The organism is Ruegeria profundi, from assembly GCF_001507545.1.
Lineage (GTDB): Bacteria > Pseudomonadota > Alphaproteobacteria > Rhodobacterales > Rhodobacteraceae > Ruegeria > Ruegeria profundi.
Genome location: NZ_LQBP01000004.1, coordinates 1 through 114,037 on the forward strand (window position 1 = coordinate 1; position 114,037 = coordinate 114,037).

Sequence of the window (114,037 nt, forward strand, 5' to 3'; positions counted from 1 at the left end):
CCAATCGTCAGGCAGACGCGCCCATCTACAAAATCTCTGTGCCCCAATCAGTGCCCAGCGAACGCCACCAGCGCCAATACCGCGAGAGCGGTTTCGTCCTTGTCCGCGTAGCGGCCGCTCAGTGCCGACGCAACAAAAGTCCGCTGTGCGGGACGAAACGAACGTTCGCCAAGTCAATCCCGAATGGTAGCAAAATTCATAGCGAATATCTGAACCGCCACTACTGCATTCCAACCAGTGCCAGCGTTTGATCCCAGACCGTCCTTTCGAGTTGGACAGGGTCTTGCTCCGTCTTGCCTTGTCCTGGCATCCGGGCACCTACGTCCAATGCGACGCCTGCAGCGATTTGTCCAAGACGCTCGTAAAAATCCGACGAAGTACAAGGATCTATCAACAGATAGTATTGCCCAAGATCATGGGGCGGGCCTTCTGGCGCCTTGAGAGGTAAGACATCTCGGCTGATGACGCTGCCCGTCATCCCGGCAGCCAGCACCTCGGCCATTAGCCCGAAGCCCCAACCCTTATAGCCTCCTACGCTGACCAATGAGCCGCCAAGCGCGGCTTCGGGGTCAGTGGTGGATTGCCCTTCCGCATCCAAGGCCCACCCTTCGGGGATTTGCTCGCCAGCGGCTTTTGCCATTGTGATTTTCCCAAGGGCCACGGTGGTGGTCGATTGGTCGAACTGCATGGCAAGTCCACCTGAGCCATCTGGAACCGAAAAGGCGATCGGGTTGGTGCCGATCACCCGTGTCTTGCCGCCGGGGGGCGCAACAATCGGCGAGGCATTGGTCACGCCAAGACCGATCAGGCCTTGCCGCGCAATCTGTTCGGTGAAGTAGCCCAGAGAGGTGCAGGTGTGAGCATGGGCTACGGCAAGACTTGCCACACCGCATTCCCTGGCCGCGGCAACAGCCTCGGGCAGGCCACGCGAAAAGGCCGGTTGCGAAAAGCCATACATCGCATCTACGGTAACGGCCCCGGGGCGGGGCCGCGATACAACTGGATCAACTGTTCCATCAACGCGTCCGGATCGTAACTGCTGGCAATAGCTTTCGAGATAGTAGAGCCCGCAAATCTTGTTGTTCACCGCCTCGGCTTTACGCACAGCCTTGGCGACCTCCGCAGCGATCCAAGAGTGAGCACCATGCCGTTCTAGTGCTGTTTTTGTGGCGATTTCGATCTCGTTCAAAGATATTTCGGGCATTAGGATCCTTCCTGATCAGCGAATTGGCCCATCGGGCCTTCAACTTATACTGTCAGTGACTTTCCGCTGCTTTGGCAACCACTTCGCGATCAAGTTGGTGCTGTCAGACGAATTCGAACTCGTCTCTGTTAGGCCAGTGACGCTGTCCCTATCCCGCACCAAGTTCGCGCCACTCGGCAAGAGCGGCGGTGCGTGTCAGCTTGAAGGTGTCTCGGCTGGTGAGCGATCTTTCCTGGTTGAAAAGATTGTAGACGGAGGAATGGACGGAGGCGAATTTCTGCAAACTTCGCATACGCCTGAAACGTTGCATGGCGCGTTCTCTTCGTCGGAATGGCAGGTGTGAATTCTCAGCGCGGTTGTTGAGCCACCTGCCCGTCTGTTGTTTTTCGAGAGCATCCAAATCTCTGAGCGCAGCCTTGTAGGAAGCGAAGCGATCCGTGACGATCTCTTCGGCGCAGCCGTGCCGCTTCATCAATTTCTCGAAGAATTTCAGTGCTGCAGCTTTGTTTCGACGTCTGGTGACAACGGCTTCCAGCACCTCACCTTCGTGATCGACGGCCCGCCAAAGATAATGCCGCTCGCCATTCACCTTCACGAAAACCTCGTCCACATGCCACTTCCATTTAGAGTATGCGCGCAGTTGCTGAACACGCTTTCTTCGGATTTCAGCAGCAAACATTGGGCCAAACCTGTTCCACCAATACCGGACAGTTTCGTGACTCACGTCGATGCCTCGCTCGTGCAGCAGATCTTCGACATTCCGAAGCGAAAGCGGGAAACGGATGTACAGCATCACTGCAAGGCGGATGATTTCGGGGCTGGTTTTAAAGTATTTGAAAGAGGCAAGTCTGGTCATGGGCAAAAGCTACGCAACACCCCTGCCCCGCTCAAATAAAGTTCTTCTGACAAGGCCTGAGTGGGTGCTGTCAGACGAATTCGAACCAGTCTCAGTTTGCCGCGGAAACCGCGAACCTATCCGGAACAAAGTTGACGCCACTCGCTAAGAGCGGCGGCGCGGGTCAGCTTGAAGGTGTCTCTTCTGGTTAGCGATCTTTCCTGATTGAAGTGGTTGTAGATGGAGAAATGGACTGAGGCGAATTTCTGCAAACTTCGCATGCGCCTGAAACGCTGCATCGCGCGTTCGCGTCGTCGAAACGGGAGGTGCGAATTCTCGACGCGGTTGTTGAGCCACCTGCCCGTCTGTTGTTTTTCAAGCGCGCCCATTTCTCTGAGCGCAGCCTTGTAGGAAGCGAAGCGATCTGTGACTACCTCCTCGGCGCAACCGTGCCGCTTCATCAATTTCTTGAGGAATTTCAGTGCTGCAGCCTTGTTTCGGCGTTTGGTGACAACGGCTTCCAGCACCTCGCCTTCATGATCAACAGCCCGCCAAAGATAGTGCCGCTTGCCATTCACCTTCACGAAAACCTCGTCCAGGTGCCACTTCCATTTGGAATATGCTCTCAATTGCTGAACACGCTTTCTTCGGATCTCAGCAGCAAACATCGGGCCAAACCGGTTCCACCAATATCGGACAGTTTCGTGACTCACGTCGATGCCTCTCTCGTGCAGCAGATCTTCGACGTTCCGAAGCGAAAGCGGGAAACGGATGTACAGCATCACCGCCAGGCGGATGATCTCGGGGCTGGTTTTGAAGTACTTGAAGGAGGCAGGTTTGGTTATTCCTAAATGCTATGCAACCGCCCTGCCCCGCTCAAGCAAAGTTCTTCTGACAAGACCTTTAATCGCTTAGAACCGAAAGAGTGCACCCACATAAGGGCCAGATACATCCAGTGCATCCAATACCGGACTATCCAACTCATAGTGAAGGTAGCGGTAGCCAAAAGTAAGGTCGAAGTTGTTTAAAGCATAGCTCAAACCTACTCTGGCCTGAGCCGTGTACTCACTGTCGCCTGTTCCGACATCCGCGTAGTACAGAAGTGTCCATTTTTCATCGAGTTTTGTTGCTCCCTGAATGCCTATGATCCCGTCCCAGTTGCGGTCGCTCGCATCGAAACTCACCTGCTGCTCTAACGATTGGCTGAAGTTCTGGCTCAATTCTCTGCTGAATTCGGTGCCGCCTTCGCGAGTGGCCCGTCCACTGCCAAAAGGAGTTTCAACTTCCACTTCAATCTCACCGGAGACTTCGCCCTCGACATCAGCGTCAAGCTCGCCTTCTAGCTCAACCTGAACATCAATGTCTGTTTCAACATCCAGGTAAAGGTATCTGACCCCACCGATTGCTGTCAGAGTGGTGTTGCCATGTTTATAGAACGTGTATCCGGCCCCAAAAGTGCTGATGGCGGAGCGAAGCCTGACATCTGCGGAGACATCCAGTAACGTGTCAAGTTGAATGCCGACATCTCCCTCGATGTCGAGTCGCGCATTCGCGTTTACATTGAGGTTCACAAGTCCCAGCCGCCCGGAAAAGCTTAGCGATTCCGAGACGCTGTCGTCAATTGATTGTGACGTGCTCGTTTCAAATGACTGCGAAGAGTCCGCATCATCATAGGCTCCGAGTTGTAAAAGCACAGTGTCTGCAAAGACGGTCCAGTTACCCTTCGTTGCAAAGATGTTTCCTTGAAGTGCGAATTCGAGGTTTTCAAGAATGTCGGTTTGGGAAATCTCAGACTCTGCGCCGTTGCTCAAAGTCGAGCTAATGTCCGGCAGCCATCCGTATACTTCTAAGCCATACTTCCAGTCACCGGTCTTTTGTTGGGCGCCTGCGGGAAACGCCAGCAAATACACGAACACGCTCGCGGCAAATAAAATTCGCGCTAAAGCCATCTCTGACGCGTTTCCTGAAGCAAACTATTACTCCACTAAGGTTTTTACGTTTTTGAAAATTTTATCAACCTTTCCGCAGTTATTCGACATGCTCCTTGTGAAGTTCTTTTTGTAGCAACGCATTAACATGCTAACGTTCATCACGGAATTGGTCGACCTCGATATTAACGAAAAGGACAGTATGGACATACCTACAATTGGCGGACGCCTTGCATAATTCTTTAAAAAGATGTGTCCAGCAACGACAGCATTGTCATTGCAATTGCAAGATATCAGGTACACAAGGTTTTCGCACTTCGGGCATGGTATCAGCCCCGTCGCTCCGTCGGGCGAATGATCCGCCGATCTCAGGTTTGATGTTTGCAGCAGACAGCTTACCAGTAATGTTCACAGGCCAGGCGCTGCGTAACAAGGGCTTGCCAAGTGGGCGTGGCTCAGCGCGGATGTTGACTGTATCATTACGCCAGTTCAGGCTACCCCGCGCAACAACCTGCACGCGTTTTGTCTCAACCACAAACTGGTCGAAGGAAACGCGCCCAATATTCACCTTTAGTGGAGCCGACAAACAGGCTATTTGGGTTTGCCGCTCACGGCGCTCCTTGGAGAAAAGCCAAGGTAGAACTCCTAGACCTGCCAATTCCAAAAGGCTCGTTGCGACGCGACCGTCCATCATCCGAAGGGTAACGGTGCCATCCATGGAGTTGATAAACTCCTTAATAGAACTCCGCCGGCCTGATAGACTAAATTTTCCATCGACTATGCCGTAGGCATCGATGCCAGCGCCAACGGAGTCCAGAATTTTTCCGATGTCCCAACCTCCAGTCGAGCCAGAAACGAAAACGATATTGGGACTTCGGATCAGATCCATCTGGGCTTGAGCGTTCACAAACCCGCCTCCATAGTTTAACTTAAAGGGACCAAAGTTAGCTTTCCCATCTGAAGCAATAAGTTTGCTGGAAATGCTGGTTACCCCCTGCACTCCTGAAAGCTTGCTGATCTCGATACCGATATCCAGTTTTGAGTGGCGCAATAACTTATCTACCGAGATTACATCCCTTAGCGTGGGTTCCGGCAATACAAGAGGCTGTGTTCCTTCTTCTGCCAGAAGGATTTCGAGTGTGGGTTCCGGTAATACAAGAGGTTGCACTCCTTCTTCGGCGAGAAGGTTCTCGAGCGTACGTTCCTTCTCGGGCAGAACAAGCGGTTGCACTTCAATGCCATCAACGATTGCGCTTTTGTTGTTTGCTGATCGACCCTTTCCGCTCACTAGTAAATTCGATTTGCCAAGTTCGACAGCAATAGCGACAACATCACGCAAATCCGCTATCTTTAGCTCCTTGCTTTCAATGCTTCCAGACAATGCGTGACCTTGTGTAGCCGGTCCGAACGTAAAGAAAGCTGCGAGGTCAGAGGCTTTGAAATTTAAACCTAATTCACCGTCCAAGCCAGACTTGCTCAACTCTGACAGAATATTTAGCTCTACTGGCGACACATCAATTTCCTTCAAGCCCAATCCGCGAAGAAAGGTGCGCGTGTCATTTATGCCGGACTTTAGATCCAACTGGATATGCTGGGCTCCAGGGTCCCCTCGTGATGAAGCAAAGGCGTCGAGCGACCACAAATCGGTATTATTGGTTTGCAAACGAAACGCAGACAGTTTCGGCATGCCAGTTTTATCATTGAAGTTGAACGCGCCTGTTATTCCACCAAACTGATCGGCCAATGCTGGGTCAAGATCAGGAAGTAGAAACCTGACTGGTGCAACGACTTGTCCGTCAATATCAAAGTCTTTCGCTTCTAGCGCGTCACGCAGTTCTCCCTTTGCACGGATGAAGGGAGCATCTCGCGGGCCAGCCTGAATCGTAATATCAAGAAGCTCAAGTTCGCCTTCAGTCGATCGTCGGAGTTGTCCAATGCCAATCGGACCGAACTCGTCGATTGTCTCTTCGAAAGCGTTTGTGCGGAAATTAGCGTCTTCGACCTTAAGCGCCCGATGCCCTCCTTCGAAGCGAGCGCGAAAATCCGTGAGTTTCAAGTCCGCCAGACGTGTCGCTGTAGGTGGAGGCTGACCTTCAGGATAAAAACGTCCCGAGAGTTGAATGTCGACACCCGTGAAGCGTTCAAGATCGTCAATACTTCCCGATGCCTGCAGTTGCTTGCCGGAACTAAAATCAATGGTTGTCACGAGGTCTTGTATTCTGGTGACACCATTTACTTCTGCAATTCGCGAGGACAACTGCAGCGCACCGCTAATTTCTCCGTCCAATTTTAATACATTGAGTAGGTCGGCAATTTCACCGGCCTGGAAGTCGATCTGGCCAGTATATCCTTCTAACGCATCAATAGGATTTTCGTGACCCGCGAATGTCAGAATCATGTCTCCGAAATTAAAAGATGTCTCAAACGGACCGTGCCGAGTGTAATCACCTGTCACACCAAAGCTGACACCATTTACTGTGCCAAGGCTTGTCAAATATAAGCGCTCTTTCTGCTTTCGGTAATCGAAGACCATTTCCGAAAGCTCGAAATCAAAAATGAAACCGGATTGGTTGTTGTCAATCAGCACGCTGATGTCGATAAATTCTTCGGATCGCGCAATAATGAAGTTCATAAACTTTTTAATGCGAAATGCTTGTTCTGTCGCTCTTGCGGCGGTTGAGGCGATGTCTTCTCCACGACCCGCGCTTGTCATGGTCTTTGCCGCGGCTTCACCGGCTATGACGTTAGGCGATGTTCTACGCCCATCTTCTGTCGTCAAAAGATTCACGGTCAAACCAGATACCTTTAGTGCAGAAAAGTCTGGGGCGCCAAATAGGAGTTCGAAGGTGTCTGACTGCAACGACATTTCTGAGAGTTCTGCGAGCTTAACACCTTCTATTGAGGCGCTCGGAATGGAAACATCGGTGAGTGTGAAAACAGACGTCAGTCCAGGATCAACTCGCGCATCGCCGTGCACGACAACTTCAAGCTGCAACAAGTCACTCAGAAAGCCCTCAATCAGACTGCTTCTTAAACTGTTGAAAAAACTTGACTGTAGCACAGCCCAAATGAGGGCTGTCGCAATGACGGCCACCCCGCAAAAAGCCGTTAGCAATAGATTAAACCAGCGCAAAATTGTCCCACCGTTTGTTATCACTTCGGAGTATGGAGCAAACAGATATAATCTGTTTCAAACCATCATCTTAAAGGCGATTTCTTTTGATTGAGCGTACATCAAGGATTTCAAAAAGTCACAAATTGCTCATCAAGCGCAATGAGATTAATCGCCGTTTGTTTGTCGGTATTTGCAAGCCTGTCAAGACCGATGCCGCGCTGCGGCAGGGTGCGTTATCGATGGCTGATCAACGGTATCGGTGATTCGTGACGTTGCATGCATGGCGTATGCGTTAGAGGATGGCTAAGTTTCTTGCGAGCATCAGGTAACACAGTATGCAGTCTAGCGTTTCAAAAGCGGAGACTACTGACCCGAGCAACGTTGTTTTCCAAAAAGCAAGTCTGATCTAACGGCAACGCCGATGACTCGCTGGAAAATTTCGATTAAACTATGTCTGCATGAGCCGAATACAGATGATGCATGCGGTCCGGGGACCGCTTTTTGAGTTGTGGGTAGCGGTGAGTTCATTGATGGGTGAAACTAATGCTGGCTGACAATACACTCGAGTAGGAAAGTCTTTATGGTTCCAGGCTGGCAATCGATAGGTCTCGCGTTTTGCATTGTATCTGGACACGTAAGTGCTGAGACAAAAGTCTGGGGAAGCGCTGAGAGCTGGGATATTCTTATCGACGTTGCAGCTAAAAATAGCTGCTATGCCACTCGTACGACAGACGATCAATCCACTGTGTTTATCGGGTTTGAAAATGGCGGTGCGGGAGGCTATTTCGCTGTTTACAATCCAGCGTGGACTGAGATTGACGACGGTCAGAAGGGCTTGGTCGAATTTGATTTTTCTGAAGAGATATTTGCCGGAGAGGCAGTCGGCAAATACCGCAACGGTGTGCCGGGGCGCTATGCCTTTTTCAACAATCCTGCATTTGCAGATGCGTTTGCCCGGTATGAGCAGGTGAAGATCACTGGTTCAAAAGAAGCCACATTTTCGATGGTGCTGACTGGCACGCATAGAGCGGTGGCATCTGTCCGTGAATGCCAGAGTGCGCAAGGAACCCGTGCAGCGGAATGAATAGCTGCCGGAAAAAGAAGCTGCTAACCGCGCAATTTCTAGGCACTGCATATGTAATGCTAATAGCATGCAATACTGAGGCCGCCGATCATACACATACCCAGGGCTGAAATCGATTCTCCTAGACTGCAAAAGCCGTAGTACGTATCACCGGGTCAAGGAGACGGGACGCCTTCACGCGCAGCCCGGGAATAATCCTTTCCTAAGCCGGAAACGGCAACACGATCCGCAATACGACCGCGTTCCCTCAGTTCTTCGATCGTATAATTGGCGTTCAAATAACCTTGTTCATGTAGGAATTCCGGCAGGTAACCATTTACGATTATACGCCAATCATGCGGTATCTTAATCCCGAGCGCTCGTGTCGTTCTTGTCATTACGGTGGTGCAATTGGTAAATATTGAGTTGTACCACACAGGGGTCTCGGCGAGGTGGTTCGCATCGGCAACATACACCTCAAGTAGTGGCTTTAACCTCTCCTTTGGAACATCCAAGCGAAATATGTGCACATCATTCTTCCAAATATTCGATCGCATACCGACGACATCGAATTCCTTGGAGGCAAGAATGACCAGCGGGTTGGCCTTGAAGAAATCAGCGACAGGGGAGTAAGAACCTGTCTTTGTGCGCCGCACCTCGATGGACCAGGCGAGATATTCGCCGTCGTTGAAGCCGAAACTCAACATAAAGTGTGCCATACGGGGGTCACCCCAATACGACAGGAAGAGATCCAGTGTTTCGAGTTTTGTAAGGTCATAGGTTTCGCGCAGCCATGCTTGATCGTAATCTTCTGCCGTGCGCCATTCAAAGGCTCTGACATTGTCGAGCGTGAGAATATCTCCTTCGATTTGTCCTGTGACCTGACGCGAAAGCTCTTTGGCCCAATCACCTTCGGAAGGTGGCTGGAGCGTTTGCCACCAGATCAGAACTAAGCCGAGGCCGGCCAAGTAGACAAGGAGACTTAGGAGCGTTTTTCGGGAATATAGATGCACCAGTGCGAAAAAGCCCGGCAGCAGGAAGATGGCAATCAAAGTGTATTTTTGCCATGATGCCCCCGGCACCTTGAACCAGATCGCGAGCGATCCCCAAAGCATGGAGTAGGCCAGAACGAGAGCGGCAAACGTGGAAAAAAGTATTCTTAAGGTACCCAAAACACCGCCCCCGCCTATACGACCTATGTTTACTCAAATGGATAAAGCGTCCCGGAGCGAGTGATCAAGCCCCGAGCTGCTCGGCCAAATCAATCACACTTGTCGAAGCGAAGTCGACATCGGGCCCAGCTTCGGTTTCCGCTGTGTAATACTTGTTTGGCGGGGCTCCATATTCATTCGGTCGTGCGATGAACGCAGTGCGAAGACCGCCAACAGCCGCGGCTTTTAGGTCGAGAAGATGTGCGGCACACATCAATACTTCCTGTGGTTCCAGCTTTAATCTCGCCGGTGCCTGCAGATACATACGAACATCAGGCTTGTAAGCCTGAGGATCTTCTGCCGTCATAACAACGTCCCAAGGCAATCCCGCGTATTTGCTCATATCGACCATCATACGGAAGTCGCTGTTTGACAGGGGGCTGATAATAAACTTGGATTTCAGCCGTTGCAGACCTTCAACCGTATCGGGCCAGGGTTCAAGACGGTGCCATACCTTGTTGAGTTCGAATTTTTCTTCTTCGGTCACATCTTTAAAGCCGAACTGAGGCAACAGTTCTTCTAGGCCGATCCGGTGGATGTATCCAACTGGCATATATTGCATCTTATATTGGCCGATTTCAGCCGTCAGTCGGTAGTAATACCCGCGCCACTGATCGGCGAAATCGAACCAGTCTCCCTCCACACCTTTGGTATCAGCAAACGCCTGCATCTGGCGCGCAACTGAGTCTCGCCAATCCAACAAGGTTCCAAAGGTGTCGAAAACGCATGCTTTGATCTGCGAGGGATCAATTTGTGCTTTCGCACTCGTCGGCAGAATGGAGCCCGCGGCGATCGATGCCCCACCTGCAGCTGTCATCATCATAAAACTGCGGCGGTTGAAGCCGACCCGTGAACCTTCGGCTTTGCCAGCAAGTCCCGTTCTCAAGTCTTTCATGATCGTCTCCTTAGCTGAAAGGCATTTGTGTTGGGAAAAGCGTGCGCTGCGCCGCAAAAGAGCCACAGCACATTGCCAGTCAAAAAAACTGCGAAATTCGAAAGCTAAACACGCTGATCGTATCGTCATCCGGATTGAAGCTGGGATCAAAAATGGCCTGGTAACCAAATGATGCTTCAACACGTTCAAACAGGTTGAACCTATAGAACGCGTCGATGCCCCATTCATCCCGGTCAAGCGGGTTCAGCAGCGGGTCGACGAAACTTGCAGCGATACCAAACCTGTCGTCGGAAAGGCCAAACGGATCTGGTGGATCAATCCTGACATAACGGATAGAACCTTGTTCTTTATATACTGCTGCGTCGTCATAGGATTTACCATATCTCGCGATGAATATGTTCTTTCCATCCCGCGTGAGTTCTTGTTCGTACTTGGCAAAGAAACCCCAGCCATCCTCACCAGTGCTCGAGTCCAATGCATCTGATGGGTCGTCCGTGCCATCGGTATGCCAAATCGCAAGCGACGAATACCCGGCTTTTTCGGTAAGAGGGAACAGCTGTGCTTGAAACTCGATCCCCTTGAAGAAATTCCCTTGACCGACATCACCCAAATCAGTGCGATCACCGGCGGCGTCGGACACGACGATGCCAACTCTGTAACGTTTGCTCGGGAACCAACCTGCCGCAAATCCTAGCCCCGAGTCAGGAAAAGCAATCGCGCTTGCGCCCTGACTCCCAACAGGAAGACCCAAGGAGACCGGATCAATGTAATCAGACGCGGTAAGTAGTCGGTCAGGTGTGATCTTGCCGATCCGATAGTTCCAGCCTTTCTCTTCCGAGCCTTGCCGCCAAAACAATTCTCTAAGAACCAGCGTTGGGGTCGTCGCACCATATGGGTCTGCGGTACCGATCGCACTACCAATACCGGCAATGCCTAGTTCTGAAGGCGTCAACGTGTTGCCGTAACCCCAACGCGCTTCCAGTCCAAAGCTGATCTGTCCCGCACTTGCATCACCGATCTCAACAGCATCCCATGTCCCGTAGAGACCGGTGATGGTTGCTACGCCGTATTTGTCCTGGTCTGGCAAGGATCGCGTTGCATACTGAAAAAGGGTGCTGTGAAACGCGCCGACCTTTAGTCCGGTCGACTTGAATGTTTCCGCGCGCCGCGCATCAAGGCCTTCGTAAAAGTTTTCCAGCGCCCCCCAAGTGAAGAAGTTTTTGGTCTCGGTTCTTGGCTGGGTTGCCTCGATGCGCTTGGTAGAATCTCGCGGACTTGCGAAACTATTAGCTGTGGCTGTACCAGCAGTTATTGCGAACAAAGTCGCGATAACTGATACGAACAAACTACTCTGAGACGAAGGTATTTTCTGTGGAGCATCATCGGTTCCGATAGTCGGTTTGCGCATGTCAAATGCGCTTTCGGAAGAGGCTATTTCATGACTGTGAAAACGAGAGTGCATAATGAGTTTCCTCAAAGGTGGGATAAATAGACCAGAGCGCATTCGGCAAGGCCCATAGGCGTTCTTGTCCTTATCCGCCAGAAAATCAGCCTCTTCTATCAAAGGCCTGTACCCAAAAGTATTTGCTCAGCTATTACCTCCGGCGCTTCCGCATTTGGGAAATGACCGATGCCTTTGATCTCTGTGTATTCCGCCTGTTTGGCACGCTGCGCAAGTTCGCGGCCAATAGCGACATTTGCCACAGGATCATCCGACGCCCAGACGATCCGCAAGGGCGAAATCTGCTCCATGGCCCCCACCCAACGTTCCGAATGCACATAGCGGTCCCGCATGTAGACAGCCTGGGCCGGAAGCCGCTGCAACCCGTTGTCGCGCAGCAACAACTCTACCATCATTGAAATCCTGTCTTCGCTCAGATTTCCTAGCGTGATTTCGTCAAGAATTCCGGGCAGCTCGGGACCCATTGCCTCCATCTGGCGCATCGCTTCAAAAAGTGTTTCGTTGTGCTGTGCAAGATTTTGCTCGTCTGGTTCCGATGAAACCCATTGAAGTATGCTGCCATTGAAGACCGTACTGGACAGAATTGTGAAGCCCAGGCTGCCTTCAAGATGTCTAGCCATCAGTTCCGTATGGACACTTGTCGAAATGTCGTGGCTTGCGACATGTGCCTCGGTTACTCCAAGTTCTGCCACCAGCGCCTCGGTGACGTCTGCCAGTTCCATCAACGAGTAGCCGAAGCGCACCGGCTTGTCGCTCAAACCCCATCCGACGTGGTCAAATGAGATGACGCGCGCCTTTTCGGTAAGGTTCGGGACAACTTCGCTCCAATCGTAACTGGAGGAAGGGTGCCCATGCAGCAACAGTATAACGGGCCCTTCGCCCACGTCGTGGTAGAAAATACGGTGTCCATCGACAGTGATGTACTGACCTGTCGCTTCCCACTCCTGTGCCGCAGTAGACAGCTCAGACGACTCTTGCGCGGTTGCCTGAAAGCTAGGCATCGTCATCGCAATCAACATAGCCGCTGCTAGTTTTACGGACAGAATCTTCATTCTCCACTCCTATTTTGTGCGCGATCACCAAATTGTTCTCGCAAGGACTTTAGTGCTAGCGTCAACGAAGATGCGAGCGTCACGCTCCACCCGAAAAAATAAAATCCTTGTGACAAATGAAGCAGCATTTGTAACGCTTCGACAATCAATACCGAGGTGCAAAATGTTAACTTACGGGCCAAACTCTGCTATCACTTCGCTTCATTTCGATGAGTTCGCCAGAAACAATCCGGGGTTTAAAGCCTATTTTGACCCTTTGCCTTTCGTGGAGTTCGATGCGGTTCAAATTGACAGTGGGCCATTCGACCATGAATCCATCGAAATTTGGGGCCAGAACACTATACTCGTGCGTGATCGTCTCACGCCTATGTCCGCCTTTACCATGGTGCCGCAGCCAGACTGGGTCATGTTTCTGCTCCCGAACGTCTGGAAAGGAGATTTTCGGGTGGCGGGGCAGCTTTCGGACCCAGGTGATGTATTTTATCTTGATGCGGAGCAGGAATGGTTCACCGCTGCCGCAGCTCGTGATACTTTGTCGCTCGGTGTAAGGCGCAGCGTTTTGTCCAAAGCATGCGCAAACCTGCTAGGGGTGGACTTTGTCGACTTGACCCTTGGCAGTCATACTCTGGCAAACGGAGCAGCAATCACTGCAGTTCTTTACAAAATATATACCAAGGCAACGGCTGCGGCAGATGAAGTTGGCTTTATCAACGGAAGGTTGATTGTACCGCCTGTGCTCGAGGCTGACATGATTTCCGAACTCGCCTCTGCGCTTAACCAGTCGACAGATTCCGAAGCGATGATCTCAGAACCGCACCGCGGGTCACTGTATGTCGTGAGCAGAGCGCGGGACGCGCTTCGCAAAGCCGGGCCTGCCGCAGTATCTATTGCAAATTTGTGTGAGGAAGTTGGTGTGAGCCGAACCTGGCTTCATCACAGTTTTATCGCTGTTTTCGGGATTTCAGCAGGTCAGTATCTCAAGTTGCACCGTTTGTCTCTTGCACGTGAGTACTTGCTAAATTCGACTATCAGTCAAAACACAGTAAAAAACGTGTCTATCGGACTGGGATTTAGTACGAGCGGTCGCTTTGCGCGTGAGTACCGAGCGCTATTTGGAGAGTATCCTTCAGACACGCTTGGTCGCGTCTGGTAGTCCTGCATCGGGCAATGTCACATTGCGCGCAAATTGCAAATTCATTTCACAGTTTCAAAACCCACTTGCAAAACCGATACCGAATACCAGCTGGTTTCTATCCCCACGGTCAGAAACGATCGGGCTATCTGCTGCGTCGTTCAAAAGTCGGCTGTAAAGTAAGCCTCCGCCCAAGACCCACTTTCGACTGACAGGCTGCATGAAAATGGCCGAGACCCGAACGTCTCGGACACCGGAACCGGCACTAAACACATCCAAACCGCTGTTGGCCGCACCCTCGGGACCAATTGAATAGTAGGTGTCCATGAAGTCTGAAGATCCGTAGGTCGTGCCAACGGCGAGGCCAAGTGCCGCAAAACGGCCGATAGGCATCCACCGGCGCACAGACGCCGCTACGGTATAGCCATCGCTGGTCCCGCTCACGTCATGCGTGAAGTTGCCACCAACCCACCAACGATCTCTCGGATCTGTGCCGACTTGTTCGTAAGCGCCGAAGAAACCCAATTCAACCGATGCATCAATTTTCGGAAGAAGATCTACGGCGACATCCTCGACATCATCGCGAGCAAGCCGCAATATGCCAGCAGGACCGAAGCGCCAATTTGGGTCTTCGACAAGATTCATCGAAGCATAGTTGACTTCAAGCGCAATGTATCGCTGCGTGCCAAAAGAATACCGTCCGAAAGGCGCCACTCCAACAGCACTGTCGTCAGAGCCGATGTAATCAGGATAGCTCCCGATGCCCAAGCCAAAGTAATTTGGCAGATAACTTGGAGCGAGTGAAAGAAACTGACTATCTGCAGACGCCGATCCCGCGAGCAGCGAAAAACAAAATACAACTCTTTTGACTGCGGTCTTGCGCAAGTTCTTTCTCCCGACTTGATCGACCTTATCTACTAAGCCTTGCGGCAAGTGTTTACTGGGTCCCACGTAAAGCTTTGAATGGATATCAGTTGCTTTGCGGTAAAACACGCGGCGCCGGATAGTGCGCCATTAGCTTATCCCTTTGAGCATTCGTAAACTGACGTCAAACGAACGTCGAGCAAGACGCACGCCCTCGTCTCAGAACGAGACCTTAACACCGACAAAAGGCCCACCCAAGTTCAAGTCATCGATTGGCCCGAAATCATCCAGATCAAAATCGAGATAGCGATACCCGAACACAAGATCTGCACGTGCCATGCGGTAATTCGCAGCAAGGGATGCCTGCCAAGTTAGTTCGCTATTCCCGGCACCGACATCTCCATAGTACGACAGATACCATTTGTCATTTAACTCGGTCACACCACGCAGGCCGATGATCGCATCCCAATTGTTGCCTACCTCTTTGTCAGTGATCACCTGACCATCGATTGGTGACCCAGAGATGGATTCCGTTGCATTAACTTCGACCTCGCTGTCGAGCCACAGAAACCTCACCCCGCCCACAGCATGAAGCGTCGTGCCGGCATTTTGCATAATTTTGTAACCAGCGCCGAATGTACTCGAAAAACCCTTGAGGTCGAAAGACCCGCGCACATCAACGTCAATAGGGCCTATGTTGGCAGATACGTCATCTGAGTCCCCCAAATCGAGATAAAATGCATCCGCGAAGAGCAGCCAGTCGCCTTTTTCCGCGAATATTGACCCCATAACACCAAATTTTAGATCGTCGATGATGTCGTCAATTGGCATGTTTATGTCATCACCTGACGTCGTTTCCCCGCCAAGATCAGCGCCCCAGAAGTATGCTTCAGCTGTCCAGTCCCAGCTGCTCAGTCCGTCGTCTTGTGCCATTGCCGGAGCGCCACCTGCGGCGACAGCTATCGCGACACCGACAAATCTTGCTTTAAGCGTTCCTATATTCATTTTGGTTCGTCCTTGCTTTCGAGCCTAGTTTTTTTCGGCGTTTTCAATCAGCATGCTCTTTGTACAATAAGGAAGCTGCCACTTCAGGTGCCATCTGGCCCGGCAACTTCCCGTACAGTCTGCTTGCCGAGAGCCCCAGTGCTCCACGGACCCAAGAGAAATCGCTCAAGGCTTTTCAGCCAAAGCTCAGTTCAATATGTTCTTGTAGATCACGCCATCCTTCATGATAATCTTGAGATTGTCCGTGTCCGTTACCGCATCCAGTGTTTCCAAGGGATTGCCATCCACCAACAACAGATCAGCATATGCCCCTTCCTGAACAACACCCAACGGGCCCTCCTGATAGGGATTCTGGTTCGGACCGCTCATCGCAAAGAGCTCACCGGCATTACCTGTTGCCATCCTCACGATCTCACCCGGCGTGTACCATGGTAGCAGACGTTCCATCTGCTTTACTTGCTCGGCAAAGACATCCGGCGGAACAAAGAACATGTCGGTGCCATAAGTGACCTTCAGATCAGGAATCTCTTTGGCCCATTCGTAGACCTTGGGCGTGCCTTCGCAGACAATGGCGAGCTTGGAGTTCGAGAAATCGTCCAACTGCGGCTCCGAGCAAATGGTGAAGGGTTGTGTGCTGAGGAATACCCCCTCATCCGCCATACGCTGCAGGGTTTCCTTGTCGAGAAGCTGACCATGACCGACATCCTTGACCCCCGCATCAATGGCCTGATTGATCGCCTCAGGGAAGTAGGCGTGGATGGTAACATAGCTCCCCCAGTTCTCCGCCGCAGAAACCGCGGCAGCGATCTCTTCCTCGGTGAACTGGATACCGAGAAGCGGGTCCGCCGGCGATGAATAGCCGCCACCGGCCGCGACTTTCACGTGCGATGCGCCTTTGCGGAGTGCTTCACGTGCAGCGGACAAAACCTCGGGAACACCATCTACAAGATAGGCATGACCTTGCTCATAGAGCGGCTCGACCTTGCCCCCGAAACGGACATTTCGTTGGTTGGGCAAGCGGAAGTCTCCGTGTCCGCCAGTCTGGCTGACAATGCCACCAGAGGGGTAGATGCGCGGTCCGGCAATGCGGCCCTCGTCGATCGCCCTCTTTAGACCAAAGCTGTCGCCAGCCATCTCGCGGATTGAGGTTATGCCGCGCATCAGCATTTCTTCGGCGTCGCCTGCAGCATAAATGTAATTGTAGCCGGGATCGCCCAACATCAATTGCATCTGCGGCAGAGAGGCAAACATGATGTGAGTATGCGTGTCCGACATGCCCGGCATCAGCGTGTAACCCTCGCCGTCGATGACTAGTCCACCGGCGACCGAGACATCTTCCTCGGTGATCTGCGTAATGAGATTATCCGTCACGACGACGTTCATGTCTTCCATCAACTCAAGCGTCTGACCATCAAAGACATCGACGTTGGTGAACAGAATCGGCCCGTCGGGCGCGTTATCCTGTGCAAAGGCAGACGTATGTGCGGCAAAGGCGAGGCCGACGGCGAGAAAGCTCAAGTTTTTGGGCATCTGATTTTCCTCTCGGTAGATGTTGATAGGTTCTGCATCATCGCGCCTCTTGTCCAGTTTATTCGATAATGGAACCGCGGATCGGAACGCCCGCCGGAATGTTCTGAACCACACTGTCATCCACGACGACCTGACCGTTGACGATCACGTACGGGATGCCGGTAGAAGGCAGTGAGTTTTCGCCAATTGTCGGAGTGGAATTATCGGTCACGTTCTCGGGGTCGAAGATCGTGATATCGGCGGCCGACCCTTCCTGCAGGCGCCCGCGAATGCGCATGGCTGGGACATGATCCTCAAGAAACTCGGCCGGCTCATAGGTCATCTTGGAGATCGCCTGCATCAGCGTCACATTGTCATTTTCACGCGCCATGCGCAGGATGCGGGCGTGCGTGCCCGCGCCACGGGCGTGCCCGTTACCGGCTCCATAGGGCGTGTCGAACGTAGCGGTGAAGCCGAGCTTGTTGCCATCGTCATCGGTGATGATCCACGGCATGCCATCCGATCCCACGATGACGCCGGGGCGCGTAAAGGCCTCATCGATATACTCCTGCTTCATGGTGTACATCAGCAAATCGGTGGTCGGCGCTTCGGTACGAAGGCGATCGAACTCCTCGTTTGTCAGTGCTTCACCGGTCGCAGCAAGTTTGTAGTCCGAGGCCTGAATGCCCATACGCTCTTCGAAACCGGGCGCGTTGTAGTCCGCATCAACATAAGTGCCGGCATACTGGTAGGGGTAGAACTCGCCCCGCACGTTCATGCCGTTGGCCCGCGCCGAGTCGATCAGGTCAAGGCACTGCTTTGTCAGGCCAAGGCAATTGCTGGGGATGTGGTGGATCAACATCGACACGTCGTTCTCGCGTGCGATGGTCATCATCTCGGTGATGCCCATAAAGCCGCTGGGCGGAACCTGCGCCAGATAGCGCACATGCGTTGTAATCGGCATGTCGTATTTCGCCGCCAGTCCGGTCACGGCCATGACCTCGGGGCTGCCCACAACAGTATAATAGCCGATGGGATAGGCTACACCGAGTGCGCCCTGTTTCAGCTGCGCCTCGACCGCTGACAGGATCGCGGGCTCATCCATCGGATCGAAGGTTTTGGTCTTGAACTGCGCGCCATCGTTCATCGCAGCCCCGACAGCGGGGCTGTAGATGAAGCGGCCATCAGGTTCCTGTCCGTCTAACACAGCGACGCGGGCGCCAACATGCGCGGCATTCGTCCCGTAGTTGAGGAACGCCTTACCCTCCCAGAACTCGTAGAAATCTGCGACTGGATAGGCGCCGACTTCGAGGTCCATAGGTGTGGTCACGCCATCCCGCGCGTAAAGCTTATGGCCATATTCCGATTGCGCATGCGAGTGATAATCGATGAAGCCGGGCGCCACCACGTGGCCAGTAGCGTCAATCACGCGCGCACCTTCAAGATCGTCCGTGCTGATTTCTGTGACGAAGCCGTTGTTGATGCCCACGTTCGCGATCTGGTCAAACCCGGTTTCCGGGTCCATGACGCGGCCGTTGTTGATAACAATGTCAAAGCCCTGCGCGTGAGCCGCAGTTGCTGAGAGAGCTGTAAGGATCAGCGTGAGAGCTGTTGCGGTTTTTTTCATGTCAAAGCTCCTTAGACGTACAGGGGCGCAGCACTCTGTCAGACTGCTATGTTTCTTGTTTCATTCAATGATCGGGTTGCGGATGGGTTTGCCTGGGAACACGCGCTGCACAACCGAGTCGTCCACAACGACGGTGCCGTTGACGATCACGTACGGAATGCCCGTCGTGGGCAGAGCATTCTTGCCAAGCTCTAGTGTGGAATTGTCGGTCACTGTCTCCGGGTCGAACACGGTGATGTCCGCATCGGCGCCGACCTGCAACCGCCCTTTGCGGGCCATCTGTTCCACCCCGTGCTCTTCAAGGAACGCGGCCCATTGGTAGGACATTTTCGAGATCGCCTGCATCAGCGTCAGGTCGATCTTGCCTTCGCGTTGAAGTCGCAACATGATCCCGCGCGTGCCGGAACCGCGCGGATGGGTGTTGGCCTTGTCCCATGGCGTATCCCAATCGGTGACCAGCGCGCCGGTTTCAGGATCGGAGGCCGGAAAACAGTCGCATCCGATTATCACTTCGGGGTTGGAGAGGGCTTTGTACATGTCCTCTTCCGTTACGTGATAGAACATGACGGGGCGGTGGGGCTCTTCCCTGAGATACTTCTCATAGGTTTCCTTGGTCAGGGTCTCGCCGGTTTGCGTGTCGATGATGTCCTCATAGGTCCGACCCATGTTGCGTGTCAGGTTATCGATCTGTAAGTAGTCAGCGGAAATCCCGGTGCCGGCGGAGCCGAAGTTATAGGGATACATTTCAAGCTGAACAGCAGCGCCCGCATCGTTCACATCATCGACGTACTCCATCGCCGGTTCGGTGACGCCAAGAGCTTGGCCCGTGAAATGGGCGATGATTGTTCCGCCGCCGTAGGTCGACGCCGGGTCCATGATCTCCATGAAGCCGAGCATGGCCGAAGCAGGCGGGGCCTGACTGGAAAAGCGGGTATGGATATGGGTGAAACTATTGTATTCGGCGGCAAGCTTCTGCATGCCGATCATGTCGATTGTGGTCGTGCCGTTGATCATGTACCCCACCGGCATTCCGATGCCGAGCGCGCCGCGTTTGAGGCCTTCTTCCACGACATCGAAGACCTTGGCGCGCTCTTCGTCAGTTACGATGCGTGTGCTCCAGTCAAAGCTGGTGACCTTGCCCGCAAAAACATCCGGAATGATGTTGCCCTTGTCCGAGACATATAAGGGATCAAACGTGAAGGTGCGGGCTGCGGCGCCAGAAACCGTGGCACCGTAGTTTAGCTGCGATGTTCCGTCGAGATTGTCGTACCACAGATCGACCGGATAAGCGCCAGATTCGAGATCAAGCGCGGTTGTCAGGCCATCGCGCAACGCGGCTTTCTGGCCAAAAGGCGAGTCAACCACATGAACATGCCCGTCGATGAAGCCCGGGGCGACGACATGCCCGGTCGCGTCGATGGTGCGCGCCCCTTCAATCGCATCGGTCGTGATGGCGGTGATCACGCCATTGTTGACCCCGACGTTGGCGACCTGATCAAAACCGGTCTCAGGGTCCATGACCCGGCCGTTCGCGATTACAAGGTCGAAGTTCTCAGCATATGCTGCCGTGGCCGCGAAACCGGTCAATATCAACGAAAGTGCCGTTGCGGTTTTTCTCATTTCTGGGCCCTCATTGAGCTAAAATGTTCAATTGCCGTACTCTTACACACCGTCCGCCTCTACATGCATGCTTAGCCTAAACAGCGCTTTAATCTGGCTCACTCCGGGAAAAGGAATGTAATATTGAAGCGCAGACCCCAATCTGGTCCGCCACTTGGTGCATCCGCATAATAGCGCCCGCCAAATTGAAAGCTGACAGGCTGATCACCGAAGTGAACAAGTTTACTTACGCTTGCGTTGATAGGAATTGTCCATTGCTCGTCATTCCAGTCGTAAGTGGACTCCGTATTGACAGAATAGGTCCATGCATCTGGAGTCGTGTAACTCAAAAATGGCTGTAAAAATGTCGCGTTAGTCTTGTCCCGGCCGCCCGATGGGTTATCAACACCCCAGATATGGTTTATCAGGGCACCGTAAGTCCATCCGTTATCTTGCTTCAGTGCTACAGCAGTAGGTCCCACCCCCCAGTTGTCGGAGGTGAATTCATCTTTACCGGTAGGTAACAAAAACACTGGTCCCGCCCCCCAGATCCAGCCGTTGGCTGTCGGTGCCTTTGGAGAGAAAAAGAAGGACTGAACGATATCACCCAGCCCCGACACGTCGTCGCCCCCAAAAACTGGAGAATCAAGATCGATAAAAGGCACGATTGTCCGGGAAATCAGATTGAGACTCTCGGTCAGATCAAAAGGTATGACGGGTTGAATATTCAGAACCCAACGATCGGCATCAGTCTCGCCTATGTTTGTGTCGTAATTGAACTGAAAGGGCACAGTGATCAGGCTAGCCACAGGGTTTGATAGCTGTTTGGCAAGGTCGGACGCTTCGTCCTGTGCAGGGCCACTCGAACCGTCCGGTATTGTACTACCCGATGGATTAGCCGATTGCGCCATCGCGGTCTGAGCGCAGAAGAGCAGCGACCCGGCGCTGAGCAATGCGGCAAGATATTGTACACTGGTTTGAAAGGTAAAGATGGGATTCACACCTATTGCAATTGGTTCGAAGCGAGCGGGTGCGGCGCCAATTGCGCCTAACTTATTCCTTAGATTTACAATATTTGCGACTTGGTCGTTTGGCTACAAGTTCCGAGGTGCGATTTGTTAACCGCCGCGCAGCTCCAAATTGGTTTTCGGTGCGGGTTACTAAGGTTAATGCACCAAAGAAATTTGCCGGTAGCTGACGACGCAGCTGCGACCGAATCCATCAGAGCGGCATTCCGGCGGGGTGTCGCGGCGTTCGAAACAGAAAAGTGTTGGGCCTCTCAATTCAGAGCGTGCGGGCTTGATTGATCCGTTATAGATCACACAGTCTTGTCCCGTTCCGGCGATGCTTCCTGTCTGTCGATGTCCTCTACATCGGCCACTTCGGATTGGTCCTTTGGCTCGGGGTCCGGTGCCGACAACGGCTCATCGAAAACAACTCTATCTTCATCAGGTCCGTTGTACTCTGGTGATCCGTAAGGCGGATAGCGCAAGTTTCCATCAAGGCGTTCGCGCTCTTCGGTCGAGAAGTTCGGGAAGGGAAATTCGCGCTTGCGTTTCCAATGTCCGACCTCGGCAATCGAGTGTTTAGACTTTTCTACATCCAACCCGTCGTCCCTCGACAGATACACTGTCTGACTGGGAAACGCGAAACCCGTTCCGGAGCCCTCAACGATTTGCTTGACCCGAAAGAGCACGTCTTCCCGGATGGCATAAAAATCGTTCCATTCACGGGTAAGCGCATAGATCCTGATATCGATGTCCAGCGAAGAATCCCCATATCCGGCAAAGCGGACGCGGGCCGTATCACTGTTGATTCTCGGGTGTCCAAGCATCATGCGTCGTATTTCGGCCAATACGTAGTGGAGTTGTTCGGTATCGGTTTCGTACCTCAGGCCAATCACCGTGTGTATCAGCATCTGGTCACACTGCGCCCAATTCACCAGTTCCATATCGACGAACCTAGAATTGGGTATCGCGATCAGTGTGCGATCAAGGGCGCGCACATGCGTCGACCGTATGCCGATCCGTTCCACTGTGCCCGACTGCCCCGAGAAAGAGCAATAGTCACCAACCCGCACAGATTTCTCAATATACAGCACAAACCCGCTTATGAGATTCTCCAGTGTTGGACGGATTGCCAAAGCGACCGCGAGACCGCCAACACCCAAACCGGCCAAGATACTAAGCAATGGGAAGCCAAGCGTTTGCGCGCCGTACGCGAGTATCCAGATCGCGCCGATCAAAGCGATAATGTGGTTCGTAAGACGCATCATACTTTCATCATAGTAGCTGTCGGACGCAGACCGCTTCCGGGCTGTTATGTCGGCTATAAGGCCCATCAAATTCCAGAACGTCCAGGCGAGCGCGCCATATATCGCAAGCGTTACAAAAAAAGTTTCGGTCTTGGCGAAGGAACCTGTCAGGAACAGTTGGTAGTCGAAGAAGCGGTTCAATCCGACTATTAACAGAAAGACGGTTGATGACATCAACAGCTTGCTCAGGCTGCGCAACATCCGACCTGATTTGACACGCGCGCGCAGGACACGCCTCAGGGCATAAAGCGTCAGCAATGCAGCTATCAGAAACATTGCGGAAAAGCCTATCTTCCACAGGGGTGTTCCCCAGTAAATGTCCCGTGAAAAGTTGGGCAGAGCATTCGTTACAGAAGCTGGGATGAGCGGTCCGCTGATCTGAAGTAAGCGCGTACTCCAAAGATCTTCGAGACGCTCGGGCGATTGCATCGCGATCTCGCGAAGATACCGAGGGGCTATTCGTGCCGAATTTGACGAGAAAAGATATTCCCCTTCTCGTGGCCCCTCGAGCATTCTTTGCAGTTGTAGTGGCGTGCCTGGAACCGCGTAGTAGTCTTGGCCATCTTCTGCAGCGGTGGCGCGATCCGGTAAGCTTACAAAGGCATCACGGTCAACATCTTCAATGATGTCGATCAGCGCCAGGATCGTCCTGATATTCATATCGCGCTGCAGTGCCAAATTCTCATCACCGATATCCAACAGCGAGATCAAAGCGTCGGCAATCAATATAATGCGGGCATAGTTCCTGGTAGACTTTTCGTCCTCGTACAGCGCATGGGCCTCGATCAGTGCATCGTGCAGATTGTCTAGCGAATGTAGCGTATCAGAGGGCGAATGCGTCAGCACTGGCGGCAACGACACATACGACTGAACCTCTTCAGTGATGGCTTGCGCAATCGACTTGGGTGCGAGCAGAGCAAAAAAAAGAAGACTTGCAACAAGCAACCGGTAACGTTGGAAATTCGCTATTTCAGACTTTTGCATGCCGCACCTTAACCTCATCTTGTCATACTTGAAGAGATTTTCAGCAGTAAAGCCATTCGCGAACCCGGAGCAGGACAGGACCGCTTGAAAATCTTCTCATTGCGGATAAAGAATTCTTATACAGTTACTAGCGATACCAAAATACGGGGACGACGTTTGTGAGACATCAATTTGGCAACAGAATTGAATCGCTCCGAATCTTGTTGCTTGGTGTTGTGTGTCTTTTGGTTTCTGCCTGTGCAAAGCCTGAACAAGCCCTCATCGGCGTCGACAATCCAGAGCTTTCCGCGGAACAGGTGCCCGGCACAAAAAGTCATGAAATCTACATAATGACGACGCGTGCGCCCGCCAGCGATGACGCAATTTTGTTCTCGGGCAACCGCAGCGGCACTCTCGAATTTGCAAAGGTGACAGTGACGTTGCCGCCCAATCACCAGCCGGGAAACATTGAACGCCCAAGAAGACTTCCGCCTGATCCGAAAAAAGAGATGACGGTGGTCGATCCTGTGCGTTTTGCCAATGAAGCTGAGGTCATCTCGGACATGAATCAGGCTTTCCGCGCTGCGGATACCGAGAGGTCCGTGCTCGTCTTTGTACATGGCTATAACACGACGTTTACTGACGCCGTTCTGCGGATTGGCCAGTTCGTTGAAGACTCGGGCTTTGACGGTGTCCCCGTGTTGTTCACATGGGCCTCGGCAGGCAAACTCACGGATTATGTTTACGACATCAACAGTGCGCTTGCCGCGAGAAGTGCTTTGATCGAGGCGTCCGACGTGTTGGTCAAAACCGATACGCGTACTGTCAATCTAGTCGCTCACTCGATGGGCAACCTGCTCACAGTGGAAGCCATGAAACAGGGTCAGCTTCAGGGACGTTTCGACAGTAGCGGAAAACTGCGTAACATCATCCTAGCCTCAGCGGATATCGACGTGGATGTTTTTGCGGAGCAGATGTCTGTTTTTGATCCCAACCAGCGCAAATTCTATGTTTTGATCTCGGAAGATGACAAGGCGCTCAATGTGTCGCGTTTTCTGGCGCGCGGTGTGAACCGTGTCGGTGATGCCGATGTCGCGCAACTGGATGCGCTTGGTGTTACGGTCATCGACCTTACTACGGTCAAAGACACAAACAGCACCAATCACACAAAGTTTGCGGATTCTCCGGAAGTGGTCCAAATAATCGGTGGGGAAATGCTGAAAGGAGACTCGCTGCACACGGCGCCTACTGACCCGGGCGTTTTGGGTAACATCTTCAAAGACCTAACAAATGCAACGCAGAGTATCGCGGACCCGGGGTAAAGGAGCCTGTCACGGTCCATTGTCCTTGCGACCGGTTTTTCGCACGGTGAATTAGACAGTGCCCATAAACTTCGGAGCGACAATCCACACACCGTGTGTGGCATGGTAAACGCCGCCAAGGCTCAGGCTTGACTGCATGCCGGCATCTGCATTTCTCCCCCTCCGCCCGTGATTGGTGCAGGATTGAAACGCAACCAACGCTGTGCGCGTGAACATTAGCCTTCTTCAAATAGGGCGAGTTAACAAAATGCACCTCGATAATTGCTGACAAGCGCTGTGCGGTTGACACTATTACGGTTGCCAGAAGTGGACGGCGAGAAAAAAAGAACTTGTGCAAGCTTGGCAGTTACCCGCGCATTAACAATCCTCGTGGAGGATTACCTATCTGAGCGTTGCATGTTCTCAAAAGGCCAACCGCATTATCTTGATTTGCAAAAACGTAAAAATCAAATCCAAAACGGGTTCTGCGGCAGTGCAAACACGGACATTCACAAACTAAGTAAATGAGGAAAGCTAATGAACAAATCTGACATTTCTCAATTGTTTTACAACGATATGTCACGTCGTGCGTTCCTCGGCGCGCTTGCGGCTGTCGGTGTAGCGCCGCGAGCGATTGCACAGGGCAAACCGGCACCGGTTAACCTAGGTGCGATCAACCACACCGTGATCCATGCCTCGGACCCAATGCGGTCGGTTGAATGGTATCAAGGGCTGTTCGGCATGCCGATCGTCGGCGACTTCGAGGATCGCGTGAACCTGCGCGTGGGCGATGGCCCCGCTTATCTGACGATCATGAAGGAAGCGACAGACTCGCCTCGCTGGGGCGAAGTCGGGCTTGCGCTCGATCCCGTCGATCCGCTTGTACCTGGCGATCCGGAAGGCTTTGCAGAGATTCTGAAGCAGCACGGTATGGAGCAGTCTGACGACCCCGGCCCGGGTGAGTTTTCGCTGACCATGCGCGGCCCTGAAAGCGGCGGCGCAGAGGGCGGCACGCCGGTGCTGATGATCGTCGATCCGTTTGGGCTGAAATACTCGCTGACGCACAAACTGAATTGCGGTGGTGGTGGCCCGCTGGGCACGGAATGCCGGCTAAGCTACCCTGTCGAAAGCCAGTTCAAGACCGTGGAAATCAACCACGCTACGCTCGGCATTACAGATACGGACAAAGGCAAGGAGTTTTACCAGACGCTCTTCGACATGCCGATCCGCGCATATCAAGGCGACACCACACCAGTCTACACGGTCTCAGGTTACAGTACGATCGTGCTATTCGATTTCAGCAATGATACCAATTTCCAAGGGATGGATCCGCAAATGGATCACACCTGTTACTCCATCGAGGATTACGACTTCAATCTCGTTCGCGCCAAGCTATCGGAATACGGGTTGGAAGATCTTGGCGATGTTTTCCGCGCCAGTGGTCCGTTACAGCACTATCACACGTCGCGTCGGCCAGACCGCGGCGGCGCTCCGGGTGGATCTTACGAGATTTATTGTACGGATCCCGACAACCTTGTTATCCAGATCCAGGACGTGACGTATTGCGGCGGTGGCGGCACAAACGGCGAAATCTGCGGCACTGCAGAAAATCCGTCGCGCTGATCAGTCTTTATCAACATCCGGCCCGCCTGCCTTGAGACGGGTGGGCCGGACTTTCTCTGCCAATCTCTTTCTACAGATGATGCCCATCGTATGACTTTTGAGCTTAGGACTAGTATGCATGTCTGCCGCCCTTCGTCTCAATGACCTGAATTTTGCCTGGCCTGGCGCAGGCCACGACATCTTGCACATCAAATCGCTTGCGCTGCAAAAGGGCGAAAGCCTTTTTCTGTATGGGCCAAGTGGTTGCGGCAAATCCACATTGCTGGCTGCCATTGCTGGCACCGTTAACATAGCACCCGGCGCAATCGTCGTTGCCGGGAAGGACGTTGGCGCAATGCGAGGTGGCGCCCGCGACAGGTTCCGAGGAGAGCACCTGGGCATGATTTTTCAGGTCTTCAATCTTGTGCCGTGGCTCTCGGCACTCGAAAATGTGGTTCTGCCCTGCCGATACTCGGCAAACCGGGCTCGGCGGGCGGCACCAGATCCCTCGACGGCTGCGCAAGACCTGCTCACGGAATTGGGGTTGGCAGATCCGGCTGTCGCCGGCGCTCAGGCAGGGAGCCTAAGTGTCGGCCAACAACAAAGAGTGGCCGCAGCGCGGGCGCTCATCGGCAAACCATCTCTCATTCTGGCAGACGAACCCACTTCGGCCTTGGACGAAGATGCCAAGATCGCGTTTGTCGAATTGTTGCAGCGCGAATGTCGCCAAGCAGAAAGCGCGCTCCTGTTCGTCAGCCACGACCGCAGCCTTGAAAACCACTTCGACCGCGCCGTGAGTTTTTCCGAAATCAACCTGCCTTTGGAAAAGACATGCTGAGCTTCGCGTGGAAAAGCCTTTGGAACCGACGGTTTGTCGCCTTACTTACGGTTCTGTCGATGGCGCTGAGCGTTGCCTTGATCCTCGGCGTTGATCGTCTCCGCGGCGAGGCTCGTGCCAGCTTTGCCAATTCAGCTTCCGGGATCGATCTTATTGTGGCTGCACGTGACAATCCTGTTCAAATTCTAATGGCAACGATATTCGGGCTAGGCTCGACAAGTTCTGCGCTTGATTGGGATAGTTTCGAGATGGTCGAAGAACTCCCGGGTGTTGACTGGGCCGTCCCGGTCTCGATGGGCGACAATCATCGCGGATACCCGGTGATCGGCACCAAAGCGTCGTACTTCGATCACTTTCGGCATAGCGGGGGCGAGGCGCTGGTCTTCCGCGACGGTGTCCCATTTTCGGAAGCCGACGGTGCGGTGGTTGGGGCAGAAGTCGCCGCCCGGTTCGGTTATGAGACGGGTACCGTGATCGTAAATGCCCACGGGTCAGGATCCGTTGCATTCGATCTCCACGACGAAGCGCCGTTCATCATTACCGGTATTCTATCGGCCACCGGAACGGCGGTCGACCGCATGGTATTCGTATCACTTGAGGGCTTCGACGCCTTACATGCCGCGCCTGAGACGCAGCCAATTGATCCATTTGCTTCAATGGAAGCAGAAGAACTGTTCAGTAGCGGTGAAATCGATGAAACGAATGCCGACGCGCACGCGGAGGAAGACCACGCGCACCAAGATAATGATCATCTACATGAAAATAATGACAATATTCATATCATGCGGGACGGTCACGGTGATCAACACCATAACAAGGCCATCGGTGACAAAGAGGGTGAACAAAAATTCGGGCACGCTAGTGAGCTTGGTCATCAGGCAGATAAGCACGCGCATGACGAAAAACATGTGCATGAGAATGCGGAGCACCGCCACGTCTCAGAACATGTTCATGAACCTGCTCAGATTAACGCTGTTCTAGTAGGTTTGTCTCAAAGGACTGCTGTATTGGGTGTGCAGCGCGCGATTATGGAATACCCCGTCGCGCCGCTTACAGCGGTACTACCGAACGTCGCGCTCTTGGAGCTCTGGTCCATTACCGGTACGGCTGAAAGGGCGATGTTTGTCATGGCTTGGGCCGTCGCGGTTGCCAGTATTCTTTGCATGGTTACCATGCTTTCCGCCGCACTTGACACACGACGACGCGAGTTTGCAATCTTGCGATCGGTTGGCGCCACGCCTGTGGATATTTTCGGATTGATCGTGGTAGAAGCCACTATGGTTACATGCGCCGGCATCATTTTTGGCTTTGCGCTTTGTGTTGGGGCGCTCGCGTTCGCGGAACCGATGCTGGCTTCGCGCTTTGGTATCCGCATCGATTTTGGTTTGCCAAACCTCAAACAATTAGGTTTGGTGTTCGCGATATTTTTCGCCGGTCTTCTGGCTAGCCTCATCCCCGCATGGCGTGTCTATCGTATTACGCTCGCCGATGGACTGTCAGTAAGACTATAAGAAAGGTTATTGCTATATGCTTCTACGTTTGTCCACTGCATTTGCTGGCCTGCTGGTAATGGGTAGTTTCGTCCAGGCGGAGCCCCGCATAGTCTACTGGAATGACTTGTCTCCACCGGCTGTTGCGTACACCAACCCGTTTGAAGGCATTAGCTCGGATCATATGAGCGGATTGCGTGAGTTGCTCCGGCTGCGTATGCAGATAAGCAATGGTGAAGCGGCGCTTTACAATGAGGCCGCAGCTTTACAATCGGATTTGGAGGACGCAGGACTCGATGTTGAGTGGCTGTTTGCAAAACGCCTCGAAATAATGGAGATTCGAGAGTCGGTCGCTACTGGTGTCAATGAGGATTTGGTCGATACACGCGTTCGCATTCCTGGCTATTTGCTGCCACTCGAAGTCAGAGACCGAAAAGCTGTGGAATTTTTGCTTGTTCCAACGGTTGGAGCCTGTATTCACACTCCGCCTCCACCGCCGAACCAGGTTGTTCACGTAATGTATCCAGAGGGGGTTGAGATCTTCGGTCTGTACGACCCAATCTGGATCGAGGGCGACCTTAAAGCGCAAGCCACATTGCAAGATGTGCGTTACGTGGACGGAGAAGCCAAGGTTCAGGTCAGCTACGGCATGCATGCAGTGGCCGTCTCGCCATACAAGGCGGACACGGCAGAGTAATGCAACTGACCTGGCACAATTAAAGAAGGCTAGCTAGAGACGGCCTTGTCATTTGAGGACGGCTCTTTTTTTGCAAGAGATTTCTTGAGCGACGGGTATCGAAGCAGGTTGCGGTCAATTGTCCGGCCTGTTGACGCGGTGCATGTGACCGCTGGCCTTGATGAAGTCCGCATGCCAGGTGCCGATCAGAAGATCGGACCTTAATGTCCAGACAAGACCACGGGCTGTCCCGGCTGCGGTCCCATTCGATAAGCCGTACGCCAGCAAGGTCCGCGACTTGGTCGTTCGCCTAGCCCATCACGCTGCATCGCGCGCCAACGGCCAGTTCGGTGAAGCTGCATTGCAGCGACGCGGCGACACAGAAGAGATCGCAACCCACTGCGCCGCGTGCCGACAATCTGGACCGGCGATGGGAAGAAGTAATTCAGGTTGCAACCCAGATGTTCGACACGCCCAGCTCGTCCGCTCAGGACTTTATGAGTGGTGTCGAAAGCATGTTCTTTGCAATGGCGATGATGGCGATCAAAAGAATGCGGCCATATATTTCCGAAGTCCTACGCCTGATCAAAACGACCAAGCAAAAGGACTACGAGAAAACGGCTGAAGAAGTTGGATATTCGAGAGCTGCAGATGAGTTTCTGAATCTTGCAGCCAAAGAATCCAAAATCTTGCGAACAACGGTTTCTGTTATGCTGAACTCCGGCCTTCAACTCTGGCGCAACCCATCCGCGGCAAGAGCCACCCAGGGCAATGACATCAACTTTGAAGATTTGCGTCGGCTGGCGAGCGATCTCTCCTGATTGAAATGGTTGTAGACGGAAGAGTGGACGGAGGCGAATTTCTGCAAACTTCGCATACGCCTGAAACGCTGCATAGCGCGTTCTCTTCGTCGGAACGGCAGGTGCGAATTCTCAACGCCGTTGTTGAGCAACCTGCCCGTCATTTGTTTGTCGAGTGCGCTCAATTTTCTGAGAACTGCCATGTAAGAAGCGAAGCGGTCCGTGAAGATTTCTTCTGCGCATACATGGCGCTTCTTCAATTTCTTGAGGAATTTCAGTGCTGCAGCTTTATTTCGACGTTTGGTGAAAACCGCTTCCAGCACCTCACCTTCGTGATCTACGGCACGCCAGAGATAGTGCCGCTTTCCATTCACCTTCACGAAAACCTCATCCACTTGCCACTTCTATTTCGAGAATGCGCGCAGCCGCTGGACGCGCTTTCTTCGGATCTCTGATGCGAACATCGGGCCAAACCTGTTCCACCAATAGCGGACGGTTTCATGGCTGACATCGATCCCGCGCTCGTGCAGCAAATCTTCGACATTCCAAAGCGAGAGCGGAAATCGGATGCACAGCTTCACCGCAAGGCGGATGATCTCAGGGCTAGTTTTGAAGTTTTTGAAGGAGGCAGGTCTGGTCATGGGCAAAAGCTACGCAACCACCCTGCCCCGCTCAACCTTAGTTCTTCTGACAAGACCGTCGGTTCAGCGTCTTGTCATTTGTTATTTTATACAATAACAAATCTACACCCAAAGGAGCGTTCCAGATGCGAAAACAAGCCTCCAAGCGACAGTCCGACATCCTCAAAGTGCTTCGATCTTGTGACCGGCCCATGACGGCATATCAAATTCTACAACAACTTCAGAGCGATGAGCCAGATATCGCCCCGCCAACTGTTTATCGCACTTTGACGGCACTGACCGATCAGGGACGTGCACATCGGCTCGAGTCGATCAAGGCTTTCGTGCCCTGCCGCTGTGACCATGCCGAAAGCATCCCTGTCCTGGCGATTTGTGACGTTTGCGGGTCCGTCGAGGAACATGACGGAAGTGGGCTCATGCAATCGATTGACGCGCTCGTCATACCCAGTGCGTTTAGGCCGAAGCGACACATTGTCGAAGTTCACGGGCACTGTCACGTCTGCGCCGCCTGACTTAAAAGCATTCAATCCAAAGGAAACGATATGAAACGCACCCTCTCATTTGCAGTCGCCGTAGCTATTGCACACCCCGCCTTCGCCGAAGACTCCCGCCAACTCGACGCTCATGAGCATGGGGTGGGTGAGTTGAGCATCGCAATAGAGGGAACAACTGTTGCGATGGAACTACACGCGCCCGGGGCCGACATCGTCGGGTTCGAGTACGAAGCGAAAAGCGCTGAAGATCGGGCGGCAATTGATGCCGCTGTCGCGACGCTTGCCAAACCACAGGATCTTTTCGTTTTTCCGGGAAGCGCGGAATGTACCGTGACCCAGGCCAGTGCCGAACTTGAAAGCGAAGAGGACCACGAGGAGCATTCCGAGGGTGACAAGCACGAAGAACATGACGACCACGCTGAAGGCGGGCATGAGGATGAAAAACATGAAGAGCATGCTGAGGGCGAACATCACGATGAGCATGCAGACGAGGCAGGCCACACGGAGTTCCATGCGGAATATGTCCTGAGCTGCGCGAACCCATCGGCCATCGACGAGATCACGTTCGCCTATTTCGAGACGTTCGATAATGCACGTGAGCTGGAAGTGCAGATTGTTACATCCGCCGGGGCGCAGGCATTTGAAGTCGAGAGAGACGAACCTGTGCTGGATCTACGCGGCATGTTATGAATTTGCGCAGAGACGATCCAATTCTGAACATGAGCGGCGTCCGATTCCAATGGCCGGGTCGGACGTCCTTCGCGCTCAACGTTCCGGCGTTTTGCCTTCAGCGAGGTGAAACCGTTCTTCTCCTTGGCGAGAGCGGATCGGGAAAATCCACCTTGTTGTCGTTGATCTGCGGCACTCTTCAAACGGGTACCGGAACCATAGCTGTTTCGGGCACGGACTTAGCCGCGCTGTCCGGTGCCGGGCGGGACCGGCTGCGCGCAGAACAGATCGGCGTGATCTTCCAACAGTTCAATTTGCTGCCATTTGCGACGGTTTCTGACAACATATTGCTGCCGCTTCGTTTCGCTCCCAACCGAAGATCGCGTACCAAGATGCCCTTCGAAGAAGCGACTCGGCTCTGTCGATCACTTGGCTTGCCCGACGACCTACTGGGTCAACGCGCAGCATCGCTGAGCGTCGGGCAACAGCAACGTGTGGCCGTGGCCCGAGCATTGATCGGTCAGCCACCGCTCATGATCGCGGATGAGCCGACTTCGTCACTGGATGCCGGCAGCCAAAACGCCTTTCTGGACCTGATGTTCGGTCAACTCGGGGAGATCGGCGCGTCGTTGTTGATGGTTAGCCATGACCCGAGGCTCGGCGATCGCTTTGACCGTGTCGTTGAGCTGTCGGACATCGCCATGATCGAAGGTCGCGCGGCATGATCATCCGTCTGGCCATTGCCTCGCTTTCGGCACGTGCGCTGACTGTCGGCATGACTATTCTGGCAATCGCACTCTCGGTCACCTTGTTCCTAGGTGTCGAGAAGATCCGCACAGGAGCAAAGACCAGCTTCTCGGACACGATTTCAGGAACTGATCTCATCGTCGGCGCGCGTTCTGGCTCGGTGCAACTGCTACTCTATTCGGTTTTTCGCATTGGCAATGCCACCAACAACGTCACTTGGGAGAGCTACCAGGAGATCGCGCAGCGTCCCGAGATCGAGTGGATCGTCCCGATCTCTCTTGGTGACAGCCACCGCCAGTTTCGCGTGATGGGAACGTCAACGGCGTTCTTCGAGTACTACCAGTATCGGCAGGATCGGAGCCTTGAGACCGCAGAAGGCGCCCTCATGGACGACCTGTTCGATGCCGTAATCGGCTCCGACGTCGCGGACACGCTAGAATACTCTGTCGGGGACCCGATCGTTGTCGCACATGGACTTGCGTCCTTTACGGAACATAAAGACCAGCCATTCCGGGTCTCGGGAATATTGAAGAAGACGGGCACCCCGGTTGATCGGACGGTTATCGTCAGCATGGAAGCTATCGAGGCAATCCACGTGGACTGGAAAAGCGGCGCAAAGGTTCCCGGTAAAACAACCCCTGTCGATATGATCCGTCAGATGGATCTGACGCCAAAGGCCGTAACGGCGGCGTTGATCGGAGTGAAGAGCCCCCTGCAAACTTTTACGCTTCAGCGGGCGGTCAATGACTATACCGAGGAGCCGTTGCTGGCGATCCTACCCGGTGTTGCGTTGCAAGAACTTTGGGGCATCGTCGGCATCGCGGAAACGGCTTTGCTCGCGGTTTCGGCGATGGTCGTTGTCACCGCCCTGATCGGAATGATGGCCACCATCTTCTCCAGCTTGAATGAACGTCGCCGCGAAATGGCGATCTTTCGCGCCGTGGGGGCACGACCATCGAACATCCTCGGGATGCTTGTGTTGGAAGCCATGCTGACAGCCGCGGTTGGCGCGCTTCTGGGTTTCTGCTTCCTCTACGTTGGTCTTTTGGCCGCCCAACCCGTGCTCGACAGTGCTTACGGCATCTGGTTGCCGATAGAGCCCCCCAAGTGGCGCGAGATCGGCGTCGTCCTCGCGGTCATCGCTGCTGGCGCAATTGTGAGCCTCGTTCCAGCATACCGGGCCTACCGTCTGTCACTAGCGGACGGTATGATGGTTAAGTCATGAGAGGACCGACCATGGATCGGAGAGCTTGTGTATCAGGCTCAACAGAAACAGCAAGCAAACGTATTTTGGAGCAAGTCGAATGGTGAAGCATCGATTGACACGCAGAGGCGTCCTAGCAGGAGTAGCCGCACTTTCGTCCGTGCCATTTGCAGCCGTGGCTGCCGATACGGTCGACCTTGATTGGGATGATCTTTTGCCCCCCGGAACCAAGACGATTCCGAATTCGCTGCGCGGGATTGTGGAACATGACGAATCCTCGCTTGTCAGCCAACAGCCGATTTCTTCTGGCGTCCGAACGGACTGGAATGGCAAAACTGTTCGGTTGCCGGGTTTCGTTGTGCCGGTCGAATATGACGGAACAGGTGTCACGACATTCATTCTCGTTCCATATGTTGGCGCTTGCGTGCACGTACCGCCGCCTCCGGCCAATCAGCTCGTTCTGGTCACGACTATGCGACCATACGAGTTGGAAGGGTTGTTTGAGGCCGTGAAAGTGACCGGCAAGCTTGGAACGGCTTCGACATCTACAGAACTAGCCGAGGTCGGATATACACTGGTCGCAACGAAAATCGCACCCTACGACTGATCGCTGACACCTAAGCGGGATCCGAGAGATTGACCTGAAGGCACCACGTCTAGGCGACTCTGGGCTATGTGGCCGCCTGCCAATGGTTGAGGCAGCCCGTCATTCGCATCGACCGTGCGACGTGTCCGGTTATAAGCTGTCTTTGCTATTCGTTGAGGAGCGCACGATTGTCTGCTTCGGGCGGCGGTTTCACCAGCGACTATCTACCTGCACCAGAGGCTGAGTTAGTGCGCAAGCGAGCGTAGTATTGTCCAAGCAAATCAACTTACGTTATTGCTTCTTGCCAGAGATTCTTCCGCTCGACCGACGACAAAGTTGCGCAAACGGTTCAAAGGGTGGTGTCAGACAGATTCTAACCAGTCTCAGTTTCCCAATAACCGCGGGAACTTAGGCGGAACAGAGCTGACGCCACTCGGCGATAGCGGCGTTGCGGATCAGCTTGAAGTTTTCGCGGGTGTAGAGGTGGCGCTCCTGGTTGAAATGGTTTGAGACGGAAGAGTGAACGGCGGCGAATTTCTGTAGACTTCGCATGGGTGCTGTCAGACGAATTCGAACCAGTCTCAGTTTGCCGCGAAAACCGCGAACCTATCCGGAACAAAGTTGACGCCACTCGCTAAGAGCGGCGGTGCGTGTCTGCTTGAAGGAGTCTCGGCTGGTTAGCGATCTTTCCTGGTTGAAGTGGTTGTAGACAGAGGAGTGGACGGAGGCGAACTTCTGCAAACTTCGCATGCGCCTGAAACGTTGCATGGCGCGTTCGCGTCTTCGAAACGGGAGGTGTGAATTCTCGACGCGGTTGTTTAGCCACCTGCCCGTCTGTTGTTTTTTGAGAGCACCCAAATCTCTAAGGGCAGCCTTGTAGGAAGCGAAGCGATCTGTGACGATCTCTTCGGCGCAGCCGTGCCGCTTCATCAATTTCTTGAGAAATTTCAGTGCTGCAGCTTTGTTACGGCGCTTCGTTACAACTGCTTCCAGCACTTCGCCATCATGATCTACAGCCCGCCAGAGGTAGTGCCTCTTGCCATTCACCTTCACAAAAACCTCGTCCACGTGCCACTTCCATTTCGAGAATGCGCGCAGTTGCTGAACTCGCTTTCGTCTGATCTCAGAAGCAAACATCGGACCGAACCTGTTCCACCAATATCGGACGGTTTCGTGGGAAACGTCGATCCCGCGTTCGTGCAGCAGATCTTCGACATTCCGAAGCGAGAGTGGAAACCGAATATACAGCATCACCGCAAGGCGGATGATCTCGGGGCTGGTCTTGAAATACTTGAAGGAGGCAGGTCTGGTCATGGGCAAAAGCTACGCAACCGCCCTCCCCCGCTCAAGCAATGTTAATCTGACAAGACCGTCACGTCTACATCCTCGGCGGCAACGCCGGGCATCTCGAGCATCAGCGTCACGCCTTCATCTGTTTCCACGATATCCGACAGAGGCCGGTAGATGCGCCCGCCGGTGGTGGTCTCCGGGGTCTCGGTTGCCGTCTTTTCAGCGGTCTGGGTCACGACGTTGGTCATTGGTTGGTCCTCCTTCACGCGGCCTTGATCTCGATCTTCTTCGGCTTGTCCTCCTCGGGACGGCCGATGACGATCCGCAAAACACCATTGGTCATCCGGGCCTCGACGCTGTCATCGGACGCCGCATAGGGCAGCCGCACCGCGCGGGAGAACCGGCCGTAGCTGCGTTCATTGCGGTGCCAGCGCGCGCCTTCCGGCACCTCCGGCGCCTTGCGTTCGCCAGAGATCGTCAGGACGTTGTCCTTTACGGAAATGTCGATGTCGGACGGGTCGATGCCGGGAAGTTCGGCCGTGACCGCGACGGCTTCGTCGCCCTGCCAGACATTAACGGCCGGAAACACGGGCTGGGCCGTCCGGGTCGGTGTCACCCGGTCGACATCGCGCAGCATCGAACGCATGAGCGCGAAGGGATCGCTGCGGCGTGCATATGTGGGATAGAACATGTCTCACCTCCTTGGTTGCCATTGCATCTGCGCGACAAAAGCCGCGTCAGTCCGAGGCGCCAAGACGGCGGGACAGCATGTAAGGTTCGCCGAAAAAGCGGCGTTCGATTTCGTTCGCGTTGCCGATCCGCTCCCGTATTGGCGAGTGGCCGGTGGTCCGCTTTCAGAGCCGAACCTTATTGCGTATCCGTGAAACCCCATCTGGGCGTCTCAATTTCGATAAGGGGAACGCAATACGAGTTTTCAAGAGTGAAGTGCCCAATTTTTCACCGTTAGCCGGCGCCGGCCTTCACCAAGGCGCGTGTCAGGGCCTGCTCCGCCCTACAGGTGCTGCGTTGGCCTAGTGGGCCCCGGCTCGATCTGTTCCGATTTCACCAACCATTGTCGCCGCGTTGCTCCATTCCTACATGCGCCACATCACCGCCCGGAGGAATAACCAGATGCTGCGCACCTTCATGCTCATGGCTGCAATGACCGCCTTCGTGGGGGTTGTCGGGCTCATGCTGGGCGGCGAGGCCGGGCTGCTTATCGCGCTTGCGATCGCCTTCGGCATGAACTTCTTCGCCTATTGGAATTCGGACAAGGCCGTGCTGCGCATGCATGGCGCACGGCCAGTGGATCAAAGGTCGGCACCAGAGCTTTGGGAGATGACATCCAGCATGGCGCGGCGCGCCGCGATGCCCATGCCCGCGCTCTACATCATCGAGACCGAGCAGCCCAACGCCTTTGCGACCGGGCGCAACCCGGACAACGCGGCCGTCGCGGTGACGCGCGGCCTGTTGCGGAACATGCACCGTGAGGAGGTCGCGGGCGTCGTTGCCCATGAGCTTGCCCATATCAAGAACCGCGACACGCTGACCATGACGATCACGGCAACGCTGGTGGGCGCGGTGTCAATGCTTGCCAACTTTGCCATTTTCTTCGGGGGCGGACGTGACCGACCCCTTGGCATGATTGGGACAATTGCGATGATGATCCTGGCACCGATGGCGGCGGCCATGGTGCAAATGGCCATAAGTCGGGTGCGCGAATACGAGGCGGATGCCGAGGGGGCCGCGATCTGCGGAAATCCGGATTGGCTGGCATCGGCGCTGAACAGATTAGGAGTAATTTCGGGCCGGATCGACAACATTGCCGCCGAACGGAACCCTGCTACAGCGCATATGTTCATCGTCAACCCGTTGCACATGCAGGCGATCGACAGCCTGTTCGCAACCCATCCACCCATCGAGAAACGGATCGCAGAACTTCGCAAACTGAGTGGTGGGCCTCGCGGATCTCGGGCGTCACGGCAGGCACGCACAGGCCCTTGGGCTTGACCGAGGTATTGAAAGGCATGCGAGCGGGGCCTAATTGGCGCCGCAGAATAACTTGGAGGTGCAAAGATGACTGAAGTTCTTGAGAAAGAAAGCTTTTCCTTCCAGACGGAAGTCGGCCAGCTACTGGAGATTGTCGCGAGCTCGCTCTACTCGAACCGCGAAGTGTTTCTGCGGGAGCTGGTCTCGAACGCGTCAGACGCTTGCGACAAGCTCCGCTATGCTGCTTTGACCGACGCGAGCCTCGCACCTCCAGATGGGTTCGCGATCACCCTTGGCGTTGACAAAAAGACACTGTCGATCTCGGACAATGGCATCGGGATGAACCATGCCGATTTGCTCGACACCCTTGGCACCATCGCAAAATCCGGGACTGGCGCGTTTATCGAGGCGCTGAAGGCCGAGGGAAAAGACACCCCCGGCTTGATCGGCCAATTCGGCGTTGGGTTCTACTCGGCCTTCATGGTCGCGTCTCAGGTCGACGTGTTGACTCGCAAAGCCGGAGAAGACGACGCCTGGCTCTGGTCCTCGGACGGCAAAGGCGGGTTCACGATTGAACCGGCCACGCGCGACACGGCCGGCACAACCGTGACGCTGCATCTCAAGAAAGACGCCAAGGAGTTCGCGGAAGAGGCGCGGATCCGTCACATCATCAAGACCTATTCCGAGCACATCAGCTTCCCCGTGAAGCTGGGCGATGACACGTTGAACCCGGCCGAGGCCCTCTGGACCCGACCGGCGAAGGAGATTTCCGAAGAGCAGTACGGCGAGTTCTACAAGCATACGTCGCATGCCTTCGACACGCCGTGGCACGTCATGCACAACAAGGTCGAAGGCGCACTGAACCACACGAGCCTCTTGTTCGTGCCCTCGGTTCAGCCCTTTGATCTCTTTGATGCTGAGCGGAAGAGCCATGTGAAGCTCTACGTGAACCGGGTCTTCATCTCCGAGACAACCAAAGATCTGATCCCGGCCTATCTGCGGTTCCTGCGCGGGGTGGTCGACAGTCAGGATCTGTCGCTGAACGTTTCGCGCGAGATGCTTCAAACCGACCCAAAGCTTGCCAAGATCAAAACGCAGGTTACCAAGAAGGTGCTGAGCGAGCTCAAGAAAAAGGCCGCCAAAGCGCCGGAGGACTATGCGAAATTCTGGGGGAATTTCGGCGCGGTGCTGAAAGAGGGGCTCGTCGAAGATCCATCTTTGCGTGAACGGATCCTTGAGGTCTGTCGGTTCGCCTCCACCGGAGAGGACGGGCTGACAAGCCTCGCGGCCTATGTGGAGCGCATGAAAGAAGGCCAGGAGGCGATCTTCTACATTGCGGGCGACGACGCGGCTAAACTGGCGCAATCGCCGCATCTGGAAGGCTTCAAGGCCAAGGGCGTCGAAGTGCTCCTGCTGTCGGATCACGTGGACGAATTCTGGCTCCAGCACATCACGGAATTTGAGGGCAAGCCGCTCAAATCCATCACCAGAGGTGCTGCGGATCTGGATGCGATTGAGGCTGAGGAAAAGCCCGACGAAGACAAACCCGAGGAAGCAGATCTGTCCAAGCTGATTGCTGCAATCAAAGCGGAGCTAGGCGAGTTGGTCAAAGACGTGCGGCCCTCCAAACGCCTGACGGACAGCCCGGTCTGCTTGATCGCCGATGAGGGTGACATGGACGTCAACCTTGAGCGTTTGCTTAAGCGGCATGGCCAGCTGCAAACAGGCATGCCGCGTGTGCTGGAATTGAACCCAAGCCACGCGATCATCACAAAACTGGCGGAGCGCGCCGACGGCGACGCCGACGATCTGTTGAAGGACGCGGCCCATTTGCTGCTCGATCAAGCGCGCATTGTCGAAGGAGAAACACCCACCGACGCAGCTGCCTTTGCCCGCAGGCTCGGCAGCGTCATGTCCCGCGCTTTTGAGGTGTAACGGGGTGTCGGTCGATGCTGCGATTGGTGTTGAAAATAGCGCTGGTTCTGTCTTTGGCGTTTCCAGCGCTGGCGCAGGAGCTGACAGCGCCTGAAGAGCGCCTGATCTCCCTTTTTGAAACCTCGCGATCCTCAGTCGTGTCCATCACGACCGGACAACGGCGCGTTGATCCCTGGCTACGACGGGCGGAAATCGTGCCAAGCGGCTCGGGGTCCGGGTTCTTCTGGGGAGATGAGGGCCATATTGTCACGAATGCGCATGTGATCCAGCGCGCTGTCCGCGCGGACATTCATATGGCTGACGGACGGGTCTTGCCTGCACGTCTGGTGGGCGCGGCACCGCAATACGATCTTGCTGTGCTCCAGGTGGATCTGGATGGCACTGCGGCGGAGCCCTTGGAGAACGGCAACAGCGGCGATCTGCGGGTCGGGCAAAGCGTGTTGGCGATCGGCAATCCGTTCGGATTGGATTGGACGCTGACAACCGGCATCGTTTCTGCGCTCGAGCGCGAAATTCCCATTGGGAACGGCGTGATTGAGGGGCTGATCCAAACCGACGCTGCGATCAATCCCGGAAACTCTGGCGGTCCGCTACTGGACAGTTCCGGCCGGTTGATCGGTGTGAACACGGCAATCTTCAGCCCGTCAGGTGCCAGTTCCGGCATCGGGTTTGCGGTTCCGGTCGACCTCGTCGAGCGCGTGGTGCCTCAGTTAATTGCAAACGGCGTGTACCGCCCACCGGTCCTTGGCATACGCTTTGATCCGCGGATCAATCAGTTGGCGCGTGAGAATGGGATTGAGGGCGTCGTTATCTTGTCCGTCGAGCCTGGTGGCCCCGCCGAAGAGGTCGGCCTGAGGGCGGCGCAACGTGGTCGCAATGGCGGTCTTCTACCTGGCGATGTCATTCAGCAGGTAAACACACGTCGGATAGTATCCGGGGATGACCTGAGCGCAGCGCTCGATGATTATGAAGCGGGAGACGAGGTCACCTTGTTGGTCTGGCAAGACGGGGAAACCCGAGAGGTCACCCTACGCCTTGCCGCGCCGTAATAGCTGACACGACCTTAGTGGAGTTTGAACTCACCTTTCACGTTTTGCCATTCACCCGGTGAAATCTGTTTGCGGTGCACGAACTTCACGGAATGCAGAGGACCGTCGATTTCCGCCTGCCAATACTCGATGAATTCGAACAAGCGCGGATGGTCGGGCGCGATATCGTAGTCCTGCCAAGTGAACGTATTCAGCACGCTTTGAAAGTCCGGCATCCGATAGAAAAACTCAGCGGTCGTCAGCCCGTATCCCGCCAACATCAGTTCCGTTTCAGATGGTCTCATGTGATCTCCAAACCCGTTTCGATGGGACCAGTTTTCAAAAACAAAGGCCGTTCGGCAAGAGTTTTTGCGCGCTACTTTTGAGCCCAGAGCTATGTCCAGTCTTCAACTAAGCTCTCGGAGCTTCTTGCGTGTTCCCCAACATGCGGCGTCGTAACCCATTGTTTTCACGACAAACAAAATTTCACGCAGCCTATTGAAATCCAAAACAGGCGCGCCGATCTAACTCGCGTTGGCACTCCGTCGACGCGAGTGCCAACAGCAGTGACACTTGAACGGAGGAGCGTTTCACATGGCTTTTACACCCCTGCATGATCGTGTTGTTGTGCGTCGCATCGAGAGCGACGAGAAGACCGCGGGTGGGCTGATCATTCCCGACACCGCAAAAGAAAAGCCCAGCGAAGGTGAAGTGATTTCTGTTGGCCCCGGCGCGCGGGACGACGCCGGCAATCACATCGCTATGGCGGTCAAGGCAGGCGATCGTATTCTTTTCGGAAAATGGTCCGGGACCGAAATCACCCTCGATGGTGAGGACCTGCTCATCATGAAAGAGAGCGACATCCTCGGGATTATCGAGGACGCTGAATTGGCCAAAGCCGCCTAATTCCAAACTTAGACAGAGAAAGGAGCAAATGAGGTGTCTGCGAAAGACGTGAAATTTGATATCGACGCCCGCGGCAAGATGATCAAGGGCGTGAACACCCTGGCCGATGCGGTCAAGGTGACGCTTGGCCCCAAAGGCCGGAACGTGGTGATCGACAAGAGCTTTGGCGCACCCCGCATCACCAAGGACGGTGTATCTGTCGCCAAGGAAATCGAGCTGGAGGACAAGTTCGAAAACATGGGTGCGCAGATGGTCAAGGAAGTGGCCAGCCGCACCAATGATGAAGCTGGTGACGGCACCACGACCGCCACAGTCCTGGCCCAAGCCATCGTCACCGAGGGCATGAAAGCCGTATCTGCCGGCATGAACCCTATGGACCTCAAGCGCGGGATTGATCTGGCCACATCTAAGGTCGTCGAAGCGATCAAAGCAGCTTCCCGTGATGTGAAGGACAGCGACGAGGTCGCGCAGGTCGGCACCATTTCCGCCAATGGCGAGGCAGAGATTGGGCGTCAGATTGCGGATGCCATGCAGAAGGTTGGCAATGACGGCGTCATCACCGTCGAAGAAAACAAGGGCCTGGAGACGGAAACCGAAGTTGTCGAAGGTATGCAGTTCGACCGCGGCTATCTCAGCCCCTACTTCGTCACCAATCCCGACAAGATGACAAGCGAGCTCGAGGATCCGTTCATCTTGATCCACGAGAAAAAGCTCTCGTCACTCCAGCCTCTTGTGCCACTGCTTGAGTCCATCATCCAATCGGGCAAGCCACTTCTTGTGATTGCCGAAGATGTGGAAGGCGAAGCGCTGGCAACCCTCGTGGTCAACAAGTTGCGCGGAGGTCTGAAGATCGCAGCTGTGAAGGCTCCGGGCTTTGGCGATCGCCGCAAAGCCATGCTTCAGGACATCGCGATCTTGACCGGCGGCCAGGTCATCTCCGAAGACCTTGGCATGAAGCTCGAGAATGTCACCATCGACATGCTGGGCACCGCCAAAAAGGTCGCGATCACCAAGGACGAAACCACCGTCATCGACGGCGCTGGTGACAAGGCGGAAATCGACGCGCGTGTTGCCCAAATCCGCACGCAGATCGAAGAGACCACGTCCGACTACGATCGCGAGAAGCTGCAGGAGCGTGTGGCCAAACTCGCAGGTGGGGTGGCCGTGATCCGTGTTGGCGGTATGACTGAAGTCGAGGTGAAGGAGCGCAAGGACCGCGTTGACGACGCTCTCAACGCGACGCGCGCGGCCGTGCAAGAAGGCATCGTTGTCGGCGGTGGCGTGGCGCTTGTGCAAGGGGCCAAGGCCCTGGCTGATCTGACGGGTGCAAACCCCGACCAGAACGCAGGCATCGCGATCGTGCGCCGCGCGCTGGAAGCGCCGCTGCGTCAGATCGCAGAGAACGCAGGCGTCGACGGCGCTGTTGTCGCGGGCAAGATCCGCGAAAGCGACGACACCTCCTATGGCTTCAACGCACAGACCGAAGAGTACGGCGATCTGTTCTCCTTCGGTGTGATTGACCCGGCGAAGGTCGTGCGTACGGCGCTGGAGGACGCATCTTCCGTTGCGGGTCTGCTCATCACCACCGAGGCGATGGTGGCGGACAAGCCCGCCGCAGAAGGTGCCGCTGCACCGGCCATGCCTGACATGGGCGGCATGATGTAACACGCGGCTTGGGCATCGCTCAAACGCGTTTGAAAGGATCGTCGCGGCAGTTGATTGTCGAAGACAGTCAATTAAAGCGGCGACCCGGCAAAAACATACAAACCATCAGGTGACGCGGGCACTGCTCGCGCCACCCCACGTGACCGTCCGAATGAGGCGGCCCCGTGTTTCAGGGAGCACCTCTAAGTTTCGGTCAAATCTCAACCGCTGGCGTGGCCGGTTCCGGGCGCGCTAGCCCGAACTGGAGGCAAAGACCAATGACAACGCTTGTCGAAGCCCGCGGGCTGAAAAAGCGCTTCGGGGATATGACCGCGGTCGACGATGTCTCCCTGTCTGTTGCACGGGGTGAGGTTGTCGGTTTTCTCGGTCCGAACGGGGCGGGTAAATCCACCACGATGAAAATGATCACCGGGTTTTTGGAACCCGACACTGGCACGGCTGAGGTCGGCGGCCATGATGTCTGGCGCGACCCCACCTCAGCAAAAGCCAAACTGGGCTACCTGCCGGAAGGCGCGCCCGCCTATGGCGACATGCCTGTTGCCGATTTTCTGAGCTTCGTGGGCAAGATGCGCGGCCTGCGCAAAGCCGAATTGAACAACCGCCTTGCCGAGATGGCCGACCGTGTGCGCCTGACAGAGGTTTGGTCGCGCCCCATCGAAGCCCTCTCCAAAGGCTATCGTCGCCGCGTCGGCATCGCGCAGGCGCTGATCCACGATCCGGACGTGCTGATCCTTGACGAGCCGACCGACGGCCTCGACCCGAACCAAAAGCATGAAATGCGCAACCTCATCCGAGAGATCGCGCCAAACAAATCTATCATCGTCTCGACCCATATTCTTGAAGAGGTCGAGGCCGTGTGTTCCCGCGCGGTGATCATCGCCGCTGGCCGCGTCGTTGCCGACGCCACGCCGCGCGATCTGGTCGGCTCCAAAGACGACGGGCGCGCCATCCAGATCCGTATTGGCTCACCCGAGGAGGCGTCGGTCATCGAAAAGATCAAGCCGCTCGCAGATGGGGCCGAGCTTGAGGTGATGGAGCGGATGAACGGCTCGACCCGCGTTTTGCTGCGCTACAATGACAAGCCAGAAGACACGCGTGCCATCGAGACCCGTCTCAAATCGGCGGACCTGCCTGTCGAAGAGGTCGGTATCTATCGCCCGCGCCTCGAAGACGTCTTCCGCGATGTGACCACCCGAATTCATTAAGAGAGGACCGAAACCATGACTGCTTCGCTTTCCTCGGTGAGCGTCGTCTTTGGCCGTGAGTTCCGCGCCTATTTTGCGACGCCGCTTGCCGCGATTTTCCTCGTTGTGTTCCTCGCCCTTGCCGGAGCCATGACCTTCTTTGTCTCTGGCTTCTTCGCCCGGGGCAGCGCCGATATGGCGGCCTTTTTCACATGGATGCCGTGGCTCTTTCTCGTGCTGCTGCCCGCCATTGGCATGCGCCTTTGGGCGGAAGAACGCCGCTCTGGCACCATCGAACTGCTAATGACGATGCCGGTCGCGCCTTGGACCATTGTGCTGGGCAAGTTCCTGGCAGGCTGGGCCTTCACCGGCGTCGCACTGGCGCTGACCACGCCACTTTGGATCACGGTCAATTGGCTGGGCAGCCCCGACAACGGCGTCATCGCAGCTGGCTATCTGGGCACGTTCCTGATGGCTGGGGCCTTTCTGGCCATTGCCGCCTGCATCTCAACGCTGACGAAGAACCAGGTGATCGCCTTCATCTCGGCCGCAATCGTGACCTTCCTCCTGGTCACCGCCGGGCTGGAGCTTGTGCTGGGCGCGATCCGCGGCTGGGCACCATACTGGATGACGGAAGCCGTAGCGGCCCTGTCGGTGCTCGAACACTTCCAGCGTATCACCCAAGGACTAATTGAGGCGCCGACGCTGATCTTCTTCGGCTCGCTCATCGTCCTTGCTCTCATGATCAACACGTTCCTCGTGGACCTGAAGAAGGCTCAATGACAATGGACCGTTTTGCAAAATTCACACATTGGATCGGCGGCCTCTCGCGCCGCCAGATGATCGGGACCTCCATCGCGCTCTGCGCCGTGCTGTTCATCTCGGTCAATATCTTCGCCGGCCGCGCCCTCGATGGATGGCGCGCGGATGTCACAGAAACCCAAGTCTGGACGCTATCTGAGGGGACCGAGACTTTGCTCTCCGATCTCTCCGAGCCCCTGCACTTGCGGCTCTACCTGTCTGACGGGCTGACGGAGGCCGCACCGCAGCTAGCGAGCTATGCGGACCGCGTGCGGGGCATGCTGCAATCCTACGCCGATCAGGCCGATGGGCAGATCACGCTGGAAGTGATCGACCCCGAGCCGTTCTCGGACGCAGAAGACCGCGCCGTGGGCTTTGGCATCAACCGCATCTCCCTGGCGGGCGCGGCTGAGCCAATGTTCTTTGGGCTTGCTGCCACGAATTCCACCGATGGGCGCTCCACGATCCCGATCTTCTCGCCGGATCGCGAGGCGTGGTTAGAATACGATCTGACCCGGCTTGTGGCCTAGTTGGGCCAGCCCGAGAAGCCCAAGGTTGCTCTGCTCGATGGGATTGGCCTCTCCGGCAACCCGATGATGGGCGGCGCTGAGCAACAGAGCCTCACGATGCTGCGCGAGCTTTATGACGTCGAAATCCTGTCGGGCGACGTGAACAGCTTCCCCGAAGGCACCGAGGTCGTGGCAGTCGTGCACCCGCAAGGACTGACCGAGCCGACGCTCTATGCACTCGACCAGTGGGTGATGGGAAGCGGAGCACTCATGGCCTTCGTGGATCCCCATGCCGAGACACAAATGGGCCCGCAAGGCATGCCCGCGCCAGATGCGGCGTCGGACTTTGCCGCACTGTTTGAGGGTTGGGGCGTGGATTTTGATGCCACGCAAGCTGTCGCCGATCCGACCTATGCGCTCGCGACGAACCGGCGCGTTCAGGGGCGTGATGTGAACGTGGGTAACCCGGCCTGGCTGCGGCTCGATGCGAGCGCGCTCGATCAGGACAGCCCTGCGCTTGCCCGGCTCTCGGCCATGGTCATGACCACGGCGGGCAGCTTTGCGACCGGTGAAGATGGGCCGACCCTGACACCGCTGGCCACCGTGTCCGACGCCGCTGTGCTGGCGAGTGCCACAGACGCCTCCAACCGCTTCGGCGATCCGCGTGATCTGCTGACCAGCGGCGAGGCCGTAGATGCAGCCCCCGTGGTGATCGCACGCCTCAGCGGTGCTGTGTCATCTGCCTTCCCCGATGGCAAACCCGAAAGCTCTGAATGGGAGGCCGAGCACATCGCCAGCACCGAGGCTGCCAATGTGCTGTTCTCGGGCGATGCCGACATGCTGATGGACCGCAACTGGATCCAGAAGCGCAGCATCTTCGGTGCGCAGATCCCGCAAGCTTTTGCCAATAATGGTGATTTCCTCCTGAACGCGGTTGAGCAAATGGCGGGCGGGGCCGCTCTGGCGGACCTGCGTGGCCGGGCCGTGGATTGGCGTCCGCTTACCCGGATCGAGGCGATGGAACGCGCCGCCGAGGCCGAGTACCGCGCCACCGAGCAAGCCCTGCTCGACCGCATTGCTGAGACCGAAGCCGCCCTGCGCGACCTCGCTCCGCAAGAGGGTGCAGGGAACGGCCTCTTCAGCGCCGAGATGGTGGCTGAGGCGGAAAACCTGCGTGCCGACCTGCTCGCCGCCCGCGCGGAACTGCGTCAGGTGCAATACGATCTGCGCAGCGATGTGGAGGCGCTTCAGGCCAGTGTGACGACGCTGAATGTAGGCCTCGTGCCCTTCCTTGCCGCCGTTATTGCGCTGTTCTTCGCATTGCGCCGCCCCAAGCGGTCCGTCCCGACCCGTGTTGCGGCATAAACAGACACTCAAAGGAGACATCTCATGAACCAGAAGTCTTTTCTGATGCTTGGCGGTGCCACGGCCCTGTCGCTGATCGCCGCAGGCGCAGCGCTCTTCCGGGGTGGCAACGCCCCCGCCTTCTCTGAGGCGGGCGAGCCGCTTTTCCCCGGACTTGGCGATGCCAGCGCCGAGGTAGCGCGCGTGGAGTTCCGCGAGGGTGACTTCACCATGACCATCGAGTCCCGCGACGGCGTGTTCGTTGACGCGGCCTCCGGCTTCCCGATTGACCCCGAGCCTTTGCGCGATCTGGTCAGCGGAATGACCATGGCCACGATTGCTGAGGCCAAAACCAGTGATCCCGCGCGTCACGCCGACCTGCAACTGGCCGATATCGGCGCAGAGGACGGCGCCGGGAGTGAAGCCATCCTGATGGATGTGGAGGGCGACACGCTGGCCCATGTGATCGCAGGCCAACGCGACTTTACCTTGGGCGGCGTCACCGGCGGTCAATATGCGCGGCATGGCGATGAAGACGCGACGTGGCTCGTCCACGCGCGGCTTGACCCGCCAAGCTCGCGCGCAGGCTGGTTCGACACGCGCTTGATGGAAGTCGACGCTGTCGAACTCACTGGCGCGACCCTCACCACAGAAGATGGCAGTGTGATTACCATGTCGGGCGAAGACGGCACGCTGACCATCGATCCACTGCTGATGACAGGGCGTGTTCCCGCAGAGAACCAGTTGAACCGGATCGTCCGGTTCTTCGAGACGCTCGACTTTGCGGATGTGCGCGCGGGCATGGCGAGCGATAGCGAAGCTGCGGGACCAGCCCTGCAGGCCAGCCTTGAGGACGGAACGACAATCACTCTAACTCAAGTCAGCGGGTCCGATGGCGCAGATGAAACGCGCTGGTTCCGCATCGACGTAAGCGGCAACTCCGGGCTCTCTGACGAACTCGCCGCGACAACCGCCGGGTTTGAGTTTTCGATGTCGTCTTCCGACGCCGAAGTCTTCAGCTGGACTTTGGATGACCTGACGGAGGAAACCTCCAGCTAATTGGTGAGCCGCAGCCAAACGACTTGGCTGCGGCTCTTCCGTTTGCACATGAGCGGCGTTTACTGATCGATGTCGGCCCCATGCGTCCCGCGACCTTTCAGAACCAGGTTTTTAATCCCATTCGAGCGGCAAGAGCCAATCAAACTACCGGCATCCAGATCCCTCGCGCCTATGGGTAGTCACTCAGACGAGACAAGCGACGACCACACGCTGTCGCGCGACACAGCGCGATCGAAACATGAACATACATTGCACACGACGTCCCCTATCTAGTTGATGTCGAGTGGAAATCTCCACCATCCATCACCGGACAGACCAGATTCTTTTCGAATGGCGGCTTTGATCTGTTTTGCGTCCGTTCCTGCAAATCGCAGCATCAGGTAGTTTGGGCTCAGAGCGGTCGTTCGCTGCGTTCCGTCTGAATGACTGCTCTGCGGACTTTTCTACCTGATGCTGACGCAGCGAATTCATCTTCCGAGCGACCGCCTTTTTTTTCGGAGCTTGTCGCGTGACTGCGTCGGTGTCTTTCGAATGCGGACGTTTGATTCCGCCAAATTGGCGCAATTCGAAACTTGTCGCTCGCTGCACCAGGGTTGTATTTCTGAGTTTCGGACGCGCTGGACCCTGCCGTGGGCTTTCAGGATCGAAAAAGCTACACGACCGCAAGAATCGCCGCTTAGCTGCCCGGGTTTCGCGTGCTCGTTTCGACCCCAAAAGGCCCTCCCGACGCCTGGTCCGGACAAAGCGTTTGGTTTTTGCATGCAATGCACTCACTGCGAGGGATGTAGGGACCCGCAAGAGCTATAGCAAAGATCTTCGTCCACCAATTTGATATTGCCTGTTGGGCGCGAGGCGACCGTTTCAACCCAACTGTGCCGGTTCATTTCGATTTGCTGCGTCCACCGATGCGTATGAACTCTCCCGGCGGCCCCATACGTACATCCCAGAGGATCGCCCAGGCCCGCAATGCAAACGCCGCCAGGCACGCTATGATCTCACTGGGGATTTCCGGCAAACCGATCCGGAGCAGAGTTGCATAAAGCAGTGCCCCCAGAAGCGCAGCCGAGGCATAGAGCTGACCGGACATGATCATGGGCTGGGTGTTCGTGATCACGTCCCGGATGACCCCGCCCCCCGTGGCCGTCACCATGCCCATGAATACCGCGACGAGGAATGGCGCTCCGAAGTCCAGGGCGATATGGCAGCCGACGACGCCAAATACTGCAAGGCCCAGAGTATCTGCCCAGACCATGGCCTTCTTGTTGGCGAAGTCTGATGTAGCCCAAAAATACGCGGCAAGGGCGGCGACGACGACAAGGACCAACTCCTCCGGGTTCTGGGTCCACCAGACCGTACGCCCGAGCAATAGATCGCGGGTCGTGCCACCGCCAATCCCAGTGATAGCGCCAATTAGAACGCAGCCCAGGATATCCATCTTGAACCGAGCCGCAGTCAGCGCTCCGCTGACGGCAAAGACCACGTCGCCGAAATACATAATCACGAGAATGCTGGTGCTGAGCGGCTCAAGCATATGCGTCTTAAACCTCCGCAGAACGGTCGTGCAACCGATCGGGGTGTGGGTCGGTCGCAACGCAGTATCGGACGCGCTCCGTCAATGCGGCCCTATCCAATGTGCCCGCCGGGCCGATGAAAACGAGGCTCGAGTGAGGCTTTTCCGTGCCCCACGGTTCTCCGGATGTGTAGCTCCAGCGTCTGCCCACCCGCTGGTATATCGTTCGGCGTTCGGGTTCCTTTGCCAGGTTGAGAACTCCCTTGGCGCGCAGCAGCGATGCGGGCAGCGCGTCAAGAAAGGTGTGCAGACGGTCGCTGTCGAGCGGCTCATCAATGGAGATATCAACGCTGCCGAAGCCGTGTGCGTCGACCGGCTTGGCGGGCGCGTCGGCCTGAAGATCCCGCTGGCTGCCGATGCCCAGGACGGCGTCTACGGGCACATCTCCGTCCACGGTCTCGATCAGTGGCTTGTTAGGATAGTTGGCGGCCATCCAGTCCCGCGCGGCCGCTTTTGCCGGCGCGTCGAGCAGATCCATCTTGCTGAGTACAACGAGATCGGCGGCAGAATTCTGATTGCGAAACAGCCGCTTGGTCAGTGGATCCTCGGCGAGGTCCTGCATGGTTTCGGCATCGACAACCGTAACGCTGCCATCCAATCGGATCGCCGGATTGGTCAGCGCCGCCATGACGATGCCGTATGGGTCGGCGACGCCGCTGGCCTCAAGCACAACAGCATCCGGCGGATCATCGCGCTCGGCGATCTCTATCAGAGTGTTGGTCAAATCCGCCGATACCGCGCAGCAGGCACAGCCGTTGGAAAGGCTGATCATGTCATCGGTCTGGGATTCCACAAGCGCGGCATCGATGTTGATACGGCCGAAATCGTTGACCAGAACCACCAGACGGCGGCCATGAGGCGAAACGAGCAAATGCTTAAGCAACGTGGTCTTGCCCGACCCGAGGAAGCCGCCGATGACGGTCAGGGGCAGCCACCGCGAACGGGTATTCACAGGGCGATGCTTCATCTTGAGCGCTGCAAAGATGACTTCGTTGATTCCCTGACGTGCTTCCCACGCCCTGGCGTGCATGGCCGTTGTCTCCTTGGCCGCCACGCTGGATGCATCTGCCAATTTGGCTTCTTTCGGCGACGTTCGATCCCTCGTCATTTCTGTTCCTTGCATTTGAACTTCTTGCCGCCGAGAACCGTTCCCCAGATTTTGATGTCCTTGATGTGCTCGGGTTCGACTTCCAATGGGTCCTCCTCGAGGATGCAGAAATCGGCGAACTTACCCTGCTCAAGACTGCCGACCTTATCCTCCAGACCGAGCACATAGGCCGCGTCGATGGTCACCGCCCGCAGAGCCCGTTCGACACCAATGCGCTCGTCGGGTGCCACCACAGTTTTGCCATCTTCGGCGATCCGGTTCACGGCGGCGTACACTGCTGTCAGAGGTAGCATCGGTACAACCACTTGCGGGTAGTCAGAGTGCAAGCCGAAGACCACACCCTCGCTTTCGAGCGTGCGCAGCCGGGCTGTAGATTGAGCACGATCCGGTCCGTAGCCATGCGTGGTGTGGAGTAGAGCGCGAAAATGCGAGAAGTAATTGTTCACGCTTGCTACCCCTCCGAGAGCCTTCAGGCGACGACATTGCATCGGCGTGCTGACCGAGAAGTGTTCCACCGTGAAGCGGTGATCGAAACGCGGGTGCCACTCCTGCAATTGGGCCAGATTGTCGAGCGTCGCCTCCAACGCCGCGTCTCCGTTAGCATGACAGTGCAGATGCTCGCCGGCTTCCCAGTAGGGCCGCATGAAGTTAGCTTGGTCGGTGTCGCCGGGAATACCGTCCGAGCCGTCGAGATAACCCGGAAAGCCCATCTTCGCCCCCAGCAACGGATAAGACCCGTCGGAAAGGAACTTGAGGCCGCGAAAGAAGAGCTTGTCTGTTTCTACCTTGCTTCTCAGATCGCGTAGGAATTCGATCGCCTTCTCACCACTACCATGGGTCGTCGTCAAAAGTGGCCCGTGCGGCGTAAGGCGCATACGGATCGGAAATTCGGGATCGGCTGTCGCCTTCTGATGATCGGCGAGTTCTGCGTCCCAGTTGATGCTGCCGAAGAGAAGGTCAGCCACCGTGGTGACGCCAGCGTGGTTGGCAAGCCCGGCAAAATAGTTGAGACCATCGACGGTGCTGAACTTGGCAATTTCACCCATGGCTGGCCCACAAGACAGGGCAAAACCCTCTGGTTCCGTGAAGACGCCCGAGAGGCGGCCATCCGGAAACTTCAGCGCATGGGGATGGACTAGGTCTTCCGCGACGCCGGCCGCCTTCAGCGCCGCATCGTTCAGGTAGTAGAAATGTGGCGCCCAGGAGATGATCCAGATCGGCCGCTCGGAAGTGATCTTGTTCAGTTCATCGCGATTTGGTTCGACGTCGTCCTGCGTGGCGCGGTCGTACCCCCAGGCGATGATCGGCTTGTTTGGATCTTTCTCCTCTTCATGCAATTTCTTGAGCGTGGCCATCATGTCAGCACCTGTGGGATTGGGCGTGCTCATGCCACTCGGTGTTGGCCACGCAAGCGGCCCCACGTAGGTGAGCGCAAGGAAGCCTGCTGACATCCAGCAGTGCGAATGTGGCTCCATCATTCCGGGCAGAATGACCTTGTCCTTGAAGGTGTCATCGACGGTGACCTCATAGCGTTCCAGCCAAGGTTCCATGAAGTCCATGGTACCCGTTGACAGAACCTTGCCGTCCAATACGGCGACGGCTTCGGCTTCCGGCCGGCCCGGGTCCATAGTGAGGACTTTGCGGGCGGTGAAAACGGTAACTTTTTCCTTGCTCATCTGTTTTTCCTAGTTTCGATCTTCGTGAAATGTATTGGTCTGCCCCTGCCAGCCAGCGCATAAACCGAGGCTTTCTGACGGATGGTATCGGCTTGGCATGCCAGTCTTATGCGACCTAGACGGCCTGCGCGCTGTCAAACTCAAGCGTATGCATGTCCTCAGCGGTGAACCCGGCATCGTCGAAAAACACCATGGCGTCGTCGCTCTGTTTCGCGCGCACAGGGCTTGCGAGCCACTGGTTGTAGGCATCTTTGTCAGTCCATTGGCACAGCACGCAAATCTGGCCATCCCCCTGCGAAGACTTGAGCAGCTCGCCCCGAATGAGCCCGGGAATAGTTTCCTTGCATTCGTCAAGAATGCGGCGCTCTACATAGAAATCCACAAAGGCATCAGCATGTTCGGCGGGGACCTTGATCATCAGGAATGTACTGTGGGACATGCCAGTTCTCCTCGTTTGCATCGGATTGGAAAGATCAGCGCCCGCCCGCGCGGGCACGAGCCCGGCCGATGCGCCAAGCGCAAGGGCACCAAAGCTCGCGGCGGATTTGAACAACTGTCGTTTCTGCATTGAAGGTTTTCTTTCGTGGTAAACCCATGATGGTTGGCGCGCATGGCACAGAGCCGACCAGTCATGTTGAGCGAGGTATCGTTCAACTCAGCGTGTCCTTGTATACAACGCCGCCCTTCATGATGATGCTCAGGTTTTCCTCCGGCTTGGTCATGACCGAAATGTCTTCGAGCGGGTTGCCCTCCATGATCAGAAGGTCTGCATAGGCGCCGGGTTCGATGACCCCAATTGGCGTATCGCCATAAGGATTGCGCGGCCCCGCCAAGGCCCAGAGTTGTCCGTTCTGAGATGTGGCCTGCTTCAGGATTTCCGCATTCGAGAACCAGGTCGTGCGTGCCGTGAACTCCTCCACATGTTTGGCTTTCTCTACCGGTGAGCCGACCAGATCCGCACCGAGCGCAATCTTCGCCCCGTATTGCTTGGCCAATGCCATCATATTGTCGAGGCCTTCCGCCGCCTGCTGCTGGCGGGCCTTTTGCGCGTCGGAAAAACCGTCCGGCAGGGGGATCAGGAAGATACCCGTCTGAGTCGACAGCCAAGCTCCCTTATCCACGAGAAGCTCCATCGTCGCTTCCGTCATCAGGTTGCCATGCTCGATGGACATCGCGCCCTGCTCAAGGGCGGCCTTTGTCGAGAGGTCCGTATATGTGTGCACAGACAGGTACGTATTCCAGCGCCTTGCCTCACCAGCAACTGCTGCGATCTCTTCTGGGGTATACTCGGCAATGTCGAGCGGATCGTAGAGTCCGGTGACTGCCCCACCAACGAGCATCTTGATGAAGTTGGCGCCCTGCCGAAAATTGTCGCGGGCGGCGGTCAGAACCTCAGGAACACCGTCGGCATGTCGCGTGAGGCCGAAGAGCTCTAACTCCGATTCCGCCGGACCACCGAATTTGCGCGTCCCTACATTGCGGTTCCGGAAGTCTCCATGGCCGGCCGTCATCGTGAGTGAGGCATGGCTGCCCTGAATGCGCGGACCCGGAAACAGACCCTCATCAATCGCCCGCGCAACGCCATGCACACCGCCAGCCGTATCCCGCACGCTGGTGAAACCCCGCATCAGCGTCGCCTCGGCTTCGGCCAGGGTAAGGGCGGCCACGTAGTCCTGCCTTGTCCGCATTAATGTGAATGGATCCTGGTTCCACTGCAGGTGCACATGCATGTCCGACAGGCCCGGCATCAAAACACGCCCACCGCCGTCGATCCGCCTTGCACCGGCAGGCGCATCCAGATTGGGCGCGATTGCCTTGAGCTTGTCGCCCTCGACCAGCACTGACGTCGCAGCGGTCAGGTCATCCGCCTTGCCGTCAAAGACCTGGACATTGGTGATCAGGGTCTGGGTGGAGGCCTGAGCGCGCGCCCGCGCAGGCACGAGCCCGGACGAACCGCCAAAGGCAAGGGCACCAAAGCTGGCGGCCGATTTCAAGAACTGTCTTTTGTGCATACGGAATTCCTCATTTGCAATTTCTGTTTGACCTTTATCGGCCAGAGATCGCATGCAGATCGCTCAGAAGGCTTGCGGGCCGTTTGGGGGAATTTCTGAACATGGAAATATCTTTCTGGTTGTGTTGAGCGCATGCTTTTGCGGGCCGTGACTTGGCCCTTAATCCTTTCAGGATGGCACATCATGTGTCAGATCACTTGACTTTAGACGACGCCGAGCAAGAATCGTGTCGTGTCGTGCAACATTCACGGCGTCCATTTTGGCGCACTGCGGAGACTCTGGCCCAGCCATGTCGAAAAGCATTCCTCATACCCGCGGTTTTGTGCTTCTCGCGCTCGTGCCAAGTTTTGTCGCGGCAGGAGGTGACTTGGACCGTGTTTTCGCATCGTTGGATCTGCCATTGCCCGACGCGCTCAACCCGGATCAACTCCTTCCGGCGGTCGCCTACTACAATCTGCTTGAGCAAATGACGCATCACCTCGGTGACCCGTGTTTTCCGGCACGGGCCGGGGAATACATCGCGCGGAGCGGGCTGCCCGCATTACGCGATGCCAGAAACGCGTCGCATTCTCTTTCCGAGTTCCTCGTTCGCTTGCAGATCGTCTTCCGGCAGACTGTGACAAATGCGATATACGAGGTGTTTTCCGACGGAGCGCGGGCCACCCTGAGCCTTCGGCGTAAAGACGTGGCAAATTCAGCAACGGCGAAGGTGGATGCCCTCAATGCGGCAGCCTTCGTGACGATCTTCCGGGACGAGTTCGGATCGGACGGGCTTGATGGACTAACGGTCAGCCTGCCAGAGCCCTCCTCCATGCCCCCCGACATTCTCAGCGCCCGAGCGCTGATGCGCCGCAAGGCCGGCGGCATGGCACTTTCTTTTCCGAGCGACTGGCTGCTGCGTCCAATCCGTCTGCACTGGAGCGGACAGCAACAGGACATCAATGGGGGTCACGACACGGCGGGCAGGAAGTCACCGGTGACACTGGTAGAAGGTCGGATAAGGTCCAAGCTCTCAAGCGGCACTGTGCTGCTGGCGGATGTCGCCGCCGATGTTGGTATCGCGCCCCGACAGCTTCAGCGCGTTCTCAAGGCACAGGGGACAAGCTTTCGGCACGTGCTCCTCCGACAGCGGCTCGAAACATCGCGGCGGCTTTTGGAAACTACGAACTCGCCGATTGGCGCGATCGCCGTGGAATGCGGTTTCGCCTCCCCGCAAACATTTTCCCGTGCGTTTTCAAAGGCCTTTGGCGAGACACCATCAAAGTTCCGGGCAACGTCAGCCAATTCCGAGATGAAAGAAGCTGCCAAGCAGAAAGCCTGAGTCGACTGATTTGTCTCGCTTCAGGCCTCGCGAGACGGGTGTCATGCGTTGACCTTCAACTCACGTTGGTTCGTGTCAAAGATCGCTGTTTGTATGTTGCGAGAATTTCCGTCTTCGTCCTGTCGCAAGGACCACATAATTTCAAATGATCTGGCAATTGAATCGTCAAACTTATTAATGTGCGCCTCCAACAGCTCGCTGCGCCTTGTTTAAATGTCCGCTTTTCTTCCGCGACGCAGCCAGTAGCTTTAGTGAAAAGCTTGCCGCGCCCGCGAAGGCAAGCTTATCGACACTTCCGCCTTGGGCTCGAAGCAGTCATCCGACAGCTTTAGTCAAAGGACTGTTTTGCGGATGCAAGCGGTCATTGGGGCCGCTTGCGGGATAGATAGAGGTGACCAACTTTGAAGCAGGGCTCGATGCGTCTTAAAGCTCAACTCCGAGGTTCTACCGCCGTCTGATCCGCTCGCGACGGCGCTCGCGACGTTCGATGTTTATCTGATGATCATGGCCTAGCGCCCGATAGAACCCCACTCCCTTGGACCAGTTCACAAAGTGGGCAAAGCTGTCGACCTGATCGTCGTTGCGTCCGCGTGGAAAGGATTGAAGCTCTCGTTTGAATACCGGCAGCCAGGGTGCATCTGCAGGCAGATAAACCTTGCCCTCTTCAACGGGACCGCAAGCGGATTGGAACCGGGTTTCCTTGTCTTTGTCTGGTTTAATACGTTCGAAGCGTCGGCGGTCATCTCGAAACAGCTCATCCAGAAGCGGTTTGCCGGAGGCAGCATCTTCGATCAGAACACGATCGGGATCCCAACGCCCGACAAGCTGCAGTGCCTTGGCTTTCAGGTCTGGGTAGTCCACCTGCCCTCGCCAGACGTCGAGAAGAAACCACGCATTTTCGCGGAACCCCCAGGTCGTACATACCGAGAAGTCGGACTGCGGGTTCGCCGACATGCCAGTATCCCAGCTTTGAACGACAAGCTGATACCAGCGGCGATCTTCGACGGTTTCGTAGGTACCGAACCACTCCCAGCGCAAAGGCGATCCGTCTGGTGCGATCGGGTTCTGCTGATACTGGCAATTGAACACGGCCGCGCCCATTTCGCGACGCTTGGTATCCAGCGTTTGCTGATCCAAACGGGACGGGCACAGGAGATCACCCGGTTTGCGGCGCATGACCCTTTCACGCCCAAGAGGAACCACCTCATGGTCTTCGGCGATGGCAGGCAGATTCAGATGCCGATAGGTCCCGCGTTCGAGCAGATAACCCGGCGGATCCATCTCGTGCAACCGTTGCGCGACCATAACCACGCGCCCCTCGGCCGGGTTGTCAAAGCGCGACAGCAGAGTGCCCTCAATGAACTCCTGTGCCTTGACCAGTTCTGCTTCGGAACCCGCATCACCGGCTTTAAGCAGATCATCGATGATGATGTAATCAGCGCCATGACCGGTGACGGAACTGCCGATGGAGACAGCCTTACGGCTGCCTCCCTTTGTAGTGCGGATTTCTTCGGACGTGTTGCCTTTGCGGGCCAGGACTGTTTCGGGAAAGATCTCCCGATACCAGCGCGCGGACATGACCCGACGACAATCTTCGGAATGCTTGCGCGCCAGATCCAGCCCGTAGCTGGCAACAATAATCTTAGAGCTGGGGTTATGACCGAGAAGATACGCAACGTAGGCGACAGCGACGGTGACCGATTTCAGGCACCGAGGCGGAATGTTGATGATCAAACGCTTGTTCTCGCCGATGCGAACGTTGTCCAACTCATGGCACATGGCACGCACATGCCAGGCCGGGTCAAAGCTGCGGTCAGTTCCCTGGTGCAGCGTGCCAAACACACGCCAAACGAAGGGAAAGAAATTGTCCCGGCAAACCTCGCGAGCGACCTGCCGGACCATTTTGGGATCAGGAGTCGTCATCTTCCGCCTCCTCGTTTTCCAGATCACCGTCACCGTCCAGTTGGCTGGAAAAGAAATCCCGGAGGATGTCGTAGTCGACAGCGTCCGGCTCAACCGTACGGACGCTTTCTTGCGCGTCCAATTCACTTGCGTTGAACAGATCTGTGTCCAGCTTAAGCAGCGCCATCAACAATTTCGTGTCGCCCTTCAACGCGCCTGCCGTGAACCGCTTGGCAATTGCCTCAGCCTTGGAAATCCGGATTTCGTGGCTGCCTTCGCGAACCGTAATCTTGGTTTCCAATTCGCGTTTCAAGCTGGCATTCACCCCTTTGGCACCTTTCGGCCGCCCTTTCGGATTGCCAGAGCGGCCTTTCTTGAACCGGGTCGCTTTGGGCGGCTTGCCGTAACCCACCTCGTAGTCTTTCGTATCGTCAGACATGATCCGCCTCCAGCTCTGAAGTGGCATCGGTTGACGCAGAACGCGCATCGAACGTCTGGCCGGTCACCGCGTGCACGGCGCTCTTTCCCGTCATGTCCTGCCAACGGCGGATGGCGACATCGACATAGGCCGGATCAAGCTCGATGAGCCGCGCACGGCGTCCGGTCTTCTCGGCCGCCAGCAACGTCGCACCAGATCCACCAAAGGCGTCCAACACGACATCGCCGCGGTGGCTCACATCCATAATGGCTTCTGCCACCAGGCCCGTTGGCTTTACCGTCGGGTGATCCGCAAGATCCGCCTCACGCCCTGCCCCAAAGCTGTTCACACCGGCATAGTCCCAGACGTTGGTCCGGTTGCGCCCGTGTTTGCCCAGCTCGACATTGTTGATATGCGCAGCACCTGGCTTCTTGAAGACACAGACCAGTTCATGCTTGGAGCGATAGAGGCTGCCCATGCCACCATTGGTCTTGTTCCAGACGCAGAGATTGATGAGGTCCAATCCAGCTGCTTTGCCCGCCGTAATCAGTTCTTCGATATGACGCCAATCCATGCAGATCATCGCGATGCCTCCGTCCGGCAGGCAGTCAAACAAACGATTAATCACGCTTGTGAGAAAGCCACGGAATTCGCTGTCCGACATTTCTCCTGACGCCATGGCAAACTCGCGGTGTTCGGCGCTATTGCCGGACCGCACATGCCCATTGACCGGCACGTTGTAAGGCGGATCGGTGAAGACTATCTGCGGGGTCTCGCCTTCCAGCAAGGTGTCGTAGCTCTGGGCTTGAAGGGCGTCCCCGCAGAAAATGCGATGATCTCCGAGAACCCAGAGGTCGCCCGGCTCCGTGACGACAGGTGTCGTGGGGTCCGGCATCTCAACAGTTTCTGCTTCGGTCTCCGCCGCCTCGCCCGCGCCGTCAATGATAATGTCGATCTCCGGTGTCTCGAACCCGGTGATGTCGAGGCTGAAGTCCAGTTCGCCATCGAGGCTGAGATCCATCAGCTCGGCAAATTCGATCTGCAGCGCGGCTTCGTTCCAGTCCGACAGTTCTGCCAGCTTGTTATCCGCGATGCGCAAGGCGCGCACTTCTGCGTCTGACAAGTGATCCGCGACAACAGTCGGCACGGACATCAACCCCAGGGCCTTAGCGGCTTCATAGCGGCCATGACCCGCAATGATTGTTCCCGAACCATCCAAAAGGATCGGGGTGACAAAGCCAAACTGCGCCACCGACGCCTTCAGTTTGTCAATATTTTTGGCCGCGTGCATGCGGTTGTTGTTGGCGTAGGGCTTGATCTGGCTGATCAGGGATTGGATGACTTTATCCGCCATCCAGATCGGCGGGTTGGACGCTAGAGCGTCACTTTGTGTTTTGTTGGCAGGCATAAGCGCCTCCTTTTGCGTGACGCCGCGCGGACGTCGAGATGGAGGGATCGCGTTGGAAAATCGGAGAGAGCACAAATCGCAACTCCCCGGACCAATCGATCCGAGACGTTGCTCCTTTGAATGCTCTCTGCGGAAACCTGTGTTTCCAATGAGTGCTGCCTGCGGGAGCAGTTTCCCGCCCTGATAGTCCGGGCGATTAGGTCGAATGTAGGTGCCATCAATACGAGACGCAACCCCCCAAACTAAAAGTAACCAATTAAGATTGTTGACGAATAATCGGGGGTACAGCAGCAACGCCCGGCATAACACAGCCCTCTTCGGATAGCCCAAGAAAGAGCTGGACTGTTGCTGTGAACCACGCATCACTGAACCCACGCCCGAGCCATTCGGGCGCTCCTCGGTACCGGGGTTCGGCATCTCGCCAACCCGAGATCAGAGGAGACAGTTCATGTCTAAACGGAAGCAAACCAAAATTGACAAAGTGCAACACTTGTTGCGCCGCCCGAGTGGCGCCAGCCTTGAGGTGCTCTGCAAAGCAACGGGGTGGCAGCCTCATTCGGTCCGAGCGGCTCTAAGCGGCCTGCGGAAAAAAGGCGTCACAATTGAACGGCGGACATCCGACAAACCAAATGGACCATCCACATATCATCTGGCGGCGAGAACTGGAGAAGCGTCATGACCAAGACGAACGATGTCGCCGATCTGGCCACCATGGGTCGATCGGATCTGGTCGCGCTTTGGCAGCAACTGTTTGATCAACCCGCCCCCGCCATGCTCAGCCAACCCTTTCTGCGCCGTTTCATTGCCTTTGAGATCCAGTCCCGCCGTCATGGCGGGCTACCCCGGCAGGTCAAAGCCACGCTGGAAAAGGGCTCTGGGAAGAAACCCCGGCCTACATGCCCTGCCCTAAAACCCGGTGGGCGCCTGCTGCGTGAGTGGAATGGCGTGACACATGTAGTCGACGCTACAGAGGAAGGTTTCACTTGGAACGGTCGTTCCTATCGCTCGCTCTCGGCCATCGCCCGAGAGATTACCGGCGCGCATTGGTCAGGGCCGCGTTTCTTTGGGCTCACCGGCAAGCCGGCTAAATGAGCCCGCGCCGTAAAATCCGATGCGCCATCTACACGCGCAAGTCCTCAGAAGATGGTCTGGATCAGGACTTCAATTCGCTGGATGCGCAATATGAGGCCTGCGCGGCCTATGTCGCCAGCCAGCGACATGAAGGCTGGACCCTGTTGTCCGGGCGCTACGATGACGGTGGCCTGTCGGGCGGCACCCTAGAGCGCCCCGCCCTTCAGCGCCTTCTTGAAGAGATCGATGCCGGGCGTATTGACATGGTGGTGGTCTACAAGATTGACCGGCTGACCCGGTCGCTTGCCGACTTCTCTAAGCTGGTCGAACGGCTGGAACAGGCAAACTGTTCTTTTGTGTCTGTCACTCAGTCCTTCAATACCTCATCCTCCATGGGGCGACTGACTCTCAATGTACTGTTGTCCTTTGCTCAGTTTGAACGGGAAGTCACCGCTGAACGTATTCGTGACAAGATTGCAGCGTCGAAGAAGAAGGGGCTTTGGATGGGTGGCAACCTGCCTCTGGGCTATGATCGCCACCCCGATCCGAAGGCAAGAACGCTGGTCGTGAATGAAGATGAGGCGAAAACGGTCCGACATCTCTTCGGTCTGTATGAAGAGCTGGGTTGCCTGCGCAAAGTAGAAGAACGGGCAACCGCAGAAAGACTGCGGTCAAAACGGGTTGTTCGGACGGATGGCAGCGTGAAGGGAGATTGTCCGCTGTCACGCGGCCAGATCTATTACCTGCTGCGCAACCCGGTTTATATCGGCAAAATCCGCCATAAAGACAAAATCTGGGATGGCCAGCATGTCGCCATCATCAACGAAGGTATTTGGCATCGCGTGCAGGAGAAAATGCGGCAGGCCTCGAACCGCTCCCGGGCATGCGTCGGCTTCGATGCCCGCCAACACTCCAATGACCTGGGCGCGTGGCTTACCGGTTTGCTCAGCGACGACACCGGTGATCGGTTGACGCCAACCCACACCACGAGCAAAGGCCGACGGTTGCGCTACTATGTCTCCAATAGGCTGATCTCGGGTGGCAAGGATATCTCAGGCTGGCGACTACCCGGCCCGGGGCTGGAAGACGCGGTTATCGGCGTCATCGTTGGTCATTTGCAAGACGCCGCTACCGCGCACCGGGTGCTGGCGCAGCCAGAGGCCGGATCAGCAGAGGTCGTCCAGACCTCAATTGCGGATCTGGTGACCCGGCTTCAAGGTCAAAGTGGTCAGGTGGGCGCTGCTCTTCTGGCCAGCGGCACAATTGCACGCGGACAGATCGACCTCGAATTGAACCGAAATGCCCTGGCAAGCGCACTTGGGATCGCTGCTGACCATCTGCACCCGGATCTCACACACATCACCGCATCCTTCAATCTACGCCGCCGCGGCGTCGAGGCCAAGGTCATCGCCGGAGACATGGCCCCCCAACCCGATCCCCACCTCCGGTCCATGCTGATCCGCGCCCATGGCTGGGCCCGTGATCTGAAGGCCGGAGTTCGACTGATGGAGATTGCCCGCCGCGAAAGCGTCCCTGACGCCTTCATCCGCACCCGTGCTCAGCTTGCGTTTCTCTCACCAAAGATTCAAACGGCGATTCTCGACGGGAACCAGCCGCCCGAACTCACACTCAAGCGTCTGGTCAGCGTGACCCACCCACTTGATTGGTCCGAACAGGAACGCCTGTTCGGCTTTCAATAGCTCCAGATCCTGCGTCCCTGATACAGGGTTCGCCCTCCCTGATCCGTCGGCACAATTCCCTGTTCCCGCGAGAAAATTCCCTGTTCCACTGTTTAGGGAATTTGCAACCTAAGCTATTGGAAAAAATAGAGTTGTGACATCTGAAATCCCGGGTTCCAGACTTGTTTTGCAGAAATTCCCTGTAAATTGCCGGGTATCAGGGAAATCCAGCCCAAAGCGACCCCGCCAAAATGCGGCACTGAGACTTGGGCCTGAATTGCGCTCTGAGTGTACGGTCTGCTTCGTCTCTGATTGAAAGCGCATGCGCCAACTCGCGGGAATTGCGGCACAATTCCGGGTCAGAAAACACAACTGAAGTGAGACAGGTATGAGTGGCGGGGAGACAGGGATTCGAACCCTGGGGACGCTCTCACGCCCAACGGTTTTCAAGACCGCCGCATTCGACCACTCTGCCACCTCCCCGCGTGCTGCTGGGTCTTAAGGCCAACTGAAAACGGTGGCAAGAGCAAATAGGGAATTCTTGCCGAAGCATGTATCGCGGTCTTTCCATGACACCCCGCTCGCGTTATGGTTTCCATGAGGACCGTAACAGACCGGCATAACAGAACCGGCAAATGGCGGCGGGGCTCCGGATACGAGACCCCTTCAGGCAAGGGATGACAAAATGAAGCGAGCGACTGAGATACGCGCAAATCCGCGATCGTTGGCGGTATTTGCCGTTGCGTTGGCAGTTCTGACCGCATGCGATGAGCTGCCATCGATTGAAGAGGCTTCGGCAGACGCAACGGATGAAGATACGCAGACTGATGGAACCATCGAACTTTTCCCCGAGTTTTCTGACAGGTCTGGGGATACGATCGAGGCGCCGGACGTTTTCAACGTGGCAGAAGCCGGATTGTGGGATGGTCGTCCTTCCCTTGGTGGCATCTGGGTTGCGCATCCGGACGTGACCCAACCTGAACGCGTCGTAATAAAGAACACCACCAACAATAAATCCGTAAACGGGGCTTTGTTCCGGAGGGAAAGAAATCTGCCTGGCCCCGCCTTACAACTTTCTTCTGCCGCGGCGGAAGAGTTGGGTATTCTGGCTGGTGCCCCAACCAAGATTGAGGTTGTCGCCCTAAGGCGTAAACCTGTCGAAGAAGTACCCGAGCCGGAAGAAACCGAAGTCGCCGAGCAGCAGCCGATTGCCGACGAGGCCGAAGCGCAAAATGAAGATGTTGAAACGGCCGAGGCGAAAGAAGAGAAACCGGCCAAACGGAAATGGTGGCAAAGGAAAGAAACCGTAGCTGCTGGCGCGGCGGCAGGGGCTGTTGCTGCCGGGGCGACGGCCGAGGTTACCGAGGAAACTACCGAGGCGGCGGCAGAGGCTACAGCGTCGACAATTGAGGCCGCAGAAGAGGTGGTTGAAGCCACAGCCCAAGAAACTTCGTCCGCGAACTTGTCGGACCCTGAAATCACGCCACCACAGGAAAAACCGGCCAAACAGAAATGGTGGCAAAGGAAAAAACCAGACGAGATCACCGAAACTCCGCTGGACCCGATTGCAGGCGCAGCAGCTGCGATTGATACGGCAGAGCCGACCTCTGCCAGTGCAACGTCGGCAGCAACTCAGAACACAGCGCCACGGTCACTGACAAAGCCATTCGTGCAAGTTGGGACCTTTAATGTCGAAGCCAACGCCCAAAGCGCGGCCCAGAAAATTGAACGGAACGGAATTTCTGCCGATGTGCGGCAGTTAAAGTCTGGCGACAAGACGGTCTGGCGCGTGCTGGTCGGTCCGGCGTCGTCCCGTGCTGAACGAAATGCGCTGCAGAGTGATGTCAGGGACCTTGGCTTTACCGATGCATACTCCGTCAAAAACTGAAACAAAGGAGGCTCCAGTGTTGTCCTCACTGCGATCATCTGTTTTGACCCTCGGGCTGGCCCTGTGTGCCCTGCCCGCCTATGCCTTTGATACAACAGCTCGTGCCGCCTACGTAATGGACCAGACTACCGGTACGGTTTTGTTGTCGAAAGAAGCTGACCAGCCGCTACCGCCCGCGTCGATGTCCAAGTTGATGACGCTTTACGTAGCGTTTGAGGCTCTGCGCGATGGTCGACTGACGCTTAACGAAACGCTGCCGGTATCCGAACACGCGATGAGCTATGGTGGCTCGACGATGTTCCTGAACACTCAGGATCGCGTCACAGTCGAAGATCTTCTGCGTGGCATCATCGTATTGTCGGGCAACGATGCCTGCGTCGTGATCGCCGAAGCGCTCAGCCCGGACGGAACCGAAGCCGGGTTTGCCCGCTACATGACCCAGCGCGCCCAGCAGATGGGCATGGACAATTCGAACTTTGCCAATTCGAACGGCTGGCCTGCCGCCGGGCATATGATGTCGGTCCACGACCTTGCCGTTCTGGCGGACCGGCTGATATCGGACTTTCCGGAATACTATCCTCTGTTCGCAGAGGAAGAGTTTGAATTCGATGGTCGCGCGCCTTCAAACAAGCGCAACCGTAATCCGCTGTTGCGACTTGGGATCGGGGCTGACGGCCTGAAAACCGGCCATACGCAAGAGGCTGGCTATGGCCTTGTCGGCTCTGCCAAGCAGGGAGATCGCAGGGTGATCTTTGTGCTTACCGGTCTGGACAGCACCCGCGTACGGGCAGAGGAGGCTGAGGCCGTGGTTAACTGGTCGTTTCGAAATTTTGTCGAGAGGACAGTTGCCAACGCCGACACGCCGATAGCCGAAGCCAAGATCTGGATGGGTGCCCAAAAGACGGTGGGTTTGGTACCGGAAGAAGACCTTTCGCTGTTGTTCCCGGTTCTAGGCGACAAGAACATCGAGGCCGAAGTGGTCTATGATGGCCCTGTCAATGCGCCGGTGGAAAAGGGTCAGAAACTGGCTGAACTTGTGATCAACCCAGAAGGATTGCCAGAAATCCGACGTCCACTGGTGGCTGCGGAAAGCGTTCCGGCCGGAGGGTTCGTGGTCCGGATGATGACCGTGGGCGGTATCGTTCTGACCGACATGATCGGCAATCCTCTGGACGCATTGTGACAAAATCCGGGTTGTTTCTGACCTTCGAAGGCATCGATGGATCAGGTAAGTCCTCGCAGGCACGTATGCTTGCAGATCGCCTGCGCGACATGGGCCACGAGGTTGTTTTGACGCGCGAACCCGGCGGATCGGCGGGGGCAGAGGAAATCCGGCGTCTGGTTCTGGAGGGCGACCCTGATCGCTGGTCGGCCGAGACCGAATTGTTGCTGTTTACAGCGGCACGGCGCGATCATCTTGAGCGCACCATCGAACCAGCGCTTGCTGCGGGCAAAGTGGTGATTTGTGACCGTTTTGCCGACAGCACGCGTATGTATCAGGGCATGTCGCGCGGGAATCTGCGCGCTCTGGTGGACCAGTTGCATGCCCTGATGATACGGCGCGAACCCGACCTCACGATTTTGATCGACATGGACCCTCAAACCGGATTGGCACGTGCCAAGGGGCGACAGGGCACGGAAGAACGGTTCGAGGACTTCGGGCTCGACTTGCAACAAAAGATGCGGGATGGGTTCCTGGCGCTGGCAGATGAGTTCCCGGACCGTTTTCGGGTGATTGACGGCAACCGAGACATGGACAGTGTTGCACAGGATGTGACAGATATCGTTCTGAAAGCTTTTTGACAGAACGATAGATGAGCGACGATATCCCAACCCCGGATCAGGCTCCCGGAGCCCCCCACCCGCGTGAAACCCAGCACCTGTTTGGGCAGTCTGCGGCTGAAAGGGCCTTTCTGGACGCTTACACCTCGGATCGATTGCACCATGGCTGGCTGTTGACTGGCCCGCGCGGTGTGGGCAAAGCCACATTGGCCTGGCGTATCGCGCGGTTTCTGCTTGCCACGCCTCCGGTTGAGGATGACGGGCTGTTTGGTGCGCCACCGCCGCCCGAGACGCTTGAGATCAACGCGGACCACCCTGTTGCACACCGTATCCAGGCAGGTGCTGAACCGGGCCTTGCGGCTATCACACGTTCTTTGAATGATCAGGGGCGGCTGCGGAACGAAATCGTGGTCGACGACATTCGCAAGCTTGGAAAGTTCTTCGGCCTGTCCTCGGCAGATGGCGGTCGGCGCGTTGTCATCGTTGACGCGGCGGATGAAATGAATGTCAGCGCAGCCAATGCCCTACTGAAGATGCTCGAAGAACCCCCGGCGCGCACGACATTGCTGCTGGTCTCACACCAGCCATCCCGCCTGTTGCCGACCATCCGCTCACGCTGCCGAACATTGCGACTTTCCCCGCTTGGGTCCGAAGAGATGAAATCGGCCCTAAAACAGACCGGTGCGGAATTGCCTGCCCAAACCGAACACCTTGCCGCTCTTTCTGCAGGCTCCGTGGGGGATGCGGTACGGTTGATAAACTTGGGCGGGCTGAAGATTTACGCCGAATTGACTGGCATTCTGGGCACCCTCCCCCGCATGGATCGCCAGCGCGCGCTTGCCTTGGCCGAAGCCGCCGCCCAGCGCGGGGCCGCTGACCGGTTCGAGCTGTTGCTATCGCTGATCGACGTGGCGCTGTCCCGACTTGCCCTGACGGGGGCGACCGGTGCGCCTCCGTCACCGGAAGCTGCGCCAAATGAGGCGGAAACGCTTGCACGATTGTCCAGTTCCCCGCAGCAAGCCCGGCAATGGGCCGAGGTCGCGGCGACAATCACTGCCCGCGCACGTCATGGTCAGGCGGTCAACCTTGACCCCGCCGCCCTGGTCCTAGATACGGTGTTCAAGATACAGGAAACCGCCGGTCAGAGCAGATGAGCGACATCCCCCAAATTACCGACAGCCATTGCCATCTGGACTTCCCGGATTTTGAGGGGCAGTTGGACCAGATCATCGCCAATGCCGTCGAGGCTGGTGTTACACGCATGGTTACAATCTGCACCCGCTTGCGCAACGAACCCAGCGTGCGCGCAATTGCCGAGGCCCACGCGCCCGTCTTTTACGCTGCGGGCACGCACCCGATGAGCGCGGCGGATGAACCAATGGCAACGGTCGACCACCTTGTTGCGCTTTCTCGACACCCAAAATTCGTAGGCATCGGCGAGTCCGGGTTGGATTATCACTACACGGCCGAAAGCGCTGATCTGCAAAAGCAATCCCTGCGCATCCATATTGAGGCCGCCCAGCGCACAGGTCTGCCGCTCATCATCCATGCCCGCGCGGCTGACGAGGACATGGCGCGCATCTTGACTGAGGAATACCGCAACGCGCCCTACACTTGTGTAATGCATTGCTTCTCATCTTCGGCGGAACTGGCCAAAGCAGCGCTGGATCTGGGATTTTACTTGTCGATGTCCGGTATTGCGGCCTTTCCCAAAAGCCAGGAACTGCGCGATATCTTTGCCATGGCCCCGGTTGACCGGGTTCTGGTGGAAACCGACGCCCCCTATCTGGCCCCGCCGCCCTATCGCGGAAAGCGCAATGAGCCGGCCTATACCGCACATACCGCCCGCAAAGGGGCCGAGGTGTTCGGCATGGATTACGCCGACTTCGCCGCCCAAACACAGCTCAATTTCGACCGGCTGTTTACGAAAGCAGCAGCGTACAAGGCAGCTGCATGACCGAATTGCGCTGCACCATTCTCGGCTGTGGCTCATCCGGCGGTGTACCGCGCCTGGGCGGGCAATGGGGTGATTGTGACCCGAACAACCCCCGCAACATCCGCCAGCGCTGTTCAATGTTGGTGGAACGCGACGGGCCCGAAGGTACGACTTCGGTTCTAATCGACACCTCGCCGGATATGCGCAGCCAGTTGCTGAGTACTGGAACTGGGCGGCTCGACGGTGTTGTCTACACCCATTCTCACGCTGACCACGTCCACGGTATCGACGACCTGCGGATGATCGTGTTCAACATGCGCGAACGGGTGCCGGTATGGGCCGATGGCGATACTCAGAACGCTTTGCTGGGACGGTTCGGATACGCGTTTATCCAGCCAGAGGGCTCCCCCTATCCGCCAATTCTGGACCTGAAGTCCATCGACGGCCCGTTCGAGATCAACGGCCCCGGGGGACAGATTCCCTTTCACCCTTTTAAGGTCAATCACGGCTCGATTGACTCGCTGGGGTTCCGTCTTGGAAAGCTGGTCTATCTACCGGATGTGGCCGAGATCTATGACGAGGCCTGGCCATTTCTGTCGGGGCTGGATTGCCTGATCATCGACGCCCTGCGCCGCTCACCCCACCCCACGCATGCGCATCTGGAAAAGACACTTGGGTGGATTGAGCAACTCAAACCCAAACGCGCGGTGTTAACCAACATGCATATCGATCTTGACTATGCCACGGTCGAGGCTGAAACCGCCGATTACATCACCCCCGCCTATGATGGCATGGTGATCCACCAGACATTGTAATGCGCTGCGGGCGAGGCCCGCAAAATCATCAAGGGTGGCAAGATGCTGCAAAGCCTGATCGAAGTCATCCTGCCGGTTTTTCTTGTGATCGGCGCTGGCTACATCGCGACGTATTTCGGGTATTTCAGAGAAATCCACATCGACGGGATAATGAAGTTCACCCAAGGCTTCGCGATCCCGTGTCTGCTGTTTCTGGCGATCTCGCATCTGGACCTCAGCGCCAGTTTCGATCCTCGCTTGCTGGGCAGTTTTTACTCCGCCGCTGCGCTGTGCTTCACCGCCGGACTATTCGGTGCGCGCCTGATTTTTCGCCGCGACTGGGAAGATTGCGTCGCCATTGGCTTTTGCTGCCTGTTTTCTAACTCGGTCCTACTGGGTCTGCCGATTACCGAGCGCGCCTACGGACCCGAGAATCTGGACGGCAATTATGCAATCATCGCCTTCCATGCCCCGTTTTGCTATGGCGTCGGTATCACGGTGATGGAAATCATCCGGAACCGCGGCAATGGCGGCACGCGGATGGTTCGGTCGGTGCTGTCGGCGATGTTCCGCAACGCTTTGATCTTGGGGATCGCACTCGGCTTTATCGTCAATCTTTCGGGGATCGGTGTACCTGTGGTTCTGGACGACGCGCTTGGGCTCATAACCCGAGCAGCCCTGCCCGGTGCTTTGTTCGCCTTGGGGGGCGTTCTGGTCAAGTACAAGCCCGAAGGCGATCTGCGCACAATTGCCTATGTCTGTGCGATCTCACTAATGCTGCATCCAAGCCTCATGTGGGCCTTCGGGAAAACGACGGGTCTGCCGCAAGACCTGTTCCGCTCGGGCGTTTTGAATGCCGCGATGGCACCGGGCTTTAACGCTTATATCTTTGCCAGCCTGTATGGCCGGGCCAAACGGGTCGCTGCTTCGTCGGTCTTGATCGGAACGGGGGTTTCTATCCTTACGGTCTGGTTCTGGCTGACACTTTTGGGCTGAGACAGACCAGTTTGGATTGACTTCAGAGCGTCAGGAAACACCTATCGGGAAAGCACACAGGACTGTTTCAAATGCCCAACGCCATTATAGTCGCCCATGGCCAACCCTCAGACCCGGACCCAGCCGAGCATGCGTTGGCGGCCTACGCCGCCGAGGTAGACGCCCTTTGCAACGGTGTGGCTGTCACGTCGGCGACACTTGCAGCGCCCGGAGCGTTCGAGCAACGCGTATCCGAACTGCCCGATGACACGGTGATCTATCCGCTGTTCATGGCGAAAGGATGGTTTGTCACCAGCGCGTTGCCCAAACGGCTTGCCGGTCGCGACCTACGCATTCTTGATCCCCTGGGTGTTGATCCCGACCTGCCCACTTTGGTTGCAGACGCGTTGCAGGAAAAGTTGCACGAAAACCAATGGAACGCTCAGGACACGGATTTGGTTCTGGCGGCACATGGCTCTGGCCGCAGCCGCAACCCTTCTGCTGCTGCGCGGGCATTTGCCGACGATCTGGGTCGCAAGCTTACCTTCAGGTCGATCCGGCCCGGCTTTGTCGAGGAACCTCCATCCATTGCCACAGCCGCTACTGGTCTGCCCCCCAAATCCTTGTGTTTGCCGTTTTTTGCATGCAGGGGCGGTCATGTACTTGAAGACGTCCCACAAGAACTGGCGGCAGCGGAGTTCAAAGGTCAGGTCATGCCTGTTGTTGGCGAGCTGCCCCGGATCAAGCGCCACATCGGCTTTAGGTTGTCCCGTGTGTTCGAAGGTTTACGAAATTCTTGACGTAAGTCTGGCTTACAATTGCGAAGCAACACCGTGTTCCGCGTTGCCGTTCTGACGCCCAGCGACCACTGAATACAAACAGTGCCGGGACCTGCCCGTTCTTTTCGCCTCATACAGCGCCAAATCCGCGGCATTCAAAATCTCGGCCGCTGTCGGAGGCTTTAGCTGACTGGACAAAGCAATACCGATGCTTGCTGAAATTCTGCAGGTGTTTCCCTCGAACAAGATCGGCGCCTGCAACCGGTCGATCAGGCGCGTCGCAATCGCCGAGAGAATATCTTCATCCGATAGTCCAGGAAAGATAATGACGAACTCATCCCCACCGATACGCGCCACCGTATCCCCGTTGCGGGTTTCTTCAACCATGATCCGAGCGGCTTGTTGCAACACGTAGTCCCCTGCGGCGTGCCCAAACTGATCATTGACGGATTTGAAAAAATCCAGGTCTAGATGCATCAAGGCAAAGGGTAAGTGTCCTGTTATCAGCTGCCCAATCGTTCCATCCATGGCGCGCCGGTTTTTTAACCCTGTCAACATGTCGGTGACGGCCTGTTCCTCGGCCGCCAGCATTGCGCCTTGAAGCCGCAGGTTCAACGATCGCGACGCCTCCATTGCGGCAGATTTGGCCTCAACCAGATACAGCAGCTCGATCGCCAGATCGGTACCGGAAAAGTCGGCGCTGGTCAGCGCATAATCGCGCACCGCATCCAGGATCGAGATTCCGAAGGACAGATTGATAACTGCACCCTTTCCATCCGGAAGCGGGGCGATCAGCCCCTTTAGTGCGGTGCGCGGCGTTTCCCGCAACTTTAGATGCAGTTTTGCGCCTGCAGATGCCAAAAGCGACGACAGGCTTATAACGTCACGCGGGCGGACAAGTTCGAAGACGTCCGGAAACTGTCTTCCCGCCATCGATTGATCGGGCCGCAGCTTTTGCAAGGTAGGTCCTACACGGCTAATCTGACCGTCCGCCCCCACCAAAACAAACATTGGACACAGCGTTTCGAGCAGGGCTGCAAGGTCGTCAGTACCCATCATGACTTACGGCCCCCCAACTCAAATTGGCGCCCTTCAGCAAATGCACTTTCAATAAGAACAACTGAAATAACATCGACCTCCTGCTCCTGGTCAGCGTGGGACAGCATGACCAAAGCCCCGTAATCGTCTGCCATGGCCCGAAGGATTCCGACCATTACACTGGAGTACCCGGCCAAACCTGGATGGCAGAACAACTGATATTCTGCTGGACTCACCTCAACCAATTCCAGCGCGGGCAGGTGAAGGTCAGAGACAGCCAGCCGGGCCCGGTCGGACAAATCGTCAAGCGAATGCAGGAATTCCACATATGTGACGCCGCCAAACCGCAGCAGACGCCGCAATCCCTCCATATTTGGGTGCGAGACCAGATAAGTTCCCAAATCCTCAAGTATTTCGGAACGTGGGCGCCTTAGATCGGCACACAGGTAATCCAACACCCGCTGGGTCATATCGTCGTCGTATACAAGCATGGCTTCGAACTCGACAAAGCCAAGCTCGGCCGCCTCGGTCACGCGCAACCAGCATGAATACCCATATGTCGCGCACACAAAAGACTGCACCGCACGATTGATCAGACCATGCATCAGTTGCCCCAGAATAATTTCTTCCTCATTCTGGGCTCAGAGTTCTTAACAAATACACAACACGCGCCATCAGATACAGAAAATCTGAATGAGATTCGCAGCTGAAGCCTTTGGCTTTCAACTAGAAATCTGTCGGTGCCCCACCTTCGGCCTTGCGTCTGGCCACGAAATCAGCCAGCTCCTCGCGGATCGCTTCATCCATGGCGGGCGGATCGAAACTGGTAATGATTTCCTTGAACATGTGATGCGCGCGTTCCGCTGTCCAGATACCGCCAGCGACGTTCCAACCCTCATAGTTTTTCCAGTCACTGAGGAAAGGCTGGTAGAACGCCGTGGTGTAACGATCCTGCGTGTGCTGAATACCAAAGAAATGCCCATCGTTCCCAACTGAACGAATGGCATCCAGCGCGATTTCGTCCGGCCCGGTTGCTGTGATCTCGGGCTGCATATAGCGTTGAATTTGCTGCAGAACTTCACAATCCATGATGAATTTCTCGGGGCTTGCGATCAGACCACCCTCAAGCCAGCCCGCCGCGTGATACACCATGTTCGTCCTTGACTGAACGGCTGCCCACAAGGAATTCGACGTCTCCCACACTGCTTGGCCGTCGGGCACGTTGGCTGCACACACACCAGAAGATCGCATCGGTAGCCCGTAGTACCGGGCCATCTGACCTGTCATCTGGGTCGAGCGCATGTATTCCGGCGTGCCAAATGCCGGTGCGCCTGATTTCATATCAACATTCGACGTGAACGTGCCAATCACGCAAGGGATCCCCGGACGCACATATTGAAACAGCGCAATCGCGCACAGCGCCTCGGCCAGCGATTGCGCGACGGCTCCGGCCATGGTCACCGGCGCCATCGCACCGGCCAGTGTGAACGGAGTGACCACAATCGCCTGCCCGCGCCGCGCCAACCGCAAGCACCCGTCGATCATCGGTTGGTCATGTTTCAACGGCGAGGTAGAGTTGATGTTGGTGTACATCCGCGGTGTGGCTTCGAATTCTTCGTGGGTTAAACCACCTGCGATGCGGACCATTTCCATCACGTCTTCGACGCGTTCCTTGCCCAGCGAATAGGCATGCATGGCCTTGTCGGTCAGCGTCAGCTTGTCATAGAGAACATCCAGGTGCCGAACGCTTGCGTGAATGTCGACCGGCTCGACCGGATAGCCGCCTGCAAAGTGTATGCAGTTGAAATACTGCGTAAGTTTCAACAGGTTGCGGCACATCTCCCGGTTTCCGGGGACCTTGGTGCCAATCTCCATATCCCAGTAATTCGGCGGAGAAGAAACGTTGCCGAACACCATGTTCTTGCCGCCGATTTCAATCGTGCGATCCACATTGCGCGGCGTGATCGTAAAGCTTGACGGGGCCTTTCGCACCATCTCCATGACGAAATCTCGACCCATACGGACATTGTCGCCCTGGACCGTACAGCCCGCTTCCCGAAGAATTCCCTTCGCTTCTTCGTTGTAGAATTCGATCCCGATCTCTTCGAGGATACGCATCGCACCTTCATGGATCGCGTCGATTCCGTCCTGGTCCAGCGGCTCTGTCGGTCTATCGATATTCACCGGAGGGTTCCACGGCATCTGGTCAATCACCGCGCTGCCCCTGCGCTCAGCAGCTCCGGCGCGTCCGCCTCCACGACGTCTGCGAGTTTTTGTATCAGCCATGTTATCCTCCGGAGCTTTCGTTTTTACATGCAATCCCCTAAGCAGGCGTCTGGCCGCTCTGTCTGCGACAGACTATGTCGGTTTCTTATCCTGAAGCGGCGAAATTAACGCGATTGCGATCAGATTCGTGCCAGCCAGTCGGGTATGTGGCCGATATCAGGCAAAACCACGTCCGCCCAAGGGGCCAACACCTCGGCCGGCGCCATTCCGGTCAGAACAGCGACTGTGGTCATCCCCGCCGCGCGCCCTGCTTGCAGATCATGCAAACTGTCTCCGACCATGGCGACGCGTTCCGGGGTCACGTCAACATGCGCGGAAAACGCAAGCAATTGTCCCGGACCGGGTTTAAATCCGTGCCCGCTGTCATATCCGGCAACAAAGTCGAAAAAGTCGCGAATGCCCACCGACTCCAGATGCCGCAGTGCGGGCATTTCTCCATCATTGGTCGCCACACCCAGTTTCAAACCGGCCTGCCGGAGGTCATTAAAAAAAGGAACCAACGGGACAGCTTGCGCCTGCGGCGCCGAGGCCGACTCGACATTCAGCACATCAATGAGGTCAGACAGCGGTAGATTAGGTAAATGCGGGGCCAGAACCTCGGCGATTTCATCAATTGTTCCCGCGATAACAACGCTGTCCTTGGCATAGGACACCTGTTCCAAATCAAACCCGATAGCCCGCCCAAGCTGGGCCGCGCGTCCGTGGTCCCCCTGCGCAAGGCGCAGCACCATATTCCGCCCGAACGCACCCCAAGTGTCCGCGAAGTCAAACAGGGTTCCGTCCTTGTCGAAAAGGATCGCGTCAATGGGCATTATTTGCTCCTGCAAGGCATTTTCAGGTCCAGTGGATATCGGCACCACCTGACAAAACGGCACGCGCCTGACCGGGCAGGTCATAAGACACGGAATTCGCGTCACAGAAAGAAATCACCCACGAATCGTCAAGCATAAGAAACTCAAGCACCGACCCCAGGAACTCAGGCTCGGACGCCCTGTCTCGCAAGTCCTGCGCTGATGCGCCGGTCGAACCAAGAAAAACCGGCAGCAATTCATCATTGCCGACCAGCCAACCAAGGACGTCCAGTGCCAGTGTTTCAGCGGATTGGGCAGATATTGACATAAAGTGGCCAGAGATCAGGTGTTGGAAAGGGTTTGTTAACCAGACTCATAAACACTTTGGCAACGCATGCAATCAATGGTGACAGATATGTCCGTGCAGGGAACGATCCTTGTCCTAGACGGGACCTCAACCAATCGCATCATGCTGAAGGTTCAGCTGACTGCGGCGTGGTATCACGTTGTACAGGGTGAAAAGCTACAGGGCCTTGCAGGGTTGTTGCGGCGCACCAAGCCGGATCTGGTACTGACATCTCAGACCCTGCCGGATGGGTCGGCTGCGGATGTGAAAAAGCTGGTGTTGGCAAATCCTGACCTAGTGGATGTTCCTGTGGTTGCCATCGCACCGCAGAATGACAAGGCCGCACGTCTAAAGGCGCTGTCAGACGGGTTGGACGACGTACTGGCGCATCCGTTCAAGGATACATTTCTGTTGGCGCGGGTGCGCAGCCTGTTGCGCGCTCGGGCCGAGACGCAAGAACTACAGGTAGAAAACAGCTCGCACCCGATCGGTTTTGCAGAATCCAGTGCTGCGTTCATTTCACCCGCGAAAACGGCCCGTGTGGCCATTCTGACACAAACGCCGCGCACCAGCGCCCTATGGCAGAATGCCCTGTCGAAACGGACGCGATACAGTCTGTCAGCACATACCACATCAAACCTTCAGGCTGTTTTGTCGGGGCCCTTGCCGGATGCCATTGTGTTCGAAGTCAGCGCGGGCCCGTCGGGCCTTAAACTGCTGGCCGATCTGAAATCGCGTAGCACCACACGGCACACGGTTCTGGTCGGAGTTCTTGAGGAAGAAAATGCACATCTGGCATCAGACGCGCTTGACCGGGGGGCTGATGTGATTTGCATGGGCCCCTTCTGCGCGGATGAAACGGTGTTGCGGCTAGAAAGCCAGATCGCGCGAAAGGCCCGGCTGGACCAGATGCGCGCCTCGTTAAAGCAGGGATTGGTCGAATCCTGGGTTGATCCGCTAACCGGACTGCACAACCGCCGGTATGCCATGCGCGCAATTGATCAGATCGCGCGCAAGGCCGCACGGTCTGGCAAGGGCTTTGCCATAATGCTGGCCGATCTTGATCACTTCAAGGCTATCAACGACCGGTTCGGCCATACCGGAGGAGACATGGTGCTGGCCGAAGCGGCGACACGAATGGAGCAAACGCTGGGCTCAGCAGGGTTCATTGCACGGATAGGTGGCGAGGAATTCATGATAGGCTTGTCCGACACCACCCAGGCAAAGGCGCTGGATCTGGCAGGAAACCTGTGTGCCTGCATCCGCGAAAAGCCGTTTGATCTTCCAGACTCTGCTGCCCCGATCCCGGTTACGATCAGTATTGGGTTGATCGCGGCCCAACCTAACGTGTCGACATACTCGCATCAGTCTCAACGGCTGGATGGATTGATCAAATCGGCCGATACAGCGCTTTACGCTGCCAAGTCAGCGGGGCGAAATCAGGTCCGACTACTGCCAAGCGCAGCCTAACTCAATCACTCGGATGGTTTGCGCCGATGCGTTTTACGTTTGATCACCTGTTGCAACCTGTCTGCATACGCCTTTCGTTCTGTGCCGGTCATGGCAGTTATGCGCTCTAACCATTCTTCCTGAAGGGCAGTTTGCAATTCGGCCATGGCTTGCGCCTGTTGATCGAGCAATGTATTTACAGGTACTGGATCAAAGGGTTCGGCACGCAGAGCTGTCTGAAGCGCCGTGAAACCCTGAGACCGCATTTTCGCGCCTTGGATATGCCGTTCATACAGTTCGCCGCGCAGAGCTTTGCGTTCCTCATTTGGCAAGGCCCGATACAGCGCTGGACCAAAGCCGGGGGGCGCCTTGCCGTGGCTATCCCCTTTGAAACGGTAGGCAGTGCCCAAAGCGACCCCGACCACCAATAGATTCAGCGCCAGCGAAACAAATAGCAGGATCGTCACCCACCGCCTTTTGGGCTTGGTTTGATCGCTCATTCGGCGTCCTCCAGAAATAATGCATCCAGCCCGAGGTCAGCGACCACAAAGCTGTTTTCCTGCGGATAGATGATCGCAGCCGGATCGGGCAAGAAATCAGGCGCGGACCAGCCGATCCAGACGCCAGCCGCACTGGCCGCGACCAGACCGCCCATGCTCTGCCAGCCGCCAATCCCGTCCAGCATTCGCATCCAGACCGAACGCCGGGACGACGACTCAGGTTTCAGACGGTCAAGGCGTACCGTCTCGGCATCCGTCACGATGCGCACGGCCAGATCATCGGGCAGATCAGGTCGGGTTTGCCGCGCCTTGGCTAACAATTGATCAAGGTCCATCTCGTCTTCAGCCATCTTCGTACCCCAGTTCATCCTGCCGTCCGGCCAGTATTGCCGCCAAGGCGCGTTTTCCGCGCGCAGTCAGACTTTCCACCGCTTCCGTTGAAATGCCCATGATCCCAGCGATGTCGGGATTGGGCAGTTCTTCGATATGCCGCAAGATAACCGCTTGCCTCTGGCGGTCTGGCAATTGCGACAACGCCACCTGCAAAGCATCTTTACGTGCTGCCTCCTGCAGTCTTTCAACAGCGCTTGGGTCTTCATCCTCGGGTTCGGGGACATCGTCCAGACGGTCAGGCCGCTTCTTGCGCTGCATATCTACACATAGGTTCAAAGTGACACGGTAAAGCCAAGTGGTCACTTTGGCCTGCCCAGCCACCCAGTTCGGCGCCATTTTCCAAAGCCGCATCATGGCATCCTGGGTAATGTCTTCAGCCTCGGCCCGGTTGCCCAACATCCGCATCGCAACCGAGAAACACCGTGGCCCCAACCGATCGGTCAGCACACGCGCGGCCGCCGCATCACCGTCTGCAAACTGCCGCAACAACGCGTCGTCCGAGGTGTCCGCAGCGCCGTCGGCGCCACGAACATCCTGTGGTGCGGAGGTCAGATCCTCCATCCTTCATCAGCTATCGTCAGCGTCTGCGTTGCCGCCTTTGCGGTGCTTCCGGCCCATCCGCGCTTTTGCATCGGCAAATTCCTGCTCTGAGATTGTCCCGCTGTTATCCGCGTCGATACGGTCAAACATCTTGCCAGCGCGGCGCGGCTTGGGCAACTCGTCCTGGCTCAGAAAGCCGTCCTGATTGGCGTCATGCCTTTCAAACATCTTTGCCACACGATCATTGGCGCGTTGCTGAGCTGCCGCCTGCGCCTCATCAATGCTCAACTGCCCGTCGCCATTAGTGTCAGACTGAGAGAATCGCTGCACGCGATGGGCTTCCATTTCTTCCTGCGTCAGTTGGCCGTCGCCGTTGGCATCCAATTCCTGAAAATTCACAGGTTCACGAATACTTGATCCGGCTGCCAAAAGCGATGTGCCGGTAACGGCAACAGCCGCGATCAGAATGGCCGGAATAAATTTGGCGCTCTTCATTTCGTTTTCCCTTTGTTTTGCGGCCCTTTGCCGCCGCTTACAAAAGTCTAAACGCACAGTAGTACCGGTTCCGTCGAAATTTGTTCGAAAATTTTGTTGAAGCGTTGCCGCGGCTTCGCGTCACAAAGCGACGCACCCCCCTTTTCTGTGAGGCAAATCCAGAGCAGTATCGCGCGCAAGTGAAAGCGCGAGTTTCAAAATGACAGACCAAACGATCGAAACCACGACCGAGAATGACCGCCCGACGTGGCCAGCACTTGTCAACGGCTTCCGGGGCCGTTGCCCGAAATGCGGCAAGGGCAAGGTTCTGCGGGGCTATTTGAAGGTTCGGGACAACTGCGGCCATTGCGGCCAGGAGTTGTTTCACCACAGGGCGGATGACGGCCCGGCTTATCTGACCATTCTGGTCGTTGGTCACCTGCTGGCGCCCGCTTTGCACGTCACTTATGTTGAATTTCGCCCCCAGCCGCTGACCATGTTCTTGATTTTTGCGATCGGCTGTACGGCCTTGTCGCTGTTTTTGCTGCCCCGTCTGAAAGGCGCCGTCGTTGCCTATCAATGGGCACGCCGCATGCACGGTTTCGAAAAAGAGCAATGACCTTGTTCACGAGATCGCACAGCGCATGACAGAGGATAAATCCGCGATACGGGATGCGGCAACGGTCATAGTTCTGCGCGATCGACTGACGAACCCCTCGATACTAATGGGACAGCGCGGCGCGAAAGCTGTTTTCATGCCCAACAAGTTTGTGTTTCCCGGTGGCGCGGTCGACACTGCAGACAGATCTGTCCCGTTGGTCGCCCCCTTGCCCGCACTATGCAGCGAAAGGCTGGACGAACGATCCGCGCCCGGTTTGCAGAACGCTTTGGCCGCAGCGGCGATCCGCGAATTGTGGGAGGAAACCGGATTGGTTCTTGGTGAGCGTGGCGATTGGCAAGGATCAGTTCCTGCGGATTGGCAGGAATTTGCGCGCATGGGTTTCCGACCAACGGCCAGTGACCTTCAGTTCGTATTCCGCGCCGTGACTCCGCCGGGCCGCCCCCGCCGTTTCGATGCGCGTTTCTTCCTTGTAGATGCCAATGCCATCCAAGGGGACCCTGACGATTTCAGCCGCGCTTCGGATGAGCTGTCCCACCTGCAATGGGTCCCGTTGGGCCGGGCGCGCGAATTGGACCTGCCGTTTATAACTGAGGTCGTTCTGGCCGAAGTGGCGGCCCGGGTTACAAACCCCGAGCCGCCCTCGAACGTTCCCCTCTTCCTGCATACCGAGGAACAAAGCCTGTTCCTACAGCTTAAAGGGCATCCGATGCCGGACGCAGACTAAGCGTCACTTCATTCGGCTGATGACGGTGGTCACTTCGGGCTTTTTACCGATTTCGGCTCTGGCAGTTTGACGCACGATGCGACGCATGGCTTCTTCCAGCTTGTCGTCGTCACGCAGTGTCTTGGCATCCGCGCGCATGAGGAACTGGTTCAAATCCTCCTCCAATACCTCAACCAGGGCGGCGCGCGACGTACCGGTTTCGGGCAGACCCATGGTGTCACACCACGGTTCACCCAGCGGTTCATCCTCTTCATCCAGAATAACAGTCACAGTCACATGCCCATTCAAGGCCATGCGGATTCTGTCGCGTACGACCCCGTCCAGCGCACCGATCTTGACCGTTCCATCCAGATAGGTGCGACCGGTTTCGACGTAATCAACCACCTTGGGCGCATTGCCTGTAAGGTCAACCATCGTTCCGTTGATCGCCAAAACACCCGTTCGCCCGCCGGCCTCGGCCAGCTTGGTGTGCTCGCGCAAGTGGCGATGTTCCCCATGCATCGGGATCACCACCTGCGGGTCTATCAGCGCGTGCACTTTCTCAAGATCAGGCCGGTTCGCATGGCCAGAGACGTGATACAGACCCGAGCTGTCATCGACCACGTCGACGCCCTTTTCGCTAAGTTGGTTGATGATAAAGATCACTCCCCGCTCATTTCCCGGAATGGTCTTGGACGAAAACAGAAACAGATCGCCTTCTTTCAACTCTAACCCACGATACTTGCCCCGCGCCAATTGTGCACTGGCGGCACGGCGTTCGCCCTGGCTGCCGGTTACGATCAGCATCAGGTTCTGGCGCGGTACGTCCACGGCCTCTTCCGCGCTGATGACTTTTGGGAAATCCGAAAGGATGCCCGTCTCTGTCGCCGCCTCGATCATTCGCCGCATAGCGCGACCCAACAAGACGACCGAGCGCCCTGCCCGCTGGCCCGCTTCGGCCAGCGTTTTCACACGGGCAACGTTTGAGGCAAAAGTTGTGGCCACAACCATGCCCTCGGCGCTTTCGACCAGTTTTGTAATTTCAGGACCAACTTCCGCTTCCGAGCGGCCATCATGCGGGGAGAACACGTTGGTACTGTCACAGATCAGCGCCTTAACGCCGGTTTTCGCAACGCTGGCCCAAAGCTCGGGGTCGAACGGTTCACCCACCACAGGGTTCGCATCCAACTTGAAGTCCCCCGAATGCACAACCCGGCCCGCGGGCGTGTCAATCACCAGGGCCGCGCTTTCGGGAATCGAGTGCGACACGGGCAGGAAGCCAACAGTAAACGGTCCAACTGTAACGTTCTCGGGCCAGGCTGAAACCGTATGCACCGCGTCTTCCGGGTGTCCGTGCTCTTCCATCTTGCGCCGCGCGATATTCGCGGTGAAGGCGCGTGCGTAAATCGGCGCACCGAGCGCCTCGTAACAATGCGCCACGGCCCCGACGTGATCCTCATGCGCGTGAGTTACGAACACGGCTTCAAGCCGATCAGCTCTCTCGCGCAGCCACGATATGTCGGCATAGATCAGGTCGACGCCCGGCGTTGTGTCCATATCCGGGAAGGTCACACCAAGGTCCACAAGGATCAGACGTTCCTGTCCTGGCTGTCCATAGCCATAGACATACGCGTTCATGCCAATTTCGCCAGCACCACCTAGCGGCAGATAGATCAGTCGTTCACTGCTCATGTCGAGCCATTTTCCTTGTTGTAGCGATGGATCACGGTCAGCCCGTGCATCGTCAGATCGTCTTCGATTGCGTCAAACCCGACATCCGCCTGATCGAACAAAGGCGCAAGACCACCGGTGCCGACGACCTTCATCGGCATTCCGTATTCCGCCTTGATCCGGGCAATCAGCCCCTCGATCAAACCGGAATAGCCCCAATACACGCCGGATTGGATACAGCCAACCGTATTTGTGCCAATGACTTTTTCGGGTCGGGTAATATCGATATGTGGCAGCGCCGCCGCCCCTTGGTGCAATGCCTCAAGACTAAGGTTCACGCCTGGTGCGATGATGCCACCGACATAAGCCCCGTCCGACGCCACCACGTCGAAATTCGTCGCCGTTCCGAAATCGACCACAACCACGTCCCCACCATGACGGTCAAACGCGCCCACGGCGTTGGCAAGGCGGTCCGGGCCGGGGATCGTTCCCTCGTCCACACGCGGTGCGACAGGTAGAAGGCATTCCGGTTTACCAACAACGAGCGGTCGGCAGCCAAAGAAACGGTCCGCAAAGATACGCAGGTTGAACACCACGCGCGGCACAGTTGATGCAATCACCACGTCGCTTATTTTCGCATCAATCCCGTAATGTTTCACCAGCGTCGAATACCAAGTGAAATATGCGTCCGCCGTGCGAGAATGATGGGTCGAAGTTCGCAGCGTGCATAGGAATTTCTCACCGTCCCAGATCGAGAAAACGGTGTTTGTGTTACCGCAGTCAATTGCCAGAAGCATCCATGCCTCCTTCAGAAAAACACGTCCGCCGCAGGAATGCTGACGCGGCCTTTGGCGGTCTTTAAGACAAGGTTGCCGTCGGAGTCCACGGTTTCAAATGTTCCAACCGTGTTGGATGTGGACGTGCGGGCGGTAATCACCTCTCCGATCCTTGCAGCCCGGGACAGCCAGGCTGTTCGGATCGGCTCGAACCCAAGGGTCGCAAACTGCGTTTCATATCGCGCGTAGGCCACCGCTAATTCGGTTAGAAAATCCTCGGGCGAAACTGCCGCACCTGTCTCAGACAGCAGCGATACCGGGCGCACCGCATTCTGTTCGACGACATTGGTCGTCGGCGCTTCGGACAGGTTTACTCCAATTCCGATTGCCAAATGCGATACCGCACCGCCCTGCCCAGTGCTTTCCAGCAGGATACCTGCAAGTTTGCCGCCGTTCAGCAACACGTCATTCGGCCATTTCAAAGACAGCCCCGCAGCGCGTCCTGTAACTGCGATACAGGCATCAAACACCGCAAGTGCCGCAACGAAGCTGCGCAAAGCTGCCTGCCCCGGATTACCCTGCGGCCGCATCAACAACGTGGCGGCCAGGTTTCCTTTGGGATTGACCCAGGCCCGACCGCGCCGTCCGCGCGCAGCGGTTTGGTGACGTGCCATGATCCACACCGGGCCGGACGTCGTTGGCGCAAGCCGCGCGGCCTCGTTTAAGGTGCTGTCGACTTCTTGCACGATATGCAGGCCGTATCCCTGTGGCCAGTCTGTCATGGCAAAAAGGCCCGGTCGATCGACCGAGCCCCCTGCGATTGGAAGTCCAACAGGTCAGTTGACAAGCGTTGCCGCCGCAGCTGCTGCTGCGCCTTCGATACCGAATTGGTAAAAAACACCAACCAGCATCAGTGCAGCCGATCCCATCAATGCCACCCAAAGAACCGGAGTCGCGCGCGTTTCAATTGGATCTTCGTTTTCGGCACCGAAGTACATGTAAAAGACGATACGCAGATAGTAGAACGCACCAATCACCGACGCGATTGCCGAAACGATCACCAAACCGGTCAACCCCGCGCTGACACCCGCTTGCCAAACGCCAAACTTGGCGAAGAAGCCCAGCATCGGCGGCACGCCGGCCAGGCTGAACATCAGGATCAGCACTGCTAAGGCTTTGCCCGGATCACGTTTGGCGTATTGCCGTAATGCGTCGATATCCGTGACGGGTTTGCCATCCCGTTCCATCATCAGGATGAAGGCAAAAGTACCGATGTTCATGGTTACATAAATCGCCAGATACATCAGCATCGCCTTGACGCCCAGCTCTGTCCCTGCGGCCAGACCAATCAGAGCATACCCCATGTGAGCGATGGACGAGAAAGCCATCAGTCTTTTGATATCCCGCTGACCGATGGCAGCAACGGCTCCCAACAGCATCGATAGTACCGAAAGCAGCACGATGATCTGCTGCCAATCCGCGATCACTCCACCAAAGGCGTCATGCAACAAGCGCGCAAACAGCGCCATGGCGGCGACCTTGGGCGCGGTGGCAAAAAAGGCAGTGATCGGCGTGGGCGAGCCTTGGTAGACGTCTGGCGTCCACATATGGAACGGAACAGCCGAAACTTTGAAGGCCAGTCCAGACATCAGGAACACCAGGCCGAACAACAGACCGACCGAGATCTCGCCGTGCTGCACAGTCTGGATGATGCCCGAGAACAGAGTGGTTCCGGTAAAACCGTAAACCAGCGACGCGCCATACAACAGAAGACCCGAGCTGAGAGCCCCAAGCACGAAGTACTTCAATCCAGCCTCGGTCGATTTCAAGCTATCCCTGCGCAAAGCGGCCACGACGTAGAGGGACAGTGACTGAAGCTCTAGCCCCATATAGAGCGACATTAAATCGCCCGCGCTGACCATCATCATCATACCCACGGCGGCCAAAGCCACCAGCAGCGGGTATTCGAACCGCAGCATATCGCGACGCGCCATATAGTCTTGGCTCATCACCAAGACCGCAGCCGCCGACAGCAGGATCGCAACCTTCGCAAAACGCGAGAACCCGTCATCCACGAACATGCCGTTGAACGCCACATTTGTGCCGTCGCCATTTGTCGCAATCCAGAACGACAAGAGCGCCATCGCCCCGGCCGTTGTCCAGACCAAAACCGGCGCCAGTGCGTCCTTGGTCGTGTAAACAGCCCCGATCAGAGCAGCCATCGCGTATACGGCCAGAATGACCTCTGGAAGGATTATTGTCAGATCAGCTTGGATCATTTCTCCAAAGCTCCCTACTGCGAGGCGGCCGTCTGGGTCGCGGCCTCTGCCGCGGCCAGAGCCGTGTCATAGTTTGAAATAAGGGTGGCGGTCGAGTTGCCGATCACATCGGTCACCAACGACGGGTAAACGCCCAGAAGGATCGTCATCACGATCAGCGGCGCAAAGATCAGCCGCTCGCGCGAGCTCATGTCTGTCATCGCCTTGAGGCTTTCCTTGATCAAGTCGCCAAACACGACCCGTCGGTAGAGCCACAGCGCATAGGCAGCCGAGAAAATGACACCTGACGCGGCGACGGCCGTCACCCAAGTGTTCACCTGGAACGTGCCCATCAGGGTCAGGAATTCTCCGATGAACCCAGATGTGCCCGGCAGGCCGACATTGGCCATTGTGAACAGCATGAAGACCAGCGCATAGGCAGGCATCCGAATGACCAGTCCGCCATAAGCCTCAATATCGCGCGTGTGCATCCGGTCATAGATTACGCCCACACACAGGAAGAGTGCCGCTGAAATGAACCCGTGGCTCAGCATCTGGAAGATCGCACCGTCAATGCCCTGCTGGTTTGCCGCAAAAATGCCCATGGTGACAAAGCCCATATGTGCGACCGAGGAATATGCGATCAGCTTTTTCATATCCTCCTGCACCAGCGCAACCAGTGAGGTGTAGACAACCGCAATCGCCGACATCCACAGCACCAGATCAGTCATCACGGCAGAGCCCACGGGAAACATAGGCAGGCTGAACCGCAGGAAGCCATAGCCGCCCATCTTCAGCAGGATTGCCGCCAGAACAACAGAACCGGCGGTCGGCGCCTGAACGTGGGCGTCCGGCAGCCAGGTGTGTACCGGCCACATTGGCATTTTCACTGCAAACGAGGCGAAGAAGGCCAGGAACATCAGCGTCTGCATTCCACCGACGATGTAGATGCCAAGAACGCTGAACCCCTCAGACGAGAACTGATGGTTCATCAGCGCCTCAATATCCGTGGTGCCCGCATCAGCATACATTGCCACCATCGCCACAAGCATCAGCACCGAACCCAAGAAGGTGTACAGAAAGAACTTGAAGCTCGCATAGATGCGTTCTTTGCCGCCCCAGATGCCGATGATCAAGAACATCGGGATCAGCCCTGCCTCAAAGAACAGGTAGAACAGCACCAGATCCAGCGCCATGAACACGCCCAGCATCAGCGTTTCCAGCAGCAGGAAGGCGATCATGTATTCCTTGACGCGGTCGGTCACGTTCCAACTGGCCAAAATGGTCAGCGGCATGATGAAGGTCGTCAGCAAAACGAACAGCACGCTGATGCCGTCCACGCCCATCTTGTATTTCAAGCCCAGCAACCACTCGCCTTCTTCCACCATCTGAAAGCCGGTGTTTGAGGGGTCGAAACTGGTGTAGATCCCGATTGAAACAAGGAAGGTTACTGTGGTCGCCACAAGAGCCACCCACTTCGCGTTGCGCTGCGCGGCCGCGTCATCACCGTGCAGGAACAGGGCCAGAATGCCGGCCGCCACAGCGGGGATGAAGGTGACGATGGAGAGGATATTATCCATTATTGTGCGCCTCCGCCAATCGACATCCAGGTGACAAGGGCTGCGATGCCCAGAACCATCCAGAAGGCGTAAGTAAAGATGTAACCCGTCTGCGCCTTACCTGCGAGGCGGGTGAAGAACGGAACAACACCCATTGCGACACCGTTCAGGAAACCGTCGATGGTATTGCCATCACCGCGTTTCCAAAGGAACCGGCCAATCGCCACGGTTGGTTTGACGAAGATCGCATTGTAGATTTCGTCGAAGTACCACTTGTTCAGCAGGAACAGGTACAAAGGACGCTGGTTCTGCGCCAAACGGCCCGGCAGTGACGGATTGACGATGTAGAACCAGTAAGCCATGGCAAAGCCGAGGACCATCGCCACAAACGGCGAGACCTTGACCCATTTCGGAGCCGCGTGCGCATCGTCCAGAACATGGTTGTCTGGTGCCATGTAAAGCGCGCCTTCACCCGGTTCGCCGACAAACGCGTAGTGGTGATCGCCATGCGCGTCTTTCTCACCATGGCCCTCATCTGCATGGGCATCGCCATGAGCTTCATCCGCGCGAGCTTCATCGCCATGCGTGCCCGACTCCGCGTGATCGCCAGCCTCAGCATGCTCTGACGCCTCTGCCACCGGAATGCCGTAGAACTTGCCCACCTTGTCAGCATGGCCAAAGAAATTGCCATACCAGATCATTCCGGCGAATACCGCCCCAAGGGACAGCACACCCAGTGGCACAAGCATGGTCATCGGGCTTTCATGCGCGTGCTCATGCGTATGCTTGTCGCCGCGAGGTTCGCCATAGAAAGTCAGGAAAATCAAACGCCAGCTGTAGAAGGATGTGAACGCTGCCGCGACGACCAGCAACCAGAAGCCATAGGCCGACCCGCCCGCATAGGCGCTTTCGATGATGGCGTCCTTTGACAAGAACCCCGCGAAACCGATCGTCGTTAGCGGAATTCCTACACCCGTAATCGCCAGCGTACCGATCATCATCGCCCAGAAGGTGTACGGGATCTTTTTTCGCAGCCCACCATACTCGGTCATTTCCTGTTCGTGGTGCATGGCGTGAATAACCGAGCCCGCACCGAGGAACAGCAACGCTTTGAAGAAGGCGTGCGTGAACAGATGGAACATCGCGGCGGAGTACATCCCGACCCCGGCGGCCACGAACATGTAGCCAAGCTGCGAACAGGTCGAATACGCGATGACACGCTTGATGTCGGTTTGCACCAACCCAACGGTCGCGGCAAAGAAGGCTGTGGTTGCGCCCAGTACGGTGACGAACCCTGTCGCACCCGGCGCAAACTCCATCAGCGGTGACATCCGGCACACAAGGAACACACCCGCCGTTACCATGGTCGCAGCATGGATCAGCGCAGACACAGGCGTTGGGCCCTCCATCGCATCCGGCAACCACGTGTGCAGGATCAGCTGTGCAGATTTACCCATCGCACCGATGAACAGCAGGACGCAGATTACTTCGATGGCGTTCCATTCAGACCACAAGAAGGTCAGCTGCGTTTCCGCCAACTGCGGTGCCGAGGCGAATATGTCTGAGAAATTGATGCTGTCCGTCAGGAAAAACAGCGCGAAAATACCCAAGGCAAAACCAAAGTCACCCACCCGGTTGACGATGAACGCTTTCATTGCAGCGGCATTTGCGCTCGGCTTGCGATAGTAGAAGCCGATCAGCAAATACGAAGCGACACCCACGCCTTCCCAGCCAAAGAACATCTGCACCAGATTGTCGGCGGTCACCAGCATCAACATCGCAAAGGTGAAGAAGGATAGGTAAGCGAAGAAGCGCGGCTTATAGCTTTCGCCCTCACGCCATTGCGGATCGTGGTCCATGTAACCGAAGGAATAGAGGTGCACGAGCGCCGAAACAGTTGTTACCACGATCAGCATGATCGCAGTCAGTCGATCCAGACGAATGGCCCAGCTTGTCGAAAGCGAGCCGCTCTCGATCCAGCGCATGATTTCGATCTGTTGGGTGACGCCGTCGAAGGTGAAGAACACGATCCATGACAGCAAACAGGCCAGGAACAACAGGCCGGTGGCAGTCCACATCGCGGCTTTCTCGCCAATGAATTTCCAGCCGAACCCGCATATCAGCGCGCCCACCAGCGGGGCAAAGAGGATGGTCGTTTCCATTGTCTCTTACCCCTTCATCATATTGGCGTCTTCAACCGCGATCGAGCCACGGTTGCGGAAGAAGCAAACCAGAATGGCCAGCCCGATCGCCGCCTCGGCCGCTGCAACGGTCAGGACGAACAACGTGAACACCTGCCCGACCAGATCACCGAGGAAACTGGAAAACGCCACAAGGTTGATATTCACCGCCAAAAGCATCAACTCGATGCTCATCAGCAGGATGATGACGTTCTTGCGGTTCAGGAAGAGACCGAAGATGCCGATGACGAACAACGTCGCCGCGACCGTAAGATAGTGTTCAAGTCCGATCATCGTCTCAAAGTCCCTGCCCCGGTTTCACGTCCTTCAACTCCATCGCCTTAGCCGGGTCGCGCATCATCTGGCCGACGATGTCCTGACGCTTGATGTCCTGACGGTGGCGCAGCGTCAGAACGATGGCGCCGATCATGGCCACCAGCAGGATCAGGCCCGCAAGTTGGAACAGAAGGAAGTATTGATCATAAAGAATGACGCCAAGCGCCTCGGTGTTGTGACGGTCTGCCGGGACTGGTTGCGCCAGATTAGCTGCAGCACCCTGTGCGCTGTCCCAGGCACCAAAGGCCATGACGAACTGCATCAGGATAACCAGACCAATCAGCAGGGCCAGCGGCATATAGCGCGCCATCTCGGCCTTCAATTCGGCAAAGTCCACGTCCAGCATCATCACCACAAACAGGAACAGCACCGCGACCGCGCCCACGTAGACGATGATCAGCAGCATGGCCACGAATTCAGCCCCGAGCAGCACGAACAGCCCCGCCGAGGACAGGAAGGACAGGATCAGCCACAGAACCGAATGCACCGGTTGGCGGCTAATCACCGTGAACAGCCCTCCGGTGATGGCGCCGATGGCAAAAAGGTAGAAGGCAAAGACGGTCATTGATCCTCATCCTCGTTGTCTCCCATGACCTCCTGCGCCAGGTCCAGCGCGCGGGTCATGGCCGGGATGCCGGCAAAGACCGACATCTGACCGATCGTTTCCACGATCTCTTGTTTTCTGGCCCCGGCCTCAAGCGCGTGGCGGACAGTCTGGCGCACGGCGGTATCGGCCTGCGCGCCCTGACAGGTCAGCCCCGCCAGCGTCAGAAGCAGGCGGGTTTTCGCATCCAACCCATCCTTGTTGACGGCGTTGCCAAACATCATCTCCATGACCTCTTTGGGCATGGTCGGCCACAGCGCCTCGAACCCCTTGGGCGAGAAATTCTCCATCGCCGGGTTCATCGCTTTGGCCATGTCCTGAGCTTGCTTCATCATCAGCTCGAACGGATTTGTCGGGCTGTCACTCATCGGTAAGGCGCGTCCATTTCCAGATTCCGGGCTATTTCGGCTTCCCAACGCTCGCCGTTATCGAGCAATTTTTCCTTGTCGTAAAACAGCTCTTCGCGGGTCTCGGTCGCGAATTCAAAATTCGGGCCTTCGACGATGGCATCGACCGGGCAGGCCTCTTGGCAGAAACCGCAATAGATGCACTTTGTCATGTCGATGTCGTAGCGCGTGGTGCGGCGGCTGCCGTCTTCGCGCGGTTCCGCGTCAATGGTGATCGCCTGCGCGGGGCAAATCGCCTCGCACAGCTTGCACGCGATACAGCGTTCCTCGCCATTCGGGTAACGACGCAAGGCGTGTTCACCACGAAAACGCGGCGACAATGGCCCCTTCTCATGCGGGTAGTTTACGGTCGCCTTTGGGGCAAAGAAGTACTTCAACCCCAGCTTCATGCCGACCCAGAAGTCCTGCAGCAGGAAATATTTCGCGGCGCGGGTATAGTCGATTTGAGTCATAATCAGCCTCCTACGCTCCAGCGGGCGAATGCGCCCCAGAACCAGTCAAATCTTGCCGCAAAGGCCACAAAGACCACCCAGACCAGCGAGAACGGCAGGAAGACTTTCCAGCCCAACCGCATCAGCTGGTCATAGCGGTAGCGCGGCGTGATCGCCTTGACCATTGCGAACAGGAAGAAGAAGAACGCCATCTTCGCAACCATCCACAGCGCGCCATCCGGCAGACCCGGAATGGGCGACAGCCAGCCGCCAAAGAACAGCAGCGTGGTAAGAGCACACATCAGGAAGATGGCGATATATTCACCTGCCATGAACAGCAGGAAGGGCGTGGCAGAGTATTCGACCTGATACCCGGCGACCAATTCCGATTCCGCCTCGGGCAGGTCGAAGGGTGGACGGTTGGTTTCAGCCAGTGCAGAAATAAAGAACAGGAAGACCATCGGGAAATGTGGCAGCCAATACCAGCTGAAGAACCCAAACGACCCGTCTTGAGCGCGCACGATGTCGCCAAAGTTCATTGAGCCAGTGGAAATGATGACACCGATGATAATCAGGCCGATCGAGACTTCGTATGAAATCATCTGTGCCGCAGAGCGCAGAGAACCCAGGAACGGATACTTTGAGTTCGACGCCCAACCGCCCATAATCACGCCATAAACCTCAAGCGAGGAAACGGCGAATACATACAAAATGGCAACGTTGATATCTGACAGAACCCAGGTATCGTTAAACGGGATCACGGCCCACGCGATCATCGCCAGCACAAAGCTTGTCAGTGGTGCAAGCATGAAGACGGTACGGTCGGCACCGGCCGGGATAACGACCTCTTTGACCACGTATTTCAACGCATCCGCGACTGTTTGCAGCAAGCCGTAAACGCCAACCACGTTTGGACCGCGCCGCATCTGGACCGCTGCCCAAATCTTGCGGTCGCCATACACGAGGAACAATAGCGAAATCATCACAAATGCAACAACAGCAAGCACTTGTGCCAGAATGATAAAGGCTATTCCGCCTGGGGTGTTAAAGAAATCAGCCATTGGTCCTCACACCGTGGGTATTCCGTTTTCCGCAAACGATGCTTAGGCCATGTGCCTGCGCAAATTGCGGCTGTGTCGGCGCGATGGTGTAAACAGCATCCGCCGCCCCAGCGCCACCCTTTTTATTGCGTTTCACACGCATTTCTTGGCCCAGCGTATCGCAGGCCCGCTTCAAGGATATGAAACAAGACTGGATCATTCCGCCGCGATCTTCTCGGATTTGCGGGCCTGTGCCTGTGCCGACAGTTCAGCCATCAATTGCGAGGCCCGAGCAATCGGGTTGGTCAGGTAAAAGTCACCTAACGCATTTCGGAAGGTCGCCTTGCCCAGCGGACCCGCTTCCAGCTGTTCCACCTTGTTTTCGATGACCTCGTCAATTCGCGCCAAATGCGGCACCGCTTCGATCAACGCAGTGCGAAGCTGCGCCAGCGAGTCATAGGGTAGTTTTGCACCCAGCTCTGCCGAAAGAGCACGCAAGATCGCCCAATTCTCTTTGGCCTCACCCGGTGCGAAACCAGCACGCACGGCCAGTTGCGGACGTCCCTCTGTGTTCACGAACAGGCCGTTTTCCTCGGTATAGGCCGCGCCCGGAAGGATCACATCAGCGCGATGCGCACCGCGATCACCGTGGCTGCCCTGATAGATGACAAATGCGCCTTCCCCGATCTCGATCTCATCGGCGCCGAGGTTATAGATCACATCTGCCGCGCTGATGGCTTCAATGCCGCCTTCGTTTGTTGCGTCGACATCCATCGCGCCAACTCGAGACGCTGCTGTGTGCAACACGATCAGGCCACTGTCGGTATTGGCGGCAATGGTTTGAGCCGCAGCCAGAACAGCGGCTCCGTCCGCTTCTTTCAGGGCGCCTTGACCAATAATTACCAACGAGGCTTTGCCCTTGATCTCATCATCACCGCCCATGTCGACAACTTTTTGCAAGGCCGCGCGGTCATCACCCATGTGCTGATACTCATACGTCAGATCAACCGCCGGCCCGACCACAGCAACCTCTGCCCCATGGGCCCACGCCTTTCGGATACGGGCGTTTAGTACCGGAGCTTCGTCTCGTGGGTTGGTGCCGATCAACAATATCCGCTCGGCCGTGTCGATATCTTCGATCGCAGCAGTCCCGGCGTAAGCCCCCCGGTTTCCAGCCGGCAGCCGGGCACCGTCGGTTCGACACTCGACAATTCCACCCAGCCCTTCGATCATCTGTTTCAAGGCAAACGCGGCCTCGACCGGTACCAAATCACCTACAAGTCCTGCAGGTTTTTCGGCCCCTTTCAGCGCCTCCGCGGCTTTAGTCAACGCTTCAGGCCACGAGGCCGGACGCAGTTTGCCGTTTTCTCGCACATAAGGCTTGTCTAAGCGCTGACGACGCAGGCCGTCCCACACAAACCGCGTCTTGTCGCTGATCCATTCCTCGTTCACGCCATCATGGTTACGCGGCAGAAAGCGCATGACTTCGCGTCCCTTGGTATCAACGCGAATGTTTGAACCCAAAGCGTCCATCACGTCGATGCTCTCGGTTTTGGTCAGTTCCCACGGACGTGCAGTGAACGCGTAGGGCTTGGATGTCAGCGCCCCAACCGGGCAAAGGTCGATGATATTGCCTTGCAGGTTCGACTCCAGCGTCTGGTTCAGATACGAGGTGATCTCAGCATCCTCACCGCGCCCTGTCTGTCCCATCTGGGTGATCCCGGCCACCTCGGTCGTAAAGCGCACGCAGCGGGTGCAACTGATGCAGCGGGTCATCGCGGTGCCCACCAACGGCCCCAGATCCAGATCGTCTACCGCGCGCTTCGCCTCTTTGAATCGCGATCCGGACAAACCATAAGCCATCGCCTGATCCTGCAGGTCGCATTCGCCGCCCTGGTCACAAATCGGGCAATCCAGCGGATGGTTGATCAGCAGGAACTCCATCACCCCTTCGCGGGCCTTCTTGACCATAGGTGAATTGGTTTTGACCACTGGCGGCTGACCTTCCGGTCCCGGGCGCAAGTCGCGTACCTGCATCGCGCAGGATGCTGCAGGTTTCGGCGGTCCGCCCACAACTTCAACAAGGCACATACGGCAGTTTCCGGCAATGGAAAGACGCTCGTGATAGCAAAAGCGCGGCACTTCGATCCCGGCCTGTTCGCAAGCCTGAATCAGGGTCATCGCACCATCGACTTCGATTTCTTGCCCGTCGATATTAACTTTGCGGAGGTCAGACATGATCTAGTTCGCCCTCAAATACACGCCAACGGCGCTGTTTCTTTCGATTTCCTTCCGCCCCAACGCGCAGAAAGAGTTCTGATCTTCGTAACTCACGCCATTCTGGGCCAAATATGCCTCGCCCTTGGCGCGCATTCTGTCCTTTTCGGCGTCGGATTCTACATATGCCCGGATTTCATCGTCCGAGTAGCCGAGGTTATTCGCCGTGGACTTCAGCCCCCACATCACGCCAATCGCCTTCAGGCGTCGACCACTGATTGAGGGGCAGTATTCTGAGATCTCGTTCGCAATAGCGATATAGTAAAGCTCGTCGTCAATCTCTTTTACGTCGCGCAGCGGCGGTTTCGCTTCTGCTACCATTGGCAGGGCCAGCACAGACAATATTGCAAGCAGTTTCACACCAGACATGACCAGTCCTTTCGTCTTAGGAAACCCAAGACGGCCTGCCGCCGAGGTGCTATGCAATAACATCCCCCGCGTCATGGCGTGATATGCGCAAGCACGCCTCATGGTCGTTGGCATGCCCCTGTAAAGGTCAGCTTGTCGTCAACAATGCTGAGCGCCTGCGGATCGGTATCCGGGCCAACCTTCCAAAGAATTTGGGACGTTCCGAAATTATAGATGCAGAATTTTGTTCCTTCGAACCGTCCTGCTTCGCGCGCGCCGTCCAGCGATGCCGATACGTCGTTCACCACCACGGTGAATTCTGTCGGGGTTACCTTCTTGTCAACGGGCTTTGCCTTAGCCCGAAAGTAGTGGCCGTCGAAAAAAACCCGATCGCTGGAAGACGAAATCCCGACCCCGCTGCAAGCCGCGACAAAAGATATGGCGGCCAACGCACCCAGCATCGTGAACCGCCCCGGAAGGAGATGTTGGGCCTTCATCTGAATATTCCCCGAGTTTACCATCAGAACGCAGCCACCAACGCCATTACACCCATCGCCACCATGCAAGCCCACGCGATCACATAAGTGACCGAGCGCAAGCCAGTATTTGGTTTGCCGATGCCCCGAATATGGACCACCAACATCGCCACGCGCGCGACCAGCGCGATCGAGGCCAGCAGGTTCACCCAGAACGGGCTGACTCCCATCAGAATGGCCGCGACCGTGACCGCAACATACGCGGGCAGTGTCTCAGTCCCATTCAGATAAGCCCGGTTCAAACGATACGCACTATCGGAATAGTCCTGCGCTGGGGCTGCACCGGGTGCCAAACCCTTGGATTGCTTGGCCAAGGCTGAAAAAGGTGCCAGCACCAAGATTATCAGGGAAAATATGACAACCGATGCGACAGCATGGCCATATTCTGCAAACAGGTCCATCAGGTTACTCCGCCGCCATAGCGCCCATGCGGCCCGATTTCTGAGCCTTGATGCGGTCTTCGATCTCTTCGCGGAAGTTGCGGATCAGACCCTGGATCGGCCAGGCGGCCGCATCACCCAGCGCGCAGATCGTGTGGCCTTCGACCTGCTTGGTCACATCAAACAGCATGTCGATTTCTTCCAACTCGGCCTCGCCACGCACAAGGCGGTCCATGACACGCATCATCCAGCCTGTGCCTTCGCGACACGGCGTACACTGACCGCAGCTTTCATGCTTATAGAATTTCGACAGACGCCAGATCGCCTTGATGATATCGGTGGACTTGTCCATGACGATTACCGCAGCCGTACCCAAACCCGAGCCCAGATCATTGCGCAAGTAGTCGAAATCCATGATGGCATCGCGCATGTTCTCACCGCGCACACATGGCACGGACGAGCCGCCCGGTATCACCGCAAGCAGATTGTCCCAACCGCCGCGAATGCCGCCGCAATGGGTCTCGATCAGTTCTTCGAACGAGATCGACATCGCCTCTTCGACGACACACGGGTTATTCACGTGGCCCGAAATCGCAAACAGTTTGGTGCCCGCATTGTTTTGACGACCAAAACCCGCAAACCAGTCAGCACCACGGCGTAGGATCGTGGGAACAACGGCGATGGATTCCACATTATTCACCGTCGTCGGACACCCATAAAGGCCCGCTCCCGCCGGGAACGGAGGCTTCATCCGCGGCATTCCCTTCTTGCCCTCAAGGCTTTCGATCAGAGCGGTTTCCTCACCGCAAATGTACGCCCCTGCCCCGTGATGCAGAAACAGATCAAAGTCCCAGCCCGAGCCCGCGGCGTTCTTGCCCAGAAGGCCTGCGTCATACGCCTCATCAATCGCAGCCTGCAGCGCCTCACGCTCACGAATATATTCGCCGCGCAGGTAGATATAGCAGGTATGCGCATTCATCGCGAAAGAGGCGATCAGGCAGCCTTCGATCAGCGTATGCGGATCGTGGCGCATGATCTCGCGGTCCTTGCAGGTGCCGGGTTCGGATTCATCTGCGTTCACAACCAGATACGCCGGACGGCCGTCGCTTTCCTTCGGCATGAAAGACCACTTCAGTCCCGTCGGGAAACCCGCGCCACCTCGTCCACGAAGCCCTGAATCCTTCATCGTCTGGATGATCCAGTCGCGGCCCTTTTCCATCAGGCCAGCAGTGCCATCCCAATGCCCCCGGGCTTGCGCACCCTTCAAAGTACGCTCATGCATCCCGTAGATGTTGGTAAAGATCCGGTCCTGATCCTTCAGCATCGCTAGTTACCTTTGGCTATCCTGACGCATCCGCCAGAGTTGAAAAATGTTGACACCCGCGTAGATGAAACCCGCCAGAGCAGCGAAGTCAAAAAGCAGGGCATGTCGCGTCGTCAATTCCAGTGCGGGTCCGACAAAAAGGTTCATGGCAAGCCAAAACAGCATAGTCGCGGCAATGACTATACCAATATGACGGCCCTTGCGGGCTATGGCCTGTTCTTTGTCCTTGTCCATCTTACCCTGATGCCCCGACCGGGCACCGTTTAATCGTCGTCGTAAGTGCCATCTTCCTTGGCGCGTTTGGCGAATTCGGTTTCCTCACCCGCTGCCAGTTTCCCGGCCTGTTCAATCCAGCCGTCGCGTTCAATCCGCCCTTTGAACTGCAACCGCTCATCCACCCAGGCCACGTGCTCGGGTGTCCACGCTGCGATCTGGTCGAAATGATAAATACCCAGCTCGTTCAGCGTATGTTCAAGTTTGGGTCCGACGCCTTTCAGCAACTTCAGATTGTCCGCCTTACCATCGCGCGCTGCGCTAAGCGTTTCGGGTTGGGCTTCCTGAACCTCTGTGCTGTCTGCCTTGGCCGCAGCACCTTCCGGCGAAGCCGGTTCAGCCTTGGACGATTTCCTGGTGCCACCTTGCTGCGCCGCAGTCTTTCCAGTCTCAGGCGCTTTAGGCGGTTTGGGCGCGGCTTGACTCGCGGTGGCTTTGCCATCTTTGCCCAACCAAGGCGTCAGGATCGGTACTTCGGTTCCGTCGATCCGCTTGACCGTGTCGCCCAGATCAGTGGCCAGTTCAACACTGGCGTTGTACTGAGGCTTGCCCGCCTCATACTCGGACAGGCTACTCAGACCCTTCAAAGGTTCCGACGCATAACGCCCGTTTTGCGGCCCCGGAGTAGGAACCTTTCCGGCGGCCAGATCATCGATGATCTTGCCGAAACTCTCGGTGGTCAGGTCTTCGTAATAGTCCTTGCCGATCTGCGCCATCGGCGCGTTGGTGCAAGACCCCAGGCATTCAACCTCTTCCCAGCTCAGCTTACCATCCGCAGACAGTTCGTGCGGTTTGGCTGCGATCTTTTCCCTACAAACCGCGATCAGGTCCTCGGCCCCACAGATCATGCAGGAGGTCGTGCCGCACACCTGAATGTGTGCCACGGAACCAACTGGTTGCAGCTGGAACATAAAGTAAAAGGATGCGACTTCAAGCACGCGGATATAGGCCATACCCAGCATGTCTGCGACAGATTCGATCGCCGGGCGGCTCAGCCAGCCCTCCTGCTCTTGCGCGCGCCAGAGCAATGGAATGACCGCGCTGGCCTGACGGCCCTCGGGGTATTTAGTGATTTGCGCTTCGGCCCATTGCTGGTTGGCAGCGGTGAAGGCAAAGCTTTCAGGTTGTTCTGGGTGAAGACGGCGGAGCATTAGCGGTCAATCTCTCCAAATACGACATCCATGGTGCCGATGATGGCGGCCACGTCGGCCAGTTGGTGGCCCTTTGCAACATGGTCCATAGCTTGCAGGTGCAGGAAACCCGGTGCGCGCAGTTTGGCGCGGTAGGGTTTGTTGGTGCCGTCGGCGACCAGATAGACGCCGAACTCGCCCTTAGGGGCTTCGACAGCGGCATAAACCTCGCCCGCGGGGACGTGGAAGCCCTCGGTATACAGCTTGAAGTGATGGATCAAACTTTCCATCGAGGTCTTCATGTCCGAACGTTTCGGCGGGGTGATTTTACCGCGCGCCAGAACGTCGCCGGGGCACTCGCGGATTTTGGCGATGGCCTGACGGATGATCAGCAGCGACTGGCGCATCTCTTCCATGCGGCAGAGATAACGGTCATAGCAGTCGCCGTTCTTGCCGACAGGTATCTGGAATTCGAACTCATCATAACATTCATAGGGCTGCGCGCGGCGCAAATCCCAGGCCAAACCCGATCCACGCACCATCACGCCCGAGAAGCCGTATTTCTGAATGTCATCCTCGGTCACGACACCGATATCCGCATTGCGCTGCTTGAAGATGCGGTTTTCGGTCAGCAGACCGTCGATGTCATCCAGAACGGCAGGGAACTCATGGCTCCACGCCTCGATATCGTCGAGCAATTCCGGCGGCAGGTCCTGATGAACACCGCCCGGGCGGAAATAGGCGGCGTGCAAGCGGGCGCCACAAGCACGTTCATAGAAAACCATAAGCTTTTCACGCTCTTCAAAGCCCCAAAGCGGCGGGGTGAGTGCGCCCACGTCCATCGCCTGCGTGGTCACGTTCAGCAGGTGGTTCAGAATACGCCCGATCTCGGAATAAAGCACCCGGATCAGCGATCCCCGGCGCGGCACTTCCACACCAGTCAGCTTTTCAATAGCCAGACACCAGGCATGTTCCTGATTCATCGGCGCCACGTAATCCAGCCGGTCGAAATATGGCAGGTTCTGCAGATAGGTCCGGCTTTCCATCAGCTTTTCGGTGCCTCGGTGAAGCAGGCCGATATGTGGATCGCAGCGTTCAACGATCTCGCCGTCGAGCTCAAGCACAAGGCGCAAAACCCCATGCGCCGCAGGGTGTTGCGGGCCGAAGTTTATGTTGAAGTTGCGGATCTTCTGTTCTCCGCTCAGCGCGTCCGTGCTGCCGTCATCGTATCTTGAGCCGTCCATCAACGCCCCCGTTTTTTCTTTTTCGCTTCAGCCCGAACCCGGACCTTCTCAGCTTCGGTCGCTTTCACTGCGGCCCCTGCCAGCAGCACGCCCAACGCGCCCAATGCGATCAGTTCACCTATCATGTCAGCGGCGCTCCATCTCTTGCAACTTCAAGGCCATGATCCATAACAGGATAAGCACGACCGGTGAGATTATGCATGCGAACGCCCAGTTCTTGTTGATCCCGAAATGCGGCAACAGCTTGGTCATCGGTACGACCGTCGCCACCACCAACACAATCCAGATCAGGAACTCAAACATGACTACGACTCCTGTTTTTCATCTCCAGGCAAAATGTAATTCGCACCCTCCCAAGGGCTCATGAAATCGAACTGACGATACTCCTGAACCAGACTGACAGGTTCATAGACAACCCGCTTTTGTGCCTCATCATACCGCACCTCGGTATATCCGGTGGTCGGGAAATCCTTGCGCAAAGGATAGCCGCGGAAGCCATAGTCGGTCAGGATACGCCGCAGGTCGGGATGCCCTGAGAACAGGATGCCAAACATATCAAACACCTCACGCTCGAACCAGTTGGCCGAAGGGTGAATGTCCGTGATTGAGGGCACCATATCTTCTTCGCGGATCGAAACCCGCAGGCGAATACGCTGGTTCTGGTACATCGACAGGAAATGGTAAACCACGTCGAACCGCTTGGGCCGTTCGGGGTAGTCCACACCCGTGATATCCACCAGCGTCGAGAATTTGCAGCTTTGGTCGGTTTTCAAAAACTCGACAAACTCCACAAGGCTTGACGGGGCCACATCGACGTTCAGCTCATCGTGGGTCACATCCCAGGACAGAACGCAATCCGTCCGCTTCACCTCCAGCTGCGTGCCAAGTTCTTTGAGTGCTTCGCTCATCTGCCCTCTCCTCAGCGTACGATTGTGCCGGTGCGGCGGATTTTGCGTTGCAACTGCATCAGGCCGTACAACAACGCCTCAGCCGTTGGAGGGCAGCCGGGGACATAAATATCAACCGGAACGATGCGGTCACAGCCACGCACCACAGAGTACGAGTAGTGATAGTAACCACCCCCGTTGGCGCAGGACCCCATCGAGATCACGTAACGCGGCTCGGGCATCTGATCATAGACCTTGCGCAGCGCTGGGGCCATCTTGTTGGTCAGCGTCCCCGCAACAATCATCACGTCGGACTGGCGCGGGGAAGCGCGGGGGGCAATTCCGAACCGTTCCGCGTCGTACCGAGGCATTGAGGTGTGCATCATCTCGACCGCGCAACAGGCCAAACCGAATGTCATCCAATGCAGTGATCCGGTACGGGCCCAGTTGATGATGTCCTCGGACGATGTCAGCAGGAACCCTTTGTCCTGCAACTCGGCATTCAAGGCCTCGGTGGCGACCTCCTTGTCGACACCGGCAGTGTTTGCACCTGTCATCACTCCCATTCCAAGGCCCCCTTCTTCCATTCATAGGCAAAGCCGATGGTCAGAACGCCCAGGAACACCATCATTGACCAGAAACCCACATCGCTAATGTCCCGGAACCCAACGGCCCAAGGGAACAGAAAGGCGATTTCCAAATCAAAAATAATGAAGAGAATCGACACTAGGTAGAATCGGACGTCGAATTTCATCCGCGCATCGTCGAATGCGTTAAAGCCGCATTCATATGCACTGACCTTTTCAGGGTCGGGGTTACGTACAGCCAGAACCACAGCCGCCAGAATCAGGACGATTCCAAGGCCCACAGCAACGGCCAGAAACACCAGAATCGGGAGATACTCCCGTAGCAGGTCTTCCACGAATAGCTCCTTTCCTGCGCAACCCAAACCGGGGGCGCCGTCAATTGGCGTGTTGACTGGCCATTCTCTATCCGCGCAGGATCAGGGGGTCAACCGAGCACAAACGCGCAGTGGCCTAATAACTCAGTTGTTTCCAGCAATAAAAAAGCTACATTTTTCACCCGAATTTAAACGCTGTTCTAGCGCGCTAGCCTTCATTGCTCCAAGAAGGCTTTCGTTTTTCAAAAAAAGCACTGATACCTTCGTGCGCTTCGGTGGTCTCCCACCGCTCGACCAGCGCCTGGATGGTCTGATCGATCACCAAATTGTCAATTGTCGGTCCCAGCGATCGCACCAGTGATTTGGCCGATGCCACCGCACCCGGCGCGCAAGAGAGATAGGGTAGGACTTCTTTTTCAACAGCCGCGCTCAGATCAGCGGAAGGCACCGCTTTGGCCAGCAAGCCAAGCTCAACGGCTTCGGCGGCGTCAAACAGCCGTGCTGACATGAAAACGCGCCGCGCGCGGGCCTCGCCCATACGGGCGATAACATAAGGGCCGATGGTAGCGGGAATCAGACCAAGCCGCGTTTCGGTCAGACCCATTTTCAAGCCGATTGCGCCAATTGCCACGTCACAAACCGCGGCCAGCCCGACGCCACCACCAAACGCGTTGCCCTGCACGGCACCGATGAGGGGCCGGGACATGGTATTCAGTGCTTGCAACATCTCGGCCAGTTTGCGCGCCTCGGAAAACCGGGTTTCTGGATCAGCGGACATCTGATCCCGCATCCACCCCAAGTCACCGCCCGCGCAGAAGCTCTTGCCCGCGCCGGTCAGTACCACGGCACGCACCGCGTCGTCTTCACCCAATTGCCGAGCGGCCTGCGTCAACTCAGATATCATTTGCGCCGACATTGCGTTGTGCTTCTCGGCCCGGTCCAGCGTCAGGGTTGCAATCCCGCGTGCATCGGTCGTTAGTGAAATCGTTTCAAACATTGCCGTCCCTCACTCTGACCGCATGGCGCGGGCAAGCTGCGCTGCCTCTTCTACTATTCCCAGATCAAGCCCGGTCTCATAACCCAGCCGTTCCAGATGCGCGACCACCGCCTCGGTCGCGACGTTTCCGGCGGCTCCGGGCGCGTATGGGCACCCGCCCAACCCCCCGACAGCCGTATCAAAGGTACGAACGCCCAGTGCCAGTGCTGCATCGATGTTGTCGATAGCGCGCCCGTTCGTGTCATGGAAATGCCCTGCAAGCCGGGTCACGGGAACGCGGTCGCGCACGGCCAGCAACATATGAGCGATAGTATCCGGCGTGCCCTGCCCGATCGTATCACCCAACGACACCTCGTAGCAGCCCAGCGCAAACAGGTGATCCGCGACCTCTGCCACCTTTTCTGGCGGTGTCGGGCCATCATACGGGCAGTCCGTCACGCAAGACACGTAACCTCGCACCGGCAGATCAATATGTCGCGCGGCCTCAAGGATAGGGGTGAACCGCTCAATCGACTCGGCAATCGTGGCGTTGATATTGGCCTTGGAAAACCCCTCGGACGCCGAGGCAAATACCGCGATTTCATCTGCCTTGGCTGCAAGCGCGTCCTCGTACCCGCGCATGTTTGGGGTCAGCGCGGCGTAACGCACTCCGTCCGCCCGAGTGATCTTGGCCAAAACTTCGGCACTGCCCGCCATTTGCGGCACCCATTTAGGCGAGACGAAACTGGCCACTTCAATCCGGTTGAAGCCCGCACGGCTGAGGCAATTGATCAGGGCTACCTTTTCAGAAACCGCGATCTCGCGTTTTTCGTTCTGCAGACCATCGCGTGGACCTACCTCAAAAATATCGACCCGCTCGCCCATGGCTGCGCTCCTCCCAGCTTTGATCACCTCCGACAGTGCCACCCTAGGCGGCAGGTGTCGAAATCACTCTTCTTCCAGCCTGATCAGCGCGGCACCGGCTTCAACCTGCCCGCCATTCTCGACCAATACCTCGGCCACTATTCCATCTCGGGCTGCCAGCAACGAATGCTCCATCTTCATGGCTTCGAGGACGGCCAGCCGATCCCCTTCGTTTACCGCCTGCCCAACCGAGGCAAACACGGCTTTCACCAGACCGGGCATGGGTGCCTCGATCACGTTGGTATCCCCCGCGGCACTGGCATCACGGTCCAGCGGATCGACGATATCAAAGGCCTGTCCGTAGGCATCGAACACAGTGACCTGAGGCCCCGAAACCGAAACGCGCGGCATTGGCGCGCCACCGATCAGCCAACCACCAGTGCTGCGTTCGGCGATAACGGTCTGCTCGCCAATCTGCCACACCTGACGATCGGGGCTTTCGACCTGAACGTCCAGATCAATCACCTCGGGTGCCAAGAGCTGAACCGCCCGATGCAGCGGTGCCCACAGCGAGAACCCGGTTTCGTTGGTCGTCTCAACCAGACCGAGTGCGGTCATCGCTGCAGCCACACAGGTTGCGGCCGACACCGGCTCCTGCTGTGTCAGCGCCTCAAGATCACGCCCAATCAACCCGGTATCCACGTCACCGGCGGCGAAACCGTTGTGCCGCGTAAGCGCGCCAAGAAAAGCAAGGTTTGTGACAGTACCTGCGACCTCAGTCTGCTGTAGGGTCCGGTGCAATTGCTCCAGCGCAACCTCTCGCGTGGGGCCGTGGACGATAACCTTGGCGATCATCGGGTCATACCACGGGCTGATCGTGTCACCCGCACGCACCCCGCTGTCGGCGCGACAGGCGGGTGGAAAGTGCAGATGCGTCAGGGTGCCCGTTGCAGGCAGAAAGCCCTTGGGCACGTCTTCGGCATAAAGCCGTGCCTCGAAAGCATGGCCCGAGATTGACAGGTCTTCCTGCCGTTTCGGCAAAGCCTCACCTGACGCTACCCGCAACTGCCATTCGACTAGGTCAATACCCGTGATCGCTTCGGTCACCGGATGCTCTACTTGCAGGCGGGTATTCATCTCCATGAACCAGAAGCGATCCGGGCGCAGCCCGTCCGACGCATCCACGATGAACTCGACCGTTCCCGCACCTTTATAGCCGATGGCTTCTGCTGCACGCACACCGGCCTGACCCATCGCCTCGCGCATCTCGGGCGTCATTCCGGGGGCCGGAGCCTCTTCGATCACTTTCTGATGGCGGCGTTGTAGCGAACAATCGCGTTCGAATAGATGCACCGCATGGGTGCCATCGCCAAAAACCTGCACTTCAATATGGCGCGGTTTGGCGACGAATTTTTCGACCAACACATCGTCATTGCCGAATGCGGTGCGCGCCTCACCACGGGCGCTATCCAGCGCGGCGGCGAAATCTTGGGGTCGCTCTACCAGGCGCATGCCTTTTCCACCGCCACCGGCGACGGCCTTGATCAGCACCGGATACCCAATGGTGTCGGCAGCCCCGGCCAGATGCTCGGGGTCCTGATTGTCACCGTGATAGCCCGGAACAACCGGAACGCCGGCCTGCTCCATCAGCACTTTAGCCGCGTCCTTTAGACCCATTTTGCGAATGGCATCCGCCGAAGGTCCGATGAACACCAGCCCAGCGGCCTCGACCGCATCGACGAATTTGGGATTTTCGGACAGGAAACCATACCCGGGATGTATCGCCTGCGCCCCGCTCTTTAGTGCGGCCTGAATAATCACGTCACCCTTCAGGTAACTCTCGGCCGGGGCCGCACCGCCAATGTGCACAGCCTCATCCGCCATCTGAACGTGCTTGGCCGTCGCATCCGCATCCGAGTAGACGGCCACGCAGGACACGCCCATGGATTGCGCCGTTTCCATGACCCGACAGGCAATCTCGCCCCGGTTGGCAATCAGGATTTTGTTGAACATCTTCTACCCCTCAACCGCCAGATCTTCTACAAGCCGGAACCGCTCGCACACCAGTTCCATCTCAGGTTCAAATCCACCGTTACGCTCAAAGTAACGCTGATGATCCCGGCGCCATCCTTCAAGGGTTTCGTTCTCACCCTCAGCCAAGGCGAAGTCTTCCGTCACATCGCAGTATCGACAGATCGATACCTCGACCGTTTCGATGACCAATGCCGGGCGACCGTCCCATTCCAAAGCAATATCCTGGCGTCCGACAACCGGCATATCGGGGCTGCCGTCGGGATAATCCCGACGCGCGCCACAGGTTGCTGTTTTCCGACCGGAGCGCACCAGTGCCAGCAACTCAGCGCTCAATTCCGCGCTATCACCGAATTTAAAGGTTTGCGCACCGGGATAGCGGGTCAATACGTCATTCAATGCCATGACAATCACATCCTGAACACGCCGAAACGTGTCTCCTCAATCGGGGCGTTCAAAGCAGCGCTGAGGGACAGGGCCAGCACGTCGCGGCTTTTGCGCGGGTCGATGATGCCGTCATCCCACAACCGCGCCGAGGCATAGAGCGGATGGGACTGCTCTTCGAACATCTCAAGCGTTGGGCGCTTGAACTCAGCCTCTTCCTCGGGTGACCACGTGCCGCCCTGCCGCTCGATTCCATCGCGTTTGACGGTGGCCAACACCCCTGCGGCCTGTTCGCCACCCATCACGGAAATCCGTGAGTTCGGCCAGGTCCACAGGAACCGCGGTTGGTAGGCCCGGCCCGCCATGCCATAGTTTCCAGCCCCGAATGAGCCTCCGACAAGCATCGTGATCTTAGGCACAGAGGTCGTCGCCACAGCCGTCACCATCTTGGCGCCATGCCGCGCGATGCCTTCGTTTTCATATTTCCGTCCGACCATGAAACCCGTGATGTTTTGCAGAAACACCAGCGGGATGCGACGCTGCGAGCAAAGCTCGACAAAATGTGCGCCCTTCTGCGCGGCCTCGGAAAACAACACGCCGTTGTTGGCAATGATCCCGACCGGGCAGCCTTTGACATGGGCGAACCCTGTCACCAGAGTTTCCCCGAACCGAGGTTTGAATTCATCAAAGCGCGATCCATCGACTAGGCGGGCGATCACCTCGCGAATATCATAGGGCGTGCGCAGGTCAGCGGGGACAACGCCAAGGAGCTCCTCGGGGTCATAAGCCGGGTCTTCGGGGCTGGCCCAATCCACGGTCTGCGGCTTGCGCAGATTCAGCGAACCAACCGCCCGCCGCGCCAAGGCCAGCGCATGGGCGTCGTCCTCGGCCAGATAGTCCGCCACACCGGACAAGCGGGTATGCACGTCGCCGCCGCCCAGATCCTCAGCTGTGACAACCTCGCCGGTTGCGGCCTTGACCAGAGGCGGCCCGGCCAGAAAAATCGTGCCCTGCTCTTTTACAATGATGGTCACGTCCGACATCGCAGGCACATAAGCCCCACCCGCCGTACAAGACCCCATCACCACCGCGACCTGAGGGATGCCCTTCGCGCTCATCCGTGCTTGGTTATAGAAGATGCGGCCAAAGTGGTCGCGGTCGGGGAAGACCTCATCCTGATTGGGCAGGTTCGCACCGCCACTGTCGACCAGATAGATGCAGGGCAGGTGGTTTTCCTCAGCGATCTCCTGCGCGCGGAGGTGTTTCTTGACCGTCATCGGATAGTAAGTGCCGCCCTTCACGGTGGCGTCGTTGCATACCACCATAACTTCACGCCCCTGCACCCGGCCAATGCCCGCAACGACCCCAGCGCTTGGCGCAGCATCGCCATACATCCCATGCGCCGCCGTCGCGCCGATCTCCAGAAACGGAGACCCCGGATCAAGCAGGTTCGCCACCCGGCGACGCGGCAGCATCTTGCCCCGCGATTCATGCCGCGCGCGGGATTTCTCCCCCCCGCCCATGCGGGCTGCTTCGGCAGCGGCAGAGATGTGCGCCAGCGCCTCCAGATGCGCTGCGCGGTTTGTCTTGAAGCCGTCAGAGGCAGGCATGACTTTGGATGTGAGTTTCATTTCTATGTTCCCAATTCCGCTCTCGCCCGCGCTTTCAATTCCTTGCGGATGACCTTACCCGTCACCGTCATCGGCAACTCCTTTAATAATGCCACTTCGCGTGGATACGAATAATGCGCCAGGCGTTCTTTGACCCAATCCTGTAACTCATGCTCCGCAGCCTCAGCCTCTGGTTTCAAAACCACATAGGCTTTCACGATCTCGGTGCGCAGTGGATCGGGCTTGCCGACCACGCCGACGGTCGCCACTGCCGGGTGGGTCAGCAGGCAATCCTCGATCTCGGCCGGGCCAATGCGATATCCGGCGGACGTAATCACATCATCTTCGCGGCCGATGAAGCGCAGATAGTCGCCCTCCCAAATGCCGCGGTCGCCGGTGATCAGCCAGTCGCCGCGGAACTTTTCAGCGGTGGCTGCAGGCCGGTTCCAGTATTCCAGCAGCATCGAGGCTGAGCCGCGCCGGATCGCTACGTCTCCCTCCTCGCTCGTCGGGTTGCCGTCTTCGTCGATCACGGCAACCTCATGCCCCGGCACGGGCTTGCCGATACAACCGGGTCGCACTGGGAAATCCACGGCGCAGGATGAAACGACCATGTTGCATTCAGTCTGACCGTAGAATTCGTTGATCGTAAGCCCAAACGCCTTCTGCCCCCAGGCCAGCATCTCAGCCCCTAATGGCTCCCCACCCGAAGCGACCGAGCGCAAACCGGGAATCGCCTGATCCGCGGCTTTCAGCATTCGAAGGGCGGTCGGTGGAAAGAACACGTTCCGCACGCGCCCACGCGCGATTACGTCAGCGCAGGCTTCGGGGGTGAATTTCTCAAGCCGCGCGGCGACCACCGGAATGCCCAGCGCCAAACCGGGCATCAACACGTCGAACAGCCCGCCAATCCAGGCCCAATCAGCGGGTGTCCATAGGCAGTCGCCTTCCCGCAGATGATTGTGACTGATCGAAACACCGGGCAAGTGGCCGGTCAGAACCCGATGGCCATGCAGCGCGCCCTTAGGGCTGCCTGTAGTGCCAGAGGTATAGATCAGAACCGCAGGATCTTCGGGACCGGTATCCGCGAAGGGCAGCGGGTCATCCGACGGCGCGATCTGGTCAACGACGACAGGTCGGGCCAGATCGCCTACCAACGCCGCCCCTTCGGTATCCGTCAACACAAGCAACGCGCCCGCATCCCCTACCCGCGACGCCAAAGCATCGTGCTTGAACAACTTGAACAAGGGAACCGAGATCGCGCCGATCTTCCAGATTGCAAGATGTGCCGCCGCACACCACGGAGATTGGCTAAGAAGAACACCAACCCTGTCACCAGGCTGAACCTGCGTTTTCAGGTCATGCGCTATTCCGTCCGCCATGCGCTGCAATGCGCCATAAGTGATGGACTCACAACCACCGCCGGTCAGATCGATGATCGCAACACGATCCTTGGGCTGAGAAAAACACTGCCGCGCCATGTTCAGCCTGTCGGGGATTAACCAGCCCCCATCTTTTTGCATCCCCGGTATGCAATCAGCGGGAGGCATTTTGAAAATCCTTTATTTCCAGTGCATTACAATGAAGCGCGGTTCGAAGGGGTACGCCCACTTGATGTAGATCAGAGTTTACCCGACCGCGCCTGTGCAAAACACACTCATCAACATATTCAAGGGCCATAAAATGACCAAAAAACTCGTTGCTTTGACGCTCTCCACCGCGCTTGTTGCGCTCGCCGCCCCCACCTTCGCCCAGAATCAAGGTGACTGGACCGTTGGTGTCGGTGTTGGCTACCTTGATCCCAAATCCGACAACGGCACATTGGCTGGATTCGACGCCGAAGTGGACGCAGACACCAGCGCGATCTTTACTGTCGAGTACTTCGTCCGCGATAATCTGGGTGTCGAACTGTTGGCCGCCACGCCTTTCAGCCATGAGGTCACTTTGGGCGGCAGCGTAGATGCCGGGTCGGTCAAGCATCTGCCCCCGACCTTGTCGCTGAATTATCATTTTCCGACGAACAGCGTATGGAAGCCCTACGTTGGCGCCGGCATCAACTACACCATCTTCTTTGACGAAAGTTCGCCCCTGGGTGATCTGGAGGTCGATGACTCGGTCGGTGTCGCGGTTCAGGCCGGTTTGGACTACATGGTCTCTGAAAACGGTGCCGTTCGTCTGAATGTCCGCTGGTTCGACATCGACTCGGACGTCGAACTGGACGGAAACGATATCGGCACTGCCGAAATCGATCCCTGGCTGGTCGGCATATCCTACGTCCATCGCTTCTGAACCTTCTTCAAGACGCCCCGTCTCATTCTGGCGGGGCGTTTTCCTCAGGTCATCTCGTTCATCATTTCGCGCCCAATCAGCATCCTGCGGATTTCGCTGGTGCCCGCGCCGATCTCCATCAGCTTTGCATCGCGGAAAATACGGCTGACCGCCGAATCCGACAGGAACCCGGCACCACCCATCGCTTGAACGGCCTGATGCGCCTGCACCATCGCCTGTTCCGAGGCATAAAGACAACACGCCGCCGCATCCTGACGGGTCACATCACCCCGGTCACATGCTTTTGCGACCTCGTAAACATAAGCCCGCGCGGAATTCATCGCCGTGTACATATCGGCGATCTTACCTTGCATCAGTTGAAAGCTGCCAATCGGCTTGCCGAATTGCTTACGCTCGGCCAGATACGGCATGATCTCATCCAGACAGGCGGCCATGATCCCGGTTCCGATCCCGGCCAAAACCACACGTTCATAGTCCAGACCGGACATCAGAACAGCAACGCCCTTGCCCTCTTCACCCAAGACGTTTTCAAACGGCACCTCGACATCTTCGAAAATCAGCTCCGCCGTGTTCGAGCCTCGCATCCCCAGCTTGTCGAAATGAGGCGAGGTCGAGAACCCCTTCATCTCTTTCTCGATCAGAAACGCCGTTATTCCTTTTGAACCTGCATCCGGATCGGTCTTGGCATAAACCACCAGCGTATCCGCGTCCGGCCCGTTCGTGATCCAGTATTTGTTGCCGTTCAGGCGGTAGTGATCGTTACGCTTTTCCGCGCGCAGTTTCATCGAAACCACGTCAGAACCGGCCGAGGCTTCGGACATCGCCAGCGCGCCCACATGTTCGCCCGAGATAAGACGCGGCAGGTACTTTGCTTTCTGCGCGTCATCGCCGTTCAGCTTGATCTGATTGACGCAAAGGTTCGAATGCGCCCCGTAAGACAGCGAGACCGAGGCCGAGGCCCGCGCGACCTCTTCCACCGCAACCGTATGGGCAAGATACGACATCCCCGCGCCGCCATATTCCTCGGGCACTGTAATACCAAGCAAGCCGAGATCGCCCATTTCTTTCCAAAGCTCATTCGGAAAAGCGTTAGACGCGTCGACATCGGCCGCCATCGGCTTGACCCGCTCCTGCGCCCAGCGATGCACCATCTCGCGCAAGGCATTCACGTCTTCGCCAAGATCGAATTGCATTGTGGCCGTGAACATTCGCGATCTCCTCCTTCGCATAAATGAACAGACGTTCAATAAATTGATATCAGCCTGATCAAGCCGGGTCAACGATCCTCTGCAACGCGCCGATCAAAAAACGCAGACAACCGCCCAAAAAGGGCGGCTGCAAAAAACTGAGCGTGCGCTGAAAGCGCACTCAATTGGATCAAGACTGATAGACCGCGCCGACCTCGGCTCGGATGATGCGCGCGATCAGGCGGCAATCATCCAGTGAAAAGGTAAGAGGCACGCGCATATCCATGACACCGGCGAGGATGCGGTCACTGGCCGGAAGCGGCTCACTATCCGCATAGCGCCAACTGTCATAGCGCGAGGTAAAACCCGTCGGCTCGGCCCCACCGAACCACTTCAACTCAACCCCTCGGGCCGCGCAGCGCCGGATGACCTCGGCTATACGTTCGGGCGACCAATCAAGCAGCAGGAACTGGATGGACGAGCCGACATAGGTCTCTTGCGGTGGGCGCTCAACTATGGTCAGGCCGGGTGTGTTTCGAAGGCCGACCTCAATCTCGTGATAGCGTTCATTCCAGCGCCGCACCTGTCGGTCCAGATCGCGCAATTGCGGGCGCAGGATCGCGGCGCGCAGGTTGTCCATGCGGCCAGAGACGTTTGGGGTGGTGTATTTTATTCTCTCAAAAACCTCGGGGCCGGGCGCGGCCAAATGGCGCTCGTACAGCATGTAAGAGCCTGACAGCATCGTAGCCTTGGCCGCAATCTCTTCGTCATCGGTGATCAGCAGACCACCCTCGCCGGAATTGACATGCTTATAGGTTTGGCAGGAATAGCACCCGATTGCACCCTGACGCCCCGACATCTGGCCGCGCCATGCGGCACCCATTGTGTGGGCGCAATCCTCGATCACCGTGACGCCTGCGGCATCGCACATCTGCATCAGCCGATCCATATCACACACGTGGCCGCGCATATGGCTCAGCATCAGCACACGCGCCTGATGCAGCTTTGCCTCAAGATCATCCAGATCAATGGTGAGGTTTTCGGTCACGCCCACAAAGATCGGCTTGGCCCCGACCGAAGCAATCGACCCGGGCACCGGGGCGAGCGTGAAGGCGTTGGTCAGAACCGGATCACCCGGCTTGACCCCAACGGCCCGCAACGCGGTCGCCAAAGCATAGCCCCCGGACGACACAGCCAAGCAGTATTTTGCCCCCATCTGGGCCGCAAATTCCTGTTCCAGAAGCGCGGTCTCGCCCAATTCACCGGGTACAATATTGTAACGGTGCAATCGTCCGTGACGCAGCACGGCCATCGCGGCCTCGATCGCCTCTTCGGGGATGGGTTCCTGCTGGGTGAAGCTGCCAGTGAATGTCTCGGTCATAAGCACGTTGTGGTGCCGCCGGGTGTCTGGGTCAAGGGATCAAGCCGCCGCACCGATCAGACCGGTGACGAGGTCAGGCAGATCGTCGAAATGATGCAACAGGGCTTCGGGCTCCAGTGCGGCCATATCGTCGCCGGATGGGCCAAACGTCACCAGGACCGACGGCACACCCGCCGCCCGCGCCGTGTTTCTGTCGGTATCCGAGTCGCCGATCAGCACGCACCAATCCGGATGTCCGCCCGCCCGACGCGCAGCCTCGCGCAGCGGTTCCGGATCAGGTTTGCGAACTGACAGCGTATCGGCCCCCACAAGCGAGGCGAACTGATCACGCACCCCCATCTGGGTCAGTAACTGGTCTGCAAGCGCCTCTGGCTTGTTGGTGCAGATACCCACGCCATAACCCGCAGATTTCAGCATCTCAACCGCTTCCAGCGCACCGGGATAGAAATGTGTGTGGGTGTCGATGGCCTGTGAATAAGCCTGCAGCAATGCTGGATAATAGGTATTAACAGTGTCCTCATCATAGGCGCCGACCCGTTTCAGCCCATAGGTCAGCATCATCCGCCCGCCCCGCAATGCGACTGCCGCATCCTGCTCACGGCTCAGAACATCCCCATACCCCATCTGACGAAAACAGTGGTTCGCGGCGGCCAGCAAATCGCCCGATGTATCAGCCAAGGTTCCGTCCAAATCAAAGATAACTGTGCGCATTTTGCCTCCTGCCTCGGTGGATTTTTGCCGTATCGTGTTGCAAACGGTAATCTTGTTTGATGGCTGAACCGCTTGCGCCTTTACCCTCAGCGGATAAAACGGACGCCAACAAAACACAAAGAGAAATCGTTTTCATGAGCACTGCCCTTGTCATCCTTGCCGCAGGAAAAGGCACCAGGATGAAGTCGGATCTTCCAAAGGTTCTGCATCCCATAGCCCAAACGCCGATGCTGGTTCACGCCATGCGCGCGGGGGCCAGTCTTTCTCCGGCGCGTACCGTTATCGTGGCCGGCCACGGGGCGGAAGCCGTTGAAAAAACCGCGAAGGCAGAAGATGAAAGCGCAATCGTTGTGCGTCAGACGGAACAGCTTGGCACCGCTCATGCGGTCGCGCAGGCGCGCGAAGCACTTGCAGGGTTCGACGGTGACGTGATCGTCTTGTACGGCGATACGCCGTTTGTCGAACCGGACACCCTGCGCCGAATGATTGACGCCCGCGCCTCGCATGACTTGGTGATGCTGGGTTTTGACATTGCCGAGGTTCAACCCCGGTACGGTCGCTTGATCATGGACGGTGATCGGTTGGTGAAGATCGTCGAATACAAAGACGCCACCGAAGAACAGCGCGCTATTCGGTTTACCAACAGTGGCCTGTTGGCCTGCGACGCCGCGCTTTTGTTCGAGCTGATCGACCAGGTCAGCAACGAAAATGCCTCGGGCGAGTACTACCTGACTGAGATCGTCTCCCTCGCCAATGCACGCGGTCTGAGCGCCACCGCGATCAAGTGTGCTGAATCCGAAACGCTGGGCGTGGACTCTCGCGCGGACCTTGCTGCTGCGGATGCTGAATTCCAGGCTCGGGCGCGTGCTGACCTGTTGGACGTCGGTGTTACCCTGATGGCCCCTGATACCGTCTACCTGGCGGCAGATACCGTCATCGGCCGCGACACAGTAATCGAACCAAACGTGGTCTTCGGCCCCGGCGTCACTGTGGAAAGTGGCGCGACAATCCGGGCGTTTTCGCACCTAGAGGGGTGTCACGTCAGCCGCGGTGCGATTGTAGGCCCGTACGCACGCCTGCGCCCCGGTTCTGAACTGGCCGAAAACACACGCATCGGCAATTTCGTGGAAATCAAAAACGCTGAGATTGCCGAAGGCGCCAAGGTCAATCACCTCAGCTATATAGGCGACGCATCGATAGGCGCTGCCACAAATATCGGCGCGGGCACGATTACCTGCAATTATGATGGCGTCATGAAGCACCGCACCACTATTGGTGAGAATGTGTTTGTTGGCTCGAACACCATGCTTGTGGCCCCTGTAACGGTGGGCGATGGCGCAATGACGGCAACCGGCACAGTCGTAACCCGCGATGTTGAGCCCGACGCACTGGCCGTTGCCCGCGCCAAACAGGACAACAAGCCCGGCTATGCGCGCAAATTGTTTGACATGCTAAAGGCGAAGAAGGCTCGCCGCGACAAAGGAGCCTGATCCATGTGTGGAATCGTAGGTGTATTGGGCGATCACGAGGCCGCCCCCATTCTGGTCGAGGCTTTGAAACGGCTTGAATATCGTGGCTATGACAGTGCGGGCATCGCAACGGTCAATGATGGCGTTCTTGGGCGCCGCCGTGCGGTGGGCAAGCTGGTCAACCTCAGCGATTTGTTGGTGCATGATCCCCTGCCCGGAAAATCCGGCATCGGTCATACCCGCTGGGCCACTCACGGCGCACCCTCCGTGACCAACGCACATCCGCATCAGGCCGGACCAGTGGCCGTTGTGCATAACGGAATTGTCGAAAACTACCGCGAGCTTCGCGCCGAACTGGCCGAGAATGGCGTGAATTTCGTGACCGAGACGGACACCGAAACAGTCGCCCTGATGGCCGCGCACTACCTCGACGCTGGTCTTTCCCCGGTTGATGCCGCGTTCAAAACCATCAACCGACTGAAAGGGGCGTTTGCTTTGGCCTTTCTGTTCAACGGTGAAGATGACCTGATCGTGGCGGCCCGCAAGGGCTCTCCCCTCGCGATCGGGCATGGGGTG

The 114,037-nt window shown here is 56.8% G+C and carries 110 protein-coding genes, 1 tRNA gene and 2 pseudogenes (1 of these 113 cut by a window edge); 41 read left to right on the top strand and 72 right to left on the bottom strand.

Annotation, left to right across the window (positions count from 1 at the left end; all coding sequences use genetic code 11):
* Positions 1 to 220: 220 nt before the first annotated feature.
* From AVO44_RS08320 to AVO44_RS08340, 5 genes are all read right to left on the bottom strand, one after another.
* Positions 221 to 1,204 carry an Ldh family oxidoreductase gene (locus tag AVO44_RS08320; protein ID WP_068335343.1) on the bottom strand — a complete coding sequence of 328 codons (984 nt, stop codon included), beginning with the start codon at positions 1,202 to 1,204 and terminating at the stop codon, positions 221 to 223.
* 148 nt (positions 1,205 to 1,352) lie between these two features.
* The gene (locus AVO44_RS08325) at positions 1,353 to 2,060 is read right to left on the bottom strand and encodes an IS6 family transposase (RefSeq protein ID WP_068335344.1); all 708 of its coding nucleotides are present in this window, start codon (positions 2,058 to 2,060) and stop codon (positions 1,353 to 1,355) included.
* Positions 2,061 to 2,176: 116 nt separating this feature from the next.
* The gene (locus tag AVO44_RS08330; RefSeq protein ID WP_068335345.1) at positions 2,177 to 2,884 is read right to left on the bottom strand and encodes an IS6 family transposase; all 708 of its coding nucleotides are present in this window, start codon (positions 2,882 to 2,884) and stop codon (positions 2,177 to 2,179) included.
* 66 nt (positions 2,885 to 2,950) lie between these two features.
* Positions 2,951 to 3,988, bottom strand: a complete 1,038-nt coding sequence (locus tag AVO44_RS08335; protein ID WP_068335347.1) for a hypothetical protein — start codon at positions 3,986 to 3,988, stop codon at positions 2,951 to 2,953.
* Between the two features lie 253 nt (positions 3,989 to 4,241).
* Positions 4,242 to 7,100 (bottom strand): AsmA family protein, encoded by a 2,859-nt coding sequence (locus tag AVO44_RS08340; protein ID WP_157769952.1) that lies wholly within the window; start codon positions 7,098 to 7,100, stop codon positions 4,242 to 4,244.
* A 562-nt stretch (positions 7,101 to 7,662) separates the two neighbouring features.
* On the opposite strand from AVO44_RS08340, the gene AVO44_RS08345 reads away from it, so the two are divergent.
* Positions 7,663 to 8,166: a hypothetical protein gene (locus tag AVO44_RS08345; protein WP_068335350.1), complete on the top strand. Its 504-nt coding sequence runs from the start codon at positions 7,663 to 7,665 to the stop codon at positions 8,164 to 8,166.
* Positions 8,167 to 8,321: 155 nt separating this feature from the next.
* On the opposite strand, the gene AVO44_RS08350 is transcribed toward AVO44_RS08345, so the two are convergent.
* From AVO44_RS08350 to AVO44_RS08365, 4 genes are all read right to left on the bottom strand, one after another.
* Positions 8,322 to 9,317, bottom strand: coding sequence for a lipoprotein N-acyltransferase Lnb domain-containing protein (locus AVO44_RS08350; RefSeq protein ID WP_157769953.1), 996 nt, complete (start codon positions 9,315 to 9,317; stop codon positions 8,322 to 8,324).
* Between the two features lie 64 nt (positions 9,318 to 9,381).
* Positions 9,382 to 10,251, bottom strand: coding sequence for a haloacid dehalogenase type II (locus AVO44_RS08355; protein WP_068335354.1), 870 nt, complete (start codon positions 10,249 to 10,251; stop codon positions 9,382 to 9,384).
* A 79-nt stretch (positions 10,252 to 10,330) separates the two neighbouring features.
* The gene (locus tag AVO44_RS21015; RefSeq protein ID WP_157769954.1) at positions 10,331 to 11,815 is read right to left on the bottom strand and encodes a hypothetical protein; all 1,485 of its coding nucleotides are present in this window, start codon (positions 11,813 to 11,815) and stop codon (positions 10,331 to 10,333) included.
* Positions 11,812 to 12,765 carry an alpha/beta fold hydrolase gene (locus tag AVO44_RS08365; RefSeq protein WP_082677439.1) on the bottom strand — a complete coding sequence of 318 codons (954 nt, stop codon included), beginning with the start codon at positions 12,763 to 12,765 and terminating at the stop codon, positions 11,812 to 11,814. The genes AVO44_RS21015 and AVO44_RS08365 overlap by 4 nt, the downstream gene beginning before the upstream one ends.
* A 109-nt stretch (positions 12,766 to 12,874) precedes the next feature.
* Here AVO44_RS08365 and AVO44_RS08370 point away from each other — a divergent pair, with 109 nt between their 5' ends.
* The gene (locus tag AVO44_RS08370) at positions 12,875 to 13,918 is read left to right on the top strand and encodes a helix-turn-helix domain-containing protein (protein ID WP_169794845.1); all 1,044 of its coding nucleotides are present in this window, start codon (positions 12,875 to 12,877) and stop codon (positions 13,916 to 13,918) included.
* A gap of 54 nt (positions 13,919 to 13,972) precedes the next feature.
* On the opposite strand, the gene AVO44_RS08375 is transcribed toward AVO44_RS08370, so the two are convergent.
* From AVO44_RS08375 to AVO44_RS08405, 7 genes are all read right to left on the bottom strand, one after another.
* Entirely contained in the window at positions 13,973 to 14,782 is an 810-nt protein-coding gene (locus tag AVO44_RS08375; RefSeq protein ID WP_068335367.1) for a MipA/OmpV family protein, read from the bottom strand.
* Between the two features lie 198 nt (positions 14,783 to 14,980).
* Positions 14,981 to 15,694, bottom strand: coding sequence for a hypothetical protein (locus tag AVO44_RS08380; protein WP_205626536.1), 714 nt, complete (start codon positions 15,692 to 15,694; stop codon positions 14,981 to 14,983).
* Positions 15,695 to 15,952: 258 nt separating this feature from the next.
* Positions 15,953 to 17,296, bottom strand: a complete 1,344-nt coding sequence (locus tag AVO44_RS08385) for a metal-dependent hydrolase family protein (RefSeq protein WP_068335372.1) — start codon at positions 17,294 to 17,296, stop codon at positions 15,953 to 15,955.
* Between the two features lie 58 nt (positions 17,297 to 17,354).
* Entirely contained in the window at positions 17,355 to 18,902 is a 1,548-nt protein-coding gene (locus AVO44_RS08390) for an amidohydrolase family protein (RefSeq protein ID WP_068335374.1), read from the bottom strand.
* Positions 18,903 to 18,962: 60 nt separating this feature from the next.
* Positions 18,963 to 20,522, bottom strand: coding sequence for an amidohydrolase family protein (locus tag AVO44_RS08395; RefSeq protein ID WP_068335376.1), 1,560 nt, complete (start codon positions 20,520 to 20,522; stop codon positions 18,963 to 18,965).
* 98 nt (positions 20,523 to 20,620) lie between these two features.
* Positions 20,621 to 21,502, bottom strand: coding sequence for a transporter family protein (locus tag AVO44_RS08400; protein WP_233421955.1), 882 nt, complete (start codon positions 21,500 to 21,502; stop codon positions 20,621 to 20,623).
* Between the two features lie 317 nt (positions 21,503 to 21,819).
* The gene (locus tag AVO44_RS08405) at positions 21,820 to 23,799 is read right to left on the bottom strand and encodes a mechanosensitive ion channel family protein (protein ID WP_068335377.1); all 1,980 of its coding nucleotides are present in this window, start codon (positions 23,797 to 23,799) and stop codon (positions 21,820 to 21,822) included.
* Positions 23,800 to 24,128: 329 nt separating this feature from the next.
* Here AVO44_RS08405 and AVO44_RS08410 point away from each other — a divergent pair, with 329 nt between their 5' ends.
* The 6 genes and pseudogenes from AVO44_RS08410 to AVO44_RS08435 all read left to right on the top strand — a co-directional run bounded on the left by AVO44_RS08410 (position 24,129) and on the right by AVO44_RS08435 (position 30,506).
* Positions 24,129 to 25,100 carry an alpha/beta hydrolase gene (locus AVO44_RS08410; protein ID WP_157769955.1) on the top strand — a complete coding sequence of 324 codons (972 nt, stop codon included), beginning with the start codon at positions 24,129 to 24,131 and terminating at the stop codon, positions 25,098 to 25,100.
* Between the two features lie 516 nt (positions 25,101 to 25,616).
* Entirely contained in the window at positions 25,617 to 26,702 is a 1,086-nt protein-coding gene (locus AVO44_RS08415; protein ID WP_068335380.1) for a VOC family protein, read from the top strand.
* 118 nt (positions 26,703 to 26,820) lie between these two features.
* A pseudogene (locus AVO44_RS08420) lies at positions 26,821 to 27,367 on the top strand (ABC transporter ATP-binding protein); the annotation flags it as partial.
* Between the two features lie 145 nt (positions 27,368 to 27,512).
* Positions 27,513 to 29,030 (top strand): ABC transporter permease, encoded by a 1,518-nt coding sequence (locus AVO44_RS08425; protein WP_068335385.1) that lies wholly within the window; start codon positions 27,513 to 27,515, stop codon positions 29,028 to 29,030.
* Positions 29,031 to 29,046: 16 nt separating this feature from the next.
* Entirely contained in the window at positions 29,047 to 29,706 is a 660-nt protein-coding gene (locus tag AVO44_RS08430) for a DUF3299 domain-containing protein (RefSeq protein ID WP_082677443.1), read from the top strand.
* Positions 29,707 to 30,146: 440 nt separating this feature from the next.
* Positions 30,147 to 30,506 carry a type IV secretory system conjugative DNA transfer family protein gene (locus AVO44_RS08435; RefSeq protein WP_157769956.1) on the top strand — a complete coding sequence of 120 codons (360 nt, stop codon included), beginning with the start codon at positions 30,147 to 30,149 and terminating at the stop codon, positions 30,504 to 30,506.
* Here AVO44_RS08435 and AVO44_RS20665 read toward each other — a convergent pair.
* A pseudogene (locus AVO44_RS20665) lies at positions 30,413 to 31,126 on the bottom strand (IS6 family transposase). The gene AVO44_RS08435 and the pseudogene AVO44_RS20665 sit on opposite strands and share 94 nt — an antisense overlap.
* Before the next feature lie 125 nt (positions 31,127 to 31,251).
* Between AVO44_RS20665 and AVO44_RS20670 the strand changes: the two are divergent.
* The 5 genes from AVO44_RS20670 to AVO44_RS08465 all read left to right on the top strand — a co-directional run bounded on the left by AVO44_RS20670 (position 31,252) and on the right by AVO44_RS08465 (position 34,847).
* A complete protein-coding gene (locus AVO44_RS20670) occupies positions 31,252 to 31,638 on the top strand; it encodes a Fur family transcriptional regulator (RefSeq protein WP_082677444.1) in 387 nt (128 codons plus the stop codon).
* A 30-nt stretch (positions 31,639 to 31,668) separates the two neighbouring features.
* Positions 31,669 to 32,310 (top strand): zinc uptake protein ZrgA, encoded by a 642-nt coding sequence (gene zrgA, locus AVO44_RS08450; protein WP_068335399.1) that lies wholly within the window; start codon positions 31,669 to 31,671, stop codon positions 32,308 to 32,310.
* On the top strand, positions 32,307 to 33,014 hold the full coding sequence (locus tag AVO44_RS08455; protein ID WP_068335400.1) for an ABC transporter ATP-binding protein: 708 nt from the start codon (positions 32,307 to 32,309) through the stop codon (positions 33,012 to 33,014). The genes zrgA and AVO44_RS08455 overlap by 4 nt, the downstream gene beginning before the upstream one ends.
* Positions 33,011 to 34,261: an ABC transporter permease gene (locus AVO44_RS08460; protein WP_068335402.1), complete on the top strand. Its 1,251-nt coding sequence runs from the start codon at positions 33,011 to 33,013 to the stop codon at positions 34,259 to 34,261. Before AVO44_RS08455 ends, AVO44_RS08460 begins: the two co-directional genes overlap by 4 nt.
* 79 nt (positions 34,262 to 34,340) lie before the next feature.
* Positions 34,341 to 34,847 (top strand): DUF3299 domain-containing protein, encoded by a 507-nt coding sequence (locus AVO44_RS08465; protein ID WP_068335404.1) that lies wholly within the window; start codon positions 34,341 to 34,343, stop codon positions 34,845 to 34,847.
* A 585-nt stretch (positions 34,848 to 35,432) separates the two neighbouring features.
* Here the strand turns inward: AVO44_RS08465 and AVO44_RS08470 are convergent.
* The 3 genes from AVO44_RS08470 to AVO44_RS08480 are packed head-to-tail and all read right to left on the bottom strand — an operon-like array spanning position 35,433 to position 36,807.
* Positions 35,433 to 36,140: an IS6 family transposase gene (locus tag AVO44_RS08470; RefSeq protein WP_068335406.1), complete on the bottom strand. Its 708-nt coding sequence runs from the start codon at positions 36,138 to 36,140 to the stop codon at positions 35,433 to 35,435.
* A gap of 41 nt (positions 36,141 to 36,181) precedes the next feature.
* The gene (locus AVO44_RS08475) at positions 36,182 to 36,364 is read right to left on the bottom strand and encodes an Hsp20/alpha crystallin family protein (RefSeq protein WP_233421956.1); all 183 of its coding nucleotides are present in this window, start codon (positions 36,362 to 36,364) and stop codon (positions 36,182 to 36,184) included.
* Positions 36,365 to 36,378: 14 nt separating this feature from the next.
* A complete protein-coding gene (locus AVO44_RS08480; RefSeq protein WP_068335410.1) occupies positions 36,379 to 36,807 on the bottom strand; it encodes an Hsp20/alpha crystallin family protein in 429 nt (142 codons plus the stop codon).
* Between the two features lie 440 nt (positions 36,808 to 37,247).
* On the opposite strand from AVO44_RS08480, the gene htpX reads away from it, so the two are divergent.
* From htpX to AVO44_RS08495, 3 genes are all read left to right on the top strand, one after another.
* A complete protein-coding gene (gene htpX, locus AVO44_RS08485; RefSeq protein ID WP_068335412.1) occupies positions 37,248 to 38,126 on the top strand; it encodes a zinc metalloprotease HtpX in 879 nt (292 codons plus the stop codon).
* Positions 38,127 to 38,192: 66 nt separating this feature from the next.
* A complete protein-coding gene (gene htpG / locus AVO44_RS08490) occupies positions 38,193 to 40,040 on the top strand; it encodes a molecular chaperone HtpG (protein WP_068335414.1) in 1,848 nt (615 codons plus the stop codon).
* Positions 40,041 to 40,054: 14 nt separating this feature from the next.
* A complete protein-coding gene (locus tag AVO44_RS08495) occupies positions 40,055 to 41,089 on the top strand; it encodes a S1C family serine protease (protein WP_082677445.1) in 1,035 nt (344 codons plus the stop codon).
* 14 nt (positions 41,090 to 41,103) lie between these two features.
* Here AVO44_RS08495 and AVO44_RS08500 read toward each other — a convergent pair whose 3' ends face one another.
* On the bottom strand, positions 41,104 to 41,373 hold the full coding sequence (locus tag AVO44_RS08500) for an usg protein (protein ID WP_068335419.1): 270 nt from the start codon (positions 41,371 to 41,373) through the stop codon (positions 41,104 to 41,106).
* Positions 41,374 to 41,662: 289 nt separating this feature from the next.
* Here AVO44_RS08500 and AVO44_RS08505 point away from each other — a divergent pair, with 289 nt between their 5' ends.
* From AVO44_RS08505 to AVO44_RS08535, 7 genes are all read left to right on the top strand, one after another.
* Positions 41,663 to 41,974, top strand: coding sequence for a co-chaperone GroES (locus tag AVO44_RS08505; RefSeq protein WP_068335421.1), 312 nt, complete (start codon positions 41,663 to 41,665; stop codon positions 41,972 to 41,974).
* Between the two features lie 33 nt (positions 41,975 to 42,007).
* Positions 42,008 to 43,639, top strand: a complete 1,632-nt coding sequence (groL, locus tag AVO44_RS08510) for a chaperonin GroEL (protein WP_068335422.1) — start codon at positions 42,008 to 42,010, stop codon at positions 43,637 to 43,639.
* Positions 43,640 to 43,896: 257 nt separating this feature from the next.
* Positions 43,897 to 44,844: an ABC transporter ATP-binding protein gene (locus AVO44_RS08515; protein WP_068335426.1), complete on the top strand. Its 948-nt coding sequence runs from the start codon at positions 43,897 to 43,899 to the stop codon at positions 44,842 to 44,844.
* A 15-nt stretch (positions 44,845 to 44,859) separates the two neighbouring features.
* Positions 44,860 to 45,606, top strand: coding sequence for an ABC transporter permease (locus tag AVO44_RS08520; RefSeq protein WP_068335429.1), 747 nt, complete (start codon positions 44,860 to 44,862; stop codon positions 45,604 to 45,606).
* Positions 45,603 to 46,154 carry a GldG family protein gene (locus AVO44_RS21805; protein WP_082677446.1) on the top strand — a complete coding sequence of 184 codons (552 nt, stop codon included), beginning with the start codon at positions 45,603 to 45,605 and terminating at the stop codon, positions 46,152 to 46,154. The genes AVO44_RS08520 and AVO44_RS21805 overlap by 4 nt, the downstream gene beginning before the upstream one ends.
* Complete coding sequence (locus AVO44_RS08530) at positions 46,155 to 47,498, top strand: Gldg family protein (RefSeq protein WP_068335434.1); 1,344 nt, start codon at positions 46,155 to 46,157, stop codon at positions 47,496 to 47,498.
* A 24-nt stretch (positions 47,499 to 47,522) separates the two neighbouring features.
* Entirely contained in the window at positions 47,523 to 48,536 is a 1,014-nt protein-coding gene (locus AVO44_RS08535) for a DUF4340 domain-containing protein (protein ID WP_068335436.1), read from the top strand.
* Positions 48,537 to 49,416: 880 nt separating this feature from the next.
* Here the strand turns inward: AVO44_RS08535 and AVO44_RS08545 are convergent.
* From AVO44_RS08545 to AVO44_RS08565, 5 genes are all read right to left on the bottom strand, one after another.
* Entirely contained in the window at positions 49,417 to 50,067 is a 651-nt protein-coding gene (locus AVO44_RS08545; RefSeq protein ID WP_068335446.1) for a trimeric intracellular cation channel family protein, read from the bottom strand.
* A 7-nt stretch (positions 50,068 to 50,074) separates the two neighbouring features.
* Positions 50,075 to 51,229 (bottom strand): CobW family GTP-binding protein, encoded by a 1,155-nt coding sequence (locus tag AVO44_RS08550; protein ID WP_068335449.1) that lies wholly within the window; start codon positions 51,227 to 51,229, stop codon positions 50,075 to 50,077.
* Positions 51,211 to 52,890 (bottom strand): amidohydrolase, encoded by a 1,680-nt coding sequence (locus tag AVO44_RS08555; protein ID WP_068335452.1) that lies wholly within the window; start codon positions 52,888 to 52,890, stop codon positions 51,211 to 51,213. The genes AVO44_RS08550 and AVO44_RS08555 overlap by 19 nt, the downstream gene beginning before the upstream one ends.
* 115 nt (positions 52,891 to 53,005) lie before the next feature.
* Positions 53,006 to 53,329, bottom strand: a complete 324-nt coding sequence (locus AVO44_RS08560) for an antibiotic biosynthesis monooxygenase family protein (protein ID WP_068335455.1) — start codon at positions 53,327 to 53,329, stop codon at positions 53,006 to 53,008.
* 211 nt (positions 53,330 to 53,540) lie between these two features.
* Positions 53,541 to 54,902, bottom strand: coding sequence for a metal-dependent hydrolase family protein (locus tag AVO44_RS08565; protein WP_068336324.1), 1,362 nt, complete (start codon positions 54,900 to 54,902; stop codon positions 53,541 to 53,543).
* A 367-nt stretch (positions 54,903 to 55,269) separates the two neighbouring features.
* Here AVO44_RS08565 and AVO44_RS08570 point away from each other — a divergent pair, with 367 nt between their 5' ends.
* Entirely contained in the window at positions 55,270 to 56,223 is a 954-nt protein-coding gene (locus AVO44_RS08570; RefSeq protein WP_169794846.1) for an AraC family transcriptional regulator, read from the top strand.
* 444 nt (positions 56,224 to 56,667) lie between these two features.
* On the opposite strand, the gene terL is transcribed toward AVO44_RS08570, so the two are convergent.
* From terL to AVO44_RS08585, 3 genes are read right to left on the bottom strand one after another with little or no spacing between them, the layout of a single operon-like run.
* Positions 56,668 to 58,146: a phage terminase large subunit gene (gene terL, locus AVO44_RS08575; RefSeq protein ID WP_068335458.1), complete on the bottom strand. Its 1,479-nt coding sequence runs from the start codon at positions 58,144 to 58,146 to the stop codon at positions 56,668 to 56,670.
* Positions 58,133 to 58,564 carry a DUF5681 domain-containing protein gene (locus AVO44_RS08580; protein WP_068335459.1) on the bottom strand — a complete coding sequence of 144 codons (432 nt, stop codon included), beginning with the start codon at positions 58,562 to 58,564 and terminating at the stop codon, positions 58,133 to 58,135. Before AVO44_RS08580 ends, terL begins: the two co-directional genes overlap by 14 nt.
* A complete protein-coding gene (locus AVO44_RS08585) occupies positions 58,557 to 60,245 on the bottom strand; it encodes a site-specific DNA-methyltransferase (protein WP_233421957.1) in 1,689 nt (562 codons plus the stop codon). Before AVO44_RS08585 ends, AVO44_RS08580 begins: the two co-directional genes overlap by 8 nt.
* 154 nt (positions 60,246 to 60,399) lie before the next feature.
* On the opposite strand from AVO44_RS08585, the gene AVO44_RS21810 reads away from it, so the two are divergent.
* Genes AVO44_RS21810 through AVO44_RS08595 form a run of 3 tightly spaced genes read left to right on the top strand, consistent with a single transcriptional unit; the run spans position 60,400 to position 62,722 of the window.
* A complete protein-coding gene (locus tag AVO44_RS21810; RefSeq protein ID WP_082677449.1) occupies positions 60,400 to 60,630 on the top strand; it encodes a DUF3489 domain-containing protein in 231 nt (76 codons plus the stop codon).
* Positions 60,627 to 61,043, top strand: a complete 417-nt coding sequence (locus AVO44_RS08590) for a DUF2924 domain-containing protein (RefSeq protein WP_082677450.1) — start codon at positions 60,627 to 60,629, stop codon at positions 61,041 to 61,043. Before AVO44_RS21810 ends, AVO44_RS08590 begins: the two co-directional genes overlap by 4 nt.
* Complete coding sequence (locus tag AVO44_RS08595; protein ID WP_068335460.1) at positions 61,040 to 62,722, top strand: recombinase family protein; 1,683 nt, start codon at positions 61,040 to 61,042, stop codon at positions 62,720 to 62,722. The genes AVO44_RS08590 and AVO44_RS08595 overlap by 4 nt, the downstream gene beginning before the upstream one ends.
* Positions 62,723 to 63,094: 372 nt before the next feature.
* Here the strand turns inward: AVO44_RS08595 and AVO44_RS08600 are convergent.
* Positions 63,095 to 63,184: transfer RNA gene (locus tag AVO44_RS08600), tRNA-Ser, on the bottom strand.
* Between the two features lie 202 nt (positions 63,185 to 63,386).
* Here AVO44_RS08600 and AVO44_RS08605 point away from each other — a divergent pair.
* From AVO44_RS08605 to AVO44_RS08640, 8 genes are all read left to right on the top strand, one after another.
* Entirely contained in the window at positions 63,387 to 64,589 is a 1,203-nt protein-coding gene (locus AVO44_RS08605) for an SPOR domain-containing protein (RefSeq protein WP_068335461.1), read from the top strand.
* 16 nt (positions 64,590 to 64,605) lie between these two features.
* On the top strand, positions 64,606 to 65,772 hold the full coding sequence (locus tag AVO44_RS08610; protein ID WP_233421958.1) for a D-alanyl-D-alanine carboxypeptidase family protein: 1,167 nt from the start codon (positions 64,606 to 64,608) through the stop codon (positions 65,770 to 65,772).
* Positions 65,769 to 66,392, top strand: a complete 624-nt coding sequence (tmk, locus tag AVO44_RS08615) for a dTMP kinase (protein WP_068335470.1) — start codon at positions 65,769 to 65,771, stop codon at positions 66,390 to 66,392. The genes AVO44_RS08610 and tmk overlap by 4 nt, the downstream gene beginning before the upstream one ends.
* Positions 66,393 to 66,403: 11 nt before the next feature.
* Complete coding sequence (locus AVO44_RS08620; protein ID WP_068335472.1) at positions 66,404 to 67,525, top strand: DNA polymerase III subunit delta'; 1,122 nt, start codon at positions 66,404 to 66,406, stop codon at positions 67,523 to 67,525.
* Complete coding sequence (locus tag AVO44_RS08625) at positions 67,522 to 68,328, top strand: TatD family hydrolase (RefSeq protein ID WP_068335474.1); 807 nt, start codon at positions 67,522 to 67,524, stop codon at positions 68,326 to 68,328. The genes AVO44_RS08620 and AVO44_RS08625 overlap by 4 nt, the downstream gene beginning before the upstream one ends.
* A complete protein-coding gene (locus AVO44_RS08630; RefSeq protein ID WP_068335476.1) occupies positions 68,325 to 69,122 on the top strand; it encodes an MBL fold metallo-hydrolase in 798 nt (265 codons plus the stop codon). Before AVO44_RS08625 ends, AVO44_RS08630 begins: the two co-directional genes overlap by 4 nt.
* A 42-nt stretch (positions 69,123 to 69,164) precedes the next feature.
* Positions 69,165 to 70,097: an AEC family transporter gene (locus tag AVO44_RS08635; protein WP_068335479.1), complete on the top strand. Its 933-nt coding sequence runs from the start codon at positions 69,165 to 69,167 to the stop codon at positions 70,095 to 70,097.
* Positions 70,098 to 70,168: 71 nt separating this feature from the next.
* Positions 70,169 to 70,876, top strand: coding sequence for a CbiX/SirB N-terminal domain-containing protein (locus AVO44_RS08640; protein WP_068335483.1), 708 nt, complete (start codon positions 70,169 to 70,171; stop codon positions 70,874 to 70,876).
* Positions 70,877 to 70,888: 12 nt separating this feature from the next.
* On the opposite strand, the gene AVO44_RS08645 is transcribed toward AVO44_RS08640, so the two are convergent.
* From AVO44_RS08645 to AVO44_RS08665, 5 genes are all read right to left on the bottom strand, one after another.
* Complete coding sequence (locus AVO44_RS08645) at positions 70,889 to 71,914, bottom strand: GGDEF domain-containing protein (protein ID WP_068335486.1); 1,026 nt, start codon at positions 71,912 to 71,914, stop codon at positions 70,889 to 70,891.
* Positions 71,911 to 72,498 carry a heme NO-binding domain-containing protein gene (locus AVO44_RS08650; protein ID WP_068335488.1) on the bottom strand — a complete coding sequence of 196 codons (588 nt, stop codon included), beginning with the start codon at positions 72,496 to 72,498 and terminating at the stop codon, positions 71,911 to 71,913. The genes AVO44_RS08645 and AVO44_RS08650 overlap by 4 nt, the downstream gene beginning before the upstream one ends.
* Positions 72,499 to 72,619: 121 nt before the next feature.
* Entirely contained in the window at positions 72,620 to 74,179 is a 1,560-nt protein-coding gene (locus AVO44_RS08655; RefSeq protein ID WP_068335491.1) for a trimethylamine methyltransferase family protein, read from the bottom strand.
* Positions 74,180 to 74,298: 119 nt separating this feature from the next.
* Positions 74,299 to 74,991 (bottom strand): HAD family hydrolase, encoded by a 693-nt coding sequence (locus AVO44_RS08660; RefSeq protein WP_068335493.1) that lies wholly within the window; start codon positions 74,989 to 74,991, stop codon positions 74,299 to 74,301.
* Positions 74,992 to 75,013: 22 nt separating this feature from the next.
* Positions 75,014 to 75,298 carry a DUF3572 domain-containing protein gene (locus AVO44_RS08665; RefSeq protein ID WP_068335495.1) on the bottom strand — a complete coding sequence of 95 codons (285 nt, stop codon included), beginning with the start codon at positions 75,296 to 75,298 and terminating at the stop codon, positions 75,014 to 75,016.
* A gap of 87 nt (positions 75,299 to 75,385) precedes the next feature.
* On the opposite strand from AVO44_RS08665, the gene AVO44_RS08670 reads away from it, so the two are divergent.
* Complete coding sequence (locus AVO44_RS08670; protein ID WP_068336333.1) at positions 75,386 to 76,786, top strand: diguanylate cyclase; 1,401 nt, start codon at positions 75,386 to 75,388, stop codon at positions 76,784 to 76,786.
* 5 nt (positions 76,787 to 76,791) lie between these two features.
* Here the strand turns inward: AVO44_RS08670 and AVO44_RS08675 are convergent, their stop codons facing one another.
* From AVO44_RS08675 to AVO44_RS08690, 4 genes are read right to left on the bottom strand one after another with little or no spacing between them, the layout of a single operon-like run.
* Positions 76,792 to 77,265 (bottom strand): periplasmic heavy metal sensor, encoded by a 474-nt coding sequence (locus tag AVO44_RS08675; protein ID WP_068335497.1) that lies wholly within the window; start codon positions 77,263 to 77,265, stop codon positions 76,792 to 76,794.
* Positions 77,262 to 77,633 carry a hypothetical protein gene (locus AVO44_RS08680; protein ID WP_233421959.1) on the bottom strand — a complete coding sequence of 124 codons (372 nt, stop codon included), beginning with the start codon at positions 77,631 to 77,633 and terminating at the stop codon, positions 77,262 to 77,264. The genes AVO44_RS08675 and AVO44_RS08680 overlap by 4 nt, the downstream gene beginning before the upstream one ends.
* On the bottom strand, positions 77,608 to 78,219 hold the full coding sequence (locus tag AVO44_RS08685; protein WP_068335500.1) for an RNA polymerase sigma factor: 612 nt from the start codon (positions 78,217 to 78,219) through the stop codon (positions 77,608 to 77,610). Before AVO44_RS08685 ends, AVO44_RS08680 begins: the two co-directional genes overlap by 26 nt.
* 6 nt (positions 78,220 to 78,225) lie before the next feature.
* Positions 78,226 to 78,693, bottom strand: a complete 468-nt coding sequence (locus AVO44_RS08690; RefSeq protein ID WP_068335502.1) for an EF-hand domain-containing protein — start codon at positions 78,691 to 78,693, stop codon at positions 78,226 to 78,228.
* A gap of 199 nt (positions 78,694 to 78,892) precedes the next feature.
* Here AVO44_RS08690 and AVO44_RS08695 point away from each other — a divergent pair, with 199 nt between their 5' ends.
* Entirely contained in the window at positions 78,893 to 79,291 is a 399-nt protein-coding gene (locus AVO44_RS08695) for a DUF983 domain-containing protein (protein ID WP_068335504.1), read from the top strand.
* Positions 79,292 to 79,316: 25 nt separating this feature from the next.
* Positions 79,317 to 80,018: an NUDIX hydrolase gene (locus AVO44_RS08700; RefSeq protein WP_068335506.1), complete on the top strand. Its 702-nt coding sequence runs from the start codon at positions 79,317 to 79,319 to the stop codon at positions 80,016 to 80,018.
* A 3-nt stretch (positions 80,019 to 80,021) separates the two neighbouring features.
* Here the strand turns inward: AVO44_RS08700 and AVO44_RS08705 are convergent, their stop codons facing one another.
* The 30 genes from AVO44_RS08705 to AVO44_RS08850 all read right to left on the bottom strand — a co-directional run bounded on the left by AVO44_RS08705 (position 80,022) and on the right by AVO44_RS08850 (position 107,974).
* Entirely contained in the window at positions 80,022 to 81,689 is a 1,668-nt protein-coding gene (locus AVO44_RS08705; RefSeq protein ID WP_068335508.1) for a ribonuclease J, read from the bottom strand.
* A complete protein-coding gene (locus tag AVO44_RS08710) occupies positions 81,686 to 82,465 on the bottom strand; it encodes a type III pantothenate kinase (RefSeq protein ID WP_068335511.1) in 780 nt (259 codons plus the stop codon). The genes AVO44_RS08705 and AVO44_RS08710 overlap by 4 nt, the downstream gene beginning before the upstream one ends.
* Before the next feature lie 11 nt (positions 82,466 to 82,476).
* Positions 82,477 to 83,226: a biotin--[acetyl-CoA-carboxylase] ligase gene (locus tag AVO44_RS08715; RefSeq protein WP_068335514.1), complete on the bottom strand. Its 750-nt coding sequence runs from the start codon at positions 83,224 to 83,226 to the stop codon at positions 82,477 to 82,479.
* A 54-nt stretch (positions 83,227 to 83,280) separates the two neighbouring features.
* Entirely contained in the window at positions 83,281 to 84,723 is a 1,443-nt protein-coding gene (gene nuoN / locus AVO44_RS08720; protein WP_068335516.1) for an NADH-quinone oxidoreductase subunit NuoN, read from the bottom strand.
* Between the two features lie 14 nt (positions 84,724 to 84,737).
* Complete coding sequence (locus AVO44_RS08725; protein WP_068335522.1) at positions 84,738 to 86,282, bottom strand: NADH-quinone oxidoreductase subunit M; 1,545 nt, start codon at positions 86,280 to 86,282, stop codon at positions 84,738 to 84,740.
* Positions 86,282 to 88,423 (bottom strand): NADH-quinone oxidoreductase subunit L, encoded by a 2,142-nt coding sequence (gene nuoL, locus AVO44_RS08730; RefSeq protein ID WP_068335525.1) that lies wholly within the window; start codon positions 88,421 to 88,423, stop codon positions 86,282 to 86,284. Before nuoL ends, AVO44_RS08725 begins: the two co-directional genes overlap by 1 nt.
* A 6-nt stretch (positions 88,424 to 88,429) precedes the next feature.
* A complete protein-coding gene (gene nuoK, locus AVO44_RS08735; protein ID WP_068335527.1) occupies positions 88,430 to 88,735 on the bottom strand; it encodes an NADH-quinone oxidoreductase subunit NuoK in 306 nt (101 codons plus the stop codon).
* Positions 88,736 to 88,739: 4 nt separating this feature from the next.
* A complete protein-coding gene (locus AVO44_RS08740; protein WP_068335531.1) occupies positions 88,740 to 89,342 on the bottom strand; it encodes an NADH-quinone oxidoreductase subunit J in 603 nt (200 codons plus the stop codon).
* The gene (locus tag AVO44_RS08745; protein WP_068335534.1) at positions 89,339 to 89,749 is read right to left on the bottom strand and encodes a carboxymuconolactone decarboxylase family protein; all 411 of its coding nucleotides are present in this window, start codon (positions 89,747 to 89,749) and stop codon (positions 89,339 to 89,341) included. The genes AVO44_RS08740 and AVO44_RS08745 overlap by 4 nt, the downstream gene beginning before the upstream one ends.
* The gene (gene nuoI, locus AVO44_RS08750) at positions 89,746 to 90,240 is read right to left on the bottom strand and encodes an NADH-quinone oxidoreductase subunit NuoI (RefSeq protein ID WP_039524264.1); all 495 of its coding nucleotides are present in this window, start codon (positions 90,238 to 90,240) and stop codon (positions 89,746 to 89,748) included. Before nuoI ends, AVO44_RS08745 begins: the two co-directional genes overlap by 4 nt.
* 2 nt (positions 90,241 to 90,242) lie before the next feature.
* The gene (gene nuoH, locus AVO44_RS08755; protein WP_068335537.1) at positions 90,243 to 91,280 is read right to left on the bottom strand and encodes an NADH-quinone oxidoreductase subunit NuoH; all 1,038 of its coding nucleotides are present in this window, start codon (positions 91,278 to 91,280) and stop codon (positions 90,243 to 90,245) included.
* 195 nt (positions 91,281 to 91,475) lie between these two features.
* Complete coding sequence (gene nuoG, locus AVO44_RS08765; RefSeq protein WP_068335541.1) at positions 91,476 to 93,497, bottom strand: NADH-quinone oxidoreductase subunit NuoG; 2,022 nt, start codon at positions 93,495 to 93,497, stop codon at positions 91,476 to 91,478.
* A 3-nt stretch (positions 93,498 to 93,500) separates the two neighbouring features.
* Positions 93,501 to 93,905 carry a DUF5333 domain-containing protein gene (locus tag AVO44_RS08770; RefSeq protein ID WP_068336335.1) on the bottom strand — a complete coding sequence of 135 codons (405 nt, stop codon included), beginning with the start codon at positions 93,903 to 93,905 and terminating at the stop codon, positions 93,501 to 93,503.
* A 98-nt stretch (positions 93,906 to 94,003) separates the two neighbouring features.
* Positions 94,004 to 94,381, bottom strand: coding sequence for a hypothetical protein (locus AVO44_RS08775; protein ID WP_233421960.1), 378 nt, complete (start codon positions 94,379 to 94,381; stop codon positions 94,004 to 94,006).
* Between the two features lie 23 nt (positions 94,382 to 94,404).
* The gene (locus AVO44_RS08780; RefSeq protein WP_068335543.1) at positions 94,405 to 94,821 is read right to left on the bottom strand and encodes an MAPEG family protein; all 417 of its coding nucleotides are present in this window, start codon (positions 94,819 to 94,821) and stop codon (positions 94,405 to 94,407) included.
* Between the two features lie 4 nt (positions 94,822 to 94,825).
* The gene (gene nuoF, locus AVO44_RS08785) at positions 94,826 to 96,124 is read right to left on the bottom strand and encodes an NADH-quinone oxidoreductase subunit NuoF (protein ID WP_068335546.1); all 1,299 of its coding nucleotides are present in this window, start codon (positions 96,122 to 96,124) and stop codon (positions 94,826 to 94,828) included.
* A 6-nt stretch (positions 96,125 to 96,130) separates the two neighbouring features.
* Positions 96,131 to 96,358 carry a DUF5337 domain-containing protein gene (locus tag AVO44_RS08790; protein WP_068335548.1) on the bottom strand — a complete coding sequence of 76 codons (228 nt, stop codon included), beginning with the start codon at positions 96,356 to 96,358 and terminating at the stop codon, positions 96,131 to 96,133.
* Positions 96,359 to 96,387: 29 nt separating this feature from the next.
* Positions 96,388 to 97,548 carry an NADH-quinone oxidoreductase subunit E gene (locus tag AVO44_RS08795; RefSeq protein ID WP_068335550.1) on the bottom strand — a complete coding sequence of 387 codons (1,161 nt, stop codon included), beginning with the start codon at positions 97,546 to 97,548 and terminating at the stop codon, positions 96,388 to 96,390.
* Positions 97,548 to 98,771: an NADH-quinone oxidoreductase subunit D gene (locus AVO44_RS08800; protein ID WP_170375130.1), complete on the bottom strand. Its 1,224-nt coding sequence runs from the start codon at positions 98,769 to 98,771 to the stop codon at positions 97,548 to 97,550. The genes AVO44_RS08795 and AVO44_RS08800 overlap by 1 nt, the downstream gene beginning before the upstream one ends.
* Positions 98,771 to 98,896, bottom strand: coding sequence for a hypothetical protein (locus AVO44_RS21710; protein WP_267885766.1), 126 nt, complete (start codon positions 98,894 to 98,896; stop codon positions 98,771 to 98,773). The genes AVO44_RS08800 and AVO44_RS21710 overlap by 1 nt, the downstream gene beginning before the upstream one ends.
* A 1-nt stretch (position 98,897) precedes the next feature.
* Positions 98,898 to 99,074 (bottom strand): NADH dehydrogenase, encoded by a 177-nt coding sequence (locus tag AVO44_RS21285; RefSeq protein WP_068335552.1) that lies wholly within the window; start codon positions 99,072 to 99,074, stop codon positions 98,898 to 98,900.
* A gap of 2 nt (positions 99,075 to 99,076) precedes the next feature.
* Entirely contained in the window at positions 99,077 to 99,679 is a 603-nt protein-coding gene (locus AVO44_RS08810; RefSeq protein WP_068335554.1) for an NADH-quinone oxidoreductase subunit C, read from the bottom strand.
* A gap of 11 nt (positions 99,680 to 99,690) precedes the next feature.
* Positions 99,691 to 100,224, bottom strand: a complete 534-nt coding sequence (locus AVO44_RS08815; RefSeq protein ID WP_068335556.1) for a NuoB/complex I 20 kDa subunit family protein — start codon at positions 100,222 to 100,224, stop codon at positions 99,691 to 99,693.
* Complete coding sequence (locus tag AVO44_RS08820; protein WP_068335558.1) at positions 100,215 to 100,580, bottom strand: NADH-quinone oxidoreductase subunit A; 366 nt, start codon at positions 100,578 to 100,580, stop codon at positions 100,215 to 100,217. The genes AVO44_RS08815 and AVO44_RS08820 overlap by 10 nt, the downstream gene beginning before the upstream one ends.
* 187 nt (positions 100,581 to 100,767) lie before the next feature.
* Positions 100,768 to 101,556 carry a crotonase/enoyl-CoA hydratase family protein gene (locus AVO44_RS08825; RefSeq protein WP_068335560.1) on the bottom strand — a complete coding sequence of 263 codons (789 nt, stop codon included), beginning with the start codon at positions 101,554 to 101,556 and terminating at the stop codon, positions 100,768 to 100,770.
* Between the two features lie 9 nt (positions 101,557 to 101,565).
* On the bottom strand, positions 101,566 to 102,420 hold the full coding sequence (locus AVO44_RS08830; protein ID WP_068335563.1) for a hydroxymethylglutaryl-CoA lyase: 855 nt from the start codon (positions 102,418 to 102,420) through the stop codon (positions 101,566 to 101,568).
* Positions 102,421 to 102,483: 63 nt separating this feature from the next.
* Complete coding sequence (locus tag AVO44_RS08835; RefSeq protein ID WP_068335564.1) at positions 102,484 to 104,412, bottom strand: acetyl/propionyl/methylcrotonyl-CoA carboxylase subunit alpha; 1,929 nt, start codon at positions 104,410 to 104,412, stop codon at positions 102,484 to 102,486.
* A 3-nt stretch (positions 104,413 to 104,415) separates the two neighbouring features.
* Positions 104,416 to 104,835, bottom strand: coding sequence for an ASCH domain-containing protein (locus tag AVO44_RS08840; RefSeq protein WP_068335565.1), 420 nt, complete (start codon positions 104,833 to 104,835; stop codon positions 104,416 to 104,418).
* A 5-nt stretch (positions 104,836 to 104,840) separates the two neighbouring features.
* Positions 104,841 to 106,445, bottom strand: a complete 1,605-nt coding sequence (locus AVO44_RS08845; protein ID WP_068335567.1) for a carboxyl transferase domain-containing protein — start codon at positions 106,443 to 106,445, stop codon at positions 104,841 to 104,843.
* Positions 106,446 to 106,447: 2 nt separating this feature from the next.
* Positions 106,448 to 107,974 carry an AMP-binding protein gene (locus AVO44_RS08850; protein ID WP_068335568.1) on the bottom strand — a complete coding sequence of 509 codons (1,527 nt, stop codon included), beginning with the start codon at positions 107,972 to 107,974 and terminating at the stop codon, positions 106,448 to 106,450.
* Positions 107,975 to 108,107: 133 nt separating this feature from the next.
* On the opposite strand from AVO44_RS08850, the gene AVO44_RS08855 reads away from it, so the two are divergent.
* Positions 108,108 to 108,713, top strand: a complete 606-nt coding sequence (locus AVO44_RS08855) for an OmpW/AlkL family protein (protein ID WP_068335569.1) — start codon at positions 108,108 to 108,110, stop codon at positions 108,711 to 108,713.
* 44 nt (positions 108,714 to 108,757) lie between these two features.
* Here the strand turns inward: AVO44_RS08855 and AVO44_RS08860 are convergent, their stop codons facing one another.
* From AVO44_RS08860 to AVO44_RS08870, 3 genes are all read right to left on the bottom strand, one after another.
* The gene (locus AVO44_RS08860) at positions 108,758 to 109,921 is read right to left on the bottom strand and encodes an isovaleryl-CoA dehydrogenase (RefSeq protein ID WP_068335571.1); all 1,164 of its coding nucleotides are present in this window, start codon (positions 109,919 to 109,921) and stop codon (positions 108,758 to 108,760) included.
* 169 nt (positions 109,922 to 110,090) lie between these two features.
* A complete protein-coding gene (locus AVO44_RS08865) occupies positions 110,091 to 111,281 on the bottom strand; it encodes a DegT/DnrJ/EryC1/StrS family aminotransferase (RefSeq protein WP_068335573.1) in 1,191 nt (396 codons plus the stop codon).
* Between the two features lie 39 nt (positions 111,282 to 111,320).
* On the bottom strand, positions 111,321 to 111,992 hold the full coding sequence (locus tag AVO44_RS08870; protein WP_068335575.1) for an HAD-IA family hydrolase: 672 nt from the start codon (positions 111,990 to 111,992) through the stop codon (positions 111,321 to 111,323).
* A gap of 134 nt (positions 111,993 to 112,126) precedes the next feature.
* Here AVO44_RS08870 and glmU point away from each other — a divergent pair, with 134 nt between their 5' ends.
* Positions 112,127 to 113,482 carry a bifunctional UDP-N-acetylglucosamine diphosphorylase/glucosamine-1-phosphate N-acetyltransferase GlmU gene (gene glmU, locus AVO44_RS08875; RefSeq protein WP_068336341.1) on the top strand — a complete coding sequence of 452 codons (1,356 nt, stop codon included), beginning with the start codon at positions 112,127 to 112,129 and terminating at the stop codon, positions 113,480 to 113,482.
* A 3-nt stretch (positions 113,483 to 113,485) separates the two neighbouring features.
* On the top strand, positions 113,486 to 114,037 hold the start of the coding sequence (gene glmS / locus AVO44_RS08880; protein WP_068335578.1) for a glutamine--fructose-6-phosphate transaminase (isomerizing). It continues 1,269 nt past the right edge of the window; only the first 552 of its 1,821 coding nucleotides appear in the window; it begins with the start codon at positions 113,486 to 113,488; the stop codon falls past the right edge of the window.

Excerpts from the sequence above, each read along its gene's own strand:
- AVO44_RS08410 (WP_157769955.1), top strand. The coding sequence starts at position 24,129 with ATGACGACGCGTGCGCCCGCCAGCGATGACGCAATTTTGTTCTCGGGC.
- htpX (WP_068335412.1), top strand. The coding sequence starts at position 37,248 with ATGCTGCGCACCTTCATGCTCATGGCTGCAATGACCGCCTTCGTGGGG.
- AVO44_RS08665 (WP_068335495.1), bottom strand. The coding sequence starts at position 75,298 with ATGTCAATATCTGCCCAATCCGCTGAAACACTGGCACTGGACGTCCTT.
- AVO44_RS08365 (WP_082677439.1), bottom strand. The coding sequence starts at position 12,765 with ATGAAGATTCTGTCCGTAAAACTAGCAGCGGCTATGTTGATTGCGATG.
- AVO44_RS08480 (WP_068335410.1), bottom strand. The coding sequence starts at position 36,807 with ATGTTCTATCCCACATATGCACGCCGCAGCGATCCCTTCGCGCTCATG.
- AVO44_RS08865 (WP_068335573.1), bottom strand. The coding sequence starts at position 111,281 with ATGACCGAGACATTCACTGGCAGCTTCACCCAGCAGGAACCCATCCCC.
- AVO44_RS08655 (WP_068335491.1), bottom strand. The coding sequence starts at position 74,179 with ATGGCTGATACAAAAACTCGCAGACGTCGTGGAGGCGGACGCGCCGGA.
- AVO44_RS08685 (WP_068335500.1), bottom strand. The coding sequence starts at position 78,219 with ATGGAGGATCTGACCTCCGCACCACAGGATGTTCGTGGCGCCGACGGC.
- AVO44_RS08690 (WP_068335502.1), bottom strand. The coding sequence starts at position 78,693 with ATGAAGAGCGCCAAATTTATTCCGGCCATTCTGATCGCGGCTGTTGCC.
- AVO44_RS08770 (WP_068336335.1), bottom strand. The coding sequence starts at position 93,905 with ATGTCTGGTGTGAAACTGCTTGCAATATTGTCTGTGCTGGCCCTGCCA.
- AVO44_RS08435 (WP_157769956.1), top strand. The coding sequence starts at position 30,147 with ATGTTCGACACGCCCAGCTCGTCCGCTCAGGACTTTATGAGTGGTGTC.
- AVO44_RS08645 (WP_068335486.1), bottom strand. The coding sequence starts at position 71,914 with ATGATGGGTACTGACGACCTTGCAGCCCTGCTCGAAACGCTGTGTCCA.
- AVO44_RS08660 (WP_068335493.1), bottom strand. The coding sequence starts at position 74,991 with ATGCCCATTGACGCGATCCTTTTCGACAAGGACGGAACCCTGTTTGAC.
- AVO44_RS08700 (WP_068335506.1), top strand. The coding sequence starts at position 79,317 with ATGACAGAGGATAAATCCGCGATACGGGATGCGGCAACGGTCATAGTT.
- AVO44_RS08335 (WP_068335347.1), bottom strand. The coding sequence starts at position 3,988 with ATGGCTTTAGCGCGAATTTTATTTGCCGCGAGCGTGTTCGTGTATTTG.
- AVO44_RS08740 (WP_068335531.1), bottom strand. The coding sequence starts at position 89,342 with ATGACCGTCTTTGCCTTCTACCTTTTTGCCATCGGCGCCATCACCGGA.
- AVO44_RS08710 (WP_068335511.1), bottom strand. The coding sequence starts at position 82,465 with ATGCTTCTGGCAATTGACTGCGGTAACACAAACACCGTTTTCTCGATC.
- AVO44_RS08650 (WP_068335488.1), bottom strand. The coding sequence starts at position 72,498 with ATGCATGGTCTGATCAATCGTGCGGTGCAGTCTTTTGTGTGCGCGACA.
- AVO44_RS08470 (WP_068335406.1), bottom strand. The coding sequence starts at position 36,140 with ATGACCAGACCTGCCTCCTTCAAGTATTTCAAGACCAGCCCCGAGATC.
- AVO44_RS08850 (WP_068335568.1), bottom strand. The coding sequence starts at position 107,974 with ATGCCTCCCGCTGATTGCATACCGGGGATGCAAAAAGATGGGGGCTGG.
- AVO44_RS08640 (WP_068335483.1), top strand. The coding sequence starts at position 70,169 with ATGCCCAACGCCATTATAGTCGCCCATGGCCAACCCTCAGACCCGGAC.
- AVO44_RS08635 (WP_068335479.1), top strand. The coding sequence starts at position 69,165 with ATGCTGCAAAGCCTGATCGAAGTCATCCTGCCGGTTTTTCTTGTGATC.
- nuoK (WP_068335527.1), bottom strand. The coding sequence starts at position 88,735 with ATGATCGGACTTGAACACTATCTTACGGTCGCGGCGACGTTGTTCGTC.
- AVO44_RS21710 (WP_267885766.1), bottom strand. The coding sequence starts at position 98,896 with ATGATAGGTGAACTGATCGCATTGGGCGCGTTGGGCGTGCTGCTGGCA.
- AVO44_RS08715 (WP_068335514.1), bottom strand. The coding sequence starts at position 83,226 with ATGACAGACTGGCCACAGGGATACGGCCTGCATATCGTGCAAGAAGTC.
- AVO44_RS08590 (WP_082677450.1), top strand. The coding sequence starts at position 60,627 with ATGACCAAGACGAACGATGTCGCCGATCTGGCCACCATGGGTCGATCG.
- AVO44_RS08515 (WP_068335426.1), top strand. The coding sequence starts at position 43,897 with ATGACAACGCTTGTCGAAGCCCGCGGGCTGAAAAAGCGCTTCGGGGAT.
- AVO44_RS08550 (WP_068335449.1), bottom strand. The coding sequence starts at position 51,229 with ATGCAAGGAACAGAAATGACGAGGGATCGAACGTCGCCGAAAGAAGCC.
- AVO44_RS08835 (WP_068335564.1), bottom strand. The coding sequence starts at position 104,412 with ATGTTCAACAAAATCCTGATTGCCAACCGGGGCGAGATTGCCTGTCGG.
- AVO44_RS08415 (WP_068335380.1), top strand. The coding sequence starts at position 25,617 with ATGAACAAATCTGACATTTCTCAATTGTTTTACAACGATATGTCACGT.
- AVO44_RS08870 (WP_068335575.1), bottom strand. The coding sequence starts at position 111,992 with ATGCGCACAGTTATCTTTGATTTGGACGGAACCTTGGCTGATACATCG.
- AVO44_RS08695 (WP_068335504.1), top strand. The coding sequence starts at position 78,893 with ATGACAGACCAAACGATCGAAACCACGACCGAGAATGACCGCCCGACG.
- AVO44_RS08355 (WP_068335354.1), bottom strand. The coding sequence starts at position 10,251 with ATGAAAGACTTGAGAACGGGACTTGCTGGCAAAGCCGAAGGTTCACGG.
- AVO44_RS08465 (WP_068335404.1), top strand. The coding sequence starts at position 34,341 with ATGGTGAAGCATCGATTGACACGCAGAGGCGTCCTAGCAGGAGTAGCC.
- nuoL (WP_068335525.1), bottom strand. The coding sequence starts at position 88,423 with ATGGAAACGACCATCCTCTTTGCCCCGCTGGTGGGCGCGCTGATATGC.
- AVO44_RS08565 (WP_068336324.1), bottom strand. The coding sequence starts at position 54,902 with ATGCACAAAAGACAGTTCTTGAAATCGGCCGCCAGCTTTGGTGCCCTT.
- nuoF (WP_068335546.1), bottom strand. The coding sequence starts at position 96,124 with ATGCTGAAGGATCAGGACCGGATCTTTACCAACATCTACGGGATGCAT.
- AVO44_RS08555 (WP_068335452.1), bottom strand. The coding sequence starts at position 52,890 with ATGAGCAAGGAAAAAGTTACCGTTTTCACCGCCCGCAAAGTCCTCACT.
- AVO44_RS08790 (WP_068335548.1), bottom strand. The coding sequence starts at position 96,358 with ATGGACAAGGACAAAGAACAGGCCATAGCCCGCAAGGGCCGTCATATT.
- AVO44_RS21285 (WP_068335552.1), bottom strand. The coding sequence starts at position 99,074 with ATGTTTGAGTTCCTGATCTGGATTGTGTTGGTGGTGGCGACGGTCGTA.
- AVO44_RS08475 (WP_233421956.1), bottom strand. The coding sequence starts at position 36,364 with ATGACCAACGTCGTGACCCAGACCGCTGAAAAGACGGCAACCGAGACC.
- AVO44_RS08385 (WP_068335372.1), bottom strand. The coding sequence starts at position 17,296 with ATGCCCAAAAACTTGAGCTTTCTCGCCGTCGGCCTCGCCTTTGCCGCA.
- AVO44_RS08380 (WP_205626536.1), bottom strand. The coding sequence starts at position 15,694 with ATGGCACAAGACGACGGACTGAGCAGCTGGGACTGGACAGCTGAAGCA.
- AVO44_RS08780 (WP_068335543.1), bottom strand. The coding sequence starts at position 94,821 with ATGGACCTGTTTGCAGAATATGGCCATGCTGTCGCATCGGTTGTCATA.
- AVO44_RS08725 (WP_068335522.1), bottom strand. The coding sequence starts at position 86,282 with ATGGATAATATCCTCTCCATCGTCACCTTCATCCCCGCTGTGGCGGCC.
- nuoH (WP_068335537.1), bottom strand. The coding sequence starts at position 91,280 with ATGGCTGATTTCTTTAACACCCCAGGCGGAATAGCCTTTATCATTCTG.
- AVO44_RS08840 (WP_068335565.1), bottom strand. The coding sequence starts at position 104,835 with ATGGCATTGAATGACGTATTGACCCGCTATCCCGGTGCGCAAACCTTT.
- nuoI (WP_039524264.1), bottom strand. The coding sequence starts at position 90,240 with ATGACTCAAATCGACTATACCCGCGCCGCGAAATATTTCCTGCTGCAG.
- AVO44_RS08505 (WP_068335421.1), top strand. The coding sequence starts at position 41,663 with ATGGCTTTTACACCCCTGCATGATCGTGTTGTTGTGCGTCGCATCGAG.
- AVO44_RS08800 (WP_170375130.1), bottom strand. The coding sequence starts at position 98,771 with ATGGACGGCTCAAGATACGATGACGGCAGCACGGACGCGCTGAGCGGA.
- AVO44_RS08455 (WP_068335400.1), top strand. The coding sequence starts at position 32,307 with ATGAATTTGCGCAGAGACGATCCAATTCTGAACATGAGCGGCGTCCGA.
- AVO44_RS08595 (WP_068335460.1), top strand. The coding sequence starts at position 61,040 with ATGAGCCCGCGCCGTAAAATCCGATGCGCCATCTACACGCGCAAGTCC.
- AVO44_RS08495 (WP_082677445.1), top strand. The coding sequence starts at position 40,055 with ATGCTGCGATTGGTGTTGAAAATAGCGCTGGTTCTGTCTTTGGCGTTT.
- AVO44_RS08825 (WP_068335560.1), bottom strand. The coding sequence starts at position 101,556 with ATGTTTGAAACGATTTCACTAACGACCGATGCACGCGGGATTGCAACC.
- AVO44_RS08605 (WP_068335461.1), top strand. The coding sequence starts at position 63,387 with ATGAAGCGAGCGACTGAGATACGCGCAAATCCGCGATCGTTGGCGGTA.
- AVO44_RS08775 (WP_233421960.1), bottom strand. The coding sequence starts at position 94,381 with ATGAAGGCCCAACATCTCCTTCCGGGGCGGTTCACGATGCTGGGTGCG.
- AVO44_RS21805 (WP_082677446.1), top strand. The coding sequence starts at position 45,603 with ATGACAATGGACCGTTTTGCAAAATTCACACATTGGATCGGCGGCCTC.
- AVO44_RS08560 (WP_068335455.1), bottom strand. The coding sequence starts at position 53,329 with ATGTCCCACAGTACATTCCTGATGATCAAGGTCCCCGCCGAACATGCT.
- AVO44_RS08620 (WP_068335472.1), top strand. The coding sequence starts at position 66,404 with ATGAGCGACGATATCCCAACCCCGGATCAGGCTCCCGGAGCCCCCCAC.
- AVO44_RS08405 (WP_068335377.1), bottom strand. The coding sequence starts at position 23,799 with ATGCAAAAGTCTGAAATAGCGAATTTCCAACGTTACCGGTTGCTTGTT.
- AVO44_RS08625 (WP_068335474.1), top strand. The coding sequence starts at position 67,522 with ATGAGCGACATCCCCCAAATTACCGACAGCCATTGCCATCTGGACTTC.
- terL (WP_068335458.1), bottom strand. The coding sequence starts at position 58,146 with ATGACGACTCCTGATCCCAAAATGGTCCGGCAGGTCGCTCGCGAGGTT.
- AVO44_RS08545 (WP_068335446.1), bottom strand. The coding sequence starts at position 50,067 with ATGCTTGAGCCGCTCAGCACCAGCATTCTCGTGATTATGTATTTCGGC.
- glmU (WP_068336341.1), top strand. The coding sequence starts at position 112,127 with ATGAGCACTGCCCTTGTCATCCTTGCCGCAGGAAAAGGCACCAGGATG.
- AVO44_RS08345 (WP_068335350.1), top strand. The coding sequence starts at position 7,663 with ATGGTTCCAGGCTGGCAATCGATAGGTCTCGCGTTTTGCATTGTATCT.
- AVO44_RS08630 (WP_068335476.1), top strand. The coding sequence starts at position 68,325 with ATGACCGAATTGCGCTGCACCATTCTCGGCTGTGGCTCATCCGGCGGT.
- AVO44_RS08745 (WP_068335534.1), bottom strand. The coding sequence starts at position 89,749 with ATGAGTGACAGCCCGACAAATCCGTTCGAGCTGATGATGAAGCAAGCT.
- AVO44_RS08390 (WP_068335374.1), bottom strand. The coding sequence starts at position 18,902 with ATGAAAAAAACCGCAACAGCTCTCACGCTGATCCTTACAGCTCTCTCA.
- AVO44_RS08810 (WP_068335554.1), bottom strand. The coding sequence starts at position 99,679 with ATGAGCGAAGCACTCAAAGAACTTGGCACGCAGCTGGAGGTGAAGCGG.
- AVO44_RS08460 (WP_068335402.1), top strand. The coding sequence starts at position 33,011 with ATGATCATCCGTCTGGCCATTGCCTCGCTTTCGGCACGTGCGCTGACT.
- AVO44_RS08535 (WP_068335436.1), top strand. The coding sequence starts at position 47,523 with ATGAACCAGAAGTCTTTTCTGATGCTTGGCGGTGCCACGGCCCTGTCG.
- AVO44_RS08320 (WP_068335343.1), bottom strand. The coding sequence starts at position 1,204 with ATGCCCGAAATATCTTTGAACGAGATCGAAATCGCCACAAAAACAGCA.
- AVO44_RS08855 (WP_068335569.1), top strand. The coding sequence starts at position 108,108 with ATGACCAAAAAACTCGTTGCTTTGACGCTCTCCACCGCGCTTGTTGCG.
- AVO44_RS08580 (WP_068335459.1), bottom strand. The coding sequence starts at position 58,564 with ATGTCTGACGATACGAAAGACTACGAGGTGGGTTACGGCAAGCCGCCC.
- AVO44_RS21810 (WP_082677449.1), top strand. The coding sequence starts at position 60,400 with ATGTCTAAACGGAAGCAAACCAAAATTGACAAAGTGCAACACTTGTTG.
- AVO44_RS08845 (WP_068335567.1), bottom strand. The coding sequence starts at position 106,445 with ATGAAACTCACATCCAAAGTCATGCCTGCCTCTGACGGCTTCAAGACA.
- AVO44_RS08815 (WP_068335556.1), bottom strand. The coding sequence starts at position 100,224 with ATGGGAGTGATGACAGGTGCAAACACTGCCGGTGTCGACAAGGAGGTC.
- AVO44_RS08680 (WP_233421959.1), bottom strand. The coding sequence starts at position 77,633 with ATGAACTGGGGTACGAAGATGGCTGAAGACGAGATGGACCTTGATCAA.
- AVO44_RS08425 (WP_068335385.1), top strand. The coding sequence starts at position 27,513 with ATGCTGAGCTTCGCGTGGAAAAGCCTTTGGAACCGACGGTTTGTCGCC.
- htpG (WP_068335414.1), top strand. The coding sequence starts at position 38,193 with ATGACTGAAGTTCTTGAGAAAGAAAGCTTTTCCTTCCAGACGGAAGTC.
- AVO44_RS08860 (WP_068335571.1), bottom strand. The coding sequence starts at position 109,921 with ATGTTCACGGCCACAATGCAATTCGATCTTGGCGAAGACGTGAATGCC.
- AVO44_RS08520 (WP_068335429.1), top strand. The coding sequence starts at position 44,860 with ATGACTGCTTCGCTTTCCTCGGTGAGCGTCGTCTTTGGCCGTGAGTTC.
- AVO44_RS08430 (WP_082677443.1), top strand. The coding sequence starts at position 29,047 with ATGCTTCTACGTTTGTCCACTGCATTTGCTGGCCTGCTGGTAATGGGT.
- nuoG (WP_068335541.1), bottom strand. The coding sequence starts at position 93,497 with ATGTCTGACCTCCGCAAAGTTAATATCGACGGGCAAGAAATCGAAGTC.
- AVO44_RS08705 (WP_068335508.1), bottom strand. The coding sequence starts at position 81,689 with ATGAGCAGTGAACGACTGATCTATCTGCCGCTAGGTGGTGCTGGCGAA.
- AVO44_RS08670 (WP_068336333.1), top strand. The coding sequence starts at position 75,386 with ATGTCCGTGCAGGGAACGATCCTTGTCCTAGACGGGACCTCAACCAAT.
- AVO44_RS08830 (WP_068335563.1), bottom strand. The coding sequence starts at position 102,420 with ATGGGCGAGCGGGTCGATATTTTTGAGGTAGGTCCACGCGATGGTCTG.
- AVO44_RS08325 (WP_068335344.1), bottom strand. The coding sequence starts at position 2,060 with ATGACCAGACTTGCCTCTTTCAAATACTTTAAAACCAGCCCCGAAATC.
- AVO44_RS08500 (WP_068335419.1), bottom strand. The coding sequence starts at position 41,373 with ATGAGACCATCTGAAACGGAACTGATGTTGGCGGGATACGGGCTGACG.
- AVO44_RS08675 (WP_068335497.1), bottom strand. The coding sequence starts at position 77,265 with ATGAGCGATCAAACCAAGCCCAAAAGGCGGTGGGTGACGATCCTGCTA.
- AVO44_RS08395 (WP_068335376.1), bottom strand. The coding sequence starts at position 20,522 with ATGAGAAAAACCGCAACGGCACTTTCGTTGATATTGACCGGTTTCGCG.
- nuoN (WP_068335516.1), bottom strand. The coding sequence starts at position 84,723 with ATGATCCAAGCTGATCTGACAATAATCCTTCCAGAGGTCATTCTGGCC.
- AVO44_RS08795 (WP_068335550.1), bottom strand. The coding sequence starts at position 97,548 with ATGCTCCGCCGTCTTCACCCAGAACAACCTGAAAGCTTTGCCTTCACC.
- AVO44_RS20670 (WP_082677444.1), top strand. The coding sequence starts at position 31,252 with ATGCGAAAACAAGCCTCCAAGCGACAGTCCGACATCCTCAAAGTGCTT.
- zrgA (WP_068335399.1), top strand. The coding sequence starts at position 31,669 with ATGAAACGCACCCTCTCATTTGCAGTCGCCGTAGCTATTGCACACCCC.